The sequence below is a fragment of the Chitinophaga flava genome (assembly GCF_003308995.1).
Taxonomy (GTDB): Bacteria; Bacteroidota; Bacteroidia; order Chitinophagales; family Chitinophagaceae; genus Chitinophaga; species Chitinophaga flava.
Genome location: NZ_QFFJ01000002.1, coordinates 519044 through 634386 on the forward strand (window position 1 = coordinate 519044; position 115343 = coordinate 634386).

The window sequence follows — 115343 nt, forward strand, 5'->3', positions numbered from 1 at the left end:
GGTGATGCCATTAAGCTGGACCTCACCGGTAACAGTAAAGGTGGTCATCAGACCTATCAGTGGCAGGCAGCTGCCAGCCTCACAGGCCCATGGAAAAATGTGAGTGACACTCAATATGTCAGCCTGTTTAATACTGTGGCCGGAGCAGAAAAATACTTCCGTTGTGCGGTGGTGTGCAGCAACAGGGATACCGTGTATTCTACACCGGTGGCTGTTAACCTGAACGATCCGCTGTTGTCCGGTTTTTATACCATCAACCCGGCGTTACCCACCAGTACTACCAACTTCCAATCATTTGCCAGTGTGGTATCCAAACTGGAATGTGGTATCGCAGGTCCTGTGTGGTTCCTCGCCGCCAATGGTACCTATAATGAACAGCTGACCATGCGTAAAATACCCGGATCTTCTGCTGTCAACAGGGTGACCTTCACCAGCGCTTCCGGTAATGCAGCCGATGTAACCATTTCCTACAACGGTACATCAGCGCTCAATTATGTGTTGAAACTGGATAGTGTGAATTATGTGACCTGGAAAACAATCACATTCAAACCTATCAACACTACCTACGCGCGTGCCATTGAATTTGCCAAGGGTGCGTCCTGGGATAGTATACAAAACTGTAACATCACCCTGCCAGTGGCGACTTCCGCCACCACCAACAGTGCCGGCATATATGCCAGTGGTACTACCGGTGAAGGCAATGTGATTGTTGGTAATACCATCACTGAAGGATCTAACGGCGTTTACTGGACCAACACCTACAGTGTCGTTTCTCCGGGTATAACCATTGACAGTAATACCATCAACCGCACTTACAACTATGGTATTTATACTTCTTATGTAAATAAGGTGCTGGCCCGCAAAAACACTATCAATCTGAGTGGTACGCTGGCTTCTACTTCCTATGGTATTTACGCCGAAGAACTTGACTCTCTTGTTAGCATAGTACGCAATAAGATCAACGGCAGCAATACCGCTTCTAAAATATATGGCGTGTATCTCTATTATTGCCAGCCACCTGCAGGATCTATGAGTACCGTTAACGGTAATGAGATCTATGCACGTACCGGTAATACAGGAGAGCTGAGAGGTCTTACCCTCACTTCCACTAACCGTATCGATGTGGTGAACAACGTGGTAAGTATTCGTACTACCGCTACTAATTCGTATGGTATTTACAGTGAGTATGGTAATAACCTCAATTATCTCAACAACAGTGTGCTGAACAATTCTACCAGCACCAGCAACAACTATGCGGCTTATTTCTCGCACAGTTATTCTTCCGCTTCACCGGTGAAGGTGCGCAACAACATCTTCGCGGCTGATACCGGCAGGGCCATGTATATCGCTAATCCGAATTATATCAACAGCGATTACAATACACTGTACACTACCGGCTCTGTGCTGGTGCGTCAGAACACACCTGCCGCCAGTTATGGAACCCTGGCCACTTACCGTACCGGCAGCGGACTGGATATTTATTCCATCGTGTACAAACCGGCTTTTGTTAGTCCTGATGATCTGCATCCGAAGCTTACCGATCCGGAAGTATGGGCTATCCATGGCCGTGGTGTACAGGTGCCTAATAACAACAAAGACCTGAATGGTGATCCAAGGCCTGTGACCCTGCAGGAAGGTGTACCGGATATGGGTGCTTATGAATTCCTGCCCACTTCAGTGCCACCGGCATTGCCTGCCTTCCCGGCAGTACCGGCGCCTGGCGTTACCCAGACATTTATGTTTGGTACCGATACCGTTACCAAAATCACCTGGAACAATGCCACATTACCGTCTAACATGACTGTAAGGCGCTACTCCGGTGTGAAACCACCGAATATCGCCCCTGGCACTGACTTTATGTATTTCTATACTGATGTAGACGTAACTCCGTCCAGTGGTGTGTACAACTTCAATATCCAGCAGTTCTATCTCGATCCATGGCAAGGTTATATCAAACGACAGAAAGATATCCGACTGGCAAGAACCGACAGTACAGACAAATGGATCGTTGATTCACTGAGCTTAGTCAATACATCCACTAAGGTAATCAGGGATAGTAGCCTGCATTACTTCGATAAATTCACCGGCCTGAATGGAGGTTCCAACACGCCGCAATTATTGCAGCCTGCAGACAGCTCCAACAGAGGTACCCGCTTCTGGGTAGGTTATGGTCACCATCAGTTCTTTACCGGCGATAACAGCCAGCAGATGGTGCTGTACCTGAATGCGAAGGATTCGTCCAATGTAACCGTGAAGATCAATGGTACTACCTGGGAACGTACCTATCGTATCCCGGCCAATACTACCATTACTACTGAAACACTGCCTAAAATAGGTATGAATGATGCCCGCCTGCTGGACGAAGGATGGTCTGACAGAGGTATCAGTATCGAAAGTGATGTGCCCATTGTTGCCTATGCACATATCTATGGCAGTGCATCTTCAGGTGCTACCATGTTGTTGCCGGTGGGTACTTACGCCTACGATTATTATGCAATCTCTTCCCGTCAGAACTATGGTACAGACACGTATTCCTGGTTCTATGTGATGGCAGAATATGATAACACAACAGTGGAAATCACGCCCAGCGTGCCTACCCTGGGTGGCAGACCTGCCAAACAGACCTTTACCGTGACGTTGAACAGAGGAGAAGTATATCAGGTATTAGGCGCCTTAAAAGCCGGTTCAGAAGGATATGACATTACCGGCAGCCATGTTAAATCAATCGTTAACAGCGATGGTAAATGTTATCCGATGGCGGTGTTCTCCGGCAGTAGCCGTACAGGCATCGGATGTGGTGGCAGCCCGGGAAGCTCAGGGGACAACCATATACAACAGAACTTCCCTTCACAGGCCTGGGGTAAAAAATACCTGACAGCGCCTACATCAAACAGCAGTGGTGCCAACTCACTGATGACGAACATATACCGCATTATGGTGAAAGATGCCAGCACCAATGTGAAACTGAATGGTCAGTTGCAACAGCGGACAACGCTGGTTGATAACAGATACTATCAGTACGAAAGTAATACAGCTGATTATATCGAAGCTGATCAGCCGGTGATGGTGGCGCAGTATATGGCTTCCAGTGGCTATTGTCCTAATACAGGTGGTGATGGTGACCCTGAAATGATTTATATCAGCCCGCTGGAACAGGGTATCAAAGCGGTAGGTCTTTACCGCACCAACCTGGAATCTATCAGAAGTAACTATCTGACCCTCATCATACCAACAGGAGGATTGAGTTCTTTACTGATCGACGGCAGTACTATCTATGATTACACCTATCCTCACCCTAACCTGAACGGTTATACGGTGGTTGTAAAAAGGTGGATGGCTGCGCCTGCACAATGTAATGTGTCCAGTGATTCCGCCTTTACAGCCATTACCTATGGCTTGGGCAGTGTGGAAAGCTACGGTTACAATGCCGGAACATTGGTGAAGAACCTCAATATCCTGCCTGGTTTCAGCAACGTGCTGAATCCAACCAGTGGCAGCAACAACACTTATACCTGCGTGAAAACGCCGTTCCGCTTCTCCATGCTGATACCGGTGAAACCCACCGCTATTACCTGGAAACTCAGCGAGGTGAAAAACATGGCTCCTGCGGTAGACGTAGTACAAAACAATCCGGTGCCGGTAGATTCTATCGTTGCCAACGAAAGGAAATATTATCGTTATGTATTGCCGGATGATTATGTATTCTCTGTGCCAGGTATCTACAACGTGCCTATCCGTATCTCACATCCGGATATAGAAAGCTGCAGCAATAGTTTCGAAGCTGTACTGCCTATCAAGGTGATACCAGCTCCGGTAGTGGATTTCACTACTACCTATTCCGGTTGCGTAGGTGATGTGGCGCAGTTTGCGGGCAACGCTACTACCAGCAACAACGTTGCTATCAGTAAGTGGACCTGGAACTTCGGTGACGCTACATCTGGTTACCGTAAAGACACCACCAAAACCTTCAGCAAACCGGGCATCTACAAAGTGAAACTCAACATCGTGGCGGCTGAAGGTTGTATCGGTGATACTACCAAGGACGTGGAAGTGTATACACCTGGCGTTGCGGTACTGGTGAAGGATTCTATGACCGTGTGCAGTGGTTCTGATGCATCACTGGCCGTAAAAGATCCGGAAGCCGGTGTACTGTATAACTGGTACGATGCACAAACTGGTGGTAATCTCCTGCATACCGGTAACACCTATACGATTACAGCGATTGGTGCAAGTGGTACCTATTATCTCGAAGCCATCAACCATGGATGTCCGGGTGCAACGCGTGCCAAAGCCATTGTACATGTGTTGCCATTGTTGACTACACCAGTGGTGAAAGTAGATACGATCGGCGTAAATCTGATCCGCTTCAAATGGGCTGCTGTGCCTAATGCTACGGGTTATGAAGTATCACTGGATGGTGGCCTCAACTGGACGCTGCCATCTTCCGGAAGAGAAGGTCTGGAACACCTGGTGTCTGGCCTGCAGCCTAACCAGACAGTGAAACTGATCGTGAAAGTAAAAGGTTGCGAAGAAAAGATATCAGATCCGGCAGAAGGTAAAACATTGCCAGACGGTATCTACATCCCGAATGCATTCACACCTAACAATGATGCGAAGAATGATGTGCTGAAAGTATACGGTTACATCATCAGCAAAATACACATAGCCATTTTTGATCAGTGGGGTGAGAAGGTGTTTGAGTCCAACAGCCAGGAAACAGGCTGGGACGGCACCTACAAAGGTAAGGCGATGCCTTCCGGTGTGTACATCTATGTATGTCACCTTGTACTGAAAGATGGAACCAGTGTGGAAAAGAAAGGTGTAGTGAACCTGATCCGATAACCGTAAATGATCTGTGATGAAGAAGTATTTGCTTGCTTTCATAATAACAGCTGCGTTGCTGCATGGGCGTAAGGCCCATGCAGCAGCCTACAGCTGCCGCCAGGGAATAGACAGCCTCTTGAACAGTGCAAGGTCTATCGCCGCTTTCCCTAATCCGGTAACAGCTTCGCTGCATGTGCAATCCGTGAAAACGATGCGGGAGCTGGTGATTTATGCCCTGGACGGCAGGCAGGTAAGGAAGATACACACACCGGGCAAACATAACCTGGTGGAGGTATCCGGACTGGAACAAGGTCCTTATCTGCTGAAGGCCATATTTGAAGATGGGACAAGAACGTCAAAGATGATCATCAAACAATAATCATTTCATGATGAAAAATTGTACAAGATGTTAACCAAAATTATTAATCATCCTGTCGGCGCTACGCTACAGTGGTGTAAACTGGCCATATCTGTGTTAGTGTTGCAGTTCGTAGCCTTTAGTTTATACGCCCAGAATCTTTCCAACAAAGGGAAGGACTTCTGGGTAGGCTACGGACACCATCAGTTCATGGAACCCGGTAACTCCAACAGCCAGGAGATGATCCTTTACCTGAGTGCCGAACAGGCTGCTACCGTTACGGTAAGTATTACTGGCACGGCATGGACAAGGACCTATAACATCCCGGCCAATACGGTGATTGCATCCGACCTGATTCCCAAGGCCGGTGCCAGCGATGCCCGCTTATATTCTCCTCCACCTTCTTTCGGAGGTACCGGTGGAGAAGGCGTGTTCACCAATAGATCCATTCATATCCAGAGTAATGTGCCCATCGTAGCTTATGCACATATTTATGGCAGCGCCTCTTCCGGTGCTACCATGCTCATGCCGGAGGAAACATGGGGCTATTCCTATATCTCCGTTAACAGTCAGCAGAACTACGGCTCCGATTGTTTTAACTGGATGTTTGTCATCGCTAATCAGAATAATACTGTTGTTGAGATAACCCCTTCCGTATTGACCCGTAATGGCCGCCTGCCGGGTGTACCTTTTACTGTAACACTCAACCGCGGAGATATTTACCAGCTGGTAGGTGCTTCACTGGGTGGCTCTCTGGGCCGTCAGCTGACGGGGACTGTTGTCAAATCCATTGGTAACGCCAACGGACAATGTTTCCCGGTGGCTGTGTTTTCAGGCAGCAGCCGCACCTCCATCACCTGTAACGGTGCTTCTAGCAGTGGGGATAATGATATTCAGCAGGTATTTCCTTTCCAGGCCTGGGGAAAACGATATCTGACGGCGCCTTTTTCGGCTTCCAACAGCCCTTCCAGCCCTCAGAACGCTATTTTCAGAATCGTGGTGAAAGACCCGAATACAATAGTCGTGAAAAACGGGTTGACACTGGACAAAACAACACTGATCAACAACTCCTACTATGAATACCTCAGCGGCACCGCTGATTATATTGAAGCAGATAAGCCGGTGCTGGTAGCACAGTATATGCCGTCTTCCTTTGCCTGCGGTAATACGGATAACCTGGGAGATCCTGAGATGGTGTACCTGAGCCCATTGGAACAAGCTATTAAAAGAACCGGTTTTTACCGCAATACCCGCGAAAGTATTACGGTCAATTACCTCACCATGATCATTCCTACAGCGGGTACTACTTCTCTGAGAATCGATGGTGTTCAAAATAACTATGATCTTGCGTATCCCCATCCCCGTATGAATGGCTATTCAGTAGTGATAAAACGCTGGCCCGCTGCGCAGGCACAGTGTATCGTGACAAGCGACTCCGCTTTCATTGCCACTACCTACGGCCTGGGCTCTGTGGAAAGTTATGCCTATAACGCAGGAACGCTCATCAACAACCTCAACGCGGTGGGTTCTATTCACAACGAATACGATACTTCCAAAACAACCAATGATTTTACCTGTACACAAACACCGGTAGAACTATCTATCCTCATGGCTTATCAACCCACCAAAATGGTGTGGAAACTGAGCCTGCTGGGAGCCGCTATCACGCCCAATGCTGACGTGACAGTCAACAACCCGGTTTCTACCGGCACCGTAGTGATCAAGGGAATCACTTATTATAAATACACCCTGCCAGGGTCTTATAAGTTCACAACAGAGGGTGAACAGAACATCACTGTGATGTCTACTCATCCGTCTATTGAGAACTGTACCAATACAGAAAAAGTAGGTTATACGCTGACGGTGAAAACCAAACCCCGTGCTATTGCATCTTATACCTACACCGGCTGTACCCTCGACTCAGCGATTTTAAAAGGAGATAATAATCAACCTGATTATAAGATCGATCGCTGGAAATGGGAATTCCCCGGCCCCAAACTGGATAGCGGCATAGAAGTACATCATGCCTTCCCGGTAGGCCCGTCCAACGTAAAACTCACCGTTATCTCCAAAGACGGATGCGTGGGTGATACTGCCTTCCAGATAACTGCTGCTGCCAAACCGGTAGCCGCTTTCACCAGCGATGCCGCTGCTTTGTGTGAAGGTGCTGCTGTAAAATTAACGGACAACTCTACCTACGGTGGTACTGCTCCGCTAAAAGAATGGTATTGGAATTTTGGTAATGACTCAGTGTTGAATGCTATCACCAATGCTTCTCCATCTATGACCTACAATGGATTTAAAACCTATACCGTCAAACATGTAGTGAAAGTGAGTTCGCTGTGTGTGAGTGATACTGCTACACAAACCATCACGGTATATGCCAAACCTCATGCAGACTTTACCTTCCCCGGTAACTGTCTGCCGGTAAACGGTGTGGTGCAGTTTAATACTGCGGCCACTGTTCCTGATGCGCAGACCATCACAGGCCATAGCTGGGACTTTGGAGATGCCGGTGCTACGCCAGCCAATCCCAATACTTCGGTGCTGTCTGCTCCTACCCATGCTTATACCACCTTTGGTTCGTATAACATCAAATACCAGGTAACTACCGATAAGGGCTGTACGAAAGATACAACTATCACAGCCAGCTTCAAACTGAAACCACAGCTGGCTTATACTGCTGTCAACGGAGTTTGTGTTAATGTAAAAGGCACAATACCAGTGGCTAATGCCAGTGTGAAAAATGGTGTGACCGGTAAAGGGTATTATAAAGGCCCTGCTACCGATTCATCCGGTAATTTTACACCTGCTGTGGCTGGTGCGGGCACACATAAAATCTGGTATGTGTTTAATACCACTACCGGCTGTTCCGACTCCATCGCTACAGATATCACCGTATATCCCAAGCCGACAGCTGCTTTCGCCGCAACGCCCAACCTTTGCCTCGGACAGCCTGCCGCCATCACCGACCAGTCTGGCATCACCACCGGTACTATCACCACCTGGAAATGGGACGATGGTAACGGACATCAGACAGTCGCCACTAATAACAATCCTTTTAATATCAACTATGCCGCTGATGGCAACTACCGTGTGAAACTGGTGACTGTCAGCGATCAGCAATGTACCAGCGATACCGCTGCTGTAACAGTGGCCGTACATCCGTTACCGATAGTGGTCTTCCAGTTGCCTGCTTCTGTTTGTATGCCAGAAGGCAGTGCCACTTTCACCAACCTGACTACTATCAAAGATAACTCTGCCCTTTCCTGGCAGTGGGACTTTGGTGATGGCAGTGCAAAATCAGCATTAAAAGATCCTTTGCATAACTACACCGCTTATGGTCCGTTCGATATCACGCTGACAGCCACTTCTGCCTTTGGTTGTACCGATTCGAAGATCACACGCCTGGAAACTTTCTTCGGACAACCGGTAGCATCCTTTAAAGTGACACCTGATACTTTATGTCAGGGTACTGATAATAGTTTCACTGATCAGAGCACCGATGCCCGTAGTAACATTACCAAATGGCAATGGTCTTTTGGTGATGGTACAACATCCACCGCACAAAATCCGGTGAAGAAATATACCAGCCCCGGTGAATACGGCGTACAGCTGAAAGTGGTGAATGCTGCCGGTTGTACATCAGCACCCTTCGATAGTAAGGTGGTGGTGTATCTGCAACCAGTAATTGATGCAGGCCAGTCGTTTGTGGTGCCACAGGGAACCGTGATTACTTTCAGGCCTACGGCCAATGATTCCGTCAACCTGAAGTTCCGCTGGGAACCTGCAGCCGACTTCCCGAACCCAACGCTGCTTTCACCAGTGATCCCTGCTATGCACGACCAGGTATATACGCTGACTGCTATCGGTAAAAACAACTGTACCGCCAGCGACAAGATGTCTGTAAAAGTGCTGAAGCCAGTAGTGCCACCAAATGCCTTTTCACCTAATGGCGATAATATCAACGATAAATGGGTGATCTACAACCTGAGTGATTATCCCGGTAGTAAAGTGGAAGTCTTCAACCGCTATGGCCAGCGTGTGTATCATTCAGACGGTTATGCACTGCCATGGGATGGTAGCTTCAAAGGAAATCCGCTGCCGTTGGGAACATACTACTATGTCATCACCCTGAGCAATGGATTTGCGCCACTCACAGGTTATGTCGCTATCATCAAATAATGAACATCATTCACATAAAACACCGACAGCAAAATGAGAACTAAAATTGCAACATGGCTCATGTCAGTGACAGCCTTCTTCGCCTGCTCAAAGGCGATGGCACAGGCTGACCCGCACTTCTCTCAGTATTATACTTATCCGTCCTGGCTCAATCCTGCACTGACAGGCGCATTCGACGGTGATTACCGGGTAGCGGCCATCTATCGTACACAGTGGGGTAATATCAGCCCCTTCAAAACATACGGTGTCACAGCAGAACTGCCTACCAACAGAAATATCAACCTCGGCGCCAGTGTGCTCAACCAGGCTGCCGGTGACGGTGGATATAACTATACTACCGGTTACGTAAATGCTGCCTATACCGGCGTAAAGCTGGACGCAGCGCATTATCATCAACTCAACTTCGGTCTGCAGCTGGGTTTTATACAGCGCCGCTTTGATCCTTCCAAGCTCACCTTCGGGGAGCAATGGAATCCGGTGACCGGCTACAACCCTGGTAATCCGGTAACGGATATGCTCACACGTACTTCATCGATTTCATTCGATGCTGGTGCCGGAGCCTTGTATTATGACGCCACCCCCGGAAAAAAATACAATATCTATGGCGGTTTTTCCGTGATGCACCTTACTCGTCCGCAGGACCAGTTCAGTGCTGCCGGTGATGCCCGCTTCCCGATGCGTTTTAATGTGCATGGCGGCGTGAAACTAACGTTGTCGGATATACTGAGTGTTACACCCAATTTCCTGTTTATGCAACAAGGGCCGGCACAGGAGAAAATGATTGGCGCTTATGGTCAGCTGACAGCCGCGCCAGGTACCGATTTTCTGCTGGGTCTGAATTATCGTGTTAAAGACGCTTTTACCACACATGCCGGGTTTATCTATAAAACCATGATGCTGGGCGTCAGCTACGATATCAATACTTCTGATCTGAACAAGATGGCCCGTGGCTCCAATAGCTTCGAAGTATCTATCACCTTCATCGGACGCAGGAAAGTGAGAACACCGGAAGTGGAATTTGTATGTCCCCGTTTGTAATCAATTTTTAAAAGTAACAGGCATCTCATGAAAAAAATATTCGTTACCGCTTCCATGGTGCTGGCAGGATTAGTGTCGTATGGACAATTTACCTATGATTACCTGAAAGCTGCCGATCAATACTATAAAAAGGAAGATTATAACTCTGCTGTGCAGTATTATGAAAAATACCTCGGTACCAAAAACAAAGCGTTCCGGCGTGATTCCTACAAGCCTTACGCCGCTGTAACTGCGAGCAGAAAAACAGCTGCTCCGGTAAGCAGTGAGCAGCAGGCTGTATATAAGTTGGCAGAGAGCTATCGTAATCTGCACAACTACGGAAAGGCGGCGCCTTATTATGAAACCGTGATGGAGGCTGATAAAAACAGTTTCCCGCTGGCAGGCTATTACTATGCTGTTTCCCTGCGGGCATTAGGTAAATATGAAGACGCAGAAAAAGCCTTCCGGAATTTCCTGAATGGTTATGGCTCCAAAGATGGCTATAGTACAGCGGCTGCCCGTGAAGTGGATAATCTGTCCTTTATCAACGGGCAGCTGAAAAGAAATGATTTATCCAAATATGAAGTCCGCAAAGCACCGGCAGCGCTGAATACCACCGGCGCCAGTTATGCGCCCTGCTGGACAGCTGATGGAGCATTATTGTTCACTTCCACCCGTCCTGATCCGGATAGAAATAAAGGTTATATCAACCGTGTTTATACCGCAGATTATGCCAACGGCCAGGCGTCCAATATCAGGCTGCTGACATTATCACAGCCGGAGTTGCTGCACCAGGGAGCTGTCAGCCTCACACCGGATGGACAGCAGCTGTTCCTCACCCGCTGGCATATTGATCATGGCAAAAAAATCACTTCCATCTGGACCTCCCGAAAAAACGGTAACAGCTGGAGTGAGCCGGTGCAGCTGGATGCCACCATCAATGTGCCCGGCAGCAACACCCAGCAGCCTTTTGTATTGCCTGATGGCAAACACCTGTTATACGCCAGCGACAGGCCCGGCGGACAGGGCGGCTTCGACCTGTGGTGTGCAGTACTTGATGAGACAGGCAAACCCATAAGTACTTCCAACCTTGGAACAGTGATCAATACCGCCGAAAACGAGCAGGCGCCTTATTATCATGCCGCTACCCGCACCCTCGTATTTTCTACTGACGGCAGAACAGGGATGGGCGGTTATGATTTCTTCAGCAGCAAAGGAGAGCCAGGCAACTTCCAAACGCCCGTCAATATGGGATATCCTGTCAACTCTGTAAAAGACGATATCTATTTCGCGAGCCGCAGCAACAACCGCAATCTGCTGGATGATGTGCTGCTGGGAACCGACAGAGCCGCCGAATGTTGCCTGGAGCTGTTTTTTCTGCATAAAGACAGGCCAGCACGACAGCTTAGCGGGATAGTAGTAGCCTGCAATAGCAATACACCGGTAGCCGGTGCGGAAGTGCGTATCATCGATACAGTCCGCCACACGGTGGTCACCACCCGCAATACCGCTGCTGACGGTAGTTACGCTTTCACCATGGATGAATATCAGCCGCTGGTGGCCGTGGCTAACGCAGATGGTTATACGTCTTCCTCCCAACGGATAGATGTGCCGGCAGATGAAGATGCGGAAGCCATTACCGCACCGCTATTATGCCTTACGCCGATAGTACCACCGCCTTCGCCGGTAACCCTTGAAGATGTGTACTATGACTATGATAAGTCTACTCTCAAACCGGAATCTTTCACTGCACTGGACAAACTGGTAGCCCTGCTGAATGAAAATCCTTCTATGGAGATAGAGTTGAGTGCCCATACCGACAGTATCGGTACCAAACGTTACAACCAGCGCCTGTCGGAAGCCCGTGCTAAAAGCTGCGCAGACTATCTGATAGAAAAAGGAATAGACCGCAACCGCCTTACCTACAAAGGTTATGGTGCTTCTATGCCGATAGCGCCCAACTCCCTGCCGGATGGCACAGACAACCCGGAAGGCAGACAGAAGAACAGAAGGACCACTTTCACTGTGCTGAAGAAATAACGGAGCATATGTTTTTAACCTAAAACATTGAGTCATGAAAAAGTTTGTGTTAACTGGTTTGATGGGATTGATAACGATGTGTGTACAGGCCCAGCAACAGCCGCATTACACACAGTATATTATGAATCCTTTCATCATCAATCCTGCGGTAGCAGGAATAGAAAATTACTGGGACCTGCGTCTGAGCCATCGTCATCAGTGGGCCGGGCTGAATGGTTCGCCGGTAACCACTTATTTCACGGTGCATGGACCATTACGCAAATCGGACTATAGTACATCATCACCTACCGGCTTCGATATACAGGGGGAGAATCCCCGGGGAAAGGCTTACTGGCGGGATTATACAACACCGCCGCCACATCCCGGTGCAGGGCTCACCATCCTGAACGACAAAGCGGGGCCACTCAATCGTTTTTCCATCAGCGCTGCGTATGCCCATCATATCAACCTGTCGCCCCGTACCAGCCTGAGTGCCGGGCTGTCATTGGGTATGCAGCAGGTGAGCCTGGATGCCAGCAAGGTGGGTTTTTTGGACCCAAACGATCCGGCTATCAATGGTACCGGTATCCTGAACCGCTGGCGCCCGGATATAGGGGCGGGGTTGTGGTTGTACTCAGCAGACTATTTCGCTGGCATCTCCGCACAGAATATTATCCCGCAAAACATCGGATACGATAACGGAAAGCTGGTAGGCGACAGCCTCTATCGGGGCAAACTGGTGCCACACCTGTTTTTCACCACAGGCTATCGTTTATGGATAAACGATGATATCAATATACTGCCGTCGGTGATGATCAAGTTCATTACCGCTATGCCGATGAGTGTAGATGTAAATGCCCGTGCGATGTTCAGGGACCGTTTCTGGATGGGAGCTTCCTACCGCCTGCATGATGGTGTGGCGGCCATGTTCGGGGTGAATATCAATTCCACTTTTAACATCGGTTACTCCTACGACTATACGGCTTCTTCGCTGAATACCGTCAGTAAAGGATCTCATGAGATTATGATAGGGTTCCTGCTGGGCAACAAATATGGTGATACCTGTCCGAGAAACGTCTGGTAAAAATTGCATCCAACAAATAAATATCAATCAAAATAAACACTTAAATCCAAATTGTAATTATGAAACAAGTATTGCGTTGCATGCCCTATGCACTGGTTCTCTCTGTAGTTGTATTTTTTGCTGCCTGCTCCAAAGACGGAGCACAAGGACCTGCTGGTCCTGCCGGAACTGCCGGTACTAAAGGATCTCAGGGTCCTAAAGGGGATTCCGGTTTACCCGGTTCTGCCAATGTGATTTATTCTGGTTGGTTGGATGTTCAGTTTCAGGGAATTCAAACGGCTCCCAATTCTACTGGTGGTGTAGACACCGTTCTTTATGGCGCCGTGATCTCAACGCCTAAAGTTGATTCTATCCTGCTGGGTAATGCATTGGTGAACGTGTATATCAATCTGGGTACAGCATTACAGCCCAGGATTGTATTGTTGCCTTATACCGATGAAGGTGGTGTTATCATCCGTTATGTAGCGGCTAATAAAGCTATTACAGTGGTATCTAACGCCAACCCAGGTACAAGAACTACTGCCAACGGTAAAGTTTACCAATACAGATACGTTGTAGTGCCTGGTGGTATTGCTGCCCGCTCTGCCAGCACTTTCGACTGGAAAAATTATGGTCAGGTGAAGGAATCCCTGCACCTGGAAGATTAGGTTAATTACTCATAGCCTCCAGCATAGAAATAATGGTCTCCCTTTCAAGGGAGACCGTATACTGAAGCTTTTATTTTTTAACGATTGAAACCTGTGTATGAACAAGTATCAAGATTTTACCGACCATGAACTGATCCGTATGTATATCGCCGGTAATAACCAGGCTTTTACAACCCTTGTGCACCGTCACAAAAGCAGATTATATACCACCATTGTACTCCTGGTCCGCAACCGCGATCTGGCCGAAGATATTTTTCAGGAAGTATTTATCAAGATAGTCAATGCCCTGCATAGTGGACAATATTCAGACAATAACCGGTTTCTGGCCTGGGCGGTACGGATAGCCCACAACTGCTGCATCAGCCATTTCCGTAAGGTTAACTCCTGGTCTAAGACCGTAGTGGCCGGCTACAACGATGAAATGGGCGATAGCCTTGACTATATGGAACACAGCATTGAACATCATCTGATTGCTCACGAAACCAGTCAGGAAATCAATGCCATGCTGGACCAGCTGCCAACCGTACAGCGGGAAGCAGTCGTATTACGCTACTACGCAGACTTGAGTTATAAAGAGATGGCACAGACAGTAGGCATCAGTATCAATACCGCATTGGGAAGGGTAAGGTATGCATTGATGAATTTGCGGAAACAGATGTTGGTGGAAGGGGAAGTTAGTTCAGGTTATTGATAAGGTTAACAACCACTTTGATCATCATTTCTTTTTCATCCGCCTTACTTTCTGCAATCATCAATGTCAGCGCTACGAGAGCATTGTCTGCGATACGTTTGGACCCATCTATCCGGTACAACAAATTATTTTTATCAATAAACCACACGAAGAGAAAAGCAGCGATACGTTTGTTACCATCGGAGAATGAGTGGTTTTTAACCACAAAATATAACAAGTGCGCTGCTTTTTCCTCAATACTGGGATATAACTCTCTACCATCAAAGGTTTGATAAATTACCGCCAGTGAACTGCGGAAAGAATCGTCTTTTTCATTACCAAACAGGGTGCTGCCGCCAAATTTGTCCTTTAATCCGTGAATGGCATTCATGGCAACCGTATAGCTGATCTGGAAAAGTGTATCTGAGGTAGTGCCCTGTATGGTTAACTGTTGATGATCATATTTGTCCAGTATGTCTAATGCGTAGGCGTAATCGGAAAGCACTTTTAACAGTCCGGTTGCTTCGTCTGTATTGACTGATCCGGTGTTCGTGGCCAGCCTTTGATGCTCGGTTGAAGTCCCGCCATTGCTAAGACTGTCTTTTATGATCTTGTTGATCCAGGAGCGGAATTGTAAGCTCCGTGGAGATTTCACCAGATAGCTGGTGGATATTACCACATCGATGGCATAAAATGTAGCACCCTCATCGGATGTGCGAATGGTTGTATGGATATCAAGTTCGCTTTCTTCATAAATGTTATTTATGAGAGATGCGATATGCGCTGGTGATTCCCCGAATAATGCTGCTATCTGAGGCTGTGTAAACCAAATGGTATTGTCTGCAGACTGAACATTGATAAAGGTTTGTTCTTCCTGATGCTGATAGGAGAAGATTTTTTCTGTGTTTTCGGCTATAAGTTGAAACATGAGTAGATAATTGATTGTTTTTCGGGTTAAGCTGTAAAAGTAGTTAATGTCAGATTATTTAGTTTAGGTGGGTTTCATTTTCATTGGTTTTCCTGCTTTTTCCCCAGGCATAACCGCCTCCCAAACTGATAATGGCAGTAGTTACTATTTCCAGGATACGCATCGCTATCTCTTGTTTGCCCATGTATACGCAATAGAGGAATACACCGGCTACGATTACGAGGATGATTATAAGAGATATGGCAAACAGCAGTCGGCTTCGGAATATATGCTTAGGAGCAGACCTCAGATATTCCACTTGTAAACGCAGGTTCTCTTTTGAGAGATCATATTCCTATTGTAGCTTTTGTGTTTGTAACATCATTTCATCCTGTCTTAGCTTTAATTCTTCTTTTTGCGTATCCAGAAAGCTTATCAGGGTGGCTTCAGTAAATAATTGGTCCTGCTTGTGACTATTTACCCGTTGAGAAGTATTTTCCGTCATAAATTGAAGATTTAAGTTTTACCTTAACGTATCCTGATACTGATCCGCTACCCAATTTGGGTGGAATAAACTGTGCTGACAGAATTGTTCCCCGGGCTTCTTCAAAAAGCTTTACATAGGCAGCCGGAGACAGGAGTATTTCTTCGTGGAGTTTAATTTGGTTGGAAATATTCGGGATCATCGTTTTTAATTTTCACATGATTGTTAATACTGCAATATCTCTTATCGTTTTCAGGCTTTTATCCGGACCATATACTCCCAGATAGAGTACCTCTTTCATCTGTAATTTCTTTCATTATTTCCACCCTTTTGTTAATATCATGTAAATGATTGAAATCCGATCAAACTGAATCTCATAAAGACAATTAGCCGCTATCTGATTTGTAAAAAAAACTGTCACCTCCATCCCAAAGTAGACAACTATCATCCTCATATCAAACTGTTGCAGAGGGTTTTTTCAGATATTACACTTTACGTGTATATACGCAATCAGAAATTGCGCAAATGCTTAACATTTTTATTCGTTTCTGATTCCGTAATTTCGTTCCGCAGTTTCCGGAAAACAGCACCTGTTTTATTCACCTACAATTCCCCAAAACTAAAGGTACACCTGTGCTCAGGTGTGTCTTATGCAGAATTTCATTTCAATTTAAAACCCCATGTCATGAAAATGTTAGCAGCTAATCTTGCTGGCGCTATTGGTTCGCGCTACCTGAAAAACAAGAACCAACTCATCTTTGTGGAATACGACGGCTTCATCTCTACCATTGACCTCGCTCCCGTTTCAGCAACCATTATTTCCCAGGGTACTACCGATATCAAAGGTACCTGGCTGTTTGATTGCGAAACCGGTACCAACGTTAGTGCAGGTACCACAGCTGATATCTGGTGGGAACAGATAGACACGGTAAAAAGGCTGATGGTGCCACAAGGCAATGCACAGATCATCAATCTGGGCATAGTAGATTTTAATCAGATCACACCGGCCGCCTTACAGGCCTATAACTACTCCAATACAGCTATTGTTGGTAACAATGACGCTTCCAATAAACTGGTCAATGGAGATGTCTTTTGTGTACGTACCCGGGAAGGCAATTATTGTAAACTGATGGTAGTAGCGTATGACTACAACCTCAAAGTACAATGGGTGACCTACAAACTAACCCCAACGTATAAACGTATCGGCAGCGGTTATACTAATCCGGAAGATATTGCCGTGATGGCCAATGAACAAATCGCCTTTGTTTCCGAACGCAGCGGCGATATTATGAAAGTAAATCTTGCCAGCGCCAACCGTGCTGCCGCTACGGTAGTATGCTCCGGATTAACCGCCCCGCAACAGTTGTGGCTGGACGAAGCACACATGACGGCTTATGTGGTGGAATATGCCAATCCGGGCAACCTGTTCCGCATAGACCTCACTACCGGCACTAAAACAGCGCTCTATAGCGGACTTAACTTCCCCGTGGGCCTCACCCTGTCTTCAGACCTGTCTTTTGCATATGTAACAGAACAGGGCCTTTCCGGCATCAGCCGTATTGAACTGAGCACCGGTATCAAAATACTGATCGCAGGCGGATTGACTGCTCCGTTTTTCCTCACCTGGACAGACAGCACCGAAAGCCGGCTGCTGGTGGCAGAACGGGATCCGGCCAACCGCATCTCCAGCGTGGATGTTACCAAAACATCCAATAATGTCAACCTGTTTATCGGTAACACCGCTTCCCGCCCTTCCAGTATTGTGGCCACACAGCCCGGCAGCTATTGTGTATGCTGCAATAGCGAAGTAGATCAGTATGCACTTATGGCCAGTACAGGCACCGGATGGTACAAGGGAATCGGTTTTGTGCCCTGGAACCTCATTACAGCCTTAGGAAAGGCCGATACAACCACGCAGCCGGCCTATCCCTTCCAGTTCCCGAAAGACTCGCCTTTTGGTGGCACCCTGCCGGTGAATATCGATCATTACAATGCCTGGGGCAGTGGCATCAAATATTACAAGGTGCTGATAGATGGCAGCCCTCGTTTCGAATCCTGGAACGACTTACGCCTGAACACCACCAACGGACATTATGATATCATCGAATTACAAAAGCCAGATATCAACGGGTTCTATAGTGTACACAACCCGGCTGCTATGTATTATAATTCAGACCTGGGCTGCCTGCTCGAGAGTACTACAGTGTCCAACGGACAGCATACGCTCTTAGTGGAGTTCTACGACGCAGCGCATGTACAGGTGTCTTCCATGAGCAATACGTTGCTGATCAATAATGAGAAGTGTGTGGCCAGCCTCGATGTCCCCTTGCTGAATACACATCCGGCTAACGGTTGCGGCTATCTGAAATATATCAATGCAACAGACCAGGTAACACTGCGCTGGTCTGCAGCTCATCCGCAGGGCTTTGCTACCTGGTCTTTTAATATTATAAAAGGACTGAATGGTGGTGTATATGCTGATTCAGGTGCTTTATTTCCCGCTCCGGTGCATGGACAGGATCTGATAAAGAATGTGTCTGACCTGCTGAATAACTGTCCGGGTGTAGCAGCATTTGCAGAATCCCTGTATGTGGCCTCCACTGTTATTAACGGCCATAGTCGTCAAAGTCAGCTGGATGCTGAATCATCTATCGCCTTCTGCCTGGCGCCCTGAGAAAACAATGGGTTAGTAGCCCGGTTATAAATGTTGTCCTTGTATTCCCGGTACCGGTCTCTTACTCCGGCAGCTACCCATGCCTGTTGAAGAGTAGCAGGGCCGGGGATACGCAGGACTGCCGGTATGAAGTTGCTCACCGGCAGTAGTTTTTTTGTTACAGACTGAGTTCAGGTAACCCTTCATATACAGCTCTGGCGATCACGGTTTCATCATCCGGCTTTACTTTCCGGACAGAATTGACCGGCCAGTATTCCAGCTGTTCTGCCGGATATTCATATTGTATGATATTACGTATATCCGTTTCAGTTATATCCTTCTCTATCCATTGCAGGGCCAGTTCATTCGGCAGCATCAGCGGCATTCTGCCGGCATTGTCGCCTCCGTTGTGTATCTGACGCATCAGGGGATTGGCGGCGCGTGTCAGCAGGGTGAACGTAGGGATACGTTCCGGTTTGTCCACATCCCAGGAGTTGGAGTAAGCCCATAAGCCCGCAATAAGAAAAACCTCCTGTTCTTTGGAATGGATATAGTAGGCTACTTTATTTTTCCATTCAGGTATCTGCCGGTATTCGAAGAAGCCGGTCACCGGTATCAGACAACGCTGATGCCGGATGGCATTCCACATCGTCCCGCTCTCCAGCACTTTTTCACTGCGTGCATTGAGATACATCTGCCGCTGTCTTTTTACTTTTTCAAGCGTGTCCAGCAGTTTGGGAACAGGCCCCCAGGTGTATTTGTCCACTTTCAGACCGTTGTTGTTAACAATCACCGGCCATTGTGGAAAAGACATGCCTATTTTATGATAGGTGGTGTCGAAGTTCAGGTCCAGATTACCTGCTGTTTTTAGCAGGGGGACCGACTTTAGTATCCGTTGCAGGTTGGCATTAAGGGCGATATCGTAACACATGTTTTAACTTTCGATTGCGGGTAAAGGTACTTTTAATTCTTCATGCTGATATCGCAGCGAAATATATAAATCCCCATAATGCAGACATAGTGTGGCATTGGTTTTTTCGGGCGGCCATTGGGTATGGCGGCTGATATACTGTCGTACAACAGGCGCCAGTTGTGCATCCGGTGTTTGTTTGTCGCCGGCGATCAATGCAACGTAAATTTTATACCCTGTAGGCTGCGAAGCTGCAGTGTACAGCTTCTCCACTTCCTCCGGATGGAACGACTGATAAATATATTTCCGCCGGTCAAACCGTATATGCTGAAAATGTGCATTGGCAGCGCCGATATCCTTATATGGTGTGATCAGCAATACTTCTTTTATATGTGCATCGGAAGGTGATTCGCCGGCAGGATAAGACTGGCGTACAAAAATAGTAAACCCTTCCCGCAACAGCGCCGATACCAGCGCAGCTGATAATAATACTAACGGATTGTGCATAACATTGTCGTTTCTCTATTTACGCATGTCTACAATCACAGCGGTGATGACACCCCATACCTGAAAGTCAGCCTCTTCCGTTATAACAATCGGTTTGTAAAAAGGGTTCTCCGGATGCAATACCCAATTACGACCCGCTTTTACCAACCGTTTGATGGTAAACTCCCCATTGAGCACCGCCACAATAATATCCCCGGTGGATGGACGAATAGAGCGGTCTACCACCGCCAGGCAACCATCCGGAATATGGGCTTCGGTCATACTGTCGCCCTTAACCCGGATGATAAATGACTGGTGGGGATTAGGTTGTAAAATGCGGGAGAGATCAATCTCTTCCGGCTCATAATCCAACGCAGGTGAGGGAAGGCCCGCAGGTATAGTCGTGTCAAAGAATGGCAGGGTCATATTCAGCTCACTCAACTTCAATGCTTCCATACTACTATCGCTTTTAATATTTGCTAATATTATTAGCAAAATAAAGCTAAATAATTTAGTTTGAAAAATCCATTAACAGATCATTTACAAAAGAAGGAAAACCGCGGCAGCAGCTGCTATCGCTTAACTTACAGCAAATCAGCAAAATGACCGTTTTGACTGCTAAAACAGGCGCATGAATATTTTTGAGCCACTGAACAGTTATCGCAGCCCGCTGCGGTGGAATTTCCGGGGAACATAACAGCAATAAATTATTTTATGTAATTTGCTATGCAGATGTTAATACTTGATAATATTACTGTTTAAAGTCTCCATATCAGACATCAGCCGCGAAGATCCCCATCCACAGCTGGAAACCAATCAACATGGCACAGTATAACCTGGCTTTATCTGTAAATAACATTGTTTAATGACCTTTAAGAAACTTAAAAACTAACCTATGGCTTACATAATGGTAGACGTAGAATCCGATGGGCCTATTCCCGGCGATTATTCCATGATTTCTTTTGGCGCCGTACTAGTCAATGAATCACTCAACACCTCTTTTTATGGGCAACTGAAGCCCGTTTCTGAACAATATATCCCTGAAGCGCTGGCCGTATCAGGTTTTACCAGAGAAGAGACCCTGCAGTTTGATGAGCCACAAAAGGTGATGCAGGATTTTGCTGCCTGGTTAAAAGAAAACTGTAAAGACCGCCCTGTATTTATCAGCGATAATAACGGGTTCGACTGGATGTTCATTTGCTGGTACTTTCATCATTTTACCGGCGCCAATCCTTTTGGTCACAGCTCCCAGAATCTGGGCAGCCTTTATAAAGGAATCGTGAAAGATACTTTTCAGAATTTTAAACATCTGCGTAAAACCAAACACACGCATCATCCTGTGGATGACGCCACAGGCAACGCAGAAGCGCTGCTCACACTCAAAAAGGAATATGGCCTGAAAATTAAATGGTGATTAACAAAAAAATAAGTTTGATTTCCCGATTTACTTATTATTTTTGTCCCGACATTATGATTATCAACATACATATCCATCATCACCATCATTCTTACCGAGCAGGTAGGCTGGGATGATAATGTGTATAACCACCATATTAGATTCATCATCAGGGGCTTACCAACAGGTAAGCCCCTTTTTTATTTTTACACATCATGAAACTAAAGATCGCCATCCAGAAATCCGGCCGCCTGCACGATGATTCCATCAAATTGCTGAAGGAATGCGGCATCGACATTAACAATGGTGTTAACAAGCTTAAAACGGAAGCCAGCAACTTCCCGCTGGAAGTGTTTTTCCTCCGTGATGATGATATCCCGCAATATATTGAAGACGGGGTGGCGGATATTGGTATTGTAGGTGAAAACGTAGTGCTGGAAAAGAAAAAGCAGGTCAACATTGTAGAGAAGCTCGGCTTCGGAAAATGCCGCCTGTCCATGGCTGTGCCTAAAACCATGGAATACAGTACAGTAAAGGATCTCGAAAACACCAGGATCGCCACCAGTTATCCTGTGATCGTGAATGAGTTCCTGCAGCGCAACGGCATCAAAGCTGAAATTCACGAGATCAGCGGCTCCGTGGAAATAGCCCCCGGCATAGGCCTCGCTGATGCTATCTGCGACCTCGTAAGCAGCGGCTCCACTTTATTTATGAACGGCCTCAAGGAAGTGGAAACCGTACTGAAATCAGAAGCGGTGCTGGCCGCATGCCACAACCTCCAGCCGGAACAACAGATACTACTGGATAAATTGTTGTTCCGCATCCAGGCAGTGAAAAAAGCAAAGAATAATAAATATATCCTGCTCAACGCACCCAATGAAAAGCTGAATGATATTATCGGACTGCTGCCAGGTATGAAAAGCCCTACCGTACTGCCTCTGGCAGAACAGGGATGGAGCTCTGTTCACTCCGTGCTCAATGAAAATGATTTCTGGGATATCATCGAAAGTCTGAAAGCAGCCGGTGCACAAGGTATTCTTGTTGTGCCCATCGAAAAAATGGTGATCTAAAAAAGTATAGGATGCAAACAATAAAATTTCCCGATAAAAGCACCTGGAACACTTTGTTGCAGCGCCCTGTGATGGACACTTCTGCACTGGAAGCTAAAGTGGAAGCTATACTCAGCGATGTGCGCGACAAGGGTGACGAGGCCGTCAGAAAATATGCAGCTGAATTTGATAAGGTAACACTCACCGATCTGGAAGTGGCGCCAGCTGCCTTCGCTGCTGCAGAAGCAGCCCTGGACCCTGCCCTGAAAGCAGCCATCCGGCAGGCTGCAGCCAATATCACCACTTTCCACAAAGCTCAGCAGGAAAAAACACAGATCATCGAAACCATGCCAGGTGTGCAATGCTGGCGTAAACCAGTAGGCATCGAAAAAGTGGGACTGTATATTCCCGGTGGTTCTGCTCCGTTATTCTCTACCATCCTGATGCTCGGGATTCCAGCCACTATAGCAGGTTGTAAGGAAATAGTTCTTTGTACGCCGTCTCTGCACCCGGCCATTCTGTATACAGCACAGCTGGTAGGGATATCCAGGGTGTTTACAATAGGAGGGGTACAGGCTATCGGCGCCATGGCTTATGGTACAGCCACTGTGCCCCGCGTATACAAAATCTTTGGACCAGGCAATCAATACGTGACCTGCGCCAAACAGCTGGTCAACAAACGAGGCGTAGCCATCGATATGCCGGCAGGCCCTTCTGAAGTGGCCGTGCTCGCAGATGACAGCTGTGTACCCGATTTTGTGGCCGCCGATCTGCTCTCACAGGCGGAACACGGACCAGATAGTCAGGTGGTGCTGGTAACCACCAGCGAAAAAGTGATCGCTGATGTGGAAAAAGCGCTGCAGACACAGCTGGACAGGCTGCCCCGCAAGTCTATCGCCACTGCTGCGCTCGATAACAGCAAAATGATCCTGGTGAAAGATATAGACACCGCCATGGACATGCTTAATGCCTATGCGCCAGAGCACCTTATCCTGGCCTGCCGCAATGAGCTCGATGTGGCCGATAAGGTGGTCAACGCCGGATCAGTATTCCTGGGCAACTACACACCGGAAAGTGCCGGTGACTATGCCTCCGGTACCAACCACACCCTGCCGACCAACGGTTATGCCAGCGCTTACAGTGGTGTATCTTTGGATAGCTTTGTGAAGAAAATCACTTTCCAGCAGATCAGTCTGCAGGGATTACAGCAGATCGGTCCTACTATTGAAGCCATGGCTGCTGCTGAAGGATTGGATGCTCACAAGAATGCAGTGTCTGTAAGACTGAAACAATAATAGTCAAATCAAAATATTACGTATCAAATGTTTAATCTCGAATCCCTGCTCAGGGAAAATATAAAACGACTGGTACCTTATTCTTCCGCAAGAGATGAGTTTAAAGGAGAAGCTTCCGTTTTCCTGGATGCCAACGAAAACAGCTTCGGATCGCCGTTGCCGGTTAATTACAACCGCTACCCCGATCCTATGCAGTGGCCGCTGAAATACAAGCTGGCAGATATCAAAGGAGTGCCACCGCAGAATATCTTCATCGGTAATGGTAGTGATGAAGCCATCGATGTGCTGTTTCGCGCTTTCTGCAACCCCGGCGGCATAGACAATGTAGTGCTCTGCCCGCCTACCTACGGCATGTACGAGGTGAGCGCCCACATCAATGATGTGATCATCCGTAAGGTAAGCCTCACACCTGATTTTCAGCTGGATATAGAAGGACTGCAACAGGCCGTTGATGAAAATACCAAGCTGATTTTCATCTGTTCTCCTAACAATCCTACCGGCAACTCCATTCACCGCAGTGATATTGAACTGCTGCTGAACAACTTCGATGGTATCGTAGTAGTTGATGAAGCTTATATCAATTTCTCCCGTCAGAAAAGTTTCATCCAGGAGCTGACTGAATATCCCAACCTGGTAGTGCTGCAAACACTGTCAAAAGCCTGGGGCCTCGCCGGTTTACGCGTAGGGATGGCTTTTGCAGGAGAAGAGATCATTAATGTGTTTAACAAGGTGAAGCCACCGTACAACATCGGGCAGGCCACTCAGGAACTGGCATTGCAGGCACTGGACAACGTAGCCAGGGTAAATGAATGGATACGCGAAATCGTGATCGAGCGCGACCTGCTCTCAGCGGGTCTGGAACAGCTGCCCATGGTACTGAAGGTATATCCCAGTGATGCCAACTTTGTGCTGGCTCAAACCACCGACGCCAAAGGCATCTACCATTTCCTTACTCAGCGCGGCATTGTGGTGCGCGACAGATCTAAAGTAGAACTGTGTATGGGTTGCCTCCGTATCACTGTAGGTACTCCGGCAGAAAATCTGCAACTGCTCGAAACATTAAAATCTTATAATCCGAAAACAGAAACACCGGTATCCGCATGAAACGAGTGCTCTTCATAGACCGCGATGGTACCCTGATAAAGGAAGTACCGCCTACCTACCAGATCGACAGCCTGGAAAAAGTGGAGTTTTATCCTAAAGTATTTGTGAACATGGCCCGTATTGCAGCTGAGCTGGATTACGAACTGGTGATGGTCACCAACCAGGATGGCCTGGGTACTGATGCTTTTCCGGAAGATACTTTCTGGCCTGCACAGCAAATGATACTCAAAGCCTTTGAAAATGAAGGCGTGACGTTCAGCGAAATATTCATCGACCGGACTTTTCCGGCAGAGAATGCTCCTACCCGTAAGCCTGGCACAGGCATGCTTACCCGCTTCTTTACAGGCGAGTACGATCTGGCTAACTCTTTCGTGATCGGTGACCGTATCACCGATGTGCAGCTGGCTAAAAACCTGGGCGCCAAAGCTATCTGGCTCAATGAAGGCAACGGCCTCGGCAATGCGGAAATCAGCGACGATGCACAGGCACTGCAGTCAGTGATAGCGCTGGAGTCTACCGACTGGAACCGTATCTATGAATTCCTGAAACTGGGCCTCAGAACGGTAACGCATGTACGAAAAACAAATGAAACTGATATTACCATCCGGCTGAATCTTGATGGCAGTGGTAAGGCTAATATTCACACCGGTCTGGGTTTCTTCGATCATATGCTTGATCAGATCGCGCGCCATGGCTCCATTGACCTTGATATCACCGCCAATGGCGACCTGCACATCGATGAGCACCATACAATAGAAGATACCGGTATTGCGCTGGGAGAAGCTATTGCCAAGGGTTTGGGAGATAAACGCGGCATCGAAAGATATGGCTTCTGTTTGCCGATGGATGACTGTCTTGCACAGGTCGGCATCGACTTCGGTGGTCGTAACTGGCTGGTATGGGAAGCGGAATTTAAAAGAGAAAAGATAGGGGAGATGCCTACCGAAATGTTCTTCCATTTCTTCAAATCCTTCTCCGATGGAGCTAAAGCCAATCTCAATATCAAAGCAGAAGGACAAAATGAGCATCATAAAATAGAAGCGATCTTTAAATGTTTTGCCAAAGCGGTACGGATGGCGGTAAAACGTAATCCATATAATATGCAGTTGCCAAGTACCAAAGGCTTATTATAGGCGTGCCTTTGTGTGACAAAAAAAAATTTGCATTTGTTGTAAAAAAGTTTCACTTTTGTCTCGCTATGAAAAGTATCATGACAAATAAACATTGGTGGTGGCACGGAATCAATCCCTGATCTGTGTTACAGTGCCATGTTTCGTCTGAAATATAATTGGAAAGGCTCGCTGTTACACAGCGGGCCTTTCGGCTTTTTAGGCCCTTTTCTTTTAACAAATGCAAACACCTTTACCCTGAATATTATGCGTACCATTCAAGTAAAAACAAGATCCAAACAGATGCTGGCAGATATCTTCACGCCAGTGGGCATCTATCTGCGGTTACGTGACAAGTTTCCCGGCTCTATCCTCCTGGAAAGTACCGACTACCGCGCCAGCGACAACAGTTATTCTTATATCTGTATAAAACCCATCGCTGGTATTGAAGTCACCTCCACCAGCCATTTTGAGTTCAAATACCCCAACCTGCCGGTAGAGAAAAAAGAACTGAAAGACACACAAAAAGTGCTGGAGGAACTGGAGAAATTCCTGGGCAACTACACCTTCACCGGCAACCAACCGGTACCCATGGCCCAGAGCCTCTTTGGATACACCACTTTTGATGCAGTACAGTTCTTCGAAACAATAGAATTCAATAAAAATAAAAAAGGCGGCAATGCTCCGATACCTTTGATGCGATACCGGTTTTACCAATATGTGATCGCCATCAATCACTTCAAGGATGAACTATTCCTTTGTGAAAACCAGGTAGAAGGCATAGACAGTGAGTTTGACCTGGTAGAATCACTGATCCGCCACAAAGATTCACCCGGCTATCCTTTCGCCACCGCAGGAGAAGAAACCAGTAACATGACCGACGCGGAATACATGCAAATGGTGGAACAAGGCAAACAACACTGTTTTCGCGGAGATGTCTTCCAGGTAGTACTCTCCAGGGCCTTCCAGCAATCTTTCACCGGCGATGAATTTAATGTGTACCGCGCCCTCCGCTCTATCAACCCCTCTCCTTATCTCTTCTTCTTCGATTACGGCGATTATAAATTAATGGGTTCTTCTCCGGAAGCACAAATAGTGATTAAAGACGGTGTGGCCGCTATTCACCCGATAGCAGGTACTTTCCGACGTACCGGTGATGATGCGCAGGATAAAGCACTGGCAGATAAACTGCTCCAGGACCCTAAAGAAAATGCAGAGCACGTGATGCTGGTAGATCTGGCCCGTAATGACCTCAGCAGAAATGCTACTGATGTGCAGGTGTCGACCTATCGCCAGGTACAGTATTATTCCCACGTGATCCATCTCGTGAGCGAAGTGATCGGTAAGGTAGATCCTAAAACCAACCCATTCTCCCTGCTCGCTTCTTCTTTCCCGGCTGGTACGCTCTCCGGCGCACCTAAATATAGGGCCATGCAGATCATCGATGAGCTGGAACCCACTGCCCGCGGCTTCTACGGCGGCTGTATCGGTGTGGTTGGTTTCAATGGTTACTTCAATCACGCTATCATGATCCGCTCCATGCTGAGCAAGATGAACACACTTTACTACCAGGCCGGCGCCGGTGTGGTGGCCAAATCGGTAGCATCCTCCGAACTGGAAGAAGTAGGTAATAAACTCAATGCATTAAAACAAGCCATTCTGCTGGCACAAAAATTATGATATGAACATCCTGGTTTTCGATAATTACGACTCATTTACATACAATCTCGTTCATCTGGTGGAGAAGCTGATCAACGGCAAGGTGACCGTTGTCCGCAACGATGAAATACCCCTGGAAAAAGTGAACGATTACGATAAGATCATTTTATCTCCCGGCCCTGGTATTCCGGAAGAAGCAGGCCTGCTGCTGCCGCTGATAAAGGAGTATGCGCCTACCAAATCCATCTTCGGTGTATGCCTCGGTTTACAGGCCATCGGTCAGGCTTTTGGCGGTTCTCTGATCAATCTGAAGGAAGTGTACCACGGTGTGGCCACCAACGTAAAAATAGTATCCGATGCCGGCCGCATCTTTAATGGCCTGCCACGTGATATTCAGGCCGGCCGTTATCACTCCTGGGTGATCGACAAAGCAACCCTGCCGGCAGATCTCACCCTCACGGCAGAAGATGCAGAAGGTTATATCATGGCCCTGCAACATAATAAGTACGATGTAAGCGGTGTGCAGTTTCACCCTGAAAGTGTACTCACTCCACTGGGAGAACAAATGCTGAAAAACTGGCTGGAATTATAGTCTCATCGCCATTTTTTTACTCCCATTGATCACTTTAAATACATCAGTCGTATGAAAAAGATACTTAACTATCTGTTTGAACATAAAACATTCAGCCGCGAAGGCGCTAAAGATATTCTCATTAACATCTCCAAAGGCATGTACAACGAAAGCGAACTCGCTGCTTTCATGACCGTGTTCCTTATGCGCAGCATCACCATCGATGAGCTGCTGGGCTTCCGTGATGCCCTCCTGGAGCTGTGCATCCCTGTAAAACTCAATGGTTATGATGTCCTGGATATCGTAGGTACCGGCGGTGATGCAAAAAATACTTTTAATATTTCTACCTTGTCCTGCTTTATCGTGGCAGGCGCCGGTGGTAAAGTGGCTAAACACGGCAACTACGGCGTGTCTTCCATCAGCGGAGCTTCCAACCTCATGGAGCTGGTAGGCTACAAGTTTAAGGCAGACGATGCCAAACTGAGGACAGAGCTGGAAGAAGCCGGTCTGTGTTTCCTCCATGCGCCGCTGTTCCATCCGGCACTGAAAAATGTGGCCGGCATCCGTCGCGAACTGGGTATCCGCACATTCTTTAACATGCTCGGTCCGCTGGTAAACCCAGCCTTCGCCAAACATCAGCTGATAGGCGTATACAGCCTCGAAATGGCCCGTGTGTACAACTATCTGTTCCAGCAAACAGATAAAAAATATGTGATCGTACACAGCCTCGACGGCTATGATGAAATATCACTGACTGCCGATACCAAGATTATCACCAACGCCGGTGAGCAGGACATGACACCTGAGCAACTGGGAAAACGTAAAGTACATCCGGAAGATATCTATGGTGGCAACACCGTGGAAGAAGCCGCGAAGATCTTTATGAAGATACTGAAAGGAGAAGGCACCTGGGCGCAGAACTCCGTAGTAATGGCCAATGCCGCTATGGGTCTGTACAGCCTCGATAAATACAACAGCTACGAAGATGCCTTCGCCGCTGCAGTAGAATCCCTGGAATCAGGTAATGCTCTTAAAGCATTTAAAAAATTGATTGAATTACAGTAAGCTGATGAAAAATATTTTAGCAGAAATAGTTGCCCACAAACAGATAGAAGTAGCTGCCCGTAAACTGCAACGCAGTGCGGAAGAACTGCAGCAGACATCTATGTTTGAACGCGAGCCCCTGTCGCTCCGCAGTTTCCTGCAGAACCCGGATAAAACCGGCATCATAGCAGAATTCAAAAGACGTTCCCCATCCAAAGGACTCATCAACGGTGAAGCGACCGTTCAACAGGTGACCACGGCTTATACCCGTTATGGCGCCTCCGGACTGTCAGTGCTCACAGATGAAAAATACTTCGGTGGCTCTTCAGATGACCTGCAACAGGCTCGCAGCTTTAATCAGATACCCATCCTGCGCAAGGATTTTGTGATCGATGAATACCAGATTCTCGAAGCAAAAGCCATCGGAGCTGATGTGATACTGCTGATCGCTGAATGTCTGGATGCCGCACAGGTAGCACACCTGGCGCAGTTTGCGCACAACCTCGGACTGGAAGTACTGTTGGAAGTGCACAGTGAATCACAGCTGGAAAAAGTAACCGCACATACGCATCTCGTAGGTGTCAATAACCGCGACCTCGTGACGTTTAAGGTAGACTTTAACCGCTCCTGCGAACTGGCGCCCAAAATACCAGCAGACAAAATAAAAGTAGCAGAGAGCGGCATCAACGACCCTGCTGCCATCGTAACACTCAAAGCCGCTGGCTTCCAGGGTTTCCTGATCGGTGAATATTTCATGAAACAGGAAGATCCGGCCCATGCTTTTGAAAATTTTGTGCAGACATTAAACGATTTGCAGGTTAAATAATCACATCATGCGTATTAAAGTTTGCGGTATCACAAGAGTCAACGACCTGCAGGGACTTGTAGCCAACCAGGTAGACTATGCCGGCTTTATCTTTTACGAACGGTCGCCCCGCTTCGCGGCGAGCAGGATAGATGCCCGCAGCGTCAGGGAAACTACCGGTATCCGGAAAGTAGGCGTATTTGTGAATGCATCCGCCGAACAGATAAAACGTACCGTAACAGACTATGCCCTCGATATGGTACAGCTGCATGGTGATGAAACACCTGAATTTTGCGCCACCATCCGGGAGATAGTGCCGGTCATTAAAGCATTTCGTATAGGCAAAAACGTTAACTGGGAAATGGAGCTGGCCGCCTTTGTGCCGGTAACGGATTATTTCCTTTTCGACACAGCCTCCGAAAAAGGCTATGGTGGCACAGGAGAGCGGTTCAACTGGGAGCTGCTGCAGCAGTATCCGTTTGATCATCCTTTCCTGCTGAGCGGCGGTATCGCTCCGGAAGATGCAGCCATCATCAGCACACTACAGTTACCAGCCCTGTTTGCAGTTGATATCAACAGCAAATTCGAAGAGGCCCCCGGTATTAAACAACTGGATAAGGTGAAGCAGTTTGTGGACGATGTGCGTCAGATAACTAAATAATCAAATAAAAAAATATTAGTCATGGACATTGCAATAGATACCAGCAAATCCAGATATCAGGTAGATAAGAATGGCTATTATGGCAGGTTCGGCGGTGCCTATATCCCTGAGATGCTGTTCCCCAACGTGGACGAACTGCAACGCAGATATATGGAAATACTCAGCGACCCATCCTTTCAGCAGGAGTTTGAAGCCCTGCTGCAGGACTATGTAGGCCGCCCTTCTCCACTGTATTTCGCCAAACGTTTATCTGAAAAATACAAGGCACAGATCTATCTCAAAAGAGAAGATTTAAACCATACCGGTGCCCATAAAGTAAACAATACCATCGGACAGATTCTGCTGGCCAAACGACTGGGCAAAAAACGTATCATCGCCGAAACCGGCGCTGGTCAGCACGGCGTGGCCACCGCCACCGTGTGTGCGCTCATGGGACTGGAATGTGTGGTATATATGGGCAGCATCGATATCGAAAGACAGGCGCCCAACGTAGCTCGTATGAAAATGCTCGGTGCCACCGTAGTGCCGGCCACCAGCGGTAGCAAAACGCTGAAAGACGCCACCAACGAGGCTATCCGTGACTGGATCAACAACCCGGTGGATACACATTATATCCTGGGTACCGCCGCTGGCCCGCATCCTTATCCTGATATGGTGGCCCGCCTCCAGTCAGTGATCAGCGAAGAAATCAGAAAACAGCTGCTGGCCAAAACCGGCAACGCCAACCCGGATTATGTAGTGGCTTGTATCGGTGGCGGTAGTAACGCTGCCGGCGCATTTTTCCATTACCTCGACGAAGAATCCGTAAAACTGGTAGCTGTAGAAGCCGGCGGAAAAGGCGTTCATAGCGGATTCTCTGCGGCCACCACACAGCTGGGCAAAATCGGTATCATCCACGCCAGCAAAACACTGCTGATGCAAACGGAAGACGGTCAGATTGTAGAGCCACACTCTATCTCCGCAGGCCTCGACTATCCCGGTATAGGACCCATGCACGCTCATCTGTATGAAACAGGACGTGCCAAGTTCCTCGATGCTACCGACGAAGAAGCCCTGGCCGCTGGTTATGAGCTGAGCAGACTGGAAGGTATCATCCCCGCCATGGAATCTGCCCACGCACTGGCCAAACTGAAAGACCTGCCACTCAATCCCGATGATGTAGTAGTGGTATGCCTCTCCGGCCGCGGTGATAAAGACCTGGATACCTATATCCGTCACATGAATAAATAAATGGATTATGCAAAATCGTATTGACCAACTGTTTGCCTCCAAACCAAACGGTATTCTGAATATATATTGCACCGCCGGTTTCCCGGAACTGAATGATACCCTGCCGGTGATGACCGCCCTGCAACAACACGGAGCAGATCTCATCGAGCTGGGCATGCCTTTCTCCGATCCACTGGCCGATGGCCCCGTGATTCAGGACAGCAGCACCCGTGCACTGAAAAACGGTATGAGCCTTCATAAACTGTTTGAACAACTGGAAGGATTCCGTGAACGTATACACGTTCCCGTTATACTGATGGGATACCTCAACCCGGTACTGCTGTACGGTGTGGAAGCCTTTGTGAAAAAATGTGCGGAAACAGGTATCGACGGCCTTATCATCCCCGACCTGCCCATGGCAGAGTTTGAAACGGACTATAAAGCTGTCTTTGAAAAATACAACGTACACCTTATTTTTCTGGTAACACCGGAAACAAGCGATGAGCGCATCCGCAAGATAGATGGCCTCAGCAAAGGGTTTCTGTACGCAGTATCTTCTTCTTCCACCACCGGAAAAGACAAGGATATGTCTGGCCAGCAGGCTTATTTTGAACGCCTGCAGAGTCTGAAACTCCACAACCCGGTGCTGATCGGATTTGGTATTAAAGACAAGGCTACCTTTGATGCAGCTACCCGGTATACCAACGGCGCCATCATCGGTACTGCCTTCATCAAAGCGGTAGAACATACCAAGGATATTGACGGGACAGTGCGTACCTTTATTGAATCCATCAAAAAATAATTACAAATTGCGAATTACAGGTTATGAAAGAAGGGCTATCACTAATATCTTCGTTTATAATTTGTAATTCGTAATTCTTCATTCGTTGGTTGTCATTCATCATTCGTAATTCGCAATTCGCAATTCGTAATTCGTAATTGAAATGAAAACGGTCATTATAAAATACAACGCCGGTAATATCCGCTCCGTACAGTTTGCGCTGGAGCGTCTGGGAGTAGACGGCATTGTAACGGATAATCCGGAAGAAATCCTGTCGGCTGACAAAGTGATTTTTCCTGGTGTTGGCGAAGCCAGCACTGCCATGCGTTATCTGCAGGAAAGGAACCTGGATAAACTGATCACCGGCCTGAAGCAGCCTGTGCTGGGTATTTGTCTGGGTATGCAGCTGTTGTGCCGCCACTCGGAAGAAAATAATACCCCTTGCATGGGTATTTTTGATGTGGAAGTAAAACGGTTTACCTCCCCGGTGGAAAACCTGCTGAAGATACCGCAGATTGGCTGGAACAATATTACCGGCCTGCACAGTGTGATGTTTGAGCATGTACCGGAAAATGCCTACATGTATTTTGTGCACAGTTATTACGCTGCGCTTGGTGCAGACACGGTGGCAATGGCCAACTATGTGATCAACTACAGTGCGGCGCTGCAGAAGGATAATTTTTACGCGGTACAGTTCCACCCGGAGAAATCTTCAGAAGGTGGCGCCCGTATTATTGAAAACTTTTTGAATTTATAAGATGCAAATCAGAAGGATTAGTGCAGAAGATACCCTGACATTACGCCGGGATGTTTTGTATCCTGATGCTTCACTGGAAGCAGTAAAGGTAGATCAGGATGAAGACGGCCTGCACTTCGGAGTATTTGATGGCGGTCAGCTGGTCACGGTCGTATCGTTGTTCATGGGCAGGGGAGAGGCACAGTTCCGTAAGCTGGCCACACTGCCGGCAGCCCAGGGCAAGGGTTATGGGAAAGCAGTACTGGCACACCTGATGGACATCTGCCGGAAGGAAAAAATCAAACTGCTCTGGTGTAATGCCCGTGATACGGCAGTTTCTTTTTACGACCGCCTCGGGTATGTTGCCCGGGGCAATTATTTTATAAAAGGGGGAATCAACTTCATACGAATGGAATTACCACTGGAACAGTCCAAAGCCCAAACATTCGAGATCATTCCGGCCATTGATATCATCGACGGAAAATGTGTGCGCCTGACCCAGGGCGACTACAGCCAGCAGAAAGTGTACAACGAACATCCGCTGGAAGTAGCGAAGGAGTTTGAAGCACTGGGTGTACGCCGCCTCCATCTTGTAGACCTGGATGGTGCTAAAAAGGGAGCGGTGGTCAACTGGAAAGTGCTGGAAAATATTGCCGGTAAAACCTCCCTGGTAACAGATTTTGGTGGCGGTATCAAAACAGATAAAGACCTGGAGATCGTATATGAATGTGGTGCTGCCCTGGCTACCATTGGTAGTGTGGCCGTGAAATCACCGGAGCTGTTTTTCAGCTGGGTAGAACGTTACGGCGCTGATAAAATATTTCTGGGTGCAGATGTGAAAGATGAAAAACTCGCCGTAGGCGGATGGCTGGAAACGACGGACCTGTCTGTGTTTGATTTCCTGGCAGATAATATCAGCCGTGGCGTGCATAATATCTTCTGTACCGATATCGCTAAAGACGGTCTGCTGGCAGGCCCTTCCACGGAGCTGTATAAGAAGATCATCGCACAGTTTTCCGATATTAACTTTGTAGCCAGCGGAGGCGTAAGCCATATCGGTGATGTGGCGGCATTGCAGGAGATCGGCTGCAGTGGCGTAATCATCGGCAAAGCGATCTACGAAGGAAAAATTTCAACAGCGGAATTAAAATCATTCCTGTAAATAACTTATTGTATGCTTACCAAACGTATCATACCTTGTCTGGATATTAAAGACGGCCGTACCGTTAAAGGTGTTAACTTCGAAAATATCCGGGATGCCGGTGATCCTATTGAGCTGGGTGCTTTATACGCAGCACAGGGAGCTGATGAACTGGTGTTTCTGGATATAACGGCTACGAATGAACGAAGAAAGACATTGTCGGAGCTGGTGTCTCGCATCGCCCGCCACGTCGATATTCCGTTTACCGTGGGTGGCGGCATTGCTGAAGTGGAAGATGTGAGTGCGCTGCTGCAGTCCGGCGCCGATAAAATATCCGTTAATACTGCCGCTTTCAAAAATCCGGAGCTGCTGGATCGCCTGGCACGGGAGTTTGGCAGTCAGTGTATCGTACTGGCCATCGACACCCGCTTTGAAGACGGCGACTGGTACGTATATCTCAATGGAGGCCGGGTGAAAACCGATCGTAAAGCATTCGACTGGGCTAAAGAAGCAGTGGACCGTGGTGTGGGAGAGATATTGCTCACTTCTATGAACAACGACGGTACCAAACAAGGCTTCGCGCTCGATATTACAGCGCAGCTGTCACAGAACCTGCATGTGCCGGTAATTGCATCAGGAGGTGCGGGCACTATGCAACACTTTGTGGACGTATTCGAAAATGCCCAGGCAGATGCAGCGCTGGCCGCCAGCATCTTCCACTATAAAGAAATAGAAATACAGGCACTCAAAACCTTCCTTTATCAGAAAGGTGTGAATGTCAGATTTTAAGTATATCCTCTGAAACATGTTATCATGCAGATAGATTTTGAAAAATCGGCCGATGGCCTGGTGCCGGCCATTATACAGGACGCCGCTACCAGCAAGGTGCTCATGCTCGGTTATATGAACCGCGAAGCACTCGACAAAACCCTGGCTGAAAATAAAGTCACTTTCTACAGCCGCTCCAAACAAAGGCTGTGGACCAAAGGAGAAGAAAGCGGCAATTTCCTGCTGCTGCAAGACCTCAAGGTTGACTGTGACTCTGATACCATTCTTATCAAAGCCAATCCGGTGGGCCCGGTATGTCATACCGGCGCTGATACCTGCTGGAATGAAGTCAATGCCAGCAATGATTTTCTGGCAAAGCTGGAAAGCATTATCACCGACAGAAAAAACAATCCTTCCGATAAATCCTACACTTCTCAGCTGTTTGCCAGAGGCATCAACAAAGTGGCGCAGAAAGTAGGTGAGGAAGCGGTGGAAGTGGTGATAGAAGCCAAAGATAATAATGATGAACTTTTCCTGAACGAATCAGCTGATCTGCTTTATCACTACCTCGTGTTGCTGCAGGCAAAAGGTTTTACGCTGGCCGACGTTATAAAGGTGTTAAAAGAAAGACATAAATAGGATTCCTCAAAAATCCTGGATTGCGGATTGCGCAGAATGTTCGATGAATATGCATGGTTTTTTTTGTGTATATTTATTTTTTCGTGCGTAATGCGCAATTCGTATTTTATAATTTGTCGTAAATTACGTCCCATCTAACTGATTAAAATTATTTATAATGAAAGGAATTTTCCTGTTAATGGCAGGTGCATTGATAACTGCCGGTGTTTCAGCTCAGCAGGTATCCGGAATCGTGAAAGGTGGTAATGGCAAGAAGATCTATCTGTTTGACGACCAGGATAATAATCCGGATGACTCCCTGACCATCCAGAATGAGCAGTTTTCCTTCAAGGTGAAGTCAGGCAAGGAGCCTGCCGTATACGCCCTGATACTGCAGGATGTGAATTACCCTATGTTGTTCGTGTCTGGCCAGGAAGCTATCCACTTTACCACTACAGCAGCAGCTTATCCGATTGCGTCAGCAGTAAAGGGGAACGACAATACACTCGCCATGCAGGCCTATCAGAAGGCTTTTGATCCATTGATCAAAAGAGCGCAGACACTTAATCAGGAAGCACGGGAAATCCACCCGGAAGATGAGCCGGCAAAAAATGCTTTCCGTAAGAAAGCCGACCAGTTCAGCCAGGACATCGTAAAAACGGGCACCGACTTTATCACCACCCACCCGAAAAATATTGCCAGCATATGGCTGATGATGAACGAGCTGCGTAACCGCGTGGAACCAGCCGAATTTCAGCGTTTGTTTTCCTCACTGGATAAAACCATCCAGGAAAGTGCTTATGGTAGCAGTGTAACCGCCTATATAAAAAGTCTGAAAGCCAATGCTGTCAACATTGCTGCGGAGGATTTCTCCCAGGAAGATGAAAAAGGCAATCAGGTGAAACTGTCTTCTTTCCGCGGTAAATATGTGCTGGTAGATTTCTGGGCCAGCTGGTGTGGTCCCTGCAGACAGGAAAATCCCAATGTAGTAAAGGCTTTTAACAAGTTTAAAAGCAAAAATTTCACTATCCTGGGCGTATCTCTGGACAACGACCGGGAACGCTGGCTGCGAGCCGTTAAACAGGATGGCCTGGCCTGGACACAGGTATCTGACCTGAAAGGCTGGGGTAATGAAGTCGCCCAGCAGTATGGTATCAATTCCATCCCTGCCAATATGCTGATAGGCCCTGATGGTACTATCCTGGCCAGAAACCTTCGTGGTGAAGAACTGGAACACAAACTGCAGGAAATCCTGAAATAGCCGTTTATCAAAATCAGGTTGCCAATAACCAACCGATTTGCCAAATTTGTTATTCGTAAATTAAAAACCAATGAAGAAATCTTTTGTGGGGATCGCCCTACTCATGCCAGCGATATTGTTTGCCCAGGACAAGAAAGTTGCATCCGCAGGCAAACCCTTTACTATTCAGGGAACTATCTCCCAGCAGGAAAAGCCCGCCACCGTATTTCTCAGAATGCGTAAAAACGGTGAATGGCTGACCGACAGCGCCCAGGTGAAAGATGGTAAATTCTCTATCTCCGGCAATCTGGAAGAGCCTATCCTGGCCAGCCTGATGCTGGTACAGAAAAATGCAGATAAACCAGTGTCTATGGGCCGCGACATGCTGGCCGTATTCCTGGATAACGGCACCGTTGTGGTAAACACCACCGATTCCATCAGCAAAGCTACTGTAACCGGTTCCCGTGCCAACGAAGACTACAGACGCCTCCAGGACCAGCTGAAGGATGTAAACGAAAAAAGCGCAGCCCTCCAGCAGCAGTACCGCGAACTGGCTAAGAATAAAGACGAGGAAGGTATCAAAAAACTGGAATCAGCCTACGATGCACTCGAAGCAGAAGAGAAAAAGATCGAAAACGATTTCCTCGAAAAAAATGGCAATTCACCAATTGCACTGTTTGTACTCAACCAGGTGGCTGGTTACGATATCAAACCAGAGGAAGCAACACCACTGTTCAAAAAACTGAGCAAAGAAGCGAAAAATTCTCCTTCCGGTAAAGAGTTTGCTAAAAGACTGGAGTCGGCTAAAAAGACCGCAGTAGGACAAACAGCCCTGGAATTTTCACAGGCTGATGCCGCCGGTAAAAATATCACCCTCTCTTCTTTCCGTGGTAAATATGTACTGGTAGATTTCTGGGCCAGCTGGTGCGGTCCCTGCCGTGCAGAAAACCCGAACGTAGTGAAAGCTTACGGTAAATTCAAAGACAAAGGTTTTGAAATCCTGGGCGTTTCCCTCGATGATAAAAAAGAAAAATGGCTGGCTGCCGTTGAAGCAGATAAACTTGCCTGGCAACATGTTTCCGACCTGAAAGGCTGGAAAAACGCTGCTGCTGAGCTCTATGGCGTACGCGCTATCCCGCAGAACGTACTGATCGACCCTAAAGGCAAGATCGTAGCTAAAAACCTGCGTGGCGAAGACCTCGAAAAGAAACTGGCTGAAGTACTGCCTTAATAACACCGAAGGTTTAAAACACAGTATAACAGGGGCTGACCAATCGGTCAGCCCTTTTCTATGGCTTCTCCCCAAAACAATATCTTCACGCTGTCCATCGCCCCACATCAAACCAGTCCGGTATTTTTCTAAGCCCTTTGTTGGCATCTCCGCTGAAGAAATACTCATTTGAACCACGATCATAGTAATAGTCCTTTCCCCATTCCCGTATATGCGTGACAGTTATCTCAATGGCATCCAGGATAAAATTAATTTCGTCGTTGGTCATGGTAGGATGAATGGATAACCGCACCCAGCCAGGCTTGCAGGACAAGTCACCTGCCTGGATGCCATGGAGTATAGCGTATGATTCCGGTTTGTCAACATGCAACAGCATATGCCCGTAAGTGCCGGCACAGGAACATCCTCCTCTCATTTGAATCCCGAATCTGTCATTCAGTATCCTCACGATTAAGTTGTAATGCACGCCCCTTACCATAAAGGAGACTACGCCCAACCGGTCAGTTACATTGGACTGAAGCACCTCCACATTTTGTATGGCAGACAACCTGAAGAAAATAATGGATAGCAGTTCTTCTTCCCGCTGAAGCATGCAGGCTACGCCCATCTCTTCTTTAAGCCGGATACTCATAGCTGCCTTGATGCCAGGAAGAAAAGGAGGTGTGCCTCCGTCTTCGCGTTGTTCGATATCTTCTGTGTAGATATGTGTTCCCCAGGGATTGGTATACTTTACAGTCCCTCCTCCCGGTTGATCAGGTATTTTATTGTTGTAAAGTGCCTGATTGAATATCAATATCCCCGGAGTGCCCGGCCCGCCAAGGAACTTATGGGCTGAGAAGTAAATAGCGTCCAGATGTGTACCATCGTCTTCAGGATGCATATTGATATCACAATAGGGTGCTGAGCTGGCGAAGTCCACAAAACACCATCCACCATAGGCATGAATAAGTTGGGCAATCTGGTGATAGGGCGTCCGGATGCCGGTAACATTTGAACACGCTGTTACGGCAGCTATTTTATGCCGGCGGTTTTTATACTGTTCCAGTAAAAAACTGAAGTGAAGCAAATCAACTGTCCCTTCTTCGGTCATCCCGATGATTTCCACGGTGGCAATGGTTTCCAGCCAGCTGATATGATTGCTGTGGTGTTCCATATGTGTTACAAAAACAATCGGTCTCCAGTCTTCATCAGGTGGCAGCGATAACGCTGAAGTATAGGATGCAAGGCGCTCAGGTATTCTCAGTCCCAGTATGCGCTGCAGTTTGTTTACAGCGGCGGTCATTCCGCTGCCGCAGAAGAGCAGCACATCACTGTTGTTGGCGTTAACATGATTTTTTACGATCGCTTTTGCCTCTTCATAGGCGCCGGACATCGAACTGCCGGTGATAGTAGTGCTGGTATGCGTATTGCCAATAAATGGAAGTATTTCCTGCTGTATATGATTTTCAATGGGTCCGTAGCCTCTGCCACTGGCCGTCCAGTCGGCATAAATGATCCGTTGAGGGCCAAATGGCGATTCAAAATAAGTCTGTTGACCAATGATATTCTTTCGGTAAAAGGAAAAGTAGCTTTCCAGTCCGCTTACACGGGGAATAGATAACGAAAGCATAACTACCTGGATTGAGCCGTTTTAAATAAGTCATGCGGAGCCTTGCTATAGCGTTCAACTAACAAACCGGATGCAACATAAATCAGAGTAATAAACATTGCCAATATTATTAATTGTCCAATAGACACTTTTTGTATCTGTTGTCTGGAATTGATATCACATACTTCTCCCGGGCAATACTGTACCTTCTTCCGGTTAAACAACCGATAAAATATACAACCCAGACAAATACCGAAGACCGCTTCGAAAAACAGAAACAGCAGGCAGACCAGGCAAATCAAACCGGTAATAATGCTATAGGCATTAACGATGATGAAAAAATAAAACATAACCGCCGACAGGACGATGCCAATACTCCAGGCGAATTTTTTTTGCGCTGCACCTACATATTCAGGTGTTTGATTCCGGACGATCAAACGCCCTGCTATCAGGGTTGGCGAAAACCTGGGGTTGATCAATACACGGATCAGAAAATCTAACAGGAAAAAAGTGATCACATACTTGACAGGGATAAAATTTCCGTCGAAGAGGATAAACAACAATGAAGTATAGGTGGCGAGAAACAGGATACCTGCGGCGGCTCTGACTTCTCTTTCGTTTAGTACGGGGATATTATACCCTTCAACGGTTTCTCCGAATTGAATGAGGTTGTTCATGTTTTGATTAATATTGAGATGGATGTTGATTTGTTGACAGTACAAGATTAGAGAATCGGCCATTTTGCAGACATGCCGGGGCTACGAACAACGGATAATGGTAAACAAACTGCGGAATTGGGTCGATGTCCCTTGCCGGATAATAAAATGAAAAACATTTTATCGACATTTACTGCAACAAACATCCATATGAAGAAACTATACCTCATAAAACGATATAAGCTGTATATCTGGCTCATTCCGATTTTTTTACTGCTCAACCTGCTGGGGGATGTAGTGGAAGGTGCCGGTGATTTCCCTCAGAGGGCGGTCAATGAATTATGGCTGGTATGTTATCTGACGGTGGCCAACTACCGGCTTTTTGAATACGCCTTACCGGCTATGAGTTGGAAAAGATGGTTTGAATCATTCCTAAAGGTGCTGCTGTATTGTTTTATTTATTCCCTTGGTTTTTTTCTCTGGAGATCGCTGGGTGTAACATTGCATATCTATACGGTGCTGGATAAAACGATATCCATACCCGAGAGAATCGGAGGCCTTACAGGGTATAGCATTGGATCGGTTGTTATTTTTGGAATAACCAGACACATTTTCAACTATGTAAAGCTGAAACAATCATCGCAGCAACTGCAGATAGAAAGCCAGCAGGCAGAGCTGAACTATCTCAAGTCACAAACTAATCCACATTTTTTATTCAATACACTGAATAACATCTATTCACTGGCCAGAGACAAATCTGACCTGGCGCCGGAATCCATTCTGCGGCTATCAAAGATTCTGCGGTATATGTTGTATGAAACCAGCGCGCCCTATACAGCTATAGAACAGGAGCTGAGAATCATTGATGATTACATCGCTTTGGAAAAGCTACGGTATGATGAATCGCTGCAGGTAAATTTCAGCCATGATCTGGAAGACAGCAGGCAAGGTATTCCTCCGCTGTTGCTGGTTCCACTGGTTGAAAATGCCTTTAAGCATGGTGTATCGGAAACCAGAGACCAGCCACGGGTAAGTATTTTTCTTTCTGTAAAAAAAAGGGTACTGCTTTTTACAGTAGAAAATTCCACTGGTGATCCGGCGGATAACAACAAAGTGAAAGAAAATATCGGTTTGTCTAACTTACGCCGCCAGCTGGCATTGTTATATACTGATTACAGTCTTGATATACGGCCGGGAGATTTTATGTTTACCGCTGTCCTGAAAATAAACCTCAACAGTCATGTCTAGCATAAAATGCATTATTATAGAAGATGAGCCACTGGCTGCAAAAGTGCTGAAGGATTACGTTTCAGCAGTTCCCTTTCTGGAGCTGCAGGGTATTTTTAAAGATGCAATCCTTGCTTCAGAATTTCTGTTGCATAATAAAACGGACCTCATCTTTCTGGATATCCATCTGCCGAGGCTGAAAGGGATGGCTTTTCTCAAAACACTGACCAATCCGCCTTCCGTGATTGTTACCACTGCCTATCATCAGTATGCAGTAGAGGGTTTTAACCTGAATGTAACAGATTACCTGCTGAAGCCTATTGAATTTGAACGTTTTTTTACAGCTGTTAATAAAGTAAAAGCAGCCACCCGCCGGGGAATAGAGGAGGTCAGGGATTTTATTTTCGTATATGTGCAAAAAAGGAGAGTGAAAATCCGGTTTTCGGAGATATTGTATATAGAAAGCCAGCGGGAGTACATTAAAATCGTGACCATCAGCAGTGAATACCTGTCCAAGATGAGTACCAATGAGATTGAAGAGCTGCTGCCTGGGCATATTTTCAAACGTATACATCGCTCTTTCATTGTTTCTATTAATCAGATTGATTCCTATACTGCTGAAGTAGTGGAGATAAAAGGGAAGCCCATTCCTATTGGAAGAGGATATAAGGACATACTGGATAAATTGTAGGAGATGGCGCGAAAATATTCAAGGGTATGTAGCGATGTTCATTGACACCGAAGGAAACAAAATGGCGCTTCATTCAATCAACTAAAGCGAATCCCTAAAACCTGAATACATCTCTTCTGTAAAATATAGCTTTAAATTCCGGCCTCACAACGATATACAGTTGTGAGGTTTGTTATTTAAATACAACCTGTCCTGTATATTCTGGTTTTAATAGTTGTTTGATAATTAATGATTTGAATTCTTTTTTAGAATTTTCAGAGAAAATATTTCCTTAATTACGAAACTTTCGTAGATTTACGAAAAGTTCGTAATTAATAAATTTATCAATATGGAAAAGCTCACCCAACAGGAAGAAGCTGCCATGCTGGCGATATGGAAAAGGGGGAAAGGGTTTGTGAAAGACTTCCTGGAAGCGCATCCTGCACCGGCGCCGCCATATACTACACTAGCTTCTACCATTAAAAATCTGGAAAAGAAAGGGTTTGTGGAAAGTCATAAGGTAGGTAACGTATATGAATATACGCCGATCATAAAAGAAGAGACCTACAAAAACAGGTTCATGAGTGGTTTTGTAAAAGACTACTTCGCGAACTCTTATAAGGAGCTGGTATCTTTCTTCGCCAAAGAAAAGAAGATTAGTCCTGAAGAGCTGAAAGAAATTATCCGGATGATTGAAAATGGTAAATAATCTAAACCTGGAAAACAATGATACCTGCCATACTGATTTACCTCCTGAAGGCCAATATTGCGCTGACCCTTTTTTTTCTTGCTTACTGGCTGGGATTAAGAAGACTGACTTTTTACACCCTTAACAGGGTGTTCCTGTTGACCGGCATTGCTTTTTCCTCTTTATTTCCATTGGTAGCTGTTAATTCATTTGTCAACCGGCACCAGGCTATTGCCGGTGGCATGACTTATCTGCCAGATCTCGAAGCGCTCAAAACCCATGCCGACACTTTCACTGTTTGGACCTTGCTGGTTTATCTGTTCTGGGCAGGTGTAACGGTAATGGCTATACGTTTTTCTATTCAGCTCTTTTCACTCTGGACGATCCACCGGAAGTCCAGGCCTGGTGTGGTAGAAGGCACTGCCGTACGGACATTGCAGAAGGAGCTGTCTCCCTTCTCGTTTTTCCGGCATATCTACATTAATCCTTCCCTGCATCAGCCGGAAGAAATACCGGCTATCCTCTGCCATGAGCAGGTACATGTGAAACAATGGCACAGCGCCGATGTAATACTGGGGGAACTGAATAATATTTTTTACTGGTTTAACCCCGGCGCCTGGATGATGAAAACGGCGATTCGCGAGAACCTTGAGTTTATTACTGATCGTTATCTCCTGAAGCAGGGCATAGATAAAAAAACATATCAATACAGTCTGATACAAGTTAGTGGGATCCCATATGCGACGGCCATCGCAAACAATTTCAATTTCTCACATTTAAAAAACAGGATCATTATGATGAACAGGAAACAGTCATCAGCCATCCAGGTGGTACGCTATGGAGCTTTCGGCGTACTGGTCGGAGGCCTGGTATTATCACTCAATTACAGCCGGGCATCGGTGGTAAACCACCGGGTGGTATTTGCCCCTGCAGCTGTGCAACCAAAAGATTCCATCAGTTCACGTGAGGCGGTTTTTGTTGCCGGACCGGCAGCACCGGAGCGCACTGCTTCCCCAAAAGCCAGGCCTGCCGTATCTGTAGCCAACCCGGCCCCAGCTCCGGCGGCGGCCCCAGCACCAGCCCCTAAAGAAGCAGCACCGGCAGGTGTAGCAGCTGCTGGCGGACCTGCGACCGTTACCCTCAGCCGTGGTAATACGGCTAGTGGCGACGGACCTTTGTATCTGCTAAACGGCAGACTCATCACCGATGGAGAAATGCGCGCGCTCAATGCGGATGATATTGAATCCATCAGTGTTTACAAAGGCGCTTCTGCAGATGCCTATGTAGCACAATACGGCGAATCTGCCCGCAACGGTGTGGTGGAGATATTTACCAAATCCTGGGCTGCTGCCAATAAAAAAACAATGAGTGGTCAGGCATTTATAGTAAAAAATACGACCATCTCCGGAACAGCCAATCGTGTACCTGCAGCTACTGGCGTTGGCGGCAAAGTGACGCTGATGGGAAATGCTATTATGGTCAACTCAACTAGTGCATCTGTACAGGATGCTGCAGGCAATATTTTGTCTGCTGATAAAATTGTCCTTCTCTCCAAAGGAGAGCAAGGAAGCACCAATGCCAATAAAGATGATAAAGATGCCAGACAAGCAAAAGTAGAATCAGACGCTAAACCCTGATTAAATCTTCTCTTCGCTCGGGAAACAAAAAGCCACGGTCCGCCACCGTGGCATTTTTGTTTGCAGACAACTTTCTCCGGGCATGAACGTTATACTTAAAGCACTGTTTTTTCCCTGGATAAATGGCGGTTTATGTTACAAAAAGGCGATAAAGCACCCGATTTTACTCTCCAGGCAGCTCCGGGCAAACCTCTCCGGCTGTCGGACCTGCATGGCCAAAATGTGATCCTCGCATTTTATCCGGCCGACTGGAGCCCCGTTTGCAGCGACCAGATGGCCCTGTACAATGAAATGCTCCGTTTCTTCGAAAAGTATAACGCTATGCTGCTAGGTATTTCTGTAGATGGCGTGTGGTGTCATCAGGCATTTGCGAAAGACAGAAACCTGCATTTCAACCTGCTGTCGGATTTTGAACCCAAAGGGGCGGTGTCTCGCCAGTACGGCGTGTATATGGATGGCGTTAGTCAGCGTGCACTGTTTGTCATCGATCAGCAAAGGATGATACAATGGAGCTATCTGTCGCCTATCGATCAAAACCCCGGTGCTGATGGTATTCTGCAGGCACTGGAATCCATAACGATGACCGCCTGAATAAAAAACTGATAACTCAATTATATGCTTACACCTCCCATTACCAGCCGTGATCATGTAACCGGCAATCCCCAGGGCACTGTGGAGATTGTAGAATACGGAGATTTTCAATGCCCCTACTGTGGAGAAGCTTTCGGTGTAGTCCGTGACCTGTTGCGGTCTGCGGATAATATCAAATTTGTATTCCGGCATTTCCCACTGGCGGAATCTCATGAGTACGCCATGGATGCGGCTATAGCAGCCGAAGCAGCCGGCAGGCAGCAGCAGTTCTGGCATATGCACGATGCCCTTTACCTCCATCAGCGGCAGCTGAATGATAACCTGTTTATGGAACTGGCCCGAGAACTGAAGCTGGACCTCGACCAGTTTGAAGATGATATGCAGGATAACCGCCTGGTCAGCAAAGTGGAAGCTGACTTCGAAAGTGGTGTGCGCAGCGGTGTGAATGGCACACCGACTTTCTTTATCAATGGCAAAAGATATAACGGGGACTATCGTAATCTGTTATCAGTGGTGCGTCACTGATCGTACACAACGGAATCCCAGATTGGCCAGGCCCGATTCAGGAGTTGTTTTCATCCTGGCAGATACTCTGTACCCACGGCAATACTCGTCACTGCACATATAGGAACCTCCCCTGATCACATGTTTTTCCAGCGCCGGATCTTCCGGATCATATCCTTTGGCTGGCCCGGAAGGGTTGGCGGCACCATTTTCCACCTGTGCGTAATAACGGGCATCATACAGATCAGACACCCATTCCCATACATTACCGGACATATCATACAGCTGATAACCATTAGGGTTATACGATTTTACAGGCGCAGTGTTTTCAAATCCATCTGTATGAGTGTTTTTATAGGGAAAATTACCATTCCAGGTGTTGGCTTTAGGTTTGCCTGCAGTCAGGGCTTCACTGCCCCAGGGGTATATCTGGTTGGAAAGGCCGCCTCTGGCTGCATATTCCCACTCTGCTTCGGTGGGTAGGCGTTTGCCGGCCCATTTGGCGTAAGTCTGTGCATCATGCCAGGATACCTGTGTTACAGGATGATTTTCCCGGCCTTTGATATCACTTCCCGGGCCTTCCGGATGCTGCCAGCTGGCGCCGGCGATAAAGCTCCACCACTGCGATACATCGTTGAAAGGTACTGCATGATTGGGCGGTGTAAACACCAGTGCTCCGGCCGCCAGCATGCTGCTGTCTGGTTCAGCAGAGCCCGGAGGCAGGGTGGCCATCAGTTCTTCTTTGGAAATCGGCTTTTCGGCGGTGGTCACATAACCGGTGGCCGCTACAAAGGCAGCAAATTCACGGTTGGTAACTTCATGTTCATCCATCCAGAAACTATCTACTTTCACACTATGTTTGGGATACTCATCAGGCATGCCGGTACTGTCATCGGCACCCATGCTGAAAGTGCCACCTGGAACCAATACCATCCTATTGAGTGTATCCGTGCCAGTGATAGCGGAGGTCGTATCCTGTTGAACGGCTGGCCGGCTGTTGCCCGCACAGGCCGTCAGGGAGGTGAGTATACTGAGATATATTAAATGCCTGCTCATCCGCACAAAATAAGAAAGTTCAGAGTATCCCGCAAACAAGGGCTCGCATGGCCGTTAACAATAATATAATGATTTTTTTACGCAAACTGTTGTAAACTGCACTCTGAACGGTGCAGCAGACCGGCACTGTTATTCAGGTTTTGCATATGCAACAGTCAGTCATGCCTTTTACCAGAAAGGATTTCGGGGATGATTTTCTTTGGGGAGTCACCATTTCCGCTTTTCAGAATGAAGGCGCTCATGACCATGATGGCAAAGGACTTTCCATCTGGGATACCTTCTCTGGCAGAAAGGGCAAAATCCGCGATAAAACCCATGCACAGGTAGCATGTGATTTCTATCATCGTTATACGCAGGATATCTTGCTGGCTAAAATGCTGGGCTTCAATGTATTTCGTTTCTCCTTATCATGGTCCAGAATCATACCTGGCGGCACCGGCGCGGTTAATCAGGCTGGCATTGATTTTTATCACCGCGTGATAGATGCCTGCCTGGAGCTGGGTCTGGAGCCCTATGTTACTTTATATCACTGGGACCTGCCACAGGCACTGGAAAACAAAGGCGGATGGTGCCACCGGGGCGTGGTGTTTGCCTTTGAAAACTACGTGCGCGTATGTACGAAGGCTTTCGGTAACAAGGTAAAACACTGGATCATCCTGAATGAGCCATTCGGTTTTACTGCATTGGGTTATATGCTGGGTGTGCATGCCCCTGGCAAATTCGGTTTGTCATGGTTTCTGCCGGCCGTGCATCATGCGGTGATGGCACAGGCAGAAGGCGGGCGTGTGGTCAGGGAAGAAGTAGCTGGTGCCAGGATTGGTACTGCTTTGTCCTGTTCCCAGATCATTCCCTTTACCAACAATGAACAGGATCTGAGGGCTGCCCGGAAGGCTGATGCACTGTTTAACCGGTTGTTTCTCGAACCTGCGCTGGGTATGGGATACCCTGTTGCAGACTTCCCCTTGCTGAAAAAGATAGAGCGGCGTTATGCTCTTTGGCGTGACTGGGACAAGCTGCCCTTTGATTTTGATTTTATCGGTGTACAAAATTATTTCCCGCTGGTAGTTAAGCATAATGCTTTTATGCCCGTCATCAATATATCAGAAGTGAAGCCTAAAGCCCGTAATGTGCCTACCACGGCCCTGGGATGGGAAATCAATGGTAACGGTCTGTATGAAGTGCTGAAACAGTTTGCCGCCTATGATGGTGTAAAAAGACTCATCGTTACAGAAGGTGGTGCTGCTTTCCCTGATATCCGGGAAGAAGACGGATCTGTTCGCGATCATGACCGTATACAATATTTTACAGAATACCTGGGAGGCGTGCTCAAAGCCAAACAGGAAGGAGTACCGGTAGATGGTTATTTTGCCTGGACCCTGACCGACAATTTTGAATGGGCCGAAGGATACCGCGCCCGCTTTGGCCTCGTACATGTCAATTTTGAAACCCAGCAAAGAACGATCAAGGAATCGGGCTATTGGTTCCGGAACCTGTTGAACGAATAAACGAAAATAAAAACGCGGGGCAGCATCATCATGCTGCCCCGCGTTTTTTAACGGAAACCCTTACTGGTTCAGTCGCTTCAGGAACCACAGATCTCTCAGGCTGAAGTTAAATACAGCATTAAAATAGTTTTCCTTAACAAGCCCATTGCTGGTAGTGCCACGTTGTCCGGCTTCGATGCCGATATAGTAGCGGAGCTGCCCGTTTTTGTTGGGCAGGGAGGCCCCAAGCGTACCGGCAATATCGTGGATGGAAGTGTTTTTTATGACTAATGGCGATTGATTGTAACTAAAGCCGGCCTGCAGGATAAGGGCTTCTACGGGACGGTTGTAATACTGTTTGCTGATTGCATATTCCACGCCTGTTGAAAACCGTTGGCCATCCTGATAATAATAGTTCAGTCCTTTATCGCTGAGATTATTCCACTGCTGATGACGATAATCTGCTACCCAGGTGATGGTACCATTGGTGAGTGAAATGCCGGTGCCGTATTCGGCGGGCAGCGTAAAGTAGCCGGGTGCCAGCTGTTCACTATAATAGGAGACGGCGTCCTGGTTCACGATGTTGAGTTGTTGTTGCAACTTCATCCTGGTCTGAAAGCGGTAGGTGGCACCCAGTCCCAGCTGCCACTTGTCGGTTACCTTGGTCATGTATTGAGCGCCGGCGGTGAAGTTGGGCTTGAACGTATAAGTGTTATGCTGTGTGATGAGGGAGTCGGAACCGGTTGTCTGTGCGGTGTTGAGCGGCCCGAAGAGAAAACCGGTGGACACGCCTATAGAAAAATGTTTGTTCAGCTGAAAACCATTGGAGATATAGGCTCTGTTGAGTCCGCCGGTGCCGGTGGTGGAGGCCGTAATTGGGTTGCCGGTACCGGTGATGAACTGGTTGTTGAGCACTTTGAAGTTCATGGTGCTGAAAGGTGTGATGCCGGCGCTGATGCCCCAGAACCGGGCTGCTTTAAAACCCAGTGCCAGCCTTTTGAAGTTGAGATCAGATGCTGTCTGCGAGATGTTGGTACCAGCGTAGTTCAGGTACTGGGCTTTCATCGAAACGTCGAACATAAAGCTTTGTGTAGGCAGGGCGCTGTAGGAGGCGGGATTGAGCTCGTTCAGGTAGCCGCTGTTGCGACGGCCTATGCCGGTGCTTCCGAGGCCGAAATTGCGGCCGTAATCCCTTTCTTCGAGGTCACCTATACCATAGGCGGAATAGATGGAGTTAAGGCCGTGTTGTGCCTGAGCGGCTGCAGTCAGCAGCAGTAACCACAAAAAACAGGTATATCTTTTTATGTGCATAGTCATGTCCGTTATTTATACAACAGGTAGTACACCTGGACTTTTATTTTCTTTTTAGCGATCTGCTGATCGTTTGCTATCAGCCGGTTGAGGGTATTCCTGCCGGCGCCGCCGGGAGTTGTCAGCAACAGACCACGGGTGCCCGCCAGGTCTGCGGACAGCTGCGTGTTACAATAGTTGGTGATATCGTAGGAGTAGTAGGTGTTTTCGTTATACTGATTATCTATAGATAGATTGCCATAACCGATGGTGTCTGTTACGGTGTTGGTTTTGTCTACCTGGCAAAGGGCCAGGTTAGAAGGTATCTGGCTGCTGTTGGTGTAAGTGCCGGTGGCAGGATATACGGTCAGTACTACTTTCATGATCTTAAAAAACTGTCCCAGTTGCTGCATGTTTTTCAGAAAAGGAATATCGATACGTGTAGCCACGCCCGTGAGTGACTGTGTAAACGTCATATTGCCGGTGGCGGCAGATGGCAGCTCTTTTACAGGACCCTGTAGTTTTTCCAGCGGACTGCCAGTACGGTTGCTCAGTACCTGGTTAAACTGCAGTTCACTGGCATTCATTTTAAAGTCTACATATCTGGCTGTTGGAATCAGTTCGTTGATATGATAATACAAACGCATGGTCAGCGAAGTATCTATCGCCTGGAATGCCATGACAGACGCGCTTCCGGGTCCTGGTGTAATCTTCAGCCCCGGGAAAAAATTAAGGAAGCTGGAAGTAGGGAAGATATCAGGGCTTTTGTCGCGCACCATGGCAAACAGCTGAGCGCCCAGTGCATCAGACATTTTTATGGAGATGCTTTTATCGGTCTTAGGCCGGATGATGCCGGTGAAAGTGCCCAGTGGTGTGCTTTCTGCGGTGAAGTCACTGTTGTTGTACAGGTAGAAGAATGTTTTGGCAAACTGGATCGATTGTGTGACACGATACACCTGTAAACTTTGTGGTATGGTGGAATCGCCGGCAATGTACCCGGTGGGCCTCATGAGAAGCCGCAGTGAGTCGAAGCCGGAACCGTTGACAGGGATATCTGTTGAAGACGGTGCCTGCAGCTGGAAGAAAGAGTTAATGGTAGAAGTACCGAAATGGGAATCTGCTTTAACACCAGTGAGTAATATCCCTGAGCCGGAGGTGGGCACCGAATCATACTGAATGGTTTTCATCGTCAGCGACAGGGTATCGGTGAGGATATAATCTGTTTGCTGGTTATCTACCACATTATCGTAGGCGAAACCGGTCTTCTGGCAGGAGCTGCAGAGGACTGTTACAAGTAGGGCCATAACGGTAGTCACATATATAATACCGCCTGAGCACTTTGCACCTTTGTGTGAAAAAAAAGTCGCGTTCATGGTGCGCAATTTTAGACAGGATCGATACTTACAGTTGCTGTAATATGCCAACGGCCATTATTCATCGATGAATCCTTTAATCTGTTCTTTATGCTGCCAATAGTGCCCTGATAGCCATTAAGGAGGAAAGATTACTGCTGGGAGATGAAAAAGCGGTATCTGTCATTTAAAAAGAGGGGAATGTCTATTTCCTGTTTGCCGGAATGCTCCTGCGGATAATTTTGGCAACAGTAAAAAGAACATGCTAATGCGTTATTTAAAAGGTTACAGTTTATTATTGGTCGCTTCCCTGATGGCCTGTTCCAAGAGTTCCACCACTACAGATAAAATAGGCAACTGGATCAAACGTTCCGAATTTGAAGGAGTGGGCAGGAGCGCTGCTGCGTCTTTTGTGATAGATAACAAAGCCTATGTAGGTACCGGCTATGACGGTGAAAACAGACTGCAGGATTTCTGGGTATATGATGTAGACCTGAACCAGTGGACACAGAAAGCAGCATTGCCTGGTGTGGGCCGCAGCGGAGCCGTAGGAATGGCTATGGCAGGAAAAGGTTATGTAGGCACCGGTTATGATGGTCTCAACAAACTCAGTGATTTTTATCAGTATGATCCTGCATCCAATACCTGGGCCCGTAAAGCTGATTTTGCCGGCACTGCCAGATATGGTGCCGTAAGTTTTGCGCTGAATGACAAAGGATATATCGCTACAGGTTATGATGGCAACTGGTTAAAAGATAACTGGCGTTATGATCCTGCTTCCAATGCCTGGACACAGGTACAAAGCCTCACCAGCGGTAAAAGACAGGATGGCAACGCCTTTGTGATCGGTAACAAGGCTTATGTGTGTATGGGTACGGCTAATGGCACTTATGTATCCGATTTCTATGCTTTCGATGGTGGAACTGAAACATGGACAGCCCTGCGTGCTATTGATAACGTGTCTGACCAGAGTTACGATGATAATTACAATTTTAAAGGAAGTGGTGCTGCTGCGTTTGCCATGCGCGGACTGGGATACATCGCAACCGGTACCAAAACGGGCCTGTCTACTGCTGTGTGGGAGTACAATCCCGGTACTGATCTGTGGGTACAGAAAACAGATTTTGAAGGAGCTGCCCGCAATGGTGCTACCGGCTTTACTGTAAAAGATCGCGGTTTTGTGGTACTGGGTACCAGTTCCAGCCAGCCGTTCGATAATATGTTTGAATTTGATCCTACAGCGCCATATAACCAGTATGACTAAACGAAAATTATTTATCCTGGCAGGAGCAGCAGTATTACTATTGCTGCTGATAGTTGCCAGGTATCGTAAACCGGCGTCTGCACAGCAAGACGGCATGGTGCAACTAACAGTGGTGCCTTTCGAAATAAAGGGTGGATGGGGATATAAAGTGATGATGGATAACAAGCCTTATATCTATCAGGATGTTATTCCGGGTGTTGCGGGCAATCGTGCTTTTCATTCGAAAGAAGATGCACAAAGGGTAGGTAACCTGGTGCTGGAAAAAATGATGCAACACAAATTACCAGCTGTTACGCTGGCTGAATTAACAGAAATGCAAGTGGCCGGTATACAATAAGGATGTTGTTTGTTCAACGGGTTTGATCTCACCTGGTTTTAATCACTAAAAACCGGGTGGGATTCCCTATTTTAATAAGATTTTAATCTCAATTAATTTTAACAATCCGTTATACCAGGATTAACAAACTTTAACACAAGCGTAACCGGATACGGTCGTATGTTTATCGCATCAAACTAAGTGATGCCTAATTTTAAACGGATACTAAAAAAACGCCCTGTCGTCGTGGCCCTGCATGTGTTGGGATGGGTATGTTTTTTATTCTTTCCTTTCTTCATTTATCGCATACAAATTCTGCACAAAGGATTTTTCATCAAAGAGCTGATTGATAATCTCTTTCTGATTGCTATTTTTTATCTGAACATTTATGTGTTGATTCCTCGTTTTTTCAACCGGAAAAAAATAGTACTCTATCTTTCCACGGTGATGTTGCTCGTGGTGTTTATCACGATACAACAGGCAGCGCTTGATTATTATTTCTTCAGAAATCTGGCGGGCCGCCCTGCGATGATGACATTGCGCCTGGATAAAAATCATCTGGAAGAAAGTGTAACAAGAGGAGGCTTTGCACCGTTTCACCATCGGTACCGGTTAATAGGAGAGGAGGTGTCGGAGATGGCTTCGGTGGTTGCTGCGCCGGCAAAAGGAGATGCAGCTGTTTTTGGAATGGGCAAGCCGGTGGTATCTACGATGCCAATGCCGCCGCCGCGCTTATACCGTATAATGGGAGAGAAACCTTCTTTCTGGGAATACCTGCTGTTCCCGGAAGTGCTCCGCCGATCCGGCTTTTTTGCACTGCTGATGTTGTTTATGAGCGGTTTTATTAAGATAGCGGTGGAGTGGTTTGAAAGTGAAAAACAGCGGGAAGCGTTGAAAGTAGAAAAACTGAATGCAGAACTGAAATTTCTGAAGTCGCAGATTAATCCACATTTCCTTTTCAACTGTCTGAATACGATCTATTCGCTGGCACATAAACAATCCGGGCAAACGGAACATGCTATCCTGAAGTTATCAACCATCATGCGATATATGATCTATGAATCCAATGAAGCGAAAGTACAGCTGGAACAGGAACTAAAATACCTACAGGACTACATTGACATACAGCGGCTGCGGCTGCCACAGGATATAGAGATCCAATATACCTTAAACGGCCAGCCTGCCAGCCTTCAGATAGAGCCCATGCTACTGGTCCCTTTCGTGGAAAACGCCTTTAAACACGGTATCAGTTACGCGGAAGACTCCTTCATCAACATCGATATTACGATCGCCGAAAATATGATCAGATTAATGGTCAGAAACAGCCTCTTTAAAGAAAGGGTGGCTGAAAGAGGAGGTATTGGATTGCAGAATGTGTTGAAGCGGCTGGACATGCTTTATCACGGTGACCATGAAATCACTATCACGGAATCAGACAACCAGTTTATTGTGGATCTTAAAATAGTATTGAAAAAATGATAAAGTGTATTGCTGTGGATGATGAGCCGCTGGCACTGGAAATCCTGGAGGACTATATCCGTAAGGTACCCTTTCTTAGCCTGGCCGGTAAATTCGAAAACGCGGCTACCGCCCTGCGCTTTATCCAGGAAGAACCGGTAGACCTGGTATTCCTGGACATCAAAATGCCCGATATTACAGGCATACAATTCCTGAAATCCCTGAAATATCCGCCCATGGTAGTTTTTACAACCGCCTACGGCGAATATGCCCTCGATGGCTTTAACCTCGATGTGGTAGACTACCTGCTGAAGCCCGTGCCCTTTGAACGATTCCTCAAAGCCGCCGCTAAAGCCAGTGAAGCCTTCTCGGCCAATCAGCAGAAAACAACCCAGCTGGACCCTGCCTGGACCAACGACTACATCTTCATCAAAACGGAATACAAAATCATCAAGATCAATCTTGAAGATATTCTTTTCATCGAAGCATTGAAAGACTATACGAAAATCTATACTCCCAATCTCCCTGTGCTCACCCTGCGCAGTCTCAAATCATTTGAAACCCGTCTTCCGGCAGATAAATTCATCCGGGTACACCGCTCTTACCTGGTGTCGCTCAGTAAAATCAACTCTGTGGAGAAAAACACCGTCATGATTGCCAATCAGTCTATTCCCATCAGCGATGGCTACCGCGAACGCTTTTATGACGTGATCAACAGAAACTCCTGATCATAGGATGGTTATTTAAAATACAGCGATGACGATCAGCAGACAAAGCCTATAGCCGCTGTAGGCTTCACTTTATTTTAAATAACCATCTGTTCGGATCATCATATTTTCATTTTTTTTCGGAACTTTGGTGGCACCATTCAAAAAAGACCTTAATCAAAAACCACCAACATTGGAAAGAATTTATTTTGACAACGCAGCAACTACCTCCCTGGACCCGGTGGTATTAGATGCCATGCTGCCGTATATGACTGAAAAATTCGGTAACCCATCCTCCATCTATTCTTATGGTAGAGAATCCAGGCTGGGCATCGAAAATGCACGTAAATCCGTAGCAAAGACCCTCAATGCGCACCCGGGAGAAATATTCTTTACCTCCGGCGGCACAGAGAGCAGCAATACGGCCATCAACGCGGCAGTGAAGGACCTGGGATGCAAACACATCATCTCTTCGCCCATTGAGCACCACGCCACCCTGCATACTGTAGAGTACCTGCACCATCACGACGGTGTGGCCCTGTCATTTGTCAAAATATTGCCATCCGGCCATATTGACATGGACCATCTCCGTGAACTGCTGCAAGGCTCCAAGGAAAAATGCCTGGTGACACTGATGCACGCCAACAATGAAATCGGCAACCTGCTCGATTTACACGCAGTAGGTACCCTCTGCAAAGAGTTTGACGCCATCTTCCATTCAGATACCGTACAAACTGTAGGTCACTATCCTTTTGACCTCCGTAATACGCCGGTACACTTCATCACCGGCGCGGGTCACAAGTTTCACGGTCCTAAAGGTGTAGGTATCCTGTACATCAATGAAAACGTGAAAATCACGCCTTTCATCCAGGGCGGCAGCCAGGAACGCAATATGCGCGCCGGTACCGAAAACCTGTACGGCATCATCGGTTTCGCCAAAGCACTGGAACTGGCCACAGAACACTGCGAAGAGCATCGTCAGTATATCAACGACCTGCGTCAGTATATGGCTGCAGAACTGGAGAAAAACATTCCGGGCGTAGCCTTCAACGGCGACCTGCACGGACGCAGCCTGTACACCGTGCTGAACGTGTCTTTCCCTAAATCGGAAAAGAGCGAGATGATCCTGTTCAACCTGGACATCAACGGTATCTGTGCCTCCGGTGGCAGTGCCTGTACCTCCGGTGCCAACGCCGGCTCCCACGTGATCAGAGCCATCAACAGCAATCCTAACCAGATCGCGGTACGTTTCTCCTTCTCTAAAAACAATACCAGAACAGAAATAGACAAGGTGATCACAAAACTGAAAGAACTGATCTGAGACTTTCAACTTGCCCAATAAAAAGAAGACCGAAGCAGTATTTGCTTCGGTCTTCTGCTTTTGAAAAGAAAAAATCTTACATAAACTCCTTGATGTCCTGCATGATCCGTTTCGCGATATTGTCAGCTGTTGTTTCATTCTGACTTTCAGCGTAAATACGGATAATAGGCTCTGTATTGGAGGTGCGCAGGTGTACCCAGTCTTTGTCGAACTCGATCTTCAGGCCATCTTCCGTGTTTAACGGTTGATTTTTGTATTTGCCTTTGATTTTTTCGAAGATGGTTTTTACATCTACTCCTTTGTCCAGCTCGATTTTGTTTTTGGAGATGAAGTAATCGGGGTAGCTGTTACGCAGCGCTTTGATGGTTTTTTTGCTCTGTGCCAGGTGGCTCAGGAAAAGACCGATGCCGATCAGTGCATCACGGCCATAGTGCAGGTCCGGAACGATGATACCACCGTTACCTTCGCCGCCGATGACAGCCTGGGTGTCTTTCATTTTCTTTACCACGTTTACTTCTCCTACGGCAGACGGCGTGTATTCGCCACCGTGTTTCAGCGTGATATCTTTTAATGCCTGGGTGGAAGACATATTGGAAACCGTGTTGCCTTTGCGTTTGCTGAGCACATAGTCCGCAACGGCCACCAGGGTATATTCTTCACCAAACATGCTGCCATCTTCACAAACGAAGCAGAGACGGTCCACATCCGGATCTACGGCGATGCCCAGATCTGCATTGGATTTGTCTACTTCATTGGATAACGCAGTCAGGTTTTCGGCCAGTGGTTCAGGGTTGTGGCTGAATTTACCATTCACTTCCTCGAACAGTACCTGTACGTCTTCCACGCCCAGTGCTTTGAGCAGTGGTGGTACAAACAGGGCGCCGGTAGAGTTAACCGCGTCCACTACGATTTTGAAGTTACGCTCTTTAATAGCGGCCACATCCACCAGAGGATAGTTCACTACCAGGTCTACATGTTTCTGGAGATAAGAATCGTCCTGGGTGTAGGAGCCGAGTTTATTCACATCCACGAAGTTAAAGTCTTCGCGTTCGGCGATATCGAGCAGCTCAGCGCCGTCTGCGCCGGAAATGAATTCCCCTTCTGCATTCAGCAGTTTAAGGGCGTTCCACTCTTTTGGATTATGGCTGGCAGTGAGGATGATACCGCCCGCAGCATTTTCCATTTTAACGGCAATTTCCACAGTGGGTGTGGTAGACAAGCCCAGATCAACTACGTCGATTCCCAGGGCATTCAGTGTGGAAACTACCAGGTTTTTCACCATTTCGCCGGAAATACGGCCATCACGGCCGATTACCACTTTGCGGTTCTCGGTCTGGCGGGAGAGCCAGGTACCGTAAGCTGCTGTGAACTTCACTACATCGAGGGGAGAGAGTCCTTCGCCGGGCTTGCCGCCAATGGTTCCGCGAATGCCGGATATTGATTTGATCAGTGCCACGAGATTCAATTTTTTTAAGGAAGGCAAATATAAAAAAATCCACTCCAGATTTCCTAATTATGAAAAGATGACGAACCTCCCCCCTGAAACAGCCATTTTCCCCACTCAGTTTTCATTATATTTGCAGCTACGCTTTTAAAAAAACAGCTATACGTTGCATGCAAAACTTCTGGAAGAATATACCCCGGTATATTCGTTATGTGGTTGTTCAAACACTCTATCTCTTCCTGTTGATGGTGCTGTTCAGGGTTATTTTTTACCTGTTCTTCTTTAAGTCAACCATTACCAGCAGTGCTGTAATTACAAAGGCGTGGTACCTGGGCCTCAAGTTTGATCTCCGGCTGACGTTGATCCTGGTAGTCCCCATCGCCATCATGGCGGTCATTACCCGCAACCGTTTTTTTACCTCGAAGGTTATACGCAATATTAACAGAACCTATGTTTTTATTGTTTTTACTGTTCTTACCTTATTATTTATACTCGACCTGGGACATTACGACTATCTGGGCATACGCCTCGACCCGTCTATCCTGCGTTTCCTGGCTAAAGGTGAGCGGGCCGACAACGCCCGGATGGTATGGCAAAGTTACCCGGTGGTACGTGGCTTCCTGGGTATCTTCGTATTCCTGTACCTCGTATTCCGCGTGCAAAGACGTACCTGGAACCGCCTGGCCGCCGAGCCACCGGTATATCTCCGCAACTGGCCCTTCACCGGCTATGTCACCGGACTTACCCTCCTGATCGCCGCCGGTATCTATGGCAACTTCGCCTATTTCCCGCTGCGCTGGAGCCAGGCCATGTTTACCCGCGATAACGGTGTGACCAGCCTGGGACTCAACCCCATCCTGTATTTTGTCTCCAATTTCTCCGTACAGGGTGATACCTACGATATCAATCTCACTAAAAAATATTATCCGTATATCGCCGAATACCTGAAGGTAGACAAGCCTGATGTGGAAAAACTGGACTACCGCCGCACGGTCCCCGGTGATTCCACCAAACCAAAACTCAATGTCATCCTGGTGATGCTGGAGTCTACAGGCGCTGCCCCTACCAGCATGTACAACAATCCCATGCAGGCCACGCCTAATATGAAACGCCTGGCCGACAGCGGTATACTCTTCAAAAATTTTTACGTGCCGGCCATCAGCACCGCCAAAACTGTTTTTGGTGTGACCACCGGCCTGCCCGACATAACTGCCGTGAAAACGGCCAGCCGTCATCCTAAAATGCTGGACCAGCGTATCGTCATGGACCAGTTCAAAGGATATGAAAGACTGTATCTCCTGGGTGGTAACACCAACTGGGCCAACATACGCGCCGTATTCACCAACAACGTGGAAGGTATCAACATCCACGAAGAAGGGATGTACAAATCCGGCAAAGCCGATGTATGGGGCATCTCCGACTATGACCTGATCACCGAAGCCAGCGAAATATTCAAAGCCAGCAACGACCAGAAAAAACCTTTTGTGGCTTTCCTCCAGCTGGCAGACAACCACCCGCCTTATACCACCACCAGCGGGGCCGGTGATTTCAAAAAAGTGACGGAAAAGGACATCGATATGGAAAAATTCAAAAAATCCGGATTCGTGTCCATCGATCAGTTTAATGCCCTGCGTTATGAAGACTACAACGTGGGCCACCTGATAGACATGGCCCGTAAAGATGGTTACCTCAACAATACCGTCTTTATGTTCTTCGGCGATCACAACTGTATCCTCAATCCGTACTCCTTTATGCCGCTGCCGGAGTATGAACTGGCTACCGGCGGGGTACACGTGACAGCTTTTATGTACAGTCCCGGCCATGTGGCACCTCAACAGGTGATCAATACACCCGGAAGCCTCCTGGATATCTACCCTACCATGGCCAGTATGGTAGGCATGCCTTATAACAACTATACCCTGGGTACCAATCTGTTAGACAGTACCCGGGTAAATGATAAATATGTGTTTGTCACCTATTTGCGTAATCAGCAGCCTTATTACGCGCTCATCGGTGACCGTTACCTGTACGAGATCAATATGGTCACTGCAGCCACTGCACTGTACGACCTGCAGGCCGATCCGACAAAGAATATACAGGCACAACAACCGGACACTGCAAAAAATCTGGATAATTTAACACGCGGCTTCTACGAAAGCACGCGATATTTGATGTTTAATAATAAAAAATAACTGTTGCCACGGCAATTTGCGAATTATGGAAATAGATATAGACAAAAGCTGGTTTAAAGATTGGTTCAATTCTCCTTACTATCACCTGTTGTACGCCAACCGGGACGAACAAGAGGCAGCTGCATTCATTGACAAGCTGCTGGCTTATCTCCAGCCCCCTCTGCATGCGGAGATGCTGGATGTGGCCTGTGGTAAGGGCCGTCATGCCAAATACCTGGCAGACAAAGGATACGATGTTACCGGCATAGATCTTTCCATAGAGAGCATTAATATCGCCAAGAAGATGGAAAATGAGCACCTGAGCTTTTTCCAGCACGATATGCGACTGCCTTTCCGTGTCAACTACTTCGATGTGGTGTTCAACTTCTTCACCAGCTTCGGTTATTTTGCCTCCCCGCGCGATAATAACAACGCCCTCCGTACCCTGGCTAATGCGCTGAAGCCCGGTGGCAAACTGGTACTCGATTACCTGAACAGCCCGTATGTGGAAAAACACCTGGTATATGATGAAGTGAAGGAAAAAGATAATGTGGTGTTTGATATCCACCGGGAGTTGAAAGATCATAAATTCCTCAAAAAAATTAATATTCTCGATAAAAACCTGATGAGAAGGCTCACCTATGCTGAGAGCGTCAATGCCTTTAACCGCGAGGATTTTGAGCAGATGTTTGCCAGACAGGGACTTGTTATTACGGAAATTTTCGGAGATTATCATTTTAACAGCTATGACGAAGAGCGTTCGCCACGCCTCATCCTCGTTGCTACAAAACCTTAGCCATGCTTGAAAGTATCCTGAAACAGGACCTTCGGTTATTCTTCCATATCAACGGGCAGTGGCACAACGCTGTGCTGGACTATATCCTGCCCCTGGCAAGGGAGCCATATATGTGGGCGCCGCTGTACCTGTTCCTGGCCTTGTTTATCACCATCAACTACGGCTGGAGAGGCTTCTGGTGGATTCTTTTTTTCCTGCTGTGTTTTGCGCTGGCAGACCAGAGCAGCCTGTACATCAAACAGGCATTTGGCCGGGTCAGGCCCTGCCGTGATCCGATTGTGTCACATTATGCACGGATACTGGTGGGGTATTGTCCAACGAGCGGAAGCTTTACCTCCAACCATGCGGCCAATCATTTTGCATTGGCTACGTTTTGTTTCTTAACTTTAAAATCAGCATTTGGCCGGTACACCTGGTTATTTTTTCTGTGGGCGGCCCTGGTAGGTTACGCACAGATATATGTTGGTGTGCATTACCCGCTGGACGTTGCCGGCGGCGCGGTACTGGGCATATTCATAGGGCTGCTGAGTGGAAGTTTCTTTCAACGCCGCATTAGACTGGAGCCTGAACAAACATCATGAACTGGAATTATCTTATACTTATATTATTGGCTACGTTTGGCGGTGGGCTGATCCCCATGACGATCAGGCGTATCAATGCCAATTTTACCATTTACCTGCTGGCTTTTACCGGCGCTTTCCTGTTTGGGATCACCATCATGCATCTTCTGCCGGAAGTGTACCATGAGTTGGGACATAATGCCGGCATTTATGTTGTTCTTGGTTTTTTCCTGCAGGTATTCCTTCAGCAGTTATCACATGGTATGGAACATGGACACACCCATTTACCGGGTGAAAACCACCGCCATATCGCGGTAATGCCGTTGCTGCTGGGACTTTCCATCCATGCTTTTATGGAAGGTATCCCGCTGGGATTTCAATATGAAGATAAATCCGCGCTGCCATCTTTAATGGTGGGCGTGGCTGCGCATAAAGTACCGGAAGCATTAACACTGATCACCGTGATGATGCATGCGCATAGGAAAAAGGCAGAGCTGTGGCGTATACTCATCGCTTTTGCCCTCGTTACCCCGCTGGCAGCCGTATTGGCCGGGTGGATGGGCAACCGCTTTGAGATAGTACAACACTACCTGCTGTACGTGGTGGCCCTGGTGATCGGCGCGTTCCTGCACATTTCCACCACTATATTCTATGAAAGCGGCACCAAACACCATGAACTGAGTGGAAAAAAAGTGATGGCCATAGCGGCAGGACTGGTGCTGGCATTTCTTACCCTTATATTTGAATAATTTTTTATTTTTAGACTTTAAATCATGGAAGTCGTCATTATCTTCATCCTTATTTTAGTGAGCGGCATATTTTCGATGTCGGAAATAGCCCTGGTCTCGGCTCGCAAGAGCAGACTGGAACAACAAGCTAATAAAGGGGATGAAAAAGCAAAGGCCGCTCTGAAGCTGGCCAATAAACCGGAAACTTTTCTTTCTACCGTTCAAATCGGTATCACACTCATCGGCATCCTCATCGGTATCTACTCCGGTGAAACGATCAAAGACGAGGTAATGGCCTGGCTCAACCAGTTTCCCGCTGTTATCACCTATAGCAACCTCCTCGCCACTATCATCGTTGTTATTGTCATCACTTATTTTTCCCTGGTACTGGGCGAACTGGTACCGAAAAGAATAGGCACCTCCAAACCGGAAGCCATCGCCAAAATGATGGCCAAACCCATGCAGGTAGTATCCTGGCTCACTTTCCCGTTCATCGCACTGTTATCCGCCTCCACCAACTTCCTGGTAAAAATATTTAATCTGCAGCCTGAAGAATCGCAGGTGACAGAAGAAGAAATTAAAGCCATCATCAGTGAAGGCACTACTTCCGGAGCTATCGAAGAAACAGAACAGGAAATTATCGAAAGAGTATTTCATCTGGGCGACCGTAATATCACCTCGCTCATGACCTACCGCAACGATATCACCTGGCTGGATATTAACGAAACACCGGATCATTATCAGCAAAAGATTCATGAAAGTTTGCATAATGTTTATCCGGTATGTGAAGGCCAGATAGACAGTATCAAAGGCATCGTGTCTATCAAAGATCTGTATGCCGTGGCAGGTACTTCCACGCCACTGGCGCAGATTATACGCAAGCCACTTTTTGTTCCGGAAAACAATACCGCCTACCAGGTACTGGAAAAGTTTAAGGAGACCCACGTACATGCCGCGTTCATCGTTGACGAATATGGTACGTTTTTGGGTATGATCACGCTCAACGATATTTTGGAGGCGATAGTAGGTGATATGCCGGAAACAGAAGAAGCCGATGATTACGAAATGGTGCTGCGCGAAGACGGCTCCTGGCTGGTAGATGCGCAGATTCCGTTTTATGATTTTCTGGCAGAATTTGATAAGGAAGACTGGATGTCTGAATTTGAACAGGACTTTGATACCCTGGCCGGATTTATTCTCCATCATCTGGAACATATTCCGAAAACAGGGGAGAAATTCCTCTGGCGCGGCTTTGAGTTTGAAATAGTGGATATGGATGCTCATCGTATAGATAAAGTACTGGTAACACCACCTGTGCAAACTGAAGAGGAGTAACAGACCAACCATCCCCCAAAGCAGGTACATTTCGCATGCGTACTTACCCGTAATTCGTGATTGTCCGGGTGGATTTATTTGATTAAATCCATCTTTGTACTATTTTTGAGCACTTTTTTACATAAATAATTAAATAATATAATATAAAATGGTTGTATTAGGAAGTAAGTCGCTGACGCTGGACGAGGTGTATCGCGTGCTTTACGCCGGGGAAGAACTTACACTGGATGAAGCGGCATTACAACAGGTGGATGCCAGCTTTTTGTTTCTGAAAACGTTTTCTGCCAAAAAGCTGATCTACGGTATCAACACAGGTTTTGGTCCAATGGCTCAATACCGTATTAGCGACAGCGATACCTTTCAGTTACAATATAACCTGATTCGCAGCCATAGCACCGGCGCCGGCAAACCTTTGTCACCGGTGATCACCAAAGCCCTCATGATTGCCCGTCTGAGCAGCTTCATGCAGGCCCATTCCGGTATTCATCCCGAAGTGGTTCATCTGTTAAAAGATCTGATCAACAAAAACGTATACCCTTGTGTATTTGAGCACGGTGGCGTAGGCGCCAGCGGCGACCTTGTACAGTTGGCTCACCTGGCCCTGGTGCTGATAGGAGAAGGAGAAGTATGGTACGAAGATAAAATGCAGCCTACGGCGGAAGTATTTGCCCGCCTGGGACTCAAACCAATCGGTATCCACGTTCGCGAAGGACTGGCCATCATCAACGGTACCTCCGCAATGACAGGCGCCGGACTGGTAAACCTGATCCAGGCCCGCCAGCTGCTGGGATGGGCAGTGACCCTCTCCGCCATGATCAACGAAATCGTGGAAGCCTTCGATGACCACCTGTCAGCCGAACTGAATGCCGTGAAAATGCACACCGGCCAGAACACCGTAGCAGCCCGCATGCGGGAAGTGCTCCAGGGTAGCAGAATGGTGCGCCATCGTCCGGACCATCTCTATAAAGAACTGGAAGAAGAAATCTTTAAAGATAAAGTACAGGAGTATTATTCCCTGCGTTGTGTACCACAGATCCTCGGTCCCGTGTATGATACACTCATACAGGCCGAAAAAGTGGTAGTGCAGGAGCTCAATTCCGTAAGCGATAACCCTGTAGTAGACCACGAACTGGAGAATGTGTTCCATGGCGGTAACTTCCACGGTGATTATATCTCCCTGGAAATGGACAAAGTGAAAATCGCTGTCACCCGCCTGTCTATGCTGGCAGAGCGTCAGCTCAACTACCTGCTGAACGAAAAGCTGAACCACAAGTTCCCGCCGTTTATGAACCTGGGCAAACTGGGCTTCAACTTCGGTATGCAGGGCGCTCAGTTTACCGCTACTTCTACCGTTGCGGAAAATCAAACCCTGTCTTTCCCGATGTATGTACACAGTATCCCTAACAACAACGACAACCAGGATATTGTGAGCATGGGCTGTAACTCTGCGCTGATGGCCAACAAAGTGATCGCTAATACCTTTGAGGTACTGGCTATTCACACCCTCACCGTGTTACAGGCTGTAGACTTCCTGAACTGTCAGGACAGGCTCGCGGCTTTCTCTCATAAGGTTTACAACGAAGTAAGAGCAATTTATCCTAAATTTATTGAGGACAGACCTATGTACAAGGACCTCGGAAAGATTAAGGAATACCTGTTGTGCAATGAGCCGGTAAAAATGTTCTGATATCGTAATTCGTAATTCGTAATTCGTAATTTTCATGAAATGTGCCTTAATTACAGGAGGCTCTCGCGGTATTGGCAGGGCAGTATGTATTAAAATGGCTGAATTAGGATATCATGTCCTGATAAATTATAAAGGTAATGAAGCTGCTGCGCAGGAAACGCTGGAGGCAGTAAAAGCGAAAGGCAGCAGCGGTGAGTTGTTGCAGTTCAACGTAGGAGATGCTGCCGATGTACAGGCTGTACTGGGCGCATGGATCGAACAACATAAAGACCAACATACCATTGAAGTGCTGGTGAATAATGCAGGCGTACGGGAAGATTCCCTCATGTTCTGGATGGCCGAAGCACAATGGAACAATGTGCTGAATATCAGCCTGAACGGATTTTATCATGTGACCAAGCAGGTACTCAACAACATGTTGCTGAAACGTTATGGACGTATCATCAATATGGTGTCTTTGTCGGGTATCAAAGGATTACCCGGACAAACCAACTACTCCGCTGCCAAAGCAGGCGTAATTGGCGCTACCAAAGCGCTGGCACAGGAAGTTGCCAAGAGGGGTGTGACAGTGAATGCCATCGCTCCCGGCTTTATCAAAACGGATATGACCGCAGAGTTGAATGAGAAAGAGCTGGCAGCACAGGTACCGATGAACCGTTTCGGTACACCGGAAGAAGTAGCCGATGCAGTGGCGTTCCTGGCGTCTAAGTCTGCTGGTTATATCACCGGGGAAGTGTTGAATATTAATGGAGGTCTCCATACTTAAAAAGCATTTTGTACATGAACCGAGTAGTGATCACTGGAATGGGAATCTACTCCTGCATTGGTAAAGACCTGCAGGAGGTGAGGGATTCATTGTATAAAGGGAAGTCTGGTATTGTGCTGGACCCTGAGCGGAAAATATTTGGTTACCGTTCCGGGTTGACGGGCAATATCCAGCGGCCAGAGCTGAAAGGCTTGCTGGACCGCAGGTCCAGGCTGATGATGCCCGAGCAGGCAGAATTTGCGTACATGGCTACCCGTGAGGCACTTGCTCAGGCGGGTATGGACCAGGACTATATTGACCATACCCCGGTAGGTTTGCTGTACGGCAACGACAGCTCCGCCAAACCGGTGATCGAGGCTACGGATATTATGCGGGAGAAAAAGGATACCATGCTGGTAGGTTCCGGCTCGGTGTTTCAGACCATGAATTCTACCGTTAATATGAACCTGGCTACTATTTTCAAGCTGAGAGGGGTGAACTTTACGGTGAGTGCGGCCTGTGCCAGTGGTTCCCATGCTATCGGGCTGGGGTATATGTTTATCCGCAACGGTATGCAGGACGCGGTGATCTGCGGAGGTGCACAGGAGGTGAATGTATATGCCATGGGTAATTTCGATGCGATCGCAGCTTTCTCTACCCGCGAAAATGACCCTGAGCGGGCTTCCAGGCCGTTTGACCGCGACCGTGATGGGCTGGTGCCCAGTGGTGGCGCGGCTACCGTGATTCTGGAGAGCCTCGAATCTGCCAAACGCAGAGGAGCTACTATCCTGGGTGAAGTACTGGGCTATGGCTTTTCTTCCAATGGCGGCCATATTTCCAACCCTACGGTGGACGGACCGGTGCGTTCCCTGCAGATAGCCTTGCAGGATGCAGGTTTGCAGGCAGCAGATATTGCCTATATCAATGCGCACGCTACTTCTACGCCGGCAGGTGATGCCAGCGAAGCACGTGCCATCTATGAAGTGTTTGGTACCTCCAACCCTTATGTAAGTTCTACCAAATCCATGACCGGCCACGAATGCTGGATGGCTGGCGCCAGCGAAATAGTGTACTCTATGCTGATGATGCAGAACGATTTCATCGCCCCCAATATCAACCTGGAAAACCCGGATGATGATGCAGCGAAGTTGAACATTGCGACCAAAACCATCGATAAAAAATTTAATATATTTTTGTCCAATTCCTTCGGCTTCGGAGGAACCAATTCTTCTCTTATTGTAAAAAAATGGGAAGGGATGTAATATCTGGAGGTTTGATTATGAGTTTATTGTAGGCTGACAGGCGTTTCAGACCCGCCGTATTGCCAAATATGCAAATGACCAATGCTCTAAATGTTTTAACTTTGGAAGATTAAAAATCAGGATTGGGTAAATAAAAACCGCTTAAAAATTATTTTTAAAACGACCTATATCTGATTGCACATTTATGGAAATTAAGGAAATAATAACTGTTACGAACAAGTTTCTGGTGGAGGAGTTTGAAGCTAACCCCACTGACATTAAGCCTGAAGCTAACCTCAAGTCCACGCTGGATCTCGACAGCCTGGATTATATTGACATGGTAGTAGTGATTGAAGATAATTTTGGTTTTAAAGTGAAACCGGAAGATTTTCAGTCCATCGTTACCTTCCAGGATTTCTACGATTATGTAACAGCTCGTGTACAACAAAAAGAACTGGTATAATGCCATCCTGGCAAGGAAAATCGAAGGGAAATAAGCTGGGTTACAGTATCTTTATTTTCATACTCAGGTATGGAGGTGTTTACCCTGCTTATTTTCTGTTGAGATTTGTTGCTTTTTATTATTTTCTGTTCTCCTGGAGCTCTTCCAGGCCCATCTATCAATATTTTCATACCAAAATAGGTTATGGCAGATGGCGGTCTTTGTACAGCCTTTACCGCAACTATTACGTGTTTGGTCAGACACTGATCGATAAGATTGTGGTGATGGCCAATATGGAGAACAAGTTTACGTTCGATTTTGACGGAGAACACCATCTGCGTGAGATGGTGGCCGGCGGGCGCGGAGGAATCATGCTGAGTGCACACCTGGGCAACTGGGAGGTGGCCGGTCACCTGTTCAAACGCCTGCAAACCCGTATTAATATTGTCATGTTTGATGGGGAGCATCAACGCATCAAAGAATACCTGTCTTCCATCACCGGCGACAGGAATGTGAATATCATCGTTATTAAGGATGATTTATCACATATCTATGCCATCAACGAGGCGTTGAGTAACCAGGAGCTGGTTTGTATGCACGCAGACCGTTTTCTGCCTGGCAATAAAACCATTGCCACACCCTTGCTGGGGCATGATGCCCGTTTCCCGGTAGGACCTTTCCTGCTGGCAGCCACCTTCCGGGTGCCGGTATGTGTGGTATTTGCCTTTAAGGAAACAGCTACCCATTATCATTTTTATGCCACCGAACCCCGTTTGTACCATGGACGCCGCAACCAGGGCGTGGAAAAAGCCGTGGCCGATTTTACCGGCCTGCTGGAAGAAAAAATCCATCGCTACCCGGAACAGTGGTTTAATTATTATGATTTTTGGGCATAATGCGTGTTTTTACTGTTAATAATGTCGAATAATTCGATTTATTTCGTGTTTTGTCTATAAATAATAACTTGCGCAGATGTTTATTCATACAGATGATATTACCGCTTATATCCCACAACGTACGCCTATTGTCATGATCAGTGGCATACTGGAAGTGGACGGTCCTAAAACCCGCACTGGCCTGCATATTGCGCCTGACAATATTTTTGTGGAAAACGGCGTGCTCACACCACCCGGACTCATGGAAAATATTGCACAGACAGCGGCAGCCCGTATCGGTTATATCGCAAAACAGGAAAACAGCCCCGTACCACTGGGTTTTATCGGCGCTGTAAAAGACCTCGAAATATTTGAACTGCCGCCCGCCGGACAGATGATCGAAACCACCACGGAAATCGGAGGAGAAGTGTTTAATGCTACCATGGTAACAGGAAAAGTTATGTACGATGGAAGGGTGATGGCACAATGTGAAATGAAAATTTTCATCAACCCGCAAATACAATAATTATGATTATCCGTAAAGTTTTTCCCCTGACCGTTCTGTTACTTGGCTTTTTTATCAGTGCCACCCAGGCCCAGAAGTTGAAAAACTTCCTGGAAAATACTGATTCTTCGTTCACCTGGCTGGGTGTGGATTTCACACAGGCCCGCCTGCTCGGTGATGCAGCTGCCAATGCAGCAGACATCGTAGACCGTCACTTCGCTGGTATCAACGATGTGGTGATCAACGAGCCTAAAAAATACGATGTTGCCGGTACTTTCCGTCGTACTAAAGTAACTTACGATGTGACCGCCACCAACAAACGGAATGCCGCCGCCAACAAGGAAGCGCTGAAATCCGACAACAACGATGATATCACCCGCCTGAAACCCGCCGATATCTCCAAACTGGTGAAAGGTATCGATGTAAATGGCAAAAAAGGCATCGGTGTACTGTTTGTGATGGAGTCCATGAATAAAACCGGTAAACAAGCGTCTATGTACGTGACTGTAATCGACATGGCTACCCGCAACGTACTCCTGGCAGAAAGAATGACCGGCAAGGCGAAAGGCTTTGGTTTCCGTAACTACTGGGCGTTTTCAGTACATGATGTAATGGATGATTTCAGCTCAGACTATAAAAAAATCAAGGAGAAATATGCAGATGCCAAAGATGCTGAAGAAGAAACACCTGCAACTCCTAAAAAAGATACCAAGACAGCAGTAGCTGCCAAGGAAAAAGAAACAAAAAAAGCTAAGAAGAAAGGATAACAGAGATTTAGGGATTTTTTCATTTAGGGATTTTTTGATTTCGCAAATGAAAAAATCCCTAAATGAAAAAATTTCTAAATGAAATGAACCAGATAACCGAATGCACCGAATTTCCGGTGAAGTTTAATGAGGTGGATTCACTGGGCATTGTATGGCATGGCCACTATGTCCGGTATTTTGAAGACGGAAGGGAGGCTTTCGGAGAAAAGTACGCTTTACGTTACCTGGATGTGTTTGAGGCCGGGTATACCGCGCCGGTGGTGAATATACAGCTTGATTACAAGCGGCCATTGCGCTACGGCGACCGCGTAAAGGTAGCCACCACTTTTGTGGATGACCTCGCGGCAAAGATCAGATTTAACTATGTGCTTTCCAATCCGGCTACGGGCGAAGTCATTGCCACAGGCTCTTCTGTACAGGTGTTCCTGGACAAGAAAACAGCACTGTTGCAACTGACTACTCCTGCGTTTTTCAGTGAATGGAAAAAACAACACTTGCATAACCACCTTTAGATAATGGATCATGGTCTTTGTAGTTGCAGATAATATTGTGGGGCCACTGGGTATTGACACCGATGAAAACTTTGAACAGATCATCCGGGGCAACAGTGGTATCGGTTTACAGGACCGCAGCGATTATGGCCCTGCGCCTTTTTATGGCGCTATGATGGCCCCCGCTATGCTCAGCAGGGCAACAGCGGGTCTTAACGTAGAAGGTTATACGAAATTTGAACAGCTGGTGATTGCCTCCGTTATGGCGGCAGTATCTCAAACAGGTATCAGCCTGTCGGATGCCCGCACCGGTCTGATCATTTCCACTACCAAAGGAAATATTGAACTGCTGGAGCAACAGCCGGAAGGAGTGATCCCACCGCCTGAACTGTTACAGCCTTCCGCTACTGCACGTAAGATAGCGGCTCATCTGGGTGCTGCCAATTCACCCCTGGTGATCAGCAGCGCCTGTATATCCGGGCTGCTGGCTATTCTTACCGGTCAGCGCCTGATCACTTCCGGAAAATACGACCACGTAGTGGTAACGGGTGCTGATGTACTCACTCGTTTTGTATTGTCAGGATTCCAATCTTTCCAGGCAGTAAGCGCCGTGCCCTGCAAACCCTTTGATGCCGGGCGTATGGGTGTTTCCCTGGGAGAAGCAGCTGCCACCGTGGTGCTCAGCAAAGTACCCGCACAGGCAGAAATTGTATTAGGCGCCGGGGCTGTCAGCAACGACGCTAACCACATTTCCGGCCCTTCCCGCACCGGACAGGAGCTGGCCATGGCCATGCAACTGGCCCTCAAAGGCAGCGGTCTTCAACCGGCAGATATCGGTTTTGTATCTGCTCATGGCACCGCCACCCTGTACAACGACGAAATGGAAGCCAAAGCCCTGCACCACGCCGGCCTGGCAGCCGTACCGGTCAACAGCCTCAAAGGATACTACGGCCACACCCTCGGTGCTGCCGGCCTCGTAGAAGCGATTGTCAGTATGAAAGCCATGAAAGAAGGTGTGATACTGCCCACCAAAGGATACGAAACACCTGGTGTAAGTATGCCCGTTAACGTTAGCAATACCCTGCGCCAACAATCTTCCCGCCACTTCCTGAAAACAGTGTCGGGATTCGGTGGTTGCAACGCAGCCATGATATTTAGTAGAAAATAATTACGCATTATCTGATTACAAATTTGTCATGCGCAATTGATAATTCGTAATTGTCAAATCCGATCTATGTTCAATAAAGAAACGAAAACAGCATTACAGGCAAAAGAAGCCGCATTGTGGCTGGCTTTTGCCCCTATTGCCTTCCAGGCTACCAGGGCCCTGCGTGACATGGGGATTTTAAAAGCAGTGAGCGACAGCGGATCTGCCGGAATCACCATTGAGGAAGTGATGGAAATAACCAACATGAACCGCTATGCAGTGAGAGTATTGCTGGAAGCCGGTTTAGGAATGGAATTAGTGATCGTGAACGACAAAAAATACACGCTCACCAAAACCGGCTACTTTATTTTACACGACCAGCTTACCCGTATCAATATGGACTTTACCCAGGATATCTGCTACAAAGGCATGTACCACCTGGAAGACAGTCTGCGTAACGGTAAGCCGGAAGGCCTCAAGGAACTGGGTCCATGGGATACTATCTATCCCGGCCTCTCCCTGCTGCCACCGGCCGTCGGAAAAAGCTGGTTCGATTTCGACCACTATTATTCCGATCTCGCCACGCCGGGTGCACTGGACATCGTTTTTGAAAACCATCCCAAACGTCTCCTCGACATCGGCGGCAACACCGGTAAATGGGCACTGGCCTGCACCGCCAAAGATCCCGAAGTGGAAGTCACCATCTTCGATATCCCCGGACAGGCTAATATCGCGCAGCAGAAAATGAAAGAAGCCGGCGTGGAAAACAGGGTTCACTTCCATATCGCCAATATCCTGCATGAGGAAATACCTTTCCCTAAAGGATTTGATGCCATCTGGATGAGCCAGTTCCTCGATTGTTTCTCTGAAGCAGAAATCGAGTCTATCCTCTCCCGTTGCCGCGAAGCGCTCAACGACGACGGTACCATCTACATCCTGGAACCATTCTGGAACCGCCAGCAGTTTAAATCAGCCGCTTTCTGCCTGCAGCAGACATCCCTGTATTTCACTGCTATGGCCAATGGCAATAGCCAGATGTACCATACCGACGACTTCTTCCAGTGCATCGAAAATGCAGGACTGGTAGTAACGGAAGAAAACAACAAGATGGGGCTGAACTACACCCTGCTGAAGGTTAAAAAGAAGAAATAGTTATACAGGAAGCCGGTGATAATAGAGAATTACCGGCTTCCTGACAAACCCAATCCCCTATAATCAAATCTCTGAATCCATAAAATTTTTTCCGTATGAAAACTGAACAAGTAGATGTTTTAGTCATAGGTGCGGGACCTGCCGGAACAGTAGCGGCGTCTATTATCCACCAGGCAGGTTATACAGTGAAGATCGTGGAAAAGATGAAGTTTCCCCGCTTCGTTATCGGTGAAAGCCTGCTGCCACGCAGTATGGAAGCGCTGGAAGAAGCTGGTTTCATCGACGCGATCAAGGCTAAAGGTTTCCAGGAAAAATTCGGCGCCAAGTTCGTGAAAGGAAACGCTGTCTGCGATTTCACTTTCAAGGAGCAGTTTACGCCCGGCTGGACCTGGACCTGGCAGGTGACCAGAGCTGACTTCGACAAAACACTTGCTGATGCTGTTGAAAACATGGGTGTACCGGTATCGTATGAAACTACGGTAACGGATATACGTTTCAATGGATCGGATTCAGTAACTACGGTAGAAGATATTCACGGTAATAAATCCACCATTGAAGCCCGTTTTATTGTGGATGGCAGCGGTTATGGCCGGGTGATCCCCCGTCTGTTCAACCTGGAGAAAAACTCCAACCTGCAGCCCCGTAAAGCATTATTCGCCCACACCGTGGACGTGCGCCGTTCCATGGCCGACGAACCTAACCGTATCACCGCCGTGGTACATAAAAAAGGCGTCTGGATCTGGATCATTCCTTTCTCCACGGGCGTAACCTCCCTGGGTTTTGTAGGTGATCCGGAGTTTTTTGCGGAATACCAGGGTACAGATGAAGAAGTATACCGGGCCCTGCTGGAAGCAGAACCTTATACCAGAGAGCGTTTCCGCGATGTGGAACTGGTATTTGAACCGAGGATTCTGCAGTCCTGGTCAGCTACCACCGATAAGTTTTATGGCGATGGTTTTGTGCTCACCGGCAACGTGACAGAATTTCTGGACCCTATTTTCTCATCTGGCGTAACTTTGGCCTGCGTTTCCAGCCAGACTGCTGCGAAACTGGTGATCAAAAAACTGAGGGGAGAAGCGGTAGACTGGGAAAAAGAATACATGGAGCCTACGCTGCAGGGCGTTAATACCTTCCGTTCTTATGTAATGGCCTGGTATGAAGGCACGCTGGACACCATCTTCTTCAAAAAAGACGCAGATCCGGTGATCAAAGGTCAGATCTGTTCAGTATTGGCAGGGTATGTTTGGGATACGGACAATCCGTTCGTGAAAAACCATGATACGGCCCTCAAACGACTGGCCAGGACCATAGAATTAACAGAAAAATTAAAAAGCAGTTCAGAGATTGAATAGCGAGGAAGTATATATTACAGGAAGTTGTATCCTGCGGCATAACAGTATCCGGTTGAACGGTGACCTGTTGTGGGAGACAAACAGGGAAACGGACCTGCAGGAATGGCTGCGGGCGGGTTACGACCGGTTTTTCGGTCAGTATCCCAAGTTCCACAAGATGGACGCCCTCAGCAAACTGGGGTGGCTGGCCGCGGAAATACTGCTGAAAGACACGCCGGTATTGTCTTTACCGCCCGAAACGGTAGGGATGGTGTTATCCAACCGCAGCGGCAGTCTGGATACAGATCTGCGCTATTACGCTACAGTAAAGGATATTGCCAGTCCGGCCCTCTTTGTGTATACCCTTCCAAACATTGTGATGGGAGAAATCTGTATCCGGCACGGTTTTAAAGGAGAGAATACTTTTTTTGTCTCTGAAACCTTCGATACGGAGCTGATGAGCAGTTATCCGGCTCAGCTGTTGACAAATACGCCTTTACAGGCCTGTCTTTGTGGCTGGGTGGAGGTGATGGATCAGCAATACGAAGTGGCGCTGTTTCTGTTGGAAAAGGAAAAGCGCGGTCTGGCGCAGCCATTGACGGCAGCGGCTTTGGATGCACTGTATCAAAAAAATAAATATTAAAATTTAGCAATAAGAAAATGGAATTGGAAAAGCTGATGGAAGATCTGAAGAAGCAGATCATAGAACAACTGAATTTGCAGGAAGTGACACCGGAAAGTATCAGCAATGATCAGCCGTTGTTTAAAGAAGGGCTGGGTCTCGATTCTATCGATGCGCTGGAACTGATCGTACTGCTGCAACAGCATTATAACATTCGTATTGCCAACCCGGAACAGGGACCAGAGATATTTTACTCTATCCGTTCCATGGCAGAATTTATTGTTGCCCATCAAACAGCTAAAGCATGATTGAAAAGGTGTGGATAGCGGGTGGCGGCGTCATCAGCGGCATTGGCCTGAACCTGCGGGAGTGTCTGCAGGCTTTCCGGCAGATGGAGCCGGGCATGGGCGCCATGAAATACCTGTCTTCCGTGCACCGCAACACTTTCCCGGTGGCTGAGGTGAAGGCAGACAATGACACCCTGGCCGAAATGGCCGGACTGCCGGAACATATCAGCCGGACGGCCCTGCTCAGCCTGATTGCCGCCAAAGAAGCCTGGCAGTCGTCAGGACTCGGTGATATCTCCGCCTACCGTGTAGGTTTTGTATCCGGTAATACGGTAGGAGGGATGGACAAAACAGAAGATTTTTTTGCAGATTATCTGGCAGATAACCGTAAAGGAAGGCTACGTCAGGTGGTACACCATGAATGCGGCAGCATCAGCGAAATAGTAGCCGATGCCTTAGGTATACGACATCATGTGTCTACCATCAGCACTGCCTGCTCTTCCGGCGCTAATGCGCTCATGTACGGGGCCCGCCTGATACGCAACAACATAGTAGACGTGGTGATCGCCGGTGGTACCGATTCGCTCACCCGTTTTACGCTCAACGGTTTTAATACCCTGATGATCCTCGACCAGCAGGCCTGCCGCCCCTTCGATGAAACCCGTACCGGGCTTAATCTGGGCGAAGGTGCTGGTTATGTGGTGTTAGTGTCCGATAGCCTGGCAGCTCAATTGCAGCCATGGTGCCGTCTCAGTGGTTTCGCCAATGCCAATGATGCCTATCACCAAACGGCTTCTTCGCCTGATGGTACCGGGAACTACCTGGCCATGAAAGGCGCACTGGACATGAGCGGACTGCAACCACAGCAGATAGGGTACATCAACCTGCATGGCACCGGTACTGGTAATAACGACGTGTCTGAAGGCATCGCCATCAACCGGCTCTTTGCGCCGCATTTTCCGGCCATGAGTTCCACCAAGTCGTTCACCGGGCATACGCTGGGCGCCAGCGGTGGTATTGAAGCTGTATTTTCGGCCATTTCCGTGAAGGAAGGGATCATCTATCCCAACGCACGGTTTGAACACCAGATGAAGGAACTGCCGTTTGCACCGGCCACCACCTATTCTGAGGGTAATGAGTTGTTGCATGTGATGTCCAACTCCTTTGGCTTTGGAGGTAATTGTTCCAGCCTGGTTTTTTCAAGCTTTTAGTGATTAAATGATATTATGTTGACCATTTATATAAACGGCACCGGTTGTATTTCTGCGCAGGAAACTGCGGCAGGTGGCCCTCTGCTGGCCACGCTGCGGGAATATAAACAGGTACGCCTGGCTACCGTAGACCCCGACTACAAACGATGGATCGATGCAAAACAGATCCGCAGAATGAGCCGGGTGGTGAAAATGGGTGTAGGTGCCGCCAGCCTCAGCCTGGAAGCTGCCGGGGTGACAATGCCCGATGCTATCGTTACCGGAACTGCCTATGGCTGCCTCGACGATACCGGCGTATTCCTGACCAAAATGGTCAACCAACAGGAGGAAATGCTGACCCCCACTGCTTTTATACAAAGCACCCACAACACTGTGGGCGGACAGATATCCCTGCTCCTAGGCTGCAATGCTTATAACAACACTTTCGTACACAGAGGCTTCTCTTTCGAAAACGCCCTGCTGGACGCTATCATGATATTAAAGGAAGGCAGCGCGCAGAACGTGCTGGCCGGCGGTCTGGACGAAATCACCCAACACAGCCACCAGATACTGTCCCGCTTTGGACTGTATAAAAAAGAACCGGTGAAAACCATGGAGCTGCTGAAAAGCCCTACCCGTGGCACTATTGCCGGAGAAGGAGCTGCTTTCTTTACACTGGGCATTACTCCTGGCCAACACTCAGCTGCTGCACTTACCGGTATCAGCACCCTCTACAAACCGCTCTGGGAAGGGGAAGTGATTGGCCATATCATGAAATTCCTGGAAGACAATGCCTGTACCCCCAACGATATTGACCTGCTTATCACCGGCAGAAACGGTGATATCGATCAGGATGAAATATATGAAGAGGTAGTAGAAGCACTGTTCCCTGAACATCCGGAAGCCAGCTTTAAACATCTTTGCGGTGAATATCCTACCGCTGCTGCCTTTGGCATGTGGATGGCCAACAGCATACTCGCTGAGCAGGCGGTGCCTGAAGCAGTTTTGTTTTATGGAAAAGTGCCAGGCCCCATCAAAAGAATCTTATTGTATAACCATCATCAGGGTACCCATCACTCCCTGATCTTACTCACACATGTTGAATAACAGGGCTGGAAATATCATCATTATCACGAGTATCGCCGTTTTGCTGGTCATCCGGCTGACGGGACTGTATACTGTGCCGTTGTGGTGGTATGCTATCCCACTGTTGCTGTTGTTGCCTTTTTATGTGAGAGGCGCCATCAATATACAGTCCGGTTTTTTTATTAAAACACTCTGCACAGCGTCCGCTACGGAAAACGTAGTGGCGTTGACGTTTGATGATGGGCCTGCATCTGAACATACGCCGCTCATCCTCGATATCCTCGATGAACATGAGGTAAAGGCAGCCTTCTTTTGTATCGGTAAAAACATAGAAGGGAATACGCACTTACTGAGACGGATACACGAAGAAGGCCATGTAATCGGTAACCATACCTACTCTCATCATTTCTGGTTTGATATGTACAGCAGCCGGCAGATGGAAGCAGATATGGAAAAGATGGACACCGTGACCATCAACGCTACCGGGCTGCAGCCACGCCTCTTCCGCCCGCCATATGGGGTTACCAATCCTAACCTGGCCCGGGCTATCAAACGCAATAATTACCTGCCGGTAGGATGGAGCATCCGCTCTATGGATACCGTTGCAACAGATGAAGATAAACTACTGCATAAAATCATGACGGAGCTGCACCCCGGTGCGGTTATCCTCCTGCATGATACCTGCAGCATCACCGCCAGCATCCTGCCCCGGCTCATCAGCGCCATCCGCGCTGAAGGATACCGGCTGGAACGCATGGATAAAATGTTAAATGTGCCAGCTTATGTGTAAATGGATGATCATCTGCCTGTCAACTTTACTGTCGCTGCAACTGCACGCTCAGTCAGGCTTTAAACCGGTATCAGACCTGTCTGATATCAAAAAACAGTTCGCCAGGACTGCACAAAATACTCAGAGCATACAATGCGATTTTGTGCAGGAGAAAAACCTGAGCATGCTGTCCGATAAAATTGTGTCGAAAGGAAAATTCTGGTTCAAACGGGATAACAAAGTCCGGATGGAATACCAGCAGCCTTCTTATTACCTGTTGGTCATCAATGGGAAAGACATCAAAATAAAAGATGCACAGAAGGAAAGTAAAGTGTCCGGCAAAAACAACAAACTGTTTGAACAGATCAATAAAATTACGGTAGACTGTGTGAGAGGTACCGTGCTGGATAATACCGACTTTACCACCAAAGCATCAGAAAACGCACAGAGCGTACGGCTGGAAATGGTGCCGGTCAATAAAACGATGGCCGGTTATTTCAAAGCCATTGTGCTGCTGGTAGACAAGCAGGATTATACGGTGTCCCGTATCACGATGCAGGAACCTTCCGGCGATGATACGACCATCAGTTTTGTACACAAACAAGTGAATTCAAACATCCCGGATGCGGTATTTGTGGTTAAATAGCCTGTTACTGGTAGCAATGCTGACTGGCTGTAAATCCGTTTATAAAGGATTACAGCGCACCAACGATGATGTGAATTGTGTAAAACAGTTCAGCCCGGCCTTTAATGCCACGCTGTACAGTACGCAGGTCAACATTCTGAAGCATCACCTGAGCGGACTGCTTTTTTTTAAGCAGATGCCCGACAGCAGCCTGCGGGTAGTGTTTGCCAATGAGATGGGTTTTAAATTCTTTGATTTTGAATTTGACCGTCAGGGCAATTTTACCAAACATTATCTGCTGCCTAAAATGGATAAAAAAGCGGTGGTGAAAACCCTGCGGCAGGATTTTGAACTGGTGTTGCTGCGCCCGGACCTTAGTCAGGCGCATGTAGCTACAGATAACAACTTCCGCTATGTAGTGGTGCCCACTGAAAAAGGGAATAATTACTATATAACGGATAGCGCCTGTACGAAACTGGAACGCATCGAAAAATCATCTGTCCGTAAACCGGTGGTGAAAGTGTGGATGCAGCATTATACACAAGGTACGCCAGACAGCATCCGTATTGAGCATCAGAACTTCCGTTTTAATATCTCTCTGCAAAAAACAGAGAAAAAACAATAGGAAAGCATCTCAACATCAAAATATATAAACAACAAAATACAAACATGTTAAAGGGTAACTTTTATCATATCACAGCAACAGCTAAAGAAGAAGGTCAGGTTAATATTACACTGGAGCTGAATGCAGCGCATCCGATTTTCCAGGGCCACTTCCCCGACCAGCCGGTAGTACCAGGCGTATGTATGATGCAGATCATCACAGAAACGCTGGAAGATGCCGTGCAACAAAAAGTATTGCTGCAGAAAGCAGGTCAGATGAAGTTCCTGAACATGATCGATCCGGTAAAACAGCCATTGGTAGATGTAACACTGACCTATAAAGTGGAAGAGAACGGAGGATGGAAAGTGAATGCTACCCTGAAGCGGGAAGCGATGACATTTATGAAATTCCAGGGAGTATTTAAATAAGTGATAGCTAACACCACACATAACGAACATTTTGAGCGTCACAGGGCAGCAGTGCTGATCCCTACCTACAACAATGCCTCCACACTGGAGGCTGTTGTACAGGACGCCCTATCCTATACCACTCATATCATTGTCGTGAATGATGGCGCTACCGACCATACCAGCCATATTCTCGATAAATATCCGCAGTTACATCGTGTTTCGTATAGCCCTAACCGTGGTAAGGGCATTGCGCTGCGCCGTGGTTTCGAATATGCGCTCACACAGGGATACGATTATGTGATCACCATGGATGCAGACGGACAACACTTTGCCTCCGATCTGCCGGGCATGCTGGATAAAATTAGCACTGATCCTGGTACATTGGTGATCGGCGCCCGCAACCTCAATCAGGAAAACATGCCTGGTAAAAATACTTTTGCCAACAAGTTTTCCAATTTCTGGTTTTATGTGGAAACAGGGTTGAAGGGCCCCGACACACAGTCGGGTTACCGATTGTATCCACTACATCGTATGGGCCGTATCCGCTGGTGGTGCACCAAATATGAATTTGAAATTGAGGTGCTGGTACGCAGCGCCTGGAAAGGCGTAAAAATAGACTGGACACCGGTAAAGGTATATTACCCGCCGGCAGAGGAAAGGATCTCCCATTTCCGGCCTTTCCGCGATTTCTCCCGTATCAGTGTGTTGAATACCATCCTGGTGCTTATCACTTTCCTGTATATCAAACCAAGGGACCTTTTCCTGTATCTCCTGAAAAAAGAGAACTGGAAAAAGATGTGGAGGGAAGAAGTACTGAACGCATCGGAGTCCAACGCCCGCAAAGCCGCTGCTATTGGCTTCGGCGTGTTTATGGGCATTGTTCCTATATGGGGATTTCAACTTCTGGTGGCCATGTTGGTATCTATCAGGTTGAAGCTGAATAAGGCCCTGGTATTTTTAGCGGCCCATATCAGCACGCCGCCGCTAACCCCGTTTGTGATCTTTGCTGGTTTCCTCGTAGGAAAAATATGGATGGGAAGGTCAGCTAAAGATCTGTTGTTTGATGATAAAATCACCTTTGCAGCAATAGGAGATAATCTACTCCAGTATGTTTTGGGCAGTATCACCCTGGCGATTATAGCCGGAGTGGCCGCATGGGGCATCAGTTACCTGTTGTTTGCCTTATTAAGAAGGAAGAAATAAAACAATTACGAATTACGGATGATGAATTACGAATGAGTAATTCATAGTTCGTAATTCGTAATCCGTAATTCGTAATTGAAATTAATATGAGCAGTCTTTTCGTAGCGATCTATAACTTTTTTGACCGGCATAAAACCGCGCTGTGGTGTTGTACCCTCGTGAGTTTTGCGCTGGTTGGCTTTTTAGCATCGCGTATCAGGCTGGAAGAAGATATCACTAAGATTTTACCCCAGGATAAGAAACTGGACAAACTGCAGCAGGTCTTCCAGGACTCCCGGTTTGCTGATAAGCTGGTAGTCACCCTTTCGCAGAAAGATACTACCCATGCGCCGGTGCCCGACAGTCTTACGGCCTGCGCTTCCTCTCTGATCAGCAGTGCCGGAAGCCAGTTGTCACCTTATATCCACGAGATACAGGGCCAGGCAAATGATACGATGGTCATGGGGCTGATGCAGGTGATACAGGACCATCTGCCCGTTTTCCTGGAAGCTGGCGACTATGCCAAAATAGACAGTCTGATCACACCTGCACAATTACAACAATCCCTGCAATATGATTATAATACGCTGATATCTCCTGCAGGCCTGGTATTAAAAAAGATGATACAGGCCGACCCGGTGGGCATCTCCTGGATAGGCGTAAAAAAACTGCAACACCTGCAGTATGATGATCAGTTTGAATTATACGACAGTTATGTGATGACGAAAGATCATCGTCATCTGATGATATTTATTACCCCGGCCAATCCGCCAGGTGCGACGAAGATAAACGCTAAATTCCTGCAGGGCCTCGACCATATTAAAGACAGTCTGGCCGCTCAGTATCCTGATATCAGTGTCCGCTATTTCGGCGGTACCGCTGTTTCTGCCGGCAACGCCACCCAGCTGCGGCAGGACACCCTGCTTACACAAGGTATCACCGTGGTATTGCTGGTAGCGCTTATCGCGTTGTTTTTCCGGAAAAAACGTGCACCCCTGCTGGTGATGTTGCCGGTGGCTTTCGGAGGACTTTTCTCCCTGGCCTGCATCTACCTGATCAAAGGACATATTGCAGTAATGGCGCTGGGCGCAGGGGCGGTGGTGCTGGGCATCGCTGTCAACTACTCCCTGCACGTGTTTAACCACTACCGGCATTCTCCTGATATCCGGGAAGTGATCGCTGATCTGGCTACGCCCATGACACTGGGAAGTTTTACTACTGTAGGTGGTTTCCTCTGCCTGCAGTTTGTACATTCGCCCATGCTGCAGGATGTAGGGCTGTTTGCCGCTCTCTGCCTGGTAGGCGCGGCACTGTTCTCTCTCATCTTTTTACCACATTGGATTGTATTAGGCAAAAATGCTGAGCAGCCACATACTCATCACGATAACTGGTTGGACCGCTTCTCGGCCCTGAAACCGGAGAAAAACAAATATCTGGTGGGCGCCATCTTCCTGCTGACCATCGTATTTTTCTTCACTGCCCGCAACGTATCATTCGAAAGTGATATGATGCGGATGAATTTTATGTCTCCCAAGCTGAAGGCGGCAGAAGAACATCTTAACTCTATCAATTCCTATACAGCGCGTTCTGTATATGTAGTGACAGACGGCGCCAACCTGGAATCAGCCCTTGAAAATGGTGAGCAGCTGATGCCCGCCATTCATGAGTTGCAGGCTGCCGGCGTTGTGAAAAAGTATGCCGGCGTACAGGCGTTACTGTTATCTGTCAAAGAACAACAGGCCCGCATAGACCGCTGGAATCATTACTGGACGCCGGAAAAGAAAACACAGCTGATGAACTGGCTGCGGAGTAACGGTCCGGCAGTGGGTTTCAGTGCTACGGCTTTTAACCGCTTTGATGAACTGTTGCAGCATCCTTTTGAAAAGATTTCCCCCGATGCATTACAGACCATTCGCAATGGCACTTTGGGCGATTTTATCATACAAAAAAATGGTAAGACAGCGATTGTTACACTGCTGAAAGTAGATCCCGACCATAAGCAGGCGGTATATGCCGCCTTTGAAAAATTCGGACATACTACGGTGCTGGATAAACAATATGCTGCCAACCGCCTGGTGGAAGTGATCAGAGAAGAATTCAACAGCATCGCCTGGATGACTTCCCTGCTGGTATTTACAGCCCTGCTGCTTTCTTATGGCAGGCTGGAACTGGCCCTCATCACTTTTGTGCCGATGGCCATCAGCTGGATTTGGATATTGGGTATTATGGGGCTTTTCGGGATCAAGTTTAATATTGTCAACATCATCCTTTCCACTTTTATTTTTGGGTTGGGAGATGACTACAGCATATTTATGATGGACGGGCTGTTGCAGGAATACAAGACAGGCAAAAAGACCTTGTCATCTTTCAAATCCTCCATCTTCCTGTCTGCTATCACCACTGTCCTCGGACTCGGTGTGCTCATCTTCGCCAAACATCCATCCCTACAGTCTATCGCCCTGATCTCCATCATTGGCATCAGTACGGTGGTATTGATTTCTCAGGTGATGATACCGGTGTTGTTCAACTGGTTGATCACTAACAGAGTGAAAAAGGGTTATGCCCCCTGGACCTGTAAAGGACTGGTGTTGTCGGTGTTTTCCTTTATGTATTTTACAGTTGGATGCCTCATCATGACAGTCGTGGGTTACTGTCTGATAAAGATCAATCCTTTTAATAAAACCAAAGGCAAGCTGCTGTATCACCGCATTTTATCGGCCTATACCCGGAGCGTGTTGTACATCATGGGCAATGTGAAAAAGCGGATTATCAACCCGGATAATGAGCAGCTGGAAAAGCCCGCCGTGATCATCAGCAATCACCAGTCTTTCCTGGACATTCTGGTATCTACGATGCTGAATCCGAAGGTGATCCTGCTGACTAACCAGTGGGTATGGCGTTCGCCCGTATTTGGCGCAGTAGTGCGGCTGGCAGACTATTATCCGGTGGCTGATGGTGCCGAAGGGGCCATCGAAAAACTCAGAGAAAAGGTAGCAGAAGGATATTCCATTGTGGTATATCCGGAAGGCACCAGATCACCAGATACTACGATCAAACGCTTCCATAAAGGGGCTTTTTATATTGCAGAAGAGCTGGGGCTGGACATATTACCGGTGATTATTCACGGTACCGCCTATACGATGACTAAAGGCGACTTCTTGCTGAAAGACGGACAGATAACCGTAAAATACCTGCCGCGTATTACGCTGCAGGATACTTCCTGGGGAGATAACTACAGCGCCCGTACGAAATCCATCAGCCGTTATTTCAAACAACAATACGAACTGCTGCGTCAGGAAATAGAGGTACCTGTTTATTTCAGGGAGCAGTTGAAATACAACTTCATCTACAAAGGTCCTGTGCTGGAATGGTATATGCGCGTAAAAACCAGTCTGGAAGGCAATTATGAGCTGTTTCATCAGTTGTTGCCTCAGGAAGGCCGCATACTGGACCTGGGCTGCGGCTACGGTTTTATGGACTATATGCTCAGTTATGCAGCCCCCGGCAGACAGATTACCGGTGTGGACTATGATGAAGATAAAATAGCCACAGCAGCGCATGGTTGTGGTAAACCAGATAATCTTCAGTTTATACATGGGGATATCTCTGATACGCCTTTTAAAAAATACGATGCCTTTATTTTGAGTGATGTGTTGCATTATCTGCAACCGGAAGAGCAGGAGCAGCTGTTGCAGCAATGCATCGAGGGCCTGGAGCCCAACGGTGTGATCATCGTACGCGATGGCGACAGTGACAAAAAGCAGCGGCATGAAGGCACCCGATTCAGTGAATTTTTATCTACCCGGGTAATAGGATTTAATAAGACGAAGAACAGGCAGTTGTCGTTTTTATCTGCTTCGCATGTGCGGAGTATGGTTAGCAAATATGGTGCGGTAGCGGAAGAGATAGACAACACCCGGTACACATCCAACATAATATTTGTTATTAAAAAATCTCCCCAAAAAAATTATGCACAACTATGATGTCATCATCATTGGTAGCGGCCTCGGTGGCCTGGTATGCGGTGCAATCCTGAGCCGGAACGGATACAGGGTACGCATATACGAAAAGAACCGTCAACCTGGTGGTTGCCTTCAGACTTTTTCCCGTGATAAAGTCATTTTCGATTCCGGAGTACACTATATCGGAGGACTTGGAGAAGGCGAAAATCTGCATAAGGTATTCAAATATGTGGGTATCCTCGATAAGCTGAAGCTGAAAAGAATGGATACGGACGGTTTTGATCATATCAATTTCGGTGCAGAAGATAAGGTATACCGCATCGCACAAGGCAGGGACCATTTCATCCGCACCCTGCTGGCTGATTTCCCCGAAGAAGAAGAGGCCCTGCATGCCTATTGTGACAAGGTTAGTGAAGTATGCAGCAAATTCCCCCTATATAACCTGCGGGTAGGGAATTATGAAGAAAAACAAAGTGTATTGCACCTCAACGCTGCGGAAGTGCTGGAAAGTATTACTTCCAATACCCGTCTGCAGCAGGTGTTGGCAGGCAACAACCTGTTATATGCCGGTGTGAAGGAGAAAACGCCTTTCTACGTACATGCGTTGGTGTTAAACAGTTATATGCACAGCTCCTGGAAATGTGTAGACGGCGGATCGCAGATAGCCCGCCTGTTGTGCCGCCAGATCACGGAAAACGGTGGTGAAATAGTGCGTAATACACAAGTGGAAAGGATTGTAGGTCAGGGTGACCGGGTAGATCATATTGTACTCGAAAACGGAGAAAAGGTGTATGCCAGCCATTTTATTTCCAACCTGCATCCTGCACAAACCACAGCGATGACAGAAAGTGAGATGATACGCGGCGCTTATCGCTCCCGGATGCAGAGCCTGGAAAATTCCTGTGGCGGTTTTGTACTCAATGTGGTATTGAAACCTGGTACCTTCCGGTATATCAACCACAACTATTATTACCATGCCACAGATGATGCCTGGGCCGGTATTCACTATACCGCCGCCGACTGGCCGCAAACCTACGCCATGTATGTATCTGCCAGCTCCCGGCATGAAACTTATGCCGACAGCCTGTCGATCATGACGTATATGCGTTATGATGAGCTGGCTCCCTGGCAACATACGTTTAATACAGAACAAAAGGAAGCCAGCAGAGGCGAAGACTACGAAGCATTTAAAATACAGAAAGCCGAACAGCTCATTGATTGTGTGGAGAAAAAATTCCCGGGATTCCGGAATTGTGTGCAGTCGTACTATGTGGCAACACCACTCTCTTACCGCGATTATATCGGTACCGGCGACGGCAGCATGTACGGTATCCTGAAAGATAATACAGATCCGCTGCGGACCATAGTTTCGGCCCGTACCCGGCTGTCTAATTTGTATCTTACGGGGCAAAACCTGAACTTGCATGGTATTTTAGGGGTCACCATGAGCAGTGTGATCACTTCAGCAGAACTATTGGGAATGGAATTCCTGGTAGATGAAATTAATCAGTCAATACTTAAATAAAAGTGGAAAAGAAAAAAAGAAGCGGATGGCGTAAGTTGGGACGGGTACTATTGTATTGCCTGGGCACCATCCTGGTACTGTTTATCGCACTGGCCATCTATCTGGTGTCTGTAAGCCGTATGACGCCTCCGGTGATCGCCGACCAGTCTGCCCTGCAGCTTCAGCGCAAACAGCTGGACAGCACCGCCTGGACCATCGGCAACAGCTGGTTCCGTAAAAGCAATAGCGGCCTCTACGAAATGTATGTGGAAGGAGCACCTTTTGAAAGAGGCGTTATCAACGGCAAATTGTCCGGAGAGCTGATCCGTCATCAGGAAGATGTTTTTGTAGGACAGATCAAAAAAATGATCCCTTCTACTTTCTATCTTCATTTTCTGAAATATTTCATCGGCTGGTTTAACCGCGATCTCTCCAATCATGTAGCGGAAGAGTTTAAAGAAGAGATTTATGGAGAATCTTTTTCTGCGGCTAACGGTTACGACTATATCGGCAGTAACTACGAAAGGCTGATGAACTACCACGGCGCCCATGATATAGGTCACGCGCTGCAAGGTATGATGCTGGTAGGTTGTACGTCCTTTGGTACCTGGAATGATCAGTCAGCAGACAGCAACCTGATCATCGGCCGCAACTTTGACTTCTACATGGGTGATCAGTTTGCAGAAGATAAAATGGTGGTGTTTTATCATCCTGATAAAGGGAACAACTTTATGTTCGTTACCTGGGGAGGCTTCACCGGTGTGGTTTCCGGCATGAATGATAAAGGCCTGACCGTCACCATCAACGCAGCTAAAACCAGTGTGCCTTCCGGCGCCGCAACACCTGTTTCGCTGGTGGCCAGAGAGATATTACAATATGCCGGCAACATACAGCAGGCCTGGGATATCGCTAAGAAACGCAAAATGTTCGTTTCAGAGTCTTTCCTCATCGGTTCTGCAGCAGATAACAAAGCAGTGGTGATAGAGAAAACACCGGAAGGTATGGACCTCTATGATCCCCAAAAGAGCTTTATCACCTGTACCAACCACTTCCAGGGCGATTCACTGGGCAGTCTGGCTTCCAATAAATTGCAGATCAGCGAGAGCGCTTCCGAGTACCGCTATGAGCGGCTGAATGAGTTACTGAAAGAAAAAGGTCCGAATACCGTACAGAAAACAATCAGCATTCTCCGCGACCGTAAAGGGTTGCATGGCGCCGATATAGGGCTGGGCAATGAAAAAGCTATCAACCAGTTCATCGCACACCATGCCATTGTATTTGAGCCGAAGAAACGAATGGTATGGGTATCCGCCGCACCTTGGCAGCTGGGGCAGTTTGTAGCCTACGATCTCAACAAGATCTTCAGCATGCATGGCCTCGATAGCGATCATGAAGTGTATGACAGTGTGCAAAATGTGCCTGCTGATTCTTTCCTGCTGACAAAAGATTACGCTTCATTTCAGGTGTTCCGTCAGCTGAAAGCGAAAATGCAGGATGGTAAAGATATTGACACGAAAGCGCTGGTAGCTTCCAATCCGGAATTTTATCATACTTATGTACTGGCCGGTGATTACCACTTCAAACGTGGTAACTATACCCAGGCCAGACAATACTATGAAACGGCCCTCACCAAAGTGATCGCCACCAAAGGAGAAGAAACACATATCCGCAAACAGCTGGAAAAATGTAACGCTAAACTCAGCAAACAATGATTGTTGGCATAGGCACCGATATTACAGATGTAGCCCGCATAACAGACAAAGTGGCTAAGGGAAAAGGTTTCCGCGAGCTGGTGTTTACACCGCTGGAGATTACCTACTGTGAGCAGCAGGCTGCTCCGGGAGAGAGTTATGCAGCCCGTTTTGCCGCCAAAGAAGCCTTCCTGAAAGCGTTGGGCACCGGCTGGGGTAATGGTGGTGTCAACTTCAACGAAATAGAAATACGCAATGATGCTGCTGGCCGGCCGGAACTGTTTCTACTGGCACATAACGACAGATTCGCATCGTTGGGTGTAAAAAAAATATGGGTGTCATTGTCACACGAAAAAAATGCGGCTGTGGCAATGGTGATTCTCGAAAACTAAAGATTACATATGTACATCCCGGATATTGAACTTCAATCACAGACAGATATCAAAGCATTCCAGGAAAAGGAAGTTATGCGGTTATTAGGTTATCTGCGTGAGTTTTCTCCCTTTTACCGGTCGTGGTTTAAGAAACATGATATCCGGCCCGATCAGGTGCGCACCCTGGAAGATTTCACCCAGATACCACCTGTAACAAAAGAAGAACTGCAGGAACACAACTGGGAGTTCCTCTGTGTGGATAAAAGCCGGATCGCGGAATATACCACTACCTCCGGTACGCTGGGACGTCCTGTGATCATCGCACTCACAGAAAAAGACCTGCAAAGGCTTAGCTACAACGAATACATTTCCTTCTGCTGCGCAGATGGAACAGAAAATGATATTTACCAGCTGATGCTTACCCTCGACCGGCAGTTTATGGCCGGTATGGCCTATTACAACGGTATCCGCAAACTGGGTGCCGGCGTACTGCGTGTAGGCCCCGGCGTGCCCAGCATGCAGTGGGAGAACATCAAACGCATCAAACCCACTACCATCGTAGGTGTACCTTCCTTTATCGTAAAGCTGATCGCCTACGCGAAAGAACATCATATCGATATCAATGAAACTTCTGTGAGGAAAGCCGTTTGCATCGGTGAAAATATCCGTAACACAGATTTTTCTCTCAACGTACTGGGTAAAAAAATCACAGAGCAATGGAATATACAACTGTATTCCACCTACGCATCCACAGAGATGCAGACCGCCTTTACCGAATGTAAGGAAGGCCGTGGCGGACACCATCACCCTGAACTGTTGTATGTAGAGCTGCTGGATGAAAACAATCAGCCTGTAGCTCCCGGTGAAGAAGGTGAAGTGACCATCACCACCCTGGGCGTGGAAGGAATGCCGCTGCTGCGCTACAAAACAGGAGACATCTGTCAGTACCACCAGGATATCTGCAGCTGCGGCCGCCATACACTGCGGTTGTCACCTGTTATCGGCCGGAAAAAACAGATGATCAAATACAAAGGTACCACCCTGTATCCACCTGCATTATTCGACCTGCTCAACGATATGGAAGAAGTGAAAGAGTTTGTAGTAGAAGTGTATTCCAACGAACTGGGCACCGATGAAATCCTGCTACACCTCTGGCCTACAGAAGAATCAGAAGAGATGGACAGAAAAATAAAATCCTATCTCCAGGCCAAACTGAGAGTAATACCACAGGTGAAATACTGCGGCCAGCAGGACATCATACGGATGCAATTCCCAGAGAACAGCAGGAAACCCGTGAAGTTTGTAGACAACAGAAATTAAGGCTATTTTGTATTTTCGATAGTAAAGAACAAGGGCTGGCCATTTTTGGTCAGCCCTGTTTTTATAGGTGCTGCACCATACCTCGTTTGCGGCTTTGGTAAAAAAGAATATCCTTACCGATTTATCTAATAACACAATTGATTCTTTAATTAACAAAGCATCGCAAGTAGACTTCGCTGTATTTATTTTCTCTCCTGATGATCTGATTTTAAAGAGGAATAAGGAAACAAAAGTTGTTAGAGATAATGTGATTTTTGAGCTTGGACTTTTTATTGGAACTATAGGTAAAGCTAGGTGCTATATAGTAAAGCCGAGAAATGTTGAGTTACATTTTCCTACTGATTTATTAGGGCTAACAACTACAGACTATGAATCAAATAGATCGGATGGAGATCTAAGTTCTGCCTTGAATTTGGCCTGTAGCCTAATAAAGAAAGAAATTTCCAAACTTGGACTATTAGATATTAAGTCGTTGGGAGCAAAGGAAACAACAGTTAAAGAATCAGTTATGACCTTTACCGACGTGGATTTTCGAGTTTTAGCCAAGTTATTATCGACTCATACTTCTTTTTCAGGAGGATTCCGATTATGGGATATAAAAAGGGAGCTTGATATTCAGGAAAGTTTTGTAGATCTCTCTTCTATTAAGCTGGAAAGCATGGGGTTTGTCCAAAAACGTAACAGCAGCGAAAATGACGGATATGAATACTATTCATACACAATTACACAAGATGGAATAAACTACTTATTGCAGAATGAAGAAAAGCTTCATTCTATTTCTAGGATAAGTAAAAATAAGAATGGGAGATTGGTAGATAATGGTGATGACTTACCCTTTTAAAGATTTTGAGTTGGTCATTTGGATGAGCGCAATAAGTCTTTAGCAGGCACTCTGTGGGCATGTCCTTTTAGATCTCCAATAACCAGATCTTTATTACTGGCGGCTCTGGCTTCTACCAGTTTTCTGACAGCCTTTTGCACACCTTGCTGAATCTTTTCAGAAAATGCCAGTAACTCTTTTTGCTTGTTAGTCATTGATTTTGCTTTGTTGTAAAATTATACCCCAAATATCGGTATTAATCACGAGTTTTTCACCTTCTCCAAATCCGGAAGCAATTATTGCAGGTTCAGATGTCATGCTGTTTATGACACTCCATTCATAACATATTGGAATATATATGTTTATCAGGTTATGTATTCCCCGGTAATATCGGCGTTCGATTATCTCTGTGGGAATATTATGTCCGCCGTTTTCTACTCTTTCATCTACTCTTTTTCTGGCGACTTCGGGCGAACTAAGCCAGAAATACAGCAACACTACCTTATACCCGGCTTTTTTCGCTTTTTCTACCAGTGACTTATAACTTCTCGTCGCCAGTGTTGTCTCAAATGCAAAATCCTCTTTTTCTTCCAGTAGTTGATGAATCCTTTTGAGCATAAGCTTTCCGGCTTCCACTGCTACTTTTTCCGGATTAAAGGGAGACAGACCTGCAGCGATATTGTCTGCATTCACAAACTCCCTGCAATGCAATATCTCCGGTAGTATGGTAAAACTGGCGGTAGTTTTACCTGCACCATTACAACCTGATATGATATAAAGATTCGGCATATAATCAGAATTCTATTAAAGCATCTGCTTTCGGATTATCCAACTTGGTACTTTTCCTTTTCCCGCCAACGATCACATGGACCATATTGATCTGGTTGGGATGTTGTCTATACAGGATATCATTTTTGATCATCACCTTTTTGGGGGCGGAAACATTATCTGCTTCCAGGAAACTCCATACGGCATCTTCTTCAATCTTATAGCCCAGAAAGCGCAGGGGTACAGGCTTCCCGTCGAGTGTCAGCTGAAGGTGATGGGAGAGGTAGTCGGCGATGAGTTTATCTACCTGCTGCCGGTTGGCAGGTTTGGTGATATCAAAGGTAGTGTTGTATTGCGCTTTCAGCGTATTTTCAAGGTCGTCGGTGAAAATACGGCAGCTGACTTCCAGTTCCTTTTTGGCTGCATTGTGTGTAATCTCGGTAACACTCACATAGAACGGGTGTAGAATGGCCATGCAGGCTATTGTCCACCATTTACATAATAATAACCCCACTAGACTAATTTTTTTGGGAAAATTAATTTTTAGTTTCTATAATTACCAAATTTAGATAAAAGTAGGGCAATGGACGCGTTGTATTTTGAGCTGGGATGGCAACATATTCTCAATTGGGAAGGTTATGATCATATTCTTTTTGTGATTGCCCTGAGTGCGATTTACCTGATGAAAGAATGGAAAAAACTGCTGGTTTTAGTGACTGCCTTCACCATAGGACATTCTATTACGCTGGCTTTAAGTGTATTACACATTATCAGGATATCCAGTTCCCTGGTGGAGTTTCTGATTCCGGTGACCATCTGTATCACAGCATTATCCAACATTCTGAGAAAAGATGAGGAGCCGCAGAACCTGCAGCTCAACTACTTCTATGCTTTGTTCTTCGGCCTGATCCATGGATTGGGTTTTTCCAATTATCTGAAAAGCCTGCTGGGCACACAGGCCAATATCGTGCAGCCGCTGCTGGGTTTTAACATCGGCCTGGAATTCGGGCAGCTGCTCATTGTGGCCATAGTGATGCTGCTGTCAGGGACGATTGTCAACATCGGGCGGGTAAGCCGCCGCGACTGGAATATGTTTTTATCTTCTGCTACCTTTGGTATTGCCTTTCTCATGGTTGTCCAGGGCGTAAGAGAGCTATTGAAATAATTGAAATCTAAATCCGTTTATGAGAAAAAATCTGTACCTCCTTGGTATTTTATGCAGTACTGCCTTTACACTGCATGCACAAAACAACCCGGGGTCCAACCATGGTAACCGCTTCGAACAGCTGGGAACCATGCTGCAGACGCCCAATATGTACCGCTCCGCTTCCGGAGCGCCGGGGCCTAAATACTGGCAACAACGCGCCGATTATGAAATAGCGGCCGAACTGGATGATGCCAAACAGAAACTGACCGGTGCAGAAACCATCACCTACTTTAATAATTCTCCGGACCCGCTTACCTACCTCTGGCTGCAGCTGGATGAGAACGAGCATGACCCGAAAAGCGATAACCGCAGCTTCGACGGTAGTAAGATGTCTGATAAAATGACGCTGAAAGAAATCAACAGTATCCTGCCACCTACCGGCGATCTGGGCGTTAAAATCGTGAAAGTGACTGATGCGGATGGTAAAGTACTGCCTTATACCATCAATCAGACGATGATGCGGATAGACCTGCCTAAAACCCTGATGCCGGGAGAAAAATACCGCTTCAAGATAGAATGGTGGTACAACCTGTCTGACCGTATGACCACCGGTGGCCGTGGTGGTTATGAATATTTCCCGGAAGACAAAAACTATCTCTATACCATCACACAATGGTATCCACGCATGGCCGTGTATTCCGATTTCCAGGGATGGCAGAATAAACAGTTCACCGGCAGAGGTGAATTTGCCCTCACTTTCGGCAATTTCCGTGTACGCTTTACCGTACCCGCCGACCATGTGGTAGGTGCTACCGGCGAATGCCAGAACTATAAGGAAATGCTGTCCCCTGCACAGTTCCAGCGCTGGCAGCAGGCACAGAGCTCAAAAGAGCCCGTGGAAGTAGTAACACTGGACGATGCTAAAAAAGCCTTACAGAGCAAGGCGGGCGCCCGTAAAACATGGGTGTATGAAGCACAGAACGTACGCGACTTCGCCCTCGTTTCTTCCCGTCGCCTTGTGTGGGACGCTATGCCTGCCAACGTAGAAGGCAAAAAGGTGATGGCGATGTCTTACTATGGTCCGGAAGCTTATCCGCTGTACCGTCGTTATTCTACCAAAGTGGTGGCACATACTGTAAAATCCTACTCCCAACATACTATCCCGTATCCTTATCCGGTGGCCATCTCCGTAGAAGCAGCCAACGGTATGGAATACCCGATGATCTGCTTCAACTACGGCCGCGCCGATAAAGACGGTACTTATTCCGAAGCTACCAAAAACGGTATGATTGGCGTGATCACCCACGAAGTAGGCCACAACTTCTTCCCGATGATCGTCAACTCCGACGAAAGGCAGTGGTCCTGGATGGATGAAGGGCTGAACACCTTCTGTCAGTTTATGGCTGAACAGGAATGGGACAGCAACTTCCCTTCCTCCCGTGGTCCGGCACATAAGATCGTTGACTACATGAAAATGCCGAAAGACCAGCTGGAACCGATCATGACCAACTCTGAAAATATTATTCAGTTTGGACCTAATGCATATGCCAAACCGGCCACAGCCCTCAATATCCTGCGTGAAACCGTAATGGGCCGCGAACTGTTTGATTTTGCTTTCCGTGAATATGCCCGCCGCTGGGCCTTTAAACATCCTACCCCGGCAGATTTCTTCCGTACTATGGAAGATGCTTCTGCGGTAGACCTGGACTGGTTCTGGCGTGGATGGTTCTTTACCACCGAACCGGTTGATATCTCCATCGACAGCGTAAAATGGTTCAGCATGGACGCTAAAAATCCGGCTGAAACCAACAAGGCAGCGCAGGCCGCTTATGATAAAAATATGGAGCATGTAGCCCGTCAGCGCAACAAAGCTGCAGGCATGAAATATGTAGTAGACCAGGACACCAGCCTGCAGGATTTCTACAGCAAATGGAACCGCTTTGAAGTGACCAGCGAAGACAAAGCTGCCTATGAGCAGTTTTACAGCAGCCTGTCTCCTGAAGAAAAAGCGATGTACGACAGCAAAAAGAACTTCTACGAAGTGACTTTTTCCAACGTAGGCGGACTGGTAATGCCGCTGATCCTGGAATGGACATTTGCAGATGGTACTAAGGAAACAGACCGTATCTCTGCTTATATCTGGCGAAAAAATGAAAACCAGGTCACCAAAGTATTTGCGAAAGACAAAAAAGTAGTGTCGCTGAAACTGGACCCGCTCCGCGAAACAGCTGATATCGACGAAAGCAATAACAGCTGGCCGCGTGAAGCAAGCCCTTCCCGGTTCGAAATGTTTAAAAGCGCTACCGGCGTAAGAGGTGCGTCCACCGGTGATAATCCGATGAAAAAAGCCCTTAATAAATAATGTTGATGAAACACACGCTCACCGTCTTCTTGTTTTTGTTCTTCCTGCAGATGGTCCGCGCTGCGGATGTTGATACGATCAGCATTCCCAGTGCAGCTATGCACCGCAGTTACAGGTGCGTGGTCATTACACCGGCTTCATACAAGGAAGGTACCCGGCGTTATCCGGTGGTGTACCTGTTGCATGGCCATGGTGGCAATTATGCCAACTGGATTCGTAAAGTGCCTGCTGTAAAGGAACTGGCAGATACCTACCAATGTATGATCGTATGCCCGGATGGAGCGATCAGCAGCTGGTATGTTGATAGCCCGGTAGACAGCACTATACGGTTTGAGACCTATGTAGGAAAAGAAATACCGGCATATATTGACCAGCACTACCAAACCCTGCCAGAACCGCGTTATCGCGCTATTACAGGGCTTAGTATGGGCGGCCATGGTGCGTTGTACCTCGCCATCCGGCATCCGGAAGTGTTTGGTGCAGCCGGCAGTATAAGTGGTGGCGTGGATTTAAGGCCTTTTCCCAAAAACTGGGATATTGCCAAAAGACTGGGCCCTCCGGGAGTAGACGGTACTAACTGGACCGGTTATACGGTTATCGGTCAGCTCGATAGGCTGAAACCCGGTACCCTGCCCATGATTATTGATTGTGGTGTAAAAGATTTCTTTATCGACGTGAACCGCGACCTGCATAAAAAACTGCTCGAAAAAGGTATCGATCACGACTATACGGAACGTCCCGGGCAACACGACTGGGATTACTGGGCCAATTCGATACAGTATCAGTTACTCTTTTTCCATCGTTTCTTTCAGTAAACAATAACCGTCACATTCAGCATAAAGAAGCCGTCCCGGGATCGGGACGGCTTTTTAACTTGCTAATATGTCCTGTTGATCTATGAAAAATAAGTTTGTCGCAAAGGGAAAAAGACGGCCGGAGGTAAGATTACAGGCGGCCGGATTATTTTCATGTGACCTAAGTTGAATGCTAAGCGAAATCATTTGCTTTTATCCCATCGTAGATGGATATTACTATCGTCGTGTCTTCAATGAGCATGCAGTCAGAATCGTGTGTGCGTTAACGTTGTTAGTCTATAGGTTTTGCGAACTGTCTGTTGATCCCCGGGAAAGGAGTCGGATCAACTCCCCGATAGTACCATCTCCATAAAATATTTTTTAACTTTTTTTAATGTGTAATTGTTACACATTGATAACATACTTACTATCATAAAAAAAGCCGGTCCTCGATAGGACCGGCATTTTTTTTTATGCACGCGATTCAAAATAAGTATATCAACAAAGTCAGTGAGGTATGTCCCACCAGAGTCTCACACCACCTTCGTCTTTAGGATTGGGGCCTAATAACAGGATGGCTTTTTGTACTTCCGCTTTATTGGAAGTATATTCTGTGTTGGGGAATGGTATTCTTCTGATTTGTATGTCAGTATTGATGGTCCCGTTGCTTAAGTTATTTACAACAGGGAACAGTCTGGGATAGCCGGTACGTCTGAATTCGCTCCAGGCTTCCTGTCCTTCCGGATACATAGCGATCCATTTCTGGGTGATGATACGTTCCAGTTTTTCGTTGAAATCACCGGCATCGTTCCATTTGATGGTGATTTTAGATAACGCAGGGGAGTTGTTGGCCGCATTGCGGGGATCTACGTAATCAATTGGTTTGCTGATGTCGTCTGTTACATAGGCATTAACATCAGCCGGAGCGGCATCCCATTGGGCGAAAGAAGCCCTCATACCTTTTTCATACAGTTCGCCAGGAGTTCCTCCGGCGTTGTTCCATCCTCTCAGAGCCGCTTCTGCGCGCAGGAAGAATACTTCTGCGGAAGTCATCAGCTGTATGGGAGTGTTGGCGCGGAATGTTTTGGTTTCCGCATTAGCAGGAACGGAATAGCCGTTATAGTCTGGTTTGGCGGTCACCTGGCTACCGATACGGATACCTTTGTAGGTGCCGGGATAGGCGGTAGCATGGTCGAAATATTTAGGCAAGCGGGGGTCTTTATATCCTACCAGGATAGACTCCATAGAGGCGTTCATGGCGTTGTCTGTCCAGGATGTTACGATAGTGAACAGCGGATTTTTCAAACCGAAGCCGGAAACATTGGCATTGTCCCTGGTAACTTCCAGCAGGCCGCCTTTGGCAGGGTCCAGTGCTTTTTCACCTTCTTCTTTTGCTTTGGCAGCATTTACGTTGGAGATACGGATCGCCAGACGCAGACGAAGGGAGTTGGCAAACTTGATCCATTGTTTGTAATCACCGCCATACAGCATATCAAATTTGCTGAAGAGGGAAACACCCGGATTAGCGGCAACATACGTATTCAGTGAGGTTACAGCAGTATCCAGCTCTTTAAAGAAGCGGGTGTACACATCTTCCTGTTTGTCGTAGGCAGAAGTAGTTCCGCCACTGCCATAAGAGCTGTAAGGAATAGGACCATAGATATCTGTTACCCGGTGCATGGCTTCTACCCTGAGGATCAGCGCGATGGCCCAGAACTCAGGAGCTTTAGCCGGTGCGCCTCTTCTTTTTACTTCGGCGATAGGCGCCATCACGTTATTGTAAGCCAGGTTGAAGGCGGAAGCATTCCAGTCATCTACCAGTGAATAGGTCATGTTATTGATGTTACCGCGGAAGTTATTTGGCGGCATCAGATAACCGGAGTACACGTCGCCCATCAGGTTTTGTTGCAGCTGAAAATCGGAGTTCGTGTTGTTGAAGTTGAAATAGATGGAAGACTGTATCTGTGGGAAGAAGCCACCGATATAGTTGAAGTCTGGCCTCAGCGCGTCTTCGGTCAACCCGGTATTGTCTGTATTGTATTCCTCGAAGTTTTTGGTACAGGCATTAAGACCAAGGATACCAGCCGCCAGCGCGATGACCGCTACTGGCTTATATAGTTTGAATCTGAGCTTTTTCATCTGTGTTGAATTAAAGGTGAACAGTCATTAGAAACCAACATTCAGGTTAAAACCAAAGCTCCGGGTAGCAGGCAGTGCGAACATGTCCACACCGGACAGGCCGTTGGCAGTAGACATGGAGATCTCCGGATCAAATGGTGCTTTTTTGGAGATATAAAAGAGGTTTCTGCCTACGAGTGAGAAACGGAGGTTTTTCACAAAACCATGACGCAGTACACTGGATGGAACAGCATAACCGAGAGACAGCTCTCTGAATCTTACTACCGTAGCGTCGTACATGTACTCGCCACTAACACCGTCACGTCCGCCTATAGTACCATACCATTTGGCGGCATCAATTTGGGTGATAGGTTGTTTGGTGTCATCAGATACGCCATTGATGGCTACACCGCCGTTTTTGCGGCCTTCTCCAGTTCTTTCAGATACGCCGTATTTGTCCAGTACAGCTTCTGTCATAGACATTACTTTACCGCCGAATTTACCATCGATCAGGAAGCTCAGGGTGAAGTCCTTATAACTGAAGTTGTTGCTCCAGCCACCTTGCCATTTAGGGTTAGGATTGCCTACAAACTCGAGGGAAGAGCTTACCAGCGGACCATCTTTACCGATAATCACACGGCCGCTTTCATCTCTTTTCAATACCTTACCATAGATGTCACCATAGGAACCGCCTTTGGCGATGATAGATGCGAAGGTGTTGGAACCCTGAGGGGTCAGAATAAACTGGTCGATATTGTCAGCCAGTTCGATCACCTTGTTCCTGTTCTGAGAATAGTTGATGCTGGTGTTCCAGCGGAATTTGTCTGTTTTGATCACATTGTATCCCAGTACTACTTCGAAACCGGTGTTCTGGATGTTACCGGCGTTGATGAAGCGGAAGGAGTAACCAGTTCCCGGTGGTACGGCGATCTGGAAGTACTGGTTGGTGGTATTGGTTTTATAATAAGTAAAGTCAAAGTTCAGTCTGTCCTGCAGGAAACGCCATTCTGTACCGATTTCCAGTGATTTGGTTTTTTCTGGTTTCAGTTCTTTGAAAGGAGCCTGGTTGTTGAACACGAAAGTACCGCCTACGTTACCCAGCCTGTTGAGCGGGTTGGTTACGTACCAGGGAACAGTATTACCTACTGCAGCGTAAGAGCCGCGGAGTTTGGCGTAACTAACTGGTTCAGGCAGATTGAGGAGTTGATGGAGCATGAAGGAAAGGCCGGCAGAGGGATAAAAGTAGGAGCCGTTACCAGTAAAGGCCAGGTTGGAAGACCAGTCATTACGGCCGCTCAGGTCGAGAAACACGAGGTCTTTGTAAGACAGGTTCACGTTACCGAATACGGCTTGCAGCTGGCTGTGGTTTTCCGGAACTGTCTGAATCTGGCTACCAGCAGTCATGTTCTGCAGGGTGAAGAAGTTGGCTACATAGAGGTCGCCGTTAAAGCTATCTCCGTTCATACCTTTGGTACGGGTATCGTTGATGCTGGTACCCACCAATGCATTCAGCTTGAAGTTGCCGAAGTGGCGGTTGGCATTAACGATCAGGTCACCGTAAAACTGAGTGGTAGTAAGGTCGCTCATGATATAGCGGCCGTTGGGGCCGGAGAGTACACCGTGAGTACCGGCATAGAACTGACCATCGTAGGTATCGTTGGTACGGTCCATGTTACCGCGGGCCTGAACATATAACCAGTCAGCGATATCGTATTTGGCGCTGGCATTGAAGAGGGTCCTGTTACGTCTGGCCTGGCTGGTATTTTTGTTAACGATCCAGTAAGGGTTCTGTTGTACGTCTTCGTTGAAAGGCCAGTTCTGGAGGTCTATCTGACGGATGGGGTCAAACTTGGTATAGTTCTGATAAGGAGACAGGTCACGGCCTCTTGGGAACAGATACAAACCGGTCAGCGGGTTGAAGTACAAACCTGTTACAGGTCCGTTATCCAGCTTTTGAGTGACGATGTTTACGTTACCATCCAGTGTCAGTTTATCGTTCAGGAGTTTGGCTGTTTCCCTGAAAGAGAAGTTGTGACGATTCAGGTCATTGCCTGGCATTATACCATTTGCACTGGTGTTGGCATAAGAGAAATAAGTCTGGGCTCTTTCATTACCGGCAGTGAAGTTGATGGAATTAATCCATGTATTACCGGTACGGAAGAAGTCGGAGACATTATCATGGGCATTGGTGATTTCAGGACCCCAGCTTTGGGTAGCACCGTCTTTGGTAGCGCCATAGGAGTTCTGCAGCTTGGGTTTGTATGCTATTTTATCGAGGGTGAAACCGCTGGAAAATTCTACTTTGGCAACACCGGCTTTACCTTTTTTAGTGGTGATGAGGATTACACCGTTGGCTGCCTGGCTACCGTACAGTGCGGAAGCGGAAGCTCCTTTCAGTACAGATACACTTTCCACGTCATCAGGGTTCAGGTTGGAGATACCGTCACCACCGTCACGACCAGGTGCAAAGGTAATGGTACCATTACCACCCCAGGTACTGTTGGGCTGCTGGGTACTGTAGTTGGTCATGGGGATACCATCAATTACATACAGCGGCTGGTTGGTACTTTGAGCGGATTTATTACCACGAAGGGTTACTTTAACGGAACCGCCTACACCGGAACCACTCCTGCTCACCGTGATACCGGCAGCTTTACCGGAGATGGAGTTCATGAGGTTGGCATCTTTGGCAGTGGTCAGTTCTTCACCGCCCAGTCTTTGTGTGGAGTAAGTCAGTGATTTGGCAGTCTTTTTCACACCCAGCGCTGTCACCACCAGTTCATTCAATCCTTTTACATTCTCTTCAAGTTTTACATCTACAGAAGCACTGGTTCCTACGGTCACTTCACGAGGAGTGAAGCCGATAGAGCTGAATACCAATACGTCGCCGGCTTTGGCACTGAGGTGATATTGGCCGGATGCATTGGTTTGTGCGCCTTTGGTAGCACCTTTTATTTGTACAGAAACGCCGGGCAGAGGAAGCCCTTTGCTATCGCGGACAGTACCGCTGATTTCCCTTTCCTGTAAAATGCTACGGAATGAAGCTGTGGGCGCATAAGTATAGCCGGCAGCCTTCGCATAAGCATTGTCTGCTAATATGGAAGTGAGCGCTATTCCCGTTACAGCACACACTTTCATAAGGCGTAGGTTTTTTTTCATACTTGCCTTTTTTTTGGTTAATAATTGGTATTTAAATATTGTGGATAAGATCTGACTGTATGTATCGCGTGCCTGGCTGATACAAGCTGCTATCACGTGCTCTATGGAAAAAGTATCTCCATTAGCATGGCGCAAGCCATCCTTTACCACTTGTTTTTTAATAAATAAACGTGGTTTGTTTGCACAGGTATCCCTCCGGAGATACATCCTGCTTTTCAGGTCAATCCCGTCAGACTTTTTCGTGCCTGTTTTTCTTACATGAAATTTTTATTTTGAATGATACTCCTCCGTTGCTGCTTGTTATTTTGCTGTTTTGTTATTTTGTTGTTTTCATTTGGATACGCCGTGAAAGGCGCTACAGATAAGATGTCGTGCGATGTGATAAAAGGTACTATGCAACTGTGATTTTTTTTGATTGATATGATGAACATGATAAATAATCTTGTCAGATCTTCCCAAAAAAGCACCCATTAACGAAAAGTTAATGGGTGTTTTTTATATATCAATATTATGTTAAATCTTCACTTATCAGAATTATCACTACAAATCATAACAAACAACGTAGTCATCACCGTTATGGTTTGGTGTCCCACCATAATCTCGTTCCTCCGTTATCCGGTCCGCTTAGTGTTTTGATGGCTTTGGCCAGGGCCTTGGGATTGGTGACCTGTTCTATCTGTGGCATAGGGAGACGGCGGATGAATTTTTCACTGCTGATCGTAACGTTACTGTTGTTGATCACTACGGGGAACAGTTTGGGATAACCCGTACGCCTGAATTCACTCCAGGCTTCCTGCCCTTCGGGAAACATGGCAATCCATTTCTGGGTGATGATACGTTCTATTTTCTCTTCTTTTGATGCTCCTTCCTGCCATTTAATGGTGATGGTACTCAAATGCGGGCTGCCGGCAGGAACATTGTTGACAGGATTGTTAGGATCTATGTAAGGTTTAGCCTTGTTGGTGCTGTTGTTAATATAGTCGTCAACGTTAGTTAGTCCATATTGGGCGAAAGAGGTGCTGATGCCTTTCTCATAATTATAGGCGGCGGTACCGGCGCCCTCCCAGCCATTAAGGGCTGCTTCTGCCTTCAGGAACCAGGCTTCGGCTGCGGTCATATACTGGATTTTATTTTCCAGCCGTACCAGCAGCGAAAAGCCGGAATACTGCTCCTTGGCTGAAATACGGATGCCGTTGCGAATGCCACGGTACACATTGGGCCCCTCATCGGTATGTACAAAATATTTCGACAGACGAGGGTCTTTATAACCGGTCAGTATAGACTCCATGGGCGCGCTCATACGCAGATCAGCCCAGGTATAACACATAATATTCAACGGATGGGTGACAGGAGAGATGTCTACCAAAAAATTATCCTTGCTGTCCTGTAGTAAGCCCATAGGATGTTTCAGTGCAGCTTCGCCTTCAGCGCGGGCTTTGGCTTCGTCTATTCCTGAGATACGGATCGCCAGCCTTAACCGCAGGGTATTGGCAAATTTTATCCATTGGACATAGTCACCCTTATATACTAGGTCAAAAGCCTGAAAACGTTGTGTGGCGCCACTGTTGACATAATTGGTCAGCGTTGTGATGCCACTGTCAAGGTCTCTGAAAAAAGCATAGTAAGCCTGTTGTTGTGAGTCGTAATCCAGACTTTTGTCCGCGTTGATGTCACTGAAGTGAGTGTAGATAATAGGCCCGAAGATATCGCTGATACGATGCATGGCTTCTACTTTCATGATCTGGGCCCAGGCATAAAAATCAGGATATTTACCTCTTGCTTTTTGCTGGGTGAAGGCGCAGGCTTTGAATACCCAGTTGTAGGCCTCGTTCCAGGGATGATTGTTCCAGTAATACAGCAGTCCGTAATTAGTATTATTGATATTACCTTCAAAAGGTGTGGGCGACATCATATAACCGGAAAATATATCTGCATTCAGGTTCTGTTGCAGTTGTGCGGTGGGAGGATCGTTGTAGCGCAGCAGGTGTAGCTGTGCCTGCGACATAGGGGCGCCCATCAGCTGGAAATCTCCTTTGAGTTCATCTTCACCAAAGTCGTAAGGGTTTTTATTGATGTCGATGAATTTCCCGGTACAGCCGCTGCCCAGCAGGACGGTGGCGATAACGAGCAGCATGTGTAAAGTCCGTTTTTTCATGCGTGCGTGGTTTTAGAATCCGAATTTGAGGTTCATACCCATACTGCGTACGGGCGGTAATCCAAATACATCTACGCCCAGCAGGCCGTTGCCGGCGCCCATAGACACTTCCGGGTCAAACGGGGCGTTGAGGTAAAAAAAGAAAAGGTTTCTTCCAATGATGCCGGCGCGTACATTCTTAATCCATTTCCATTTCAGCGGGATGAGATAACTGAGACTAAGTTCCCGCAGGCGTATGTTGGTGGCGTCATACATATACATTTCACCAACGCCCGACCTACCACCGATGGTGGTATAATAGTCCTGTGCCCTGATCTTGCCGGTATACGGCATATTGCCTTCGGTAACGGTGTTGAGGGGTACACCGCCATTGTCTCTGGCTTTGGCGGACGCTTCGCTGACGCCATATCCGTCCAGCACAGCCTGTGTGACGCTCATCACCTTGCCACCAAAATGACCATCTATCAGGAAACTGAGGGTCAGGTTACGATAATAGATGCTGTTGTTCCAACCCAGCATAAAATCAGGATTGGGATTGCCTACTTTTTTGAAACTGGCAACGGTAAATGGTTTACCCTGTTCATCTACTATAATCTGACCTTTATCATTGCGTTTAAACTCCTTGTTGGAATAGATGTCTCCCCAGGAACCACCTTCACGGATAAACGAACCAAACATGTTTACACCGAAGTCTGTCAGGCTGAAACGGTTGCTGGTATCGGCGCCGGCAATGTTGTCATTGCTCAGCTGCAGTACCTTGTTGCGGTTGAAAGAGAAATTGACGGTGCTGTTCCAGCTGAAATTCTTTTGACGTATAGGTATTACCGTTAGCGATGCTTCCATCCCTACGTTCTGGATGTTGCCCATATTGAGATAATAGGTGATAAACCCCGATCCCGGAGGGGCGGGCACTTCCATATATTGTTTGTAGTTATTGTTTTTATAGACGGTAATATCTGCATTGACGCGGTTATCAAAGAGATGGGCTTCGATGCCGGCTTCGAGGGAGCGGTTGTCTTCCGGTTGCAGGGATATGCCGGGGTAGGGGGTGCGTTGGTTGAGTACCACCCTGCTGACACCTGCTATAGTCTGCATGGTAAAAGGTGCAGGGTGGGAGGAGTAGCTGGCAATATCGTTGCCTACCTTGGCATAGGAGATCCGGGTACGCAGCTGGTTGATGGCTGCGGGCAGTTTAAACATATCGGACCATACCGCTGAAAGGCCGGCAGAGTAATAAAAGTATCCTTTCCCCAGCGTAGGAGTAAACGCAAAGGTGCTGGACCAGTCGTTACGGCCGGTCAGGTCGAGGAACAGGTAGTTTTTAAAGCCCAGCTGGGCATTGCCGAATACGGCATGCAGCTGTTTTTGTTCTACATTATGTTGTGCGTCCAGTGATTTATCGTTGATATTGTATATAGAGAATTTGTTGGGATAGGTCAGTCCTGGTGGTGCATTGGGATTGGCGCCGTTGTATGTTCTTTCGTGGGCTTTGATATCGGTGATGCTGAGGCCCAGGTTGCCGGCCATATGCAGCCATGGGGTTATTTTCCCGCTGGCGTTGACCATCAGGTCGGCATACAGCTGGGTGTTGAATTCCCTTTCGAAGGTGTAGCGGCCGTTGACGCCGGACAGTACGATCTGTGTGCCGGCAAAGGCTTCCAGTTCGTATTGGTCCATTGATTTATCGAAGCTGCTGCGTCCTTTGAAGGAAAGCCAGTTGTTGAGCTGATAGCTGAGGGAGAGGGAAGCCATGCCGCGGTAACGGGAGTCGATACGTCGGTTGCGCAACAAGGCCCACATGGGATTCTGCTGGTCGTCTTGTCCTATCCAGCCTTTATCGCTGCGGATGTTCCACCAGTTCTGCATAAACAGATTGCGGGTGGTATCATAGTATTCAAATTCGTTTTTAAAGGCGCTGAAATCCAATCCGCGGGGGAAAGTATACAGTCCGGAGATAGGGCTGTAGTATAGTCCCGAAGAGAGACGGTTGAGGGCAGACTGTGCCAGGAAAGACACGTTGGCATCCATGATCAGCTTGTCATTGAGTAGCTTGAGTGTCTCCCGGAAGTTGACGGTATGCCGGTTGAACTTAGCGGTGGGCAGGATGCCTTTGTTGGTGGTATTGGAATATGAAAAATAGCTCTGGGCAGTTTCTGTGCCGCCACTGAAAGAGACGGTGTTAGTCCAGGTGGTGCCGGTATTAAAAAAATCCTTTACATGGTCCGGTACATCGACGGGCGCGCCCCAGCTGCCGATAGAACCGGGTTTGGGCGAGCCTACCATATCATTGCCGGGTGGATCTGTTTGTCCGTAGCGGTATTGCAGCTTAGGCAGGAGGGAGGGCCTTTCGATGGTGAAGTCGGAGGCCACGTCTATACGGTTTTTACCGGGTTTTCCTTTTTTGGTGGTGATGAGAATTACACCGTTGGCGGCCTGGCTGCCGTATAGGGCGGCGGCGGAGGCGCCTTTGAGTATGCTGATGCTTTCTATATCGTCGGGGTTGATATTGGAGATACCATCACCGCCATCGCGGCCGCCGGCGCCGATGATATTGTTGGCCTGGCCCCATACATCATTGGGTTGCGCAGGGGTATAGTTGGCATAAGGCACTCCGTCTACAATGTAGAGGGGCTGGTTTTCGCGGGTGGATTTATTACCGCGCAATACCACCCTAACGGTGCCGGCTATACCGGAGGAGCTGCGGGTGATGGATACGCCGGCGGCTTTACCGCTGATGCTGTTCATGAAGTTGGCATCTTTAACGAGAGAGACGTCATCCCCATCCAGTTGCTGGGTGGAGTAGGGGAGCTCCCTCGACTTTTTCTGTATGCCCATGGCGGTTACCACCAGTTCGCCCAGTGCTTTGATATTTTCAATCAATGTGATGGAGAGATCGCTGTCTGTACCAATGGTCGCTTCGCGCGGGAGGTATCCCACATAGCTAAAAAGCAGTACATCGCCGGGGCTGGCAGTTATGCTAAAGCCAGCGTCGGCGTCTGTCTGCGTTCCTTTATTGCTGTTCCTGATTTTAACGGTTACTCCCTGTAGTGGCGTGCCTTTATTATCGCGTACGATTCCGGTGATTTGTCTTTCAAGTGAAACGTGCTTTAATAGGTCAACAGTCTGCGCTTCTCCGGACTCGGTGTCGGCACCTACAATTATTTTGTTGTTGACGCGGGTAAACTTCAATCCTGTTTGTGCTGATAACAACGCCAGAACTTCTTCGATCGGTGTTTTGGTGCAGTTGAGCGTAACCTTTTTTTTCAGGTTAAGATCAGTTTTGTCGTAATGGAAGTTCAGTCCGGTCTTGGCCGATATCTCGGCCATAACGTCTTCCAGGTTTTTATTTTTGACCTGGATACTGACAACAATTGTCGATGGCGGATACTGTGTCTGTGTTATGGCACTACTAAGGGTTTTTAAGCTACCGGACAGCAGCAATGTCAGCATTAGCCCCATGGATATAAACCATTTCATGGGGCAAGGCTTTACCCTCATAATGAGCTATTTTTTATTTACAAGATAAACTGTGTCGTTTTTAATGGTATATGATAATGATTTGGCGATACAAATAATGTCCATCACTTCCGTAAGGCTTTCATTTCTGAAATTACCGGTATAGTTCCAGGCTGTTTTACTGCTTTCATTAATAACGGTCACGCCATAACGGTTTTCGATACCGGTCATGAGTTCTATATAGGGTGCGTCTTTAAAAACGAGGTATCCCTGTTTCCAGGCAGTCACCTCATCTGCTTTATTAAAAGAGGTTTTGATCAGACTCAGCAGTTGCCGGTCATAGCTGATCTGTTCGCTGGGCATCAGTATCAGGGAGTTATTATCCTGGCTGTTGTGCAGCTGATCTACTTTTACTTTACCGGTGAGCAGGGCTACAGTCACTTTATTTTCCGCATCGTAGGCCCGGATGTTGAAGGTGGTGCCCAGTGCGGTGGTGGCTATTTCAGCGGTCCGTACCACAAAATGCCGGTTCGCATCGGGGGCCGCGTTAAAAAGGGCTTCTCCTTCATCGAGGTATACACTTCTTTCGGCGCTGCCGAAATGTTCAGGGTAGCGTAGTTTACTATTGGCATTAAGGCTGATGGTGCTGCCATCATCCAGTTTTATATTTTCCTGATGTCCTTTGGGCGTAGTTATTTCAACAAAACCATCCTTTATCACACGGTTGCCGCCGGTGATGGGTAGTTGCGTAATCGGCAGGTTGACGGTGGGCTGACGCTGACTGTTAAACCAGAACAGTCCGGCGGCGAGCAATACAGCTGCAGCAGCTGCAGACGGCAACAGCCAGGGCCGCATGCGGCGTACACGGGGGGCTGGTGTAATCTGTTCATGGATACGCTGTTTCACTTCATCCAGCTGCAGATCCAGCGCAGTGTCGTCTACCAGGGTAGACTGGCGGCTGTTGATCTGCTCAAACCACTGTTCTATGATATTCGCTTCCTCCGGTGAGCAGCTCCCCTGTTGATATCGCTCCAGCAATATTTTTATCTGTTCTGTGTCCACCTGATAGCGTTTTTGGATGATGATAAGTCGTAATAACGTGGAAAAAGTACCATCGCAATACAGAAAATTTTAAGGAAAATTACCGGTTGGCTATAAAAACCAGGGAGATAACGAGCAATATCTTATCAGTTTGCGCATAGTTGGCCCGTAATATCTTTAATGCTTTGGTGATCTGGTTCTTTACCGTTTGCTGGGAAAGGCCCAGGTGGGTGGATATCTGTTCTATGGAAAGATTTTCGAACCTGCTCAGCATAAATATTTCCTTCATCTTCTCCGGCAGGTGGTTGATAGCTTCAAACAGGTCCTGCGCCCTTGCTTTGTAGTCAACCGCTTCATCAATGGCATGGGGCTGTGCATCAAAATGTTCAATGAGCTGCTGCAGGTACTTGCGATACGTGGCATTTTTCCGGTAGATATCAATGATCTTATGCCGGGCTGCCTGGTATAGGTAAGATTTCAGCGACTCTTTCAGTACAAGGGAATGACGTTTCTCCCAAAGGGAAACAAACAGATCCTGCAACACATCCTTACTCAGCTCCCCCGCTTCCAGTTTGCTGTAAATAAAGAGATACAACATTTTACTGTAGCGTTCATAGATGGCATTGAAGGCGGCACTGTCATCACCTTTTAATAGTGATACTAACTGGGTATCTGAATAACTGCTGAACATTGAATTACAGTAGCGATTAGATGTTTTGGTTGAATTACAATGAATGAAAGTAAGAAGAATATTCTGATTTTTCCGATTTTTCGCAGGCTGAATTTTAAGCGTTACTCGTACGTGCGATATCGTTGCAGGTTATGCTTCTTTCAATCTGAGCTCGTTCTTGTATTCCTTTGGCGTTTTACCGACGATCTCTTTGAAAAAGCGGTTAAAATTGGACAGGTTTTTAAAACCACAGGAATAGGCGATTTCTGCAATAGACCAGTCTTCTTCTGTCAAACGCTTGCAGGCATGCCCGATCCGTACTTCATTAAGGAACTGTACAAAGGATTTTTTGGTGCGGTTCTTAAAGAAACGACAGAATGACTGCGGCGAGAGGTTCGTGATGCTGGCCACATCCTGCAGGGAGATCTCCTTGGAGAAGTTGTTCATCACATATTTAAAGACCTCATCAATCTTATGGTTGTCTTTTACATTGTAGGCATGGGAATAACCAGTGCTGGCCAGGTAATAACAATCCCTGGTCTCCGATAATGTTTTCAGAATGTTGAGCAGGGAGATGATCCGGTCGAGTCCCTCCTTTTTGGGAAGTGACAGTATTTCCGGCTTCAGTTTGTCGTAGGTAGGCCCGGTGATTTTCATCCCGCGCTGCGCGCGATGAAAAAGCTCACCTAAAGCTTTGGTTTCAGGAAGACCATAAAACTTCTCCCCGAAAATGTCTTTAGGGAAATAAATCACCACGGAACGGGCTTTCAGGTTCTCGTCCCCTTTGTAATATTCTTCCTCATTATACCATACATGGGGAATATGCGGCCCCAAAAACACCATATCGCCTTCCTCAAAGCTCTCAATGCTGTCCCCTACAATTCTCTTCCCGTGGCTTTCCGTAACAAACACCAGCTCACATTCCGGATGGAAGTGAAACGGTGTGTTGAAATACGGATCACATCTCTCTATGATCGTGATCTGGTTATCGGCAAAAGCCCCCACTTTAATAAGAATGGGTTTCATTCAAGTATTAATTTTTTAAACTACTGGTATACAGGCAACTCGTTATTTACTATTGCCATTGTCCTATGAATGTTGCCAAATTATTAAAAATTGGTTAAAAAAATATCATTATTGGGAAAATGACCCTTAAATGTCATAGGCCGCTGTAAATGCCGGGCTATAAGATTTAGCAAGTTTTTTGGAATAATTAGCTCAAGAATGTAAATTTCAGCTTTGATTTTGTAATTTACGCAGGGCTAAATCGATATAGCATTTGTTGTCTATGAAAGGAATCTCTATTAAAGACATCGCAAAACAGGCAGGGGTTTCTCCCACTACCGTTTCGTTTGTTCTCAACGGTAAGTCAAAAGAAAAACGAATCAGCGAACAGGTTAGTAAAAAAATACAGAAAATAGCCGCTAAGCTTAAATACAAACCTAACCAGCTTGCACGTGGTCTTCGTACCGGAAAAACCAAAACCATCGGCCTTATCGTAGAAGATATTGCCAACAACTTCTTCGCCAGTCTCGCCAAAGTCATGGAAGATGAAGCCGATAAACACGGCTACAAAGTGCTGTATGGCAGCACAGAAGATAATACCGAAAAAGCAAAAGGCCTCCTGGAAGTACTGAAATACCGCCAGGTAGACGGTTATATCGTTACTCCCACCAAAAACCTGGACAAGGAAATAGAACAACTCAAAGCTACTGCCAAACCGGTAGTCCTTGTAGACCGCTATCTGCCAAATGTCAGCTCCAGCTACGTTGTAGTAGATAACTACAAAGGGGCTTACAACGTTACCAGCCACCTCGCTCAACAGGGATATAAAAAGATCGCCATCGTAACCATCACCTCCGATCAGATCCAGATGAAAGACCGCCTGGACGGCTTTACCGCTGCCCTCAAACATCATCATCTCCCTTTCAACAAAAGCCAGGTGAAAAAAATACCATTTGAACTGGAACGCGAAGGCTTTAACGCAGAAATAAAAAAATTCCTTACCTCCGTCAAAGACCTTGACGCAGTATTCTTTGCTACCAACTACCTCGGCATCTACGGCATCGAAAGTATCCGCTCCCTCGGCTGGGAAATCGGCCCGCAGATAGGTGTGGCCAGCTTCGATGATCACGACCTCTTCCGCCTCCACAGCCCTTCTATCACCTGCGTGGCACAACCCATCACAGAAATCGGAAAAAATATTGTGGAAGTACTCATGGAAGAACTGAATCATCCTGCTGCTGCCCCCCGGCAAATTGTACTGGAACCATCACTCATCGTGAGAGCTTCTTCCAACCCGGGAAAAAAATAGTAACCCCCAATCCCCGCTAATGTCCTGCTGTTCCGGTGTACTCACGGGAACAAAACGCTATGTCATGTTGTTATGTTATTCGGTTTCCGGTTGTCAGATCTCAGCCCGGTCAACAGGAAATTGAATTCAGCCAAAACCACGCCCCTGGTTTATTTCTTCACTTCATTCTGTAAAAAAAATGATCAGGAACTTTACGCATGCATTGCTTGTTGTGCTGTTGTTATTATCCGCTCCCGTACTGTGGGCACAACAAGCCATTACCGGCAAGGTAACCGACAACACCGGCCAGCCCCTCACTGGTGTCAACATCCTGGTAAAAGGAACCAGCAAAGGCACCGTGACCAACGCACAGGGAGCCTTCTCCCTGTCTGCAGCTCCCGGCAGCACGCTGGTTTTCCGATATGTGGGTTATCTTCCTCAGGAAGTACCCGTAGGTACCGAAACACAGTTGACCGTAGTCCTCAAACAGGATGAAAAAAGCCTGGGAGAAGTTGTCGTCACCGCCCTAGGTATCAAAAAGGAAAAAAAGTCACTGGGATATTCGGTGTCTGAAGTGAAAGGAGAAGAATTGACGCAGGCACGCTCCACCAACATCGCTAACAGCCTCTCCGGTAAAGTGGCAGGGCTTAACGTCACCTCCACCGCCACCGGCCCGGCCGGCTCCAGCCGTATCATCCTCCGCGGTAATACTTCCATCGATAAAAACAGAAACAACCAACCCCTCATCGTAGTAGATGGGATTCCTATCAATAATGATAACCTCGGTTCTGCCGGTGAATATGGCGGCACTGATGCCGGTGATGGTCTTTCCAGCATCAATCCCGATGACATCGCTACCATCTCGGTGCTGAAAGGCGGTACTGCTGCAGCATTATATGGTTCCCGTGCCTCCAACGGTGTGCTCCTTATCACTACCAAAAGCGGCGCCGCCCATAAAGGAATAGGCGTGGAATACAGCAGCAATATCGTGTTTGAACGCCCCATCGTAAACAACCTCGACTGGCAATACGCCTATGGTATGGGCCTCAACGGCCTCAAACCACAGACAGCTGCAGAAGCACGGTCTGCCGGACTTTTCAGCTGGGGCGCACCACTCGACGGCTCTTCCGTTATTCAATACGATGGTATCAGCAGACCCTACAGCGCTATCAAAAACAATTTCAAAAAATTCTACCGTAGCGGTTATACGTTCACCAACTCTATTGCTGCCAGCGGAGGCAATGAAAAAGTGACCTGGCGTTTCGGAGCCACCGATATGAAAAATGAAGCCACCCTTCCCAATTCAGGTATACGCCGCGATAACCTGTCGCTTAACCTCTCCGCCTGGCTTGGCAGAAAACTTCACCTGAACGTATACGCCAAATATATCCGTGAACGCACCGATAACAGGCCCAGGGTATCCGACTCTCCCGGTAATGCCAACTTCGCACTATACCTGCTGCCTACCTCCCTCGCTATACAAACGCTGAAAACCAGTAAACTCAATGCCGATGGCAACGAATTCCGCTGGAATGCCAATGAATACATCACCAACCCCTGGTTCTCTGTATACGATTTTAGTCAGCATGATAAAAAAGATCGCTTCATTAATACTGCTGAACTGCGTTATGATGTACTGGACTGGCTCTACGTAAAAGGCCGCATCGGTGCGGATATGTTTTTCCGCGACAACAAAGCCATCACACCCACTGGCACCGCCTTTATCATGGGCGGCCAGATCAACGATCAGACGCGTCAGAACTTCTATGAACTGAACGCAGATATCATGGTCGGCGTGGAAAGGGCTTTCGCCAGAGACTGGCGTATATCCGGATTTGTAGGCGCCAACGTGATGCACAACAAAAATGATAAACTGTCGCTCAATGGTAACACCTTCAACATTCCTTTTTTCTACGACCAAACCAACCTGCAAACAAAAACCGTTACCAACGATATCTTCGAGAAAAAAATCAATTCCATATATGCTTCTGCAGAAATGTCTTTCAGGAGTTATGTATATCTGACACTCACAGGCCGCAATGATTGGTTTTCCACATTGCCGTCTAACAGTAACAGTATTTTCTACCCCTCTGCCGGCCTCAGTTTCGTATTGTCAGACGCTTTCACCCTGCCCAAATGGATAAACTATCTCAAACTGCGTACTTCCTGGGCGCAGGTGGGAGGCGACACAGATCCATACCGGCTGCGGCTCGCCTACAGCGTACAAAACCCGCTGGTGCTGGGCACTACCAGCCTGCCTGTGGCTGACGTGAAAAAAGCACAGGACGGCAGTTACGCTGTGCCCAACGCTATACTGAAGCCATATGTCAATACCAGCTTTGAAGCCGGCCTGGAAGCCCGTTTCTTCGACAGCCGCCTGGCAATAGACTTCTCCTGGTACACCCGTAAAACAACAGACGATATTGTGCAAACCACCATCTCCAACGCTTCCGGTTATAATACTGCCTTTATCAACGTAGGTAAGGTAACCAACAAGGGCGTGGAACTGATGATCACCGGCACACCCGTACGCAGCAAGAATTTCAGCTGGGACATCATCCCCAATTTTGCTTATAACAAAAGTGAAGTGATACAGCTGGATGGTAAACTGAATGCCCTGAAAGTGGCAGATGTACGTACTTTCAACGTCACCATCCAGCAGGTGCCCCACCAGCCTTTTGGCGTGATCCAGGGATTTAAATTCCTGCGGGACGATCAGGGCAATATTTTATTTAACAGCGCCGGCAAGCCCATGCAGGGACCACTCACCATCTTCGGCACCGGCGTAGCACCTTATACACTGGGTGTTACCAACAACTTCAGCTTTAAATCCTTTACACTGGGTATCCTGATAGATTCCCGCTGGGGCAACAAAATTTACTCCGGCACCAACGATTACGCCTATTATTTCGGATTACAGAAAGCCACACTCACCGGCCGCAAAGACGGTATCATGATCAAAGCACAGGACCCTGCCGATCCTACCAGATTTGTGGATAAGCGGGTAGATGCACAGGATTACTTCCAGAACATCGCTTTTAATATTGCAGAACCATTTATTTACAGTGGTGCCTTTATCAAGTTGCGTCAGGTAATTCTTACCTATAACCTGTCGCCCCGCCTACTGGATAAATTGCCGATTACCGGCGCTTCCCTGTCATTTGTAGCAAGAAACCTGTGGATTATCTATAAAGATATACCTAATGTAGACCCGGAATCTACCTACAGCAATGGTGCGGGACAGGGAGCGGAATTATTGGGATATCCGCAATCAAGGAGTTATGGTCTGAATCTGAATGTCAAATTCTAAATTTCTTTTAACAATGATCAAGTCATTACATAAATTCGGAATTGTAGTAGTGTTGATTGGATTGTTGGCCTCCTGTACAAAAAATTTCGATCGGATCAACACCGATCCTACTGCTGCGCCGATAGTGTCTCCTGGTATTCTGCTCACCAGAGGACTGTTGTATGTTTCCGGCGGCGAGTTTGAAGCGTGGCGGGCTAATCTTATCTACTGTGCTCCGATGGTGCAACATATTGCTTCCCTGAGCCTGACTTATGTGGGAGATAAATACCTGTATAACGATGGATATACCGGAGCAGCTTTTAATTCATTTTATCCCAATGGCGTGAAGATACTGACCACACTGATAGACCAGACCAAAAACGATCCAACACAGGTAAATGTGAATGCCATGGCCAGGATTGCCAAAGTGATCATGTTACAGCGGTTGACGGATCTGTATGGTTATGTGCCATATCTGGCGGCCGGCAGGGGATTTCTTGATCAGAACTTTACACCGGCTTATGATCCTCAGGATGTGATTTATGCGGGTTTGGCGTCTGAACTGCAGGCAGCTGCAGCCCAGCTGGACCCTTCCAAATCTACACCCGGTAATGCGGATATCTCCGGTTATGGCGGTTCTCCGGCGCAGTGGAAAAAACTGGCCTACTCTCTGCTGCTGCGGGTAGGGCTGCGGTTGTCCAAGAAGGCAGACCCTTCGCAGGGCAAGACCTGGGTGCAGCAAGCAGTGGCCGGTGGTGTGTTTACCACCAACACAGATGCTTTTTTTATTCAGCATGCATCTGGTGATTATGATAATCCCAACAGCCATGTTATCGGGGTATACCCCGGCAGCCGCGGAGAAACGGGTAAAGATATCATGGATATCAAGTTGTCGAAGTTTTTTGTAGACCTGCTGAAAGGGAAGTCAGATCCCCGTTTACAGATCATCTCCGAACTGCCGAAGGCGGATTCCACACCAGGGGGCTCTGATGACCCCGCTTTACAGAAAGGGCTGCCCAACGGATTTGACAATACCTCTGATCCGGTTTTTGGGATCGGCACTACCGGCGATGCTAATCTGGCGCATTATTCACAGCCAAAACAAGTCATTGCACAGCCCAATTCACCAAATATTTTTATTACCTTTTCAGAAGTACAGCTGATGCTGGCGGAGGCCGCGGCCAGAGGGTGGATAGCTGGTGATCCGGTGCAGTTCTTTACCACAGGTGTGAAGTCGGGTATCTGGCAATGGACTTTATATTCTCCTTCCATTGTATATAATGATGCCGCGGCCACCACTTACGCGACAGCCCAGGCTGCAGCATTGTCGGGGCCTTTGAATAGTCAGCTGGAAGCTATCAATACCCAGTATTACATCACAACATTTCTGAATGATTATGAAACCTATGCTAACTGGCGCCGTAGTGGATTCCCTGTACTGACGCCGGTCAACTATAAAAACAACGAAACCAACGGCCAGATACCGCGCCGTTTACGTTACCCACGGAATGAATATGATGTAAATAGAAATAATGTGAATGCAGCCAACGCGGCACAAGGACCGGACCTGTTTACAACACCGATATGGTGGGACAAGCCATAAGATAATAATTATCAAATCCATAATCAATGCCATGAAAAAAAACATCATTCTTTCAACCATTACCCTGTTAGCAGGTTTTTCGTTGCAGGCACAGGATTCTACCGGCCTCGCACAGACCATCAGCGCCAGGAATAGTATCGACAATAACCTGGGAG

Annotated in this window: 100 protein-coding genes (2 of these 100 running past the window's edge); 77 read left to right on the forward strand and 23 right to left on the reverse strand. The window is 47.4% G+C overall.

Features of this window, described 5'->3' with window-relative positions; genetic code table 11:
* The 8 genes from DF182_RS18505 to DF182_RS18540 form a co-directional block, all read left to right on the forward strand.
* Positions 1-4842 carry the 3' portion of an Ig-like domain-containing protein gene (locus DF182_RS18505; protein ID WP_161964180.1) on the forward strand. The gene continues 4059 nt to the left of window position 1, outside the view, so 4842 of the gene's 8901 nt are visible here — the last part of the coding sequence; the start codon falls outside the window, past its left edge; its stop codon occupies positions 4840-4842.
* 16 nt (positions 4843-4858) lie between these two features.
* Entirely contained in the window at positions 4859-5203 is a 345-nt protein-coding gene (locus DF182_RS18510) for a T9SS type A sorting domain-containing protein (RefSeq protein ID WP_113617316.1), read from the forward strand.
* 27 nt (positions 5204-5230) lie between these two features.
* Positions 5231-9367 carry a PKD domain-containing protein gene (locus DF182_RS18515; protein ID WP_113617317.1) on the forward strand — a complete coding sequence of 1379 codons (4137 nt, stop codon included), beginning with the start codon at positions 5231-5233 and terminating at the stop codon, positions 9365-9367.
* Between the two features lie 33 nt (positions 9368-9400).
* Complete coding sequence (locus DF182_RS18520) at positions 9401-10405, forward strand: PorP/SprF family type IX secretion system membrane protein (RefSeq protein ID WP_113617318.1); 1005 nt, start codon at positions 9401-9403, stop codon at positions 10403-10405.
* A gap of 27 nt (positions 10406-10432) precedes the next feature.
* The gene (locus DF182_RS18525; protein WP_113617319.1) at positions 10433-12424 is read left to right on the forward strand and encodes an OmpA family protein; all 1992 of its coding nucleotides are present in this window, start codon (positions 10433-10435) and stop codon (positions 12422-12424) included.
* Between the two features lie 34 nt (positions 12425-12458).
* Positions 12459-13487: a PorP/SprF family type IX secretion system membrane protein gene (locus tag DF182_RS18530; RefSeq protein ID WP_113617320.1), complete on the forward strand. Its 1029-nt coding sequence runs from the start codon at positions 12459-12461 to the stop codon at positions 13485-13487.
* 59 nt (positions 13488-13546) lie between these two features.
* Positions 13547-14134 (forward strand): collagen-like protein, encoded by a 588-nt coding sequence (locus tag DF182_RS18535; RefSeq protein ID WP_147243477.1) that lies wholly within the window; start codon positions 13547-13549, stop codon positions 14132-14134.
* Positions 14135-14231: 97 nt separating this feature from the next.
* A complete protein-coding gene (locus tag DF182_RS18540) occupies positions 14232-14825 on the forward strand; it encodes an RNA polymerase sigma factor (protein WP_113617322.1) in 594 nt (197 codons plus the stop codon).
* Here DF182_RS18540 and DF182_RS18545 read toward each other — a convergent pair.
* The 3 genes from DF182_RS18545 to DF182_RS32345 are packed head-to-tail and all read right to left on the reverse strand — an operon-like array spanning position 14809 to position 16216.
* Positions 14809-15732, reverse strand: coding sequence for a Fic family protein (locus tag DF182_RS18545; RefSeq protein ID WP_113617323.1), 924 nt, complete (start codon positions 15730-15732; stop codon positions 14809-14811). The two genes, DF182_RS18540 and DF182_RS18545, sit on opposite strands and share 17 nt — an antisense overlap.
* 58 nt (positions 15733-15790) lie before the next feature.
* The gene (locus DF182_RS32135) at positions 15791-16030 is read right to left on the reverse strand and encodes a hypothetical protein (RefSeq protein WP_147243478.1); all 240 of its coding nucleotides are present in this window, start codon (positions 16028-16030) and stop codon (positions 15791-15793) included.
* 36 nt (positions 16031-16066) lie between these two features.
* On the reverse strand, positions 16067-16216 hold the full coding sequence (locus tag DF182_RS32345; RefSeq protein WP_153260008.1) for a hypothetical protein: 150 nt from the start codon (positions 16214-16216) through the stop codon (positions 16067-16069).
* Positions 16217-16880: 664 nt separating this feature from the next.
* Here DF182_RS32345 and DF182_RS18555 point away from each other — a divergent pair.
* Positions 16881-18869: a YncE family protein gene (locus tag DF182_RS18555; protein ID WP_113617325.1), complete on the forward strand. Its 1989-nt coding sequence runs from the start codon at positions 16881-16883 to the stop codon at positions 18867-18869.
* Here DF182_RS18555 and DF182_RS32140 read toward each other — a convergent pair.
* From DF182_RS32140 to DF182_RS18570, 4 genes are read right to left on the reverse strand one after another with little or no spacing between them, the layout of a single operon-like run.
* Positions 18824-19009 (reverse strand): hypothetical protein, encoded by a 186-nt coding sequence (locus DF182_RS32140; protein ID WP_147243479.1) that lies wholly within the window; start codon positions 19007-19009, stop codon positions 18824-18826. The genes DF182_RS18555 and DF182_RS32140 overlap by 46 nt on opposite strands.
* A 17-nt stretch (positions 19010-19026) precedes the next feature.
* Positions 19027-19779, reverse strand: coding sequence for an SOS response-associated peptidase (locus tag DF182_RS18560; RefSeq protein ID WP_113617326.1), 753 nt, complete (start codon positions 19777-19779; stop codon positions 19027-19029).
* A 3-nt stretch (positions 19780-19782) separates the two neighbouring features.
* On the reverse strand, positions 19783-20265 hold the full coding sequence (locus DF182_RS18565; RefSeq protein WP_113617327.1) for a hypothetical protein: 483 nt from the start codon (positions 20263-20265) through the stop codon (positions 19783-19785).
* Between the two features lie 15 nt (positions 20266-20280).
* On the reverse strand, positions 20281-20700 hold the full coding sequence (locus tag DF182_RS18570; RefSeq protein ID WP_245957484.1) for a LexA family protein: 420 nt from the start codon (positions 20698-20700) through the stop codon (positions 20281-20283).
* Between the two features lie 439 nt (positions 20701-21139).
* Between DF182_RS18570 and DF182_RS18575 the strand changes: the two genes are divergently transcribed.
* From DF182_RS18575 to DF182_RS18660, 18 genes are all read left to right on the forward strand, one after another.
* Complete coding sequence (locus tag DF182_RS18575; protein WP_113617328.1) at positions 21140-21658, forward strand: exonuclease domain-containing protein; 519 nt, start codon at positions 21140-21142, stop codon at positions 21656-21658.
* Between the two features lie 197 nt (positions 21659-21855).
* Positions 21856-22710, forward strand: coding sequence for an ATP phosphoribosyltransferase (hisG, locus tag DF182_RS18580; protein WP_211327162.1), 855 nt, complete (start codon positions 21856-21858; stop codon positions 22708-22710).
* Between the two features lie 11 nt (positions 22711-22721).
* The gene (gene hisD / locus DF182_RS18585; RefSeq protein WP_113617330.1) at positions 22722-23984 is read left to right on the forward strand and encodes a histidinol dehydrogenase; all 1263 of its coding nucleotides are present in this window, start codon (positions 22722-22724) and stop codon (positions 23982-23984) included.
* 27 nt (positions 23985-24011) lie between these two features.
* Positions 24012-25088: a histidinol-phosphate transaminase gene (gene hisC, locus DF182_RS18590; protein WP_113617331.1), complete on the forward strand. Its 1077-nt coding sequence runs from the start codon at positions 24012-24014 to the stop codon at positions 25086-25088.
* On the forward strand, positions 25085-26221 hold the full coding sequence (hisB, locus tag DF182_RS18595; RefSeq protein ID WP_113617332.1) for a bifunctional histidinol-phosphatase/imidazoleglycerol-phosphate dehydratase HisB: 1137 nt from the start codon (positions 25085-25087) through the stop codon (positions 26219-26221). Before hisC ends, hisB begins: the two co-directional genes overlap by 4 nt.
* Positions 26222-26464: 243 nt before the next feature.
* Positions 26465-27877: an anthranilate synthase component I family protein gene (locus DF182_RS18600; protein WP_113619631.1), complete on the forward strand. Its 1413-nt coding sequence runs from the start codon at positions 26465-26467 to the stop codon at positions 27875-27877.
* A gap of 1 nt (position 27878) precedes the next feature.
* Positions 27879-28448 carry an anthranilate synthase component II gene (locus tag DF182_RS18605; protein WP_113617333.1) on the forward strand — a complete coding sequence of 190 codons (570 nt, stop codon included), beginning with the start codon at positions 27879-27881 and terminating at the stop codon, positions 28446-28448.
* 51 nt (positions 28449-28499) lie between these two features.
* Positions 28500-29492: an anthranilate phosphoribosyltransferase gene (gene trpD / locus DF182_RS18610; protein ID WP_113617334.1), complete on the forward strand. Its 993-nt coding sequence runs from the start codon at positions 28500-28502 to the stop codon at positions 29490-29492.
* Between the two features lie 4 nt (positions 29493-29496).
* Positions 29497-30297 carry an indole-3-glycerol phosphate synthase TrpC gene (trpC, locus tag DF182_RS18615; protein ID WP_113619632.1) on the forward strand — a complete coding sequence of 267 codons (801 nt, stop codon included), beginning with the start codon at positions 29497-29499 and terminating at the stop codon, positions 30295-30297.
* Positions 30298-30304: 7 nt separating this feature from the next.
* Entirely contained in the window at positions 30305-30937 is a 633-nt protein-coding gene (locus tag DF182_RS18620) for a phosphoribosylanthranilate isomerase (RefSeq protein WP_113617335.1), read from the forward strand.
* Positions 30938-30958: 21 nt separating this feature from the next.
* Entirely contained in the window at positions 30959-32167 is a 1209-nt protein-coding gene (trpB, locus tag DF182_RS18625) for a tryptophan synthase subunit beta (protein WP_113617336.1), read from the forward strand.
* 7 nt (positions 32168-32174) lie between these two features.
* A complete protein-coding gene (gene trpA / locus DF182_RS18630) occupies positions 32175-32948 on the forward strand; it encodes a tryptophan synthase subunit alpha (protein WP_113617337.1) in 774 nt (257 codons plus the stop codon).
* Positions 32949-33090: 142 nt separating this feature from the next.
* Complete coding sequence (hisH, locus tag DF182_RS18635; RefSeq protein WP_113617338.1) at positions 33091-33684, forward strand: imidazole glycerol phosphate synthase subunit HisH; 594 nt, start codon at positions 33091-33093, stop codon at positions 33682-33684.
* Position 33685: 1 nt separating this feature from the next.
* Positions 33686-34825: a 1-(5-phosphoribosyl)-5-[(5-phosphoribosylamino)methylideneamino]imidazole-4-carboxamide isomerase gene (gene hisA / locus DF182_RS18640; protein ID WP_113617339.1), complete on the forward strand. Its 1140-nt coding sequence runs from the start codon at positions 33686-33688 to the stop codon at positions 34823-34825.
* Positions 34826-34837: 12 nt separating this feature from the next.
* Positions 34838-35593, forward strand: a complete 756-nt coding sequence (gene hisF / locus DF182_RS18645) for an imidazole glycerol phosphate synthase subunit HisF (RefSeq protein ID WP_113617340.1) — start codon at positions 34838-34840, stop codon at positions 35591-35593.
* 24 nt (positions 35594-35617) lie between these two features.
* Entirely contained in the window at positions 35618-36211 is a 594-nt protein-coding gene (gene hisIE, locus DF182_RS18650; RefSeq protein ID WP_113617341.1) for a bifunctional phosphoribosyl-AMP cyclohydrolase/phosphoribosyl-ATP diphosphatase HisIE, read from the forward strand.
* A gap of 157 nt (positions 36212-36368) precedes the next feature.
* The gene (locus DF182_RS18655) at positions 36369-37451 is read left to right on the forward strand and encodes a TlpA disulfide reductase family protein (protein ID WP_113617342.1); all 1083 of its coding nucleotides are present in this window, start codon (positions 36369-36371) and stop codon (positions 37449-37451) included.
* Positions 37452-37521: 70 nt separating this feature from the next.
* Positions 37522-38661 carry a redoxin domain-containing protein gene (locus DF182_RS18660; RefSeq protein WP_113617343.1) on the forward strand — a complete coding sequence of 380 codons (1140 nt, stop codon included), beginning with the start codon at positions 37522-37524 and terminating at the stop codon, positions 38659-38661.
* An 85-nt stretch (positions 38662-38746) separates the two neighbouring features.
* Here DF182_RS18660 and DF182_RS18665 read toward each other — a convergent pair whose 3' ends face one another.
* Positions 38747-40270, reverse strand: a complete 1524-nt coding sequence (locus DF182_RS18665; protein WP_113617344.1) for an aminotransferase class V-fold PLP-dependent enzyme — start codon at positions 40268-40270, stop codon at positions 38747-38749.
* 2 nt (positions 40271-40272) lie between these two features.
* On the reverse strand, positions 40273-40926 hold the full coding sequence (locus tag DF182_RS18670; protein ID WP_113617345.1) for a DUF4395 domain-containing protein: 654 nt from the start codon (positions 40924-40926) through the stop codon (positions 40273-40275).
* Positions 40927-41115: 189 nt separating this feature from the next.
* Between DF182_RS18670 and DF182_RS18675 the strand changes: the two genes are divergently transcribed.
* From DF182_RS18675 to DF182_RS18700, 6 genes are all read left to right on the forward strand, one after another.
* On the forward strand, positions 41116-42153 hold the full coding sequence (locus tag DF182_RS18675) for a sensor histidine kinase (RefSeq protein ID WP_113617346.1): 1038 nt from the start codon (positions 41116-41118) through the stop codon (positions 42151-42153).
* Positions 42146-42823 carry a LytR/AlgR family response regulator transcription factor gene (locus DF182_RS18680; protein ID WP_113617347.1) on the forward strand — a complete coding sequence of 226 codons (678 nt, stop codon included), beginning with the start codon at positions 42146-42148 and terminating at the stop codon, positions 42821-42823. Before DF182_RS18675 ends, DF182_RS18680 begins: the two co-directional genes overlap by 8 nt.
* A 328-nt stretch (positions 42824-43151) precedes the next feature.
* Positions 43152-43511, forward strand: coding sequence for a BlaI/MecI/CopY family transcriptional regulator (locus tag DF182_RS18685; protein WP_113617348.1), 360 nt, complete (start codon positions 43152-43154; stop codon positions 43509-43511).
* A 17-nt stretch (positions 43512-43528) separates the two neighbouring features.
* Complete coding sequence (locus DF182_RS18690; RefSeq protein ID WP_113617349.1) at positions 43529-45127, forward strand: M56 family metallopeptidase; 1599 nt, start codon at positions 43529-43531, stop codon at positions 45125-45127.
* A 132-nt stretch (positions 45128-45259) separates the two neighbouring features.
* Positions 45260-45718, forward strand: coding sequence for a redoxin domain-containing protein (locus DF182_RS18695; RefSeq protein WP_113617350.1), 459 nt, complete (start codon positions 45260-45262; stop codon positions 45716-45718).
* A 24-nt stretch (positions 45719-45742) separates the two neighbouring features.
* Complete coding sequence (locus DF182_RS18700) at positions 45743-46243, forward strand: DsbA family protein (RefSeq protein WP_113617351.1); 501 nt, start codon at positions 45743-45745, stop codon at positions 46241-46243.
* Here the strand turns inward: DF182_RS18700 and DF182_RS18705 are convergent.
* On the reverse strand, positions 46226-47278 hold the full coding sequence (locus tag DF182_RS18705) for a formylglycine-generating enzyme family protein (protein ID WP_113619633.1): 1053 nt from the start codon (positions 47276-47278) through the stop codon (positions 46226-46228). The two genes, DF182_RS18700 and DF182_RS18705, sit on opposite strands and share 18 nt — an antisense overlap.
* Positions 47279-47424: 146 nt before the next feature.
* Between DF182_RS18705 and DF182_RS18710 the strand changes: the two genes are divergently transcribed.
* Positions 47425-48783, forward strand: a complete 1359-nt coding sequence (locus DF182_RS18710) for a GH1 family beta-glucosidase (RefSeq protein ID WP_113619634.1) — start codon at positions 47425-47427, stop codon at positions 48781-48783.
* Positions 48784-48843: 60 nt separating this feature from the next.
* Here DF182_RS18710 and DF182_RS18715 read toward each other — a convergent pair whose 3' ends face one another.
* Positions 48844-50073: a porin family protein gene (locus DF182_RS18715; RefSeq protein WP_147243480.1), complete on the reverse strand. Its 1230-nt coding sequence runs from the start codon at positions 50071-50073 to the stop codon at positions 48844-48846.
* 11 nt (positions 50074-50084) lie between these two features.
* Complete coding sequence (locus DF182_RS18720) at positions 50085-51425, reverse strand: DUF4270 family protein (protein ID WP_113617353.1); 1341 nt, start codon at positions 51423-51425, stop codon at positions 50085-50087.
* 247 nt (positions 51426-51672) lie between these two features.
* Between DF182_RS18720 and DF182_RS18725 the strand changes: the two genes are divergently transcribed.
* The 5 genes from DF182_RS18725 to DF182_RS18745 all read left to right on the forward strand — a co-directional run bounded on the left by DF182_RS18725 (position 51673) and on the right by DF182_RS18745 (position 56470).
* The gene (locus DF182_RS18725; RefSeq protein ID WP_211327163.1) at positions 51673-52668 is read left to right on the forward strand and encodes a Kelch repeat-containing protein; all 996 of its coding nucleotides are present in this window, start codon (positions 51673-51675) and stop codon (positions 52666-52668) included.
* A complete protein-coding gene (locus DF182_RS18730) occupies positions 52661-53005 on the forward strand; it encodes a DUF4907 domain-containing protein (protein ID WP_113617355.1) in 345 nt (114 codons plus the stop codon). The genes DF182_RS18725 and DF182_RS18730 overlap by 8 nt, the downstream gene beginning before the upstream one ends.
* A gap of 183 nt (positions 53006-53188) precedes the next feature.
* Positions 53189-54463: a sensor histidine kinase gene (locus DF182_RS18735; RefSeq protein WP_113617356.1), complete on the forward strand. Its 1275-nt coding sequence runs from the start codon at positions 53189-53191 to the stop codon at positions 54461-54463.
* The gene (locus DF182_RS18740) at positions 54460-55170 is read left to right on the forward strand and encodes a LytR/AlgR family response regulator transcription factor (RefSeq protein ID WP_113617357.1); all 711 of its coding nucleotides are present in this window, start codon (positions 54460-54462) and stop codon (positions 55168-55170) included. The genes DF182_RS18735 and DF182_RS18740 overlap by 4 nt, the downstream gene beginning before the upstream one ends.
* A gap of 172 nt (positions 55171-55342) precedes the next feature.
* The gene (locus DF182_RS18745) at positions 55343-56470 is read left to right on the forward strand and encodes a cysteine desulfurase family protein (protein ID WP_113617358.1); all 1128 of its coding nucleotides are present in this window, start codon (positions 55343-55345) and stop codon (positions 56468-56470) included.
* 76 nt (positions 56471-56546) lie between these two features.
* Here the strand turns inward: DF182_RS18745 and glmM are convergent, their stop codons facing one another.
* Complete coding sequence (gene glmM, locus DF182_RS18750; RefSeq protein ID WP_113619635.1) at positions 56547-57926, reverse strand: phosphoglucosamine mutase; 1380 nt, start codon at positions 57924-57926, stop codon at positions 56547-56549.
* Between the two features lie 158 nt (positions 57927-58084).
* On the opposite strand from glmM, the gene DF182_RS18755 reads away from it, so the two are divergent.
* The 31 genes from DF182_RS18755 to DF182_RS18905 all read left to right on the forward strand — a co-directional run bounded on the left by DF182_RS18755 (position 58085) and on the right by DF182_RS18905 (position 90354).
* Positions 58085-60106 (forward strand): LTA synthase family protein, encoded by a 2022-nt coding sequence (locus tag DF182_RS18755; protein WP_113617359.1) that lies wholly within the window; start codon positions 58085-58087, stop codon positions 60104-60106.
* Between the two features lie 25 nt (positions 60107-60131).
* Positions 60132-60881, forward strand: coding sequence for a class I SAM-dependent methyltransferase (locus tag DF182_RS18760; protein ID WP_113617360.1), 750 nt, complete (start codon positions 60132-60134; stop codon positions 60879-60881).
* A gap of 2 nt (positions 60882-60883) precedes the next feature.
* Positions 60884-61462 (forward strand): phosphatase PAP2 family protein, encoded by a 579-nt coding sequence (locus DF182_RS18765; RefSeq protein WP_113617361.1) that lies wholly within the window; start codon positions 60884-60886, stop codon positions 61460-61462.
* Entirely contained in the window at positions 61459-62190 is a 732-nt protein-coding gene (locus DF182_RS18770) for a ZIP family metal transporter (protein WP_113617362.1), read from the forward strand. The genes DF182_RS18765 and DF182_RS18770 overlap by 4 nt, the downstream gene beginning before the upstream one ends.
* A 24-nt stretch (positions 62191-62214) precedes the next feature.
* Positions 62215-63504 carry a hemolysin family protein gene (locus DF182_RS18775; protein WP_113617363.1) on the forward strand — a complete coding sequence of 430 codons (1290 nt, stop codon included), beginning with the start codon at positions 62215-62217 and terminating at the stop codon, positions 63502-63504.
* Positions 63505-63652: 148 nt separating this feature from the next.
* Positions 63653-65191 (forward strand): HAL/PAL/TAL family ammonia-lyase, encoded by a 1539-nt coding sequence (locus DF182_RS18780; RefSeq protein WP_113617364.1) that lies wholly within the window; start codon positions 63653-63655, stop codon positions 65189-65191.
* Positions 65192-65225: 34 nt separating this feature from the next.
* Positions 65226-65957 (forward strand): 3-oxoacyl-ACP reductase FabG, encoded by a 732-nt coding sequence (gene fabG, locus DF182_RS18785; RefSeq protein WP_113617365.1) that lies wholly within the window; start codon positions 65226-65228, stop codon positions 65955-65957.
* A 14-nt stretch (positions 65958-65971) separates the two neighbouring features.
* Positions 65972-67198, forward strand: a complete 1227-nt coding sequence (locus DF182_RS18790) for a beta-ketoacyl-[acyl-carrier-protein] synthase family protein (RefSeq protein ID WP_113617366.1) — start codon at positions 65972-65974, stop codon at positions 67196-67198.
* A 184-nt stretch (positions 67199-67382) separates the two neighbouring features.
* Positions 67383-67640, forward strand: coding sequence for an acyl carrier protein (locus DF182_RS18795; RefSeq protein ID WP_113617367.1), 258 nt, complete (start codon positions 67383-67385; stop codon positions 67638-67640).
* Positions 67640-68515: an LpxL/LpxP family acyltransferase gene (locus DF182_RS18800; RefSeq protein ID WP_113617368.1), complete on the forward strand. Its 876-nt coding sequence runs from the start codon at positions 67640-67642 to the stop codon at positions 68513-68515. Before DF182_RS18795 ends, DF182_RS18800 begins: the two co-directional genes overlap by 1 nt.
* A 76-nt stretch (positions 68516-68591) precedes the next feature.
* Complete coding sequence (locus DF182_RS18805) at positions 68592-69020, forward strand: 3-hydroxyacyl-ACP dehydratase (protein ID WP_113617369.1); 429 nt, start codon at positions 68592-68594, stop codon at positions 69018-69020.
* 2 nt (positions 69021-69022) lie between these two features.
* A complete protein-coding gene (locus DF182_RS18810) occupies positions 69023-69766 on the forward strand; it encodes a hypothetical protein (protein WP_113617370.1) in 744 nt (247 codons plus the stop codon).
* A gap of 62 nt (positions 69767-69828) precedes the next feature.
* The gene (locus DF182_RS18815) at positions 69829-70278 is read left to right on the forward strand and encodes an acyl-CoA thioesterase (RefSeq protein ID WP_113617371.1); all 450 of its coding nucleotides are present in this window, start codon (positions 69829-69831) and stop codon (positions 70276-70278) included.
* A 10-nt stretch (positions 70279-70288) separates the two neighbouring features.
* Positions 70289-71425, forward strand: coding sequence for a beta-ketoacyl-[acyl-carrier-protein] synthase family protein (locus DF182_RS18820; RefSeq protein ID WP_113617372.1), 1137 nt, complete (start codon positions 70289-70291; stop codon positions 71423-71425).
* A 66-nt stretch (positions 71426-71491) separates the two neighbouring features.
* Complete coding sequence (locus tag DF182_RS18825; protein WP_113617373.1) at positions 71492-72556, forward strand: class I SAM-dependent methyltransferase; 1065 nt, start codon at positions 71492-71494, stop codon at positions 72554-72556.
* Positions 72557-72651: 95 nt separating this feature from the next.
* Positions 72652-73908: an NAD(P)/FAD-dependent oxidoreductase gene (locus DF182_RS18830; protein ID WP_113617374.1), complete on the forward strand. Its 1257-nt coding sequence runs from the start codon at positions 72652-72654 to the stop codon at positions 73906-73908.
* Complete coding sequence (locus DF182_RS18835; protein ID WP_113617375.1) at positions 73901-74530, forward strand: hypothetical protein; 630 nt, start codon at positions 73901-73903, stop codon at positions 74528-74530. The genes DF182_RS18830 and DF182_RS18835 overlap by 8 nt, the downstream gene beginning before the upstream one ends.
* Positions 74531-74547: 17 nt before the next feature.
* Positions 74548-74817 (forward strand): phosphopantetheine-binding protein, encoded by a 270-nt coding sequence (locus DF182_RS18840; protein ID WP_211327164.1) that lies wholly within the window; start codon positions 74548-74550, stop codon positions 74815-74817.
* Positions 74814-76007, forward strand: a complete 1194-nt coding sequence (locus tag DF182_RS18845; RefSeq protein WP_113617376.1) for a beta-ketoacyl-[acyl-carrier-protein] synthase family protein — start codon at positions 74814-74816, stop codon at positions 76005-76007. Before DF182_RS18840 ends, DF182_RS18845 begins: the two co-directional genes overlap by 4 nt.
* 15 nt (positions 76008-76022) lie before the next feature.
* Positions 76023-77093, forward strand: coding sequence for a beta-ketoacyl synthase chain length factor (locus DF182_RS18850; protein ID WP_113617377.1), 1071 nt, complete (start codon positions 76023-76025; stop codon positions 77091-77093).
* Positions 77083-77862: a polysaccharide deacetylase family protein gene (locus tag DF182_RS18855; protein WP_113617378.1), complete on the forward strand. Its 780-nt coding sequence runs from the start codon at positions 77083-77085 to the stop codon at positions 77860-77862. Before DF182_RS18850 ends, DF182_RS18855 begins: the two co-directional genes overlap by 11 nt.
* Positions 77855-78487 carry an outer membrane lipoprotein carrier protein LolA gene (locus DF182_RS18860; RefSeq protein WP_113617379.1) on the forward strand — a complete coding sequence of 211 codons (633 nt, stop codon included), beginning with the start codon at positions 77855-77857 and terminating at the stop codon, positions 78485-78487. Before DF182_RS18855 ends, DF182_RS18860 begins: the two co-directional genes overlap by 8 nt.
* Entirely contained in the window at positions 78465-79091 is a 627-nt protein-coding gene (locus tag DF182_RS18865) for a hypothetical protein (protein ID WP_147243481.1), read from the forward strand. The genes DF182_RS18860 and DF182_RS18865 overlap by 23 nt, the downstream gene beginning before the upstream one ends.
* A gap of 44 nt (positions 79092-79135) precedes the next feature.
* Positions 79136-79498, forward strand: coding sequence for a 3-hydroxyacyl-ACP dehydratase (locus tag DF182_RS18870; protein ID WP_113617381.1), 363 nt, complete (start codon positions 79136-79138; stop codon positions 79496-79498).
* Positions 79499-80683, forward strand: a complete 1185-nt coding sequence (locus DF182_RS18875) for a DUF2062 domain-containing protein (protein ID WP_245957485.1) — start codon at positions 79499-79501, stop codon at positions 80681-80683.
* Between the two features lie 86 nt (positions 80684-80769).
* Positions 80770-84645 carry a trifunctional MMPL family transporter/lysophospholipid acyltransferase/class I SAM-dependent methyltransferase gene (locus DF182_RS18880; RefSeq protein ID WP_113617382.1) on the forward strand — a complete coding sequence of 1292 codons (3876 nt, stop codon included), beginning with the start codon at positions 80770-80772 and terminating at the stop codon, positions 84643-84645.
* Entirely contained in the window at positions 84632-86149 is a 1518-nt protein-coding gene (locus DF182_RS18885; RefSeq protein ID WP_113617383.1) for a phytoene desaturase family protein, read from the forward strand. Before DF182_RS18880 ends, DF182_RS18885 begins: the two co-directional genes overlap by 14 nt.
* A 2-nt stretch (positions 86150-86151) precedes the next feature.
* Positions 86152-87840, forward strand: coding sequence for a C45 family autoproteolytic acyltransferase/hydolase (locus DF182_RS18890; protein ID WP_245957486.1), 1689 nt, complete (start codon positions 86152-86154; stop codon positions 87838-87840).
* Positions 87837-88211: a holo-ACP synthase gene (acpS, locus tag DF182_RS18895; RefSeq protein ID WP_113617385.1), complete on the forward strand. Its 375-nt coding sequence runs from the start codon at positions 87837-87839 to the stop codon at positions 88209-88211. Before DF182_RS18890 ends, acpS begins: the two co-directional genes overlap by 4 nt.
* A gap of 9 nt (positions 88212-88220) precedes the next feature.
* Positions 88221-89513, forward strand: coding sequence for a phenylacetate--CoA ligase family protein (locus tag DF182_RS18900; protein WP_113617386.1), 1293 nt, complete (start codon positions 88221-88223; stop codon positions 89511-89513).
* Positions 89514-89580: 67 nt separating this feature from the next.
* Complete coding sequence (locus DF182_RS18905) at positions 89581-90354, forward strand: TIR domain-containing protein (protein ID WP_113617387.1); 774 nt, start codon at positions 89581-89583, stop codon at positions 90352-90354.
* Positions 90355-90368: 14 nt separating this feature from the next.
* Here DF182_RS18905 and DF182_RS18910 read toward each other — a convergent pair whose 3' ends face one another.
* Genes DF182_RS18910 through DF182_RS18920 form a run of 3 tightly spaced genes read right to left on the reverse strand, consistent with a single transcriptional unit; the run spans position 90369 to position 91576 of the window.
* Positions 90369-90548, reverse strand: a complete 180-nt coding sequence (locus tag DF182_RS18910; protein WP_113617388.1) for a hypothetical protein — start codon at positions 90546-90548, stop codon at positions 90369-90371.
* Positions 90541-91122 carry a zeta toxin family protein gene (locus tag DF182_RS18915; RefSeq protein ID WP_113617389.1) on the reverse strand — a complete coding sequence of 194 codons (582 nt, stop codon included), beginning with the start codon at positions 91120-91122 and terminating at the stop codon, positions 90541-90543. The genes DF182_RS18910 and DF182_RS18915 overlap by 8 nt, the downstream gene beginning before the upstream one ends.
* A gap of 4 nt (positions 91123-91126) precedes the next feature.
* Entirely contained in the window at positions 91127-91576 is a 450-nt protein-coding gene (locus DF182_RS18920) for a DUF6702 family protein (protein ID WP_245957487.1), read from the reverse strand.
* A gap of 108 nt (positions 91577-91684) precedes the next feature.
* Here DF182_RS18920 and DF182_RS18925 point away from each other — a divergent pair, with 108 nt between their 5' ends.
* Genes DF182_RS18925 through DF182_RS18935 form a run of 3 tightly spaced genes read left to right on the forward strand, consistent with a single transcriptional unit; the run spans position 91685 to position 95425 of the window.
* Positions 91685-92266 (forward strand): HupE/UreJ family protein, encoded by a 582-nt coding sequence (locus DF182_RS18925; RefSeq protein ID WP_113617391.1) that lies wholly within the window; start codon positions 91685-91687, stop codon positions 92264-92266.
* Between the two features lie 19 nt (positions 92267-92285).
* On the forward strand, positions 92286-94610 hold the full coding sequence (locus DF182_RS18930) for a M1 family metallopeptidase (protein WP_113617392.1): 2325 nt from the start codon (positions 92286-92288) through the stop codon (positions 94608-94610).
* A gap of 5 nt (positions 94611-94615) precedes the next feature.
* A complete protein-coding gene (locus DF182_RS18935) occupies positions 94616-95425 on the forward strand; it encodes an alpha/beta hydrolase (RefSeq protein ID WP_113619638.1) in 810 nt (269 codons plus the stop codon).
* 486 nt (positions 95426-95911) lie between these two features.
* Here DF182_RS18935 and DF182_RS18940 read toward each other — a convergent pair whose 3' ends face one another.
* The 7 genes from DF182_RS18940 to DF182_RS18970 all read right to left on the reverse strand — a co-directional run bounded on the left by DF182_RS18940 (position 95912) and on the right by DF182_RS18970 (position 109029).
* Positions 95912-97543 carry a RagB/SusD family nutrient uptake outer membrane protein gene (locus DF182_RS18940; protein WP_113617393.1) on the reverse strand — a complete coding sequence of 544 codons (1632 nt, stop codon included), beginning with the start codon at positions 97541-97543 and terminating at the stop codon, positions 95912-95914.
* A 27-nt stretch (positions 97544-97570) separates the two neighbouring features.
* On the reverse strand, positions 97571-100681 hold the full coding sequence (locus DF182_RS18945; RefSeq protein WP_161964182.1) for a SusC/RagA family TonB-linked outer membrane protein: 3111 nt from the start codon (positions 100679-100681) through the stop codon (positions 97571-97573).
* 574 nt (positions 100682-101255) lie between these two features.
* A complete protein-coding gene (locus DF182_RS18950; protein WP_113617395.1) occupies positions 101256-102836 on the reverse strand; it encodes a SusD/RagB family nutrient-binding outer membrane lipoprotein in 1581 nt (526 codons plus the stop codon).
* A gap of 12 nt (positions 102837-102848) precedes the next feature.
* Positions 102849-106313, reverse strand: a complete 3465-nt coding sequence (locus DF182_RS18955) for a SusC/RagA family TonB-linked outer membrane protein (RefSeq protein ID WP_161964183.1) — start codon at positions 106311-106313, stop codon at positions 102849-102851.
* A gap of 27 nt (positions 106314-106340) precedes the next feature.
* Positions 106341-107354 carry a FecR family protein gene (locus DF182_RS18960; RefSeq protein WP_113617397.1) on the reverse strand — a complete coding sequence of 338 codons (1014 nt, stop codon included), beginning with the start codon at positions 107352-107354 and terminating at the stop codon, positions 106341-106343.
* A gap of 79 nt (positions 107355-107433) precedes the next feature.
* Positions 107434-108024: an RNA polymerase sigma factor gene (locus tag DF182_RS18965; protein WP_113617398.1), complete on the reverse strand. Its 591-nt coding sequence runs from the start codon at positions 108022-108024 to the stop codon at positions 107434-107436.
* A gap of 129 nt (positions 108025-108153) precedes the next feature.
* The gene (locus DF182_RS18970; protein WP_113617399.1) at positions 108154-109029 is read right to left on the reverse strand and encodes an AraC family transcriptional regulator; all 876 of its coding nucleotides are present in this window, start codon (positions 109027-109029) and stop codon (positions 108154-108156) included.
* A gap of 262 nt (positions 109030-109291) precedes the next feature.
* Here DF182_RS18970 and DF182_RS18975 point away from each other — a divergent pair, with 262 nt between their 5' ends.
* From DF182_RS18975 to DF182_RS18990, 4 genes are all read left to right on the forward strand, one after another.
* Entirely contained in the window at positions 109292-110317 is a 1026-nt protein-coding gene (locus tag DF182_RS18975; RefSeq protein WP_113617400.1) for a LacI family DNA-binding transcriptional regulator, read from the forward strand.
* A gap of 178 nt (positions 110318-110495) precedes the next feature.
* Positions 110496-113606: a SusC/RagA family TonB-linked outer membrane protein gene (locus DF182_RS18980; RefSeq protein ID WP_113617401.1), complete on the forward strand. Its 3111-nt coding sequence runs from the start codon at positions 110496-110498 to the stop codon at positions 113604-113606.
* A gap of 13 nt (positions 113607-113619) precedes the next feature.
* Complete coding sequence (locus DF182_RS18985) at positions 113620-115188, forward strand: SusD/RagB family nutrient-binding outer membrane lipoprotein (protein WP_161964184.1); 1569 nt, start codon at positions 113620-113622, stop codon at positions 115186-115188.
* 31 nt (positions 115189-115219) lie between these two features.
* Positions 115220-115343, forward strand: partial view of a hypothetical protein gene (locus tag DF182_RS18990; RefSeq protein WP_113617403.1) — the beginning only. The gene runs 599 nt beyond the window's last position; only the first 124 of its 723 coding nucleotides appear in the window; the start codon lies at positions 115220-115222; the stop codon falls past the right edge of the window.

Coding starts and splice junctions, on each gene's coding strand:
- DF182_RS18510 (WP_113617316.1), top strand. CDS start 4,859: ATGAAGAAGTATTTGCTTGCTTTCATAATAACAGCTGCGTTGCTGCAT.
- DF182_RS18515 (WP_113617317.1), top strand. CDS start 5,231: ATGTTAACCAAAATTATTAATCATCCTGTCGGCGCTACGCTACAGTGG.
- DF182_RS18520 (WP_113617318.1), top strand. CDS start 9,401: ATGAGAACTAAAATTGCAACATGGCTCATGTCAGTGACAGCCTTCTTC.
- DF182_RS18525 (WP_113617319.1), top strand. CDS start 10,433: ATGAAAAAAATATTCGTTACCGCTTCCATGGTGCTGGCAGGATTAGTG.
- DF182_RS18530 (WP_113617320.1), top strand. CDS start 12,459: ATGAAAAAGTTTGTGTTAACTGGTTTGATGGGATTGATAACGATGTGT.
- DF182_RS18535 (WP_147243477.1), top strand. CDS start 13,547: ATGAAACAAGTATTGCGTTGCATGCCCTATGCACTGGTTCTCTCTGTA.
- DF182_RS18540 (WP_113617322.1), top strand. CDS start 14,232: ATGAACAAGTATCAAGATTTTACCGACCATGAACTGATCCGTATGTAT.
- DF182_RS18545 (WP_113617323.1), bottom strand. CDS start 15,732: ATGTTTCAACTTATAGCCGAAAACACAGAAAAAATCTTCTCCTATCAG.
- DF182_RS32345 (WP_153260008.1), bottom strand. CDS start 16,216: ATGACGGAAAATACTTCTCAACGGGTAAATAGTCACAAGCAGGACCAA.
- DF182_RS18555 (WP_113617325.1), top strand. CDS start 16,881: ATGAAAATGTTAGCAGCTAATCTTGCTGGCGCTATTGGTTCGCGCTAC.
- DF182_RS18560 (WP_113617326.1), bottom strand. CDS start 19,779: ATGTGTTACGATATCGCCCTTAATGCCAACCTGCAACGGATACTAAAG.
- DF182_RS18565 (WP_113617327.1), bottom strand. CDS start 20,265: ATGCACAATCCGTTAGTATTATTATCAGCTGCGCTGGTATCGGCGCTG.
- DF182_RS18570 (WP_245957484.1), bottom strand. CDS start 20,700: ATGGAAGCATTGAAGTTGAGTGAGCTGAATATGACCCTGCCATTCTTT.
- DF182_RS18575 (WP_113617328.1), top strand. CDS start 21,140: ATGGCTTACATAATGGTAGACGTAGAATCCGATGGGCCTATTCCCGGC.
- hisG (WP_211327162.1), top strand. CDS start 21,856: ATGAAACTAAAGATCGCCATCCAGAAATCCGGCCGCCTGCACGATGAT.
- hisD (WP_113617330.1), top strand. CDS start 22,722: ATGCAAACAATAAAATTTCCCGATAAAAGCACCTGGAACACTTTGTTG.
- hisC (WP_113617331.1), top strand. CDS start 24,012: ATGTTTAATCTCGAATCCCTGCTCAGGGAAAATATAAAACGACTGGTA.
- hisB (WP_113617332.1), top strand. CDS start 25,085: ATGAAACGAGTGCTCTTCATAGACCGCGATGGTACCCTGATAAAGGAA.
- DF182_RS18600 (WP_113619631.1), top strand. CDS start 26,465: ATGCGTACCATTCAAGTAAAAACAAGATCCAAACAGATGCTGGCAGAT.
- DF182_RS18605 (WP_113617333.1), top strand. CDS start 27,879: ATGAACATCCTGGTTTTCGATAATTACGACTCATTTACATACAATCTC.
- trpD (WP_113617334.1), top strand. CDS start 28,500: ATGAAAAAGATACTTAACTATCTGTTTGAACATAAAACATTCAGCCGC.
- trpC (WP_113619632.1), top strand. CDS start 29,497: ATGAAAAATATTTTAGCAGAAATAGTTGCCCACAAACAGATAGAAGTA.
- DF182_RS18620 (WP_113617335.1), top strand. CDS start 30,305: ATGCGTATTAAAGTTTGCGGTATCACAAGAGTCAACGACCTGCAGGGA.
- trpB (WP_113617336.1), top strand. CDS start 30,959: ATGGACATTGCAATAGATACCAGCAAATCCAGATATCAGGTAGATAAG.
- trpA (WP_113617337.1), top strand. CDS start 32,175: ATGCAAAATCGTATTGACCAACTGTTTGCCTCCAAACCAAACGGTATT.
- hisH (WP_113617338.1), top strand. CDS start 33,091: ATGAAAACGGTCATTATAAAATACAACGCCGGTAATATCCGCTCCGTA.
- hisA (WP_113617339.1), top strand. CDS start 33,686: ATGCAAATCAGAAGGATTAGTGCAGAAGATACCCTGACATTACGCCGG.
- hisF (WP_113617340.1), top strand. CDS start 34,838: ATGCTTACCAAACGTATCATACCTTGTCTGGATATTAAAGACGGCCGT.
- hisIE (WP_113617341.1), top strand. CDS start 35,618: ATGCAGATAGATTTTGAAAAATCGGCCGATGGCCTGGTGCCGGCCATT.
- DF182_RS18655 (WP_113617342.1), top strand. CDS start 36,369: ATGAAAGGAATTTTCCTGTTAATGGCAGGTGCATTGATAACTGCCGGT.
- DF182_RS18660 (WP_113617343.1), top strand. CDS start 37,522: ATGAAGAAATCTTTTGTGGGGATCGCCCTACTCATGCCAGCGATATTG.
- DF182_RS18665 (WP_113617344.1), bottom strand. CDS start 40,270: ATGCTTTCGTTATCTATTCCCCGTGTAAGCGGACTGGAAAGCTACTTT.
- DF182_RS18670 (WP_113617345.1), bottom strand. CDS start 40,926: ATGAACAACCTCATTCAATTCGGAGAAACCGTTGAAGGGTATAATATC.
- DF182_RS18675 (WP_113617346.1), top strand. CDS start 41,116: ATGAAGAAACTATACCTCATAAAACGATATAAGCTGTATATCTGGCTC.
- DF182_RS18680 (WP_113617347.1), top strand. CDS start 42,146: ATGTCTAGCATAAAATGCATTATTATAGAAGATGAGCCACTGGCTGCA.
- DF182_RS18685 (WP_113617348.1), top strand. CDS start 43,152: ATGGAAAAGCTCACCCAACAGGAAGAAGCTGCCATGCTGGCGATATGG.
- DF182_RS18690 (WP_113617349.1), top strand. CDS start 43,529: ATGATACCTGCCATACTGATTTACCTCCTGAAGGCCAATATTGCGCTG.
- DF182_RS18695 (WP_113617350.1), top strand. CDS start 45,260: ATGTTACAAAAAGGCGATAAAGCACCCGATTTTACTCTCCAGGCAGCT.
- DF182_RS18700 (WP_113617351.1), top strand. CDS start 45,743: ATGCTTACACCTCCCATTACCAGCCGTGATCATGTAACCGGCAATCCC.
- DF182_RS18705 (WP_113619633.1), bottom strand. CDS start 47,278: ATGAGCAGGCATTTAATATATCTCAGTATACTCACCTCCCTGACGGCC.
- DF182_RS18710 (WP_113619634.1), top strand. CDS start 47,425: ATGCAACAGTCAGTCATGCCTTTTACCAGAAAGGATTTCGGGGATGAT.
- DF182_RS18715 (WP_147243480.1), bottom strand. CDS start 50,073: ATGCACATAAAAAGATATACCTGTTTTTTGTGGTTACTGCTGCTGACT.
- DF182_RS18720 (WP_113617353.1), bottom strand. CDS start 51,425: ATGAACGCGACTTTTTTTTCACACAAAGGTGCAAAGTGCTCAGGCGGT.
- DF182_RS18725 (WP_211327163.1), top strand. CDS start 51,673: ATGCGTTATTTAAAAGGTTACAGTTTATTATTGGTCGCTTCCCTGATG.
- DF182_RS18730 (WP_113617355.1), top strand. CDS start 52,661: ATGACTAAACGAAAATTATTTATCCTGGCAGGAGCAGCAGTATTACTA.
- DF182_RS18735 (WP_113617356.1), top strand. CDS start 53,189: ATGCCTAATTTTAAACGGATACTAAAAAAACGCCCTGTCGTCGTGGCC.
- DF182_RS18740 (WP_113617357.1), top strand. CDS start 54,460: ATGATAAAGTGTATTGCTGTGGATGATGAGCCGCTGGCACTGGAAATC.
- DF182_RS18755 (WP_113617359.1), top strand. CDS start 58,085: ATGCAAAACTTCTGGAAGAATATACCCCGGTATATTCGTTATGTGGTT.
- DF182_RS18760 (WP_113617360.1), top strand. CDS start 60,132: ATGGAAATAGATATAGACAAAAGCTGGTTTAAAGATTGGTTCAATTCT.
- DF182_RS18765 (WP_113617361.1), top strand. CDS start 60,884: ATGCTTGAAAGTATCCTGAAACAGGACCTTCGGTTATTCTTCCATATC.
- DF182_RS18770 (WP_113617362.1), top strand. CDS start 61,459: ATGAACTGGAATTATCTTATACTTATATTATTGGCTACGTTTGGCGGT.
- DF182_RS18775 (WP_113617363.1), top strand. CDS start 62,215: ATGGAAGTCGTCATTATCTTCATCCTTATTTTAGTGAGCGGCATATTT.
- DF182_RS18780 (WP_113617364.1), top strand. CDS start 63,653: ATGGTTGTATTAGGAAGTAAGTCGCTGACGCTGGACGAGGTGTATCGC.
- fabG (WP_113617365.1), top strand. CDS start 65,226: ATGAAATGTGCCTTAATTACAGGAGGCTCTCGCGGTATTGGCAGGGCA.
- DF182_RS18790 (WP_113617366.1), top strand. CDS start 65,972: ATGAACCGAGTAGTGATCACTGGAATGGGAATCTACTCCTGCATTGGT.
- DF182_RS18795 (WP_113617367.1), top strand. CDS start 67,383: ATGGAAATTAAGGAAATAATAACTGTTACGAACAAGTTTCTGGTGGAG.
- DF182_RS18800 (WP_113617368.1), top strand. CDS start 67,640: ATGCCATCCTGGCAAGGAAAATCGAAGGGAAATAAGCTGGGTTACAGT.
- DF182_RS18805 (WP_113617369.1), top strand. CDS start 68,592: ATGTTTATTCATACAGATGATATTACCGCTTATATCCCACAACGTACG.
- DF182_RS18810 (WP_113617370.1), top strand. CDS start 69,023: ATGATTATCCGTAAAGTTTTTCCCCTGACCGTTCTGTTACTTGGCTTT.
- DF182_RS18815 (WP_113617371.1), top strand. CDS start 69,829: ATGAAAAAATTTCTAAATGAAATGAACCAGATAACCGAATGCACCGAA.
- DF182_RS18820 (WP_113617372.1), top strand. CDS start 70,289: ATGGTCTTTGTAGTTGCAGATAATATTGTGGGGCCACTGGGTATTGAC.
- DF182_RS18825 (WP_113617373.1), top strand. CDS start 71,492: ATGTTCAATAAAGAAACGAAAACAGCATTACAGGCAAAAGAAGCCGCA.
- DF182_RS18830 (WP_113617374.1), top strand. CDS start 72,652: ATGAAAACTGAACAAGTAGATGTTTTAGTCATAGGTGCGGGACCTGCC.
- DF182_RS18840 (WP_211327164.1), top strand. CDS start 74,548: ATGGAATTGGAAAAGCTGATGGAAGATCTGAAGAAGCAGATCATAGAA.
- DF182_RS18845 (WP_113617376.1), top strand. CDS start 74,814: ATGATTGAAAAGGTGTGGATAGCGGGTGGCGGCGTCATCAGCGGCATT.
- DF182_RS18850 (WP_113617377.1), top strand. CDS start 76,023: ATGTTGACCATTTATATAAACGGCACCGGTTGTATTTCTGCGCAGGAA.
- DF182_RS18855 (WP_113617378.1), top strand. CDS start 77,083: ATGTTGAATAACAGGGCTGGAAATATCATCATTATCACGAGTATCGCC.
- DF182_RS18860 (WP_113617379.1), top strand. CDS start 77,855: ATGTGTAAATGGATGATCATCTGCCTGTCAACTTTACTGTCGCTGCAA.
- DF182_RS18865 (WP_147243481.1), top strand. CDS start 78,465: ATGCGGTATTTGTGGTTAAATAGCCTGTTACTGGTAGCAATGCTGACT.
- DF182_RS18870 (WP_113617381.1), top strand. CDS start 79,136: ATGTTAAAGGGTAACTTTTATCATATCACAGCAACAGCTAAAGAAGAA.
- DF182_RS18880 (WP_113617382.1), top strand. CDS start 80,770: ATGAGCAGTCTTTTCGTAGCGATCTATAACTTTTTTGACCGGCATAAA.
- DF182_RS18885 (WP_113617383.1), top strand. CDS start 84,632: ATGCACAACTATGATGTCATCATCATTGGTAGCGGCCTCGGTGGCCTG.
- acpS (WP_113617385.1), top strand. CDS start 87,837: ATGATTGTTGGCATAGGCACCGATATTACAGATGTAGCCCGCATAACA.
- DF182_RS18900 (WP_113617386.1), top strand. CDS start 88,221: ATGTACATCCCGGATATTGAACTTCAATCACAGACAGATATCAAAGCA.
- DF182_RS18910 (WP_113617388.1), bottom strand. CDS start 90,548: ATGACTAACAAGCAAAAAGAGTTACTGGCATTTTCTGAAAAGATTCAG.
- DF182_RS18915 (WP_113617389.1), bottom strand. CDS start 91,122: ATGCCGAATCTTTATATCATATCAGGTTGTAATGGTGCAGGTAAAACT.
- DF182_RS18920 (WP_245957487.1), bottom strand. CDS start 91,576: ATGGCCATTCTACACCCGTTCTATGTGAGTGTTACCGAGATTACACAC.
- DF182_RS18925 (WP_113617391.1), top strand. CDS start 91,685: ATGGACGCGTTGTATTTTGAGCTGGGATGGCAACATATTCTCAATTGG.
- DF182_RS18930 (WP_113617392.1), top strand. CDS start 92,286: ATGAGAAAAAATCTGTACCTCCTTGGTATTTTATGCAGTACTGCCTTT.
- DF182_RS18935 (WP_113619638.1), top strand. CDS start 94,616: ATGAAACACACGCTCACCGTCTTCTTGTTTTTGTTCTTCCTGCAGATG.
- DF182_RS18940 (WP_113617393.1), bottom strand. CDS start 97,543: ATGAAAAAGCTCAGATTCAAACTATATAAGCCAGTAGCGGTCATCGCG.
- DF182_RS18945 (WP_161964182.1), bottom strand. CDS start 100,681: ATGAAAAAAAACCTACGCCTTATGAAAGTGTGTGCTGTAACGGGAATA.
- DF182_RS18950 (WP_113617395.1), bottom strand. CDS start 102,836: ATGAAAAAACGGACTTTACACATGCTGCTCGTTATCGCCACCGTCCTG.
- DF182_RS18955 (WP_161964183.1), bottom strand. CDS start 106,313: ATGAAATGGTTTATATCCATGGGGCTAATGCTGACATTGCTGCTGTCC.
- DF182_RS18965 (WP_113617398.1), bottom strand. CDS start 108,024: ATGTTCAGCAGTTATTCAGATACCCAGTTAGTATCACTATTAAAAGGT.
- DF182_RS18970 (WP_113617399.1), bottom strand. CDS start 109,029: ATGAAACCCATTCTTATTAAAGTGGGGGCTTTTGCCGATAACCAGATC.
- DF182_RS18975 (WP_113617400.1), top strand. CDS start 109,292: ATGAAAGGAATCTCTATTAAAGACATCGCAAAACAGGCAGGGGTTTCT.
- DF182_RS18980 (WP_113617401.1), top strand. CDS start 110,496: ATGATCAGGAACTTTACGCATGCATTGCTTGTTGTGCTGTTGTTATTA.
- DF182_RS18985 (WP_161964184.1), top strand. CDS start 113,620: ATGATCAAGTCATTACATAAATTCGGAATTGTAGTAGTGTTGATTGGA.